General features: G+C 62.7%; 92 protein-coding genes, 1 other RNA gene and 1 pseudogene (2 of these 94 only partly in view). 49 read left to right on the forward strand and 45 right to left on the reverse strand.

The genetic code is table 11. From position 1 onward, the window contains the following. The 3 genes from acnD to prpD all read left to right on the forward strand — a co-directional run. Positions 1–1,857, forward strand: partial view of a Fe/S-dependent 2-methylisocitrate dehydratase AcnD gene (gene acnD / locus AC1RL5_RS27885; protein ID WP_011060183.1) — the 3' portion only. The gene continues 738 nt to the left of window position 1, outside the view; the window shows 1,857 of its 2,595 coding nt (coding positions 739–2,595); its start codon lies beyond the left edge, outside the window; it ends in the stop codon at positions 1,855–1,857. A gap of 61 nt (positions 1,858–1,918) precedes the next feature. Next, positions 1,919–3,109, forward strand: coding sequence for a 2-methylaconitate cis-trans isomerase PrpF (prpF, locus tag AC1RL5_RS27890; protein WP_015634743.1), 1,191 nt, complete (start codon positions 1,919–1,921; stop codon positions 3,107–3,109). A 177-nt stretch (positions 3,110–3,286) separates the two neighbouring features. Further along, the gene (gene prpD / locus AC1RL5_RS27895; protein ID WP_011060185.1) at positions 3,287–4,771 is read left to right on the forward strand and encodes a 2-methylcitrate dehydratase; all 1,485 of its coding nucleotides are present in this window, start codon (positions 3,287–3,289) and stop codon (positions 4,769–4,771) included. A gap of 117 nt (positions 4,772–4,888) precedes the next feature. On the opposite strand, the gene AC1RL5_RS27900 is transcribed toward prpD, so the two are convergent. After that, entirely contained in the window at positions 4,889–5,842 is a 954-nt protein-coding gene (locus AC1RL5_RS27900; protein ID WP_072451600.1) for a DMT family transporter, read from the reverse strand. A 93-nt stretch (positions 5,843–5,935) separates the two neighbouring features. Here AC1RL5_RS27900 and AC1RL5_RS27905 point away from each other — a divergent pair, with 93 nt between their 5' ends. Continuing rightward, positions 5,936–7,360, forward strand: coding sequence for an aminotransferase-like domain-containing protein (locus AC1RL5_RS27905; protein WP_145713123.1), 1,425 nt, complete (start codon positions 5,936–5,938; stop codon positions 7,358–7,360). A 48-nt stretch (positions 7,361–7,408) separates the two neighbouring features. Here the strand turns inward: AC1RL5_RS27905 and ppsR are convergent, their stop codons facing one another. Next, positions 7,409–8,227, reverse strand: a complete 819-nt coding sequence (gene ppsR, locus AC1RL5_RS27910) for a posphoenolpyruvate synthetase regulatory kinase/phosphorylase PpsR (protein WP_011060188.1) — start codon at positions 8,225–8,227, stop codon at positions 7,409–7,411. A gap of 174 nt (positions 8,228–8,401) precedes the next feature. Between ppsR and ppsA the strand changes: the two genes are divergently transcribed. From ppsA to AC1RL5_RS27950, 8 genes are all read left to right on the forward strand, one after another. Continuing rightward, complete coding sequence (gene ppsA / locus AC1RL5_RS27915) at positions 8,402–10,777, forward strand: phosphoenolpyruvate synthase (protein ID WP_041116859.1); 2,376 nt, start codon at positions 8,402–8,404, stop codon at positions 10,775–10,777. A gap of 102 nt (positions 10,778–10,879) precedes the next feature. Further along, on the forward strand, positions 10,880–11,869 hold the full coding sequence (locus tag AC1RL5_RS27920) for an alpha/beta fold hydrolase (RefSeq protein WP_072451599.1): 990 nt from the start codon (positions 10,880–10,882) through the stop codon (positions 11,867–11,869). Positions 11,870–12,116: 247 nt separating this feature from the next. Beyond that, positions 12,117–12,608 (forward strand): ribonuclease E activity regulator RraA, encoded by a 492-nt coding sequence (gene rraA, locus AC1RL5_RS27925; protein WP_011060191.1) that lies wholly within the window; start codon positions 12,117–12,119, stop codon positions 12,606–12,608. Between the two features lie 25 nt (positions 12,609–12,633). After that, entirely contained in the window at positions 12,634–13,629 is a 996-nt protein-coding gene (locus AC1RL5_RS27930) for a zinc transporter ZntB (protein WP_103406993.1), read from the forward strand. 63 nt (positions 13,630–13,692) lie between these two features. After that, a complete protein-coding gene (locus AC1RL5_RS27935) occupies positions 13,693–13,938 on the forward strand; it encodes a hypothetical protein (RefSeq protein WP_011060193.1) in 246 nt (81 codons plus the stop codon). 2 nt (positions 13,939–13,940) lie between these two features. Continuing rightward, positions 13,941–14,765 (forward strand): mechanosensitive ion channel family protein, encoded by an 825-nt coding sequence (locus tag AC1RL5_RS27940; protein WP_008048604.1) that lies wholly within the window; start codon positions 13,941–13,943, stop codon positions 14,763–14,765. Positions 14,766–14,853: 88 nt separating this feature from the next. After that, the gene (gene sigX / locus AC1RL5_RS27945) at positions 14,854–15,444 is read left to right on the forward strand and encodes an RNA polymerase sigma factor SigX (protein ID WP_011060195.1); all 591 of its coding nucleotides are present in this window, start codon (positions 14,854–14,856) and stop codon (positions 15,442–15,444) included. Between the two features lie 107 nt (positions 15,445–15,551). Further along, positions 15,552–16,529 (forward strand): OmpA family protein, encoded by a 978-nt coding sequence (locus tag AC1RL5_RS27950; protein WP_011060196.1) that lies wholly within the window; start codon positions 15,552–15,554, stop codon positions 16,527–16,529. Between the two features lie 76 nt (positions 16,530–16,605). On the opposite strand, the gene cobA is transcribed toward AC1RL5_RS27950, so the two are convergent. The 8 genes from cobA to AC1RL5_RS27990 all read right to left on the reverse strand — a co-directional run bounded on the left by cobA (position 16,606) and on the right by AC1RL5_RS27990 (position 28,274). Continuing rightward, positions 16,606–17,358 (reverse strand): uroporphyrinogen-III C-methyltransferase, encoded by a 753-nt coding sequence (cobA, locus tag AC1RL5_RS27955; RefSeq protein WP_072451597.1) that lies wholly within the window; start codon positions 17,356–17,358, stop codon positions 16,606–16,608. Between the two features lie 9 nt (positions 17,359–17,367). Continuing rightward, complete coding sequence (locus AC1RL5_RS27960) at positions 17,368–20,085, reverse strand: nitrate reductase (RefSeq protein WP_103406995.1); 2,718 nt, start codon at positions 20,083–20,085, stop codon at positions 17,368–17,370. Beyond that, positions 20,085–20,402, reverse strand: coding sequence for a nitrite reductase small subunit NirD (gene nirD / locus AC1RL5_RS27965; RefSeq protein ID WP_072451595.1), 318 nt, complete (start codon positions 20,400–20,402; stop codon positions 20,085–20,087). The genes AC1RL5_RS27960 and nirD overlap by 1 nt, the downstream gene beginning before the upstream one ends. Beyond that, entirely contained in the window at positions 20,399–22,852 is a 2,454-nt protein-coding gene (gene nirB, locus AC1RL5_RS27970) for a nitrite reductase large subunit NirB (protein ID WP_123576673.1), read from the reverse strand. The genes nirD and nirB overlap by 4 nt, the downstream gene beginning before the upstream one ends. Before the next feature lie 390 nt (positions 22,853–23,242). Next, a complete protein-coding gene (locus tag AC1RL5_RS27975) occupies positions 23,243–24,913 on the reverse strand; it encodes a bifunctional protein-serine/threonine kinase/phosphatase (protein WP_072451593.1) in 1,671 nt (556 codons plus the stop codon). 7 nt (positions 24,914–24,920) lie between these two features. After that, on the reverse strand, positions 24,921–26,132 hold the full coding sequence (locus AC1RL5_RS27980) for a nitrate/nitrite transporter (protein WP_072451592.1): 1,212 nt from the start codon (positions 26,130–26,132) through the stop codon (positions 24,921–24,923). A gap of 339 nt (positions 26,133–26,471) precedes the next feature. Further along, positions 26,472–27,047: an ANTAR domain-containing response regulator gene (locus tag AC1RL5_RS27985; RefSeq protein ID WP_015634757.1), complete on the reverse strand. Its 576-nt coding sequence runs from the start codon at positions 27,045–27,047 to the stop codon at positions 26,472–26,474. A gap of 15 nt (positions 27,048–27,062) precedes the next feature. After that, entirely contained in the window at positions 27,063–28,274 is a 1,212-nt protein-coding gene (locus AC1RL5_RS27990) for a CmpA/NrtA family ABC transporter substrate-binding protein (protein WP_093406341.1), read from the reverse strand. A 232-nt stretch (positions 28,275–28,506) separates the two neighbouring features. On the opposite strand from AC1RL5_RS27990, the gene AC1RL5_RS27995 reads away from it, so the two are divergent. Beyond that, the gene (locus AC1RL5_RS27995; protein ID WP_011060197.1) at positions 28,507–29,526 is read left to right on the forward strand and encodes a quinone-dependent dihydroorotate dehydrogenase; all 1,020 of its coding nucleotides are present in this window, start codon (positions 28,507–28,509) and stop codon (positions 29,524–29,526) included. Positions 29,527–29,659: 133 nt separating this feature from the next. Here the strand turns inward: AC1RL5_RS27995 and rmf are convergent, their stop codons facing one another. Continuing rightward, complete coding sequence (gene rmf, locus AC1RL5_RS28000; protein WP_015634760.1) at positions 29,660–29,875, reverse strand: ribosome modulation factor; 216 nt, start codon at positions 29,873–29,875, stop codon at positions 29,660–29,662. A 544-nt stretch (positions 29,876–30,419) separates the two neighbouring features. On the opposite strand from rmf, the gene rlmKL reads away from it, so the two are divergent. Next, positions 30,420–32,684, forward strand: a complete 2,265-nt coding sequence (gene rlmKL, locus AC1RL5_RS28005; protein ID WP_053150032.1) for a bifunctional 23S rRNA (guanine(2069)-N(7))-methyltransferase RlmK/23S rRNA (guanine(2445)-N(2))-methyltransferase RlmL — start codon at positions 30,420–30,422, stop codon at positions 32,682–32,684. Between the two features lie 136 nt (positions 32,685–32,820). Then, positions 32,821–35,220, forward strand: a complete 2,400-nt coding sequence (locus AC1RL5_RS28010) for a sensor domain-containing diguanylate cyclase (protein ID WP_093406325.1) — start codon at positions 32,821–32,823, stop codon at positions 35,218–35,220. A gap of 42 nt (positions 35,221–35,262) precedes the next feature. Here AC1RL5_RS28010 and dacB read toward each other — a convergent pair whose 3' ends face one another. Further along, positions 35,263–36,723 carry a D-alanyl-D-alanine carboxypeptidase/D-alanyl-D-alanine endopeptidase gene (gene dacB, locus AC1RL5_RS28015; RefSeq protein WP_072451588.1) on the reverse strand — a complete coding sequence of 487 codons (1,461 nt, stop codon included), beginning with the start codon at positions 36,721–36,723 and terminating at the stop codon, positions 35,263–35,265. Positions 36,724–36,957: 234 nt separating this feature from the next. Here dacB and AC1RL5_RS28020 point away from each other — a divergent pair, with 234 nt between their 5' ends. Next, positions 36,958–37,302 (forward strand): YggL family protein, encoded by a 345-nt coding sequence (locus AC1RL5_RS28020; protein WP_011060201.1) that lies wholly within the window; start codon positions 36,958–36,960, stop codon positions 37,300–37,302. Between the two features lie 189 nt (positions 37,303–37,491). On the opposite strand, the gene AC1RL5_RS28025 is transcribed toward AC1RL5_RS28020, so the two are convergent. After that, the gene (locus tag AC1RL5_RS28025) at positions 37,492–38,682 is read right to left on the reverse strand and encodes a benzoate/H(+) symporter BenE family transporter (RefSeq protein WP_015634764.1); all 1,191 of its coding nucleotides are present in this window, start codon (positions 38,680–38,682) and stop codon (positions 37,492–37,494) included. A 319-nt stretch (positions 38,683–39,001) separates the two neighbouring features. Here AC1RL5_RS28025 and AC1RL5_RS28030 point away from each other — a divergent pair, with 319 nt between their 5' ends. The 3 genes from AC1RL5_RS28030 (at position 39,002) to AC1RL5_RS28040 (ending at position 41,907) form a co-directional block, all read left to right on the forward strand. After that, positions 39,002–39,766, forward strand: coding sequence for a GntR family transcriptional regulator (locus tag AC1RL5_RS28030; RefSeq protein WP_011060203.1), 765 nt, complete (start codon positions 39,002–39,004; stop codon positions 39,764–39,766). A gap of 208 nt (positions 39,767–39,974) precedes the next feature. Beyond that, a complete protein-coding gene (locus AC1RL5_RS28035) occupies positions 39,975–40,925 on the forward strand; it encodes a LysR family transcriptional regulator (RefSeq protein WP_015634765.1) in 951 nt (316 codons plus the stop codon). A gap of 148 nt (positions 40,926–41,073) precedes the next feature. Beyond that, on the forward strand, positions 41,074–41,907 hold the full coding sequence (locus tag AC1RL5_RS28040) for a hypothetical protein (RefSeq protein ID WP_015634766.1): 834 nt from the start codon (positions 41,074–41,076) through the stop codon (positions 41,905–41,907). 83 nt (positions 41,908–41,990) lie between these two features. Here the strand turns inward: AC1RL5_RS28040 and guaD are convergent, their stop codons facing one another. The 4 genes from guaD to xdhA all read right to left on the reverse strand — a co-directional run bounded on the left by guaD (position 41,991) and on the right by xdhA (position 48,094). Then, positions 41,991–43,295 (reverse strand): guanine deaminase, encoded by a 1,305-nt coding sequence (gene guaD, locus AC1RL5_RS28045; protein WP_145713115.1) that lies wholly within the window; start codon positions 43,293–43,295, stop codon positions 41,991–41,993. 24 nt (positions 43,296–43,319) lie between these two features. After that, positions 43,320–44,162 carry a xanthine dehydrogenase accessory protein XdhC gene (gene xdhC / locus AC1RL5_RS28050; protein WP_072451587.1) on the reverse strand — a complete coding sequence of 281 codons (843 nt, stop codon included), beginning with the start codon at positions 44,160–44,162 and terminating at the stop codon, positions 43,320–43,322. 85 nt (positions 44,163–44,247) lie between these two features. Further along, complete coding sequence (gene xdhB / locus AC1RL5_RS28055; RefSeq protein ID WP_145713111.1) at positions 44,248–46,647, reverse strand: xanthine dehydrogenase molybdopterin binding subunit; 2,400 nt, start codon at positions 46,645–46,647, stop codon at positions 44,248–44,250. Beyond that, on the reverse strand, positions 46,640–48,094 hold the full coding sequence (gene xdhA / locus AC1RL5_RS28060) for a xanthine dehydrogenase small subunit (RefSeq protein WP_019095887.1): 1,455 nt from the start codon (positions 48,092–48,094) through the stop codon (positions 46,640–46,642). The genes xdhB and xdhA overlap by 8 nt, the downstream gene beginning before the upstream one ends. A 266-nt stretch (positions 48,095–48,360) precedes the next feature. On the opposite strand from xdhA, the gene AC1RL5_RS28065 reads away from it, so the two are divergent. From AC1RL5_RS28065 to AC1RL5_RS28095, 7 genes are all read left to right on the forward strand, one after another. Next, positions 48,361–49,020 (forward strand): GntR family transcriptional regulator, encoded by a 660-nt coding sequence (locus AC1RL5_RS28065; protein WP_072451585.1) that lies wholly within the window; start codon positions 48,361–48,363, stop codon positions 49,018–49,020. 2 nt (positions 49,021–49,022) lie between these two features. After that, positions 49,023–52,511, forward strand: coding sequence for a chromosome segregation protein SMC (gene smc / locus AC1RL5_RS28070; RefSeq protein WP_053157085.1), 3,489 nt, complete (start codon positions 49,023–49,025; stop codon positions 52,509–52,511). A 257-nt stretch (positions 52,512–52,768) separates the two neighbouring features. Further along, positions 52,769–53,623: a cell division protein ZipA gene (zipA, locus tag AC1RL5_RS28075; RefSeq protein ID WP_072451583.1), complete on the forward strand. Its 855-nt coding sequence runs from the start codon at positions 52,769–52,771 to the stop codon at positions 53,621–53,623. 125 nt (positions 53,624–53,748) lie between these two features. After that, positions 53,749–56,115 (forward strand): NAD-dependent DNA ligase LigA, encoded by a 2,367-nt coding sequence (ligA, locus tag AC1RL5_RS28080; RefSeq protein WP_011060213.1) that lies wholly within the window; start codon positions 53,749–53,751, stop codon positions 56,113–56,115. A 120-nt stretch (positions 56,116–56,235) separates the two neighbouring features. After that, positions 56,236–57,402 (forward strand): zinc-binding metallopeptidase family protein, encoded by a 1,167-nt coding sequence (locus AC1RL5_RS28085; protein ID WP_492589941.1) that lies wholly within the window; start codon positions 56,236–56,238, stop codon positions 57,400–57,402. A gap of 225 nt (positions 57,403–57,627) precedes the next feature. Continuing rightward, positions 57,628–57,724: signal recognition particle sRNA small type (gene ffs, locus AC1RL5_RS28090), an RNA gene on the forward strand. 192 nt (positions 57,725–57,916) lie between these two features. Further along, the gene (locus tag AC1RL5_RS28095) at positions 57,917–58,420 is read left to right on the forward strand and encodes a GrpB family protein (RefSeq protein WP_103407003.1); all 504 of its coding nucleotides are present in this window, start codon (positions 57,917–57,919) and stop codon (positions 58,418–58,420) included. Positions 58,421–58,474: 54 nt separating this feature from the next. On the opposite strand, the gene AC1RL5_RS28100 is transcribed toward AC1RL5_RS28095, so the two are convergent. Next, positions 58,475–59,341 carry a LysR family transcriptional regulator gene (locus AC1RL5_RS28100; protein ID WP_011060216.1) on the reverse strand — a complete coding sequence of 289 codons (867 nt, stop codon included), beginning with the start codon at positions 59,339–59,341 and terminating at the stop codon, positions 58,475–58,477. 105 nt (positions 59,342–59,446) lie between these two features. Here AC1RL5_RS28100 and AC1RL5_RS28105 point away from each other — a divergent pair, with 105 nt between their 5' ends. Next, a complete protein-coding gene (locus AC1RL5_RS28105) occupies positions 59,447–60,376 on the forward strand; it encodes a DMT family transporter (RefSeq protein ID WP_072451582.1) in 930 nt (309 codons plus the stop codon). 55 nt (positions 60,377–60,431) lie between these two features. Here the strand turns inward: AC1RL5_RS28105 and AC1RL5_RS28110 are convergent, their stop codons facing one another. From AC1RL5_RS28110 to AC1RL5_RS28120, 3 genes are all read right to left on the reverse strand, one after another. Continuing rightward, on the reverse strand, positions 60,432–61,325 hold the full coding sequence (locus AC1RL5_RS28110; protein WP_072451581.1) for a DUF2167 domain-containing protein: 894 nt from the start codon (positions 61,323–61,325) through the stop codon (positions 60,432–60,434). Between the two features lie 131 nt (positions 61,326–61,456). Beyond that, positions 61,457–61,828, reverse strand: coding sequence for a VOC family protein (locus tag AC1RL5_RS28115; protein WP_072451580.1), 372 nt, complete (start codon positions 61,826–61,828; stop codon positions 61,457–61,459). A 146-nt stretch (positions 61,829–61,974) separates the two neighbouring features. Beyond that, entirely contained in the window at positions 61,975–62,289 is a 315-nt protein-coding gene (locus tag AC1RL5_RS28120) for a helix-turn-helix domain-containing protein (RefSeq protein WP_011060220.1), read from the reverse strand. Positions 62,290–62,733: 444 nt separating this feature from the next. Between AC1RL5_RS28120 and AC1RL5_RS28125 the strand changes: the two are divergent. The 3 genes and pseudogenes from AC1RL5_RS28125 to AC1RL5_RS28135 form a co-directional block, all read left to right on the forward strand. Continuing rightward, positions 62,734–63,015 (forward strand): annotated as a pseudogene (locus tag AC1RL5_RS28125) (PAS domain-containing protein); the annotation flags it as partial. A gap of 174 nt (positions 63,016–63,189) precedes the next feature. Next, positions 63,190–64,299: a methyl-accepting chemotaxis protein gene (locus AC1RL5_RS28130; RefSeq protein ID WP_370059480.1), complete on the forward strand. Its 1,110-nt coding sequence runs from the start codon at positions 63,190–63,192 to the stop codon at positions 64,297–64,299. Positions 64,300–64,317: 18 nt separating this feature from the next. Further along, on the forward strand, positions 64,318–66,036 hold the full coding sequence (locus AC1RL5_RS28135) for a putative bifunctional diguanylate cyclase/phosphodiesterase (protein ID WP_492589943.1): 1,719 nt from the start codon (positions 64,318–64,320) through the stop codon (positions 66,034–66,036). Here the strand turns inward: AC1RL5_RS28135 and AC1RL5_RS28140 are convergent. Then, positions 66,009–66,779, reverse strand: coding sequence for a substrate-binding periplasmic protein (locus AC1RL5_RS28140; protein ID WP_093406291.1), 771 nt, complete (start codon positions 66,777–66,779; stop codon positions 66,009–66,011). The genes AC1RL5_RS28135 and AC1RL5_RS28140 overlap by 28 nt on opposite strands. A gap of 139 nt (positions 66,780–66,918) precedes the next feature. Between AC1RL5_RS28140 and dnaX the strand changes: the two genes are divergently transcribed. From dnaX to AC1RL5_RS28165, 5 genes are all read left to right on the forward strand, one after another. After that, on the forward strand, positions 66,919–68,997 hold the full coding sequence (dnaX, locus tag AC1RL5_RS28145) for a DNA polymerase III subunit gamma/tau (protein WP_011060224.1): 2,079 nt from the start codon (positions 66,919–66,921) through the stop codon (positions 68,995–68,997). Between the two features lie 66 nt (positions 68,998–69,063). Continuing rightward, positions 69,064–69,402, forward strand: coding sequence for a YbaB/EbfC family nucleoid-associated protein (locus AC1RL5_RS28150; RefSeq protein WP_015634779.1), 339 nt, complete (start codon positions 69,064–69,066; stop codon positions 69,400–69,402). A 210-nt stretch (positions 69,403–69,612) separates the two neighbouring features. Beyond that, a complete protein-coding gene (curA, locus tag AC1RL5_RS28155) occupies positions 69,613–70,656 on the forward strand; it encodes an NADPH-dependent curcumin/dihydrocurcumin reductase (RefSeq protein WP_011060226.1) in 1,044 nt (347 codons plus the stop codon). A 58-nt stretch (positions 70,657–70,714) separates the two neighbouring features. Beyond that, complete coding sequence (recR, locus tag AC1RL5_RS28160; RefSeq protein WP_011060227.1) at positions 70,715–71,317, forward strand: recombination mediator RecR; 603 nt, start codon at positions 70,715–70,717, stop codon at positions 71,315–71,317. 102 nt (positions 71,318–71,419) lie between these two features. Next, positions 71,420–72,568 carry an acyl-CoA dehydrogenase family protein gene (locus tag AC1RL5_RS28165; protein ID WP_093406287.1) on the forward strand — a complete coding sequence of 383 codons (1,149 nt, stop codon included), beginning with the start codon at positions 71,420–71,422 and terminating at the stop codon, positions 72,566–72,568. A 7-nt stretch (positions 72,569–72,575) separates the two neighbouring features. Here AC1RL5_RS28165 and AC1RL5_RS28170 read toward each other — a convergent pair whose 3' ends face one another. Both AC1RL5_RS28170 and fnrA read right to left on the reverse strand, forming a co-directional pair. Then, positions 72,576–73,124, reverse strand: a complete 549-nt coding sequence (locus AC1RL5_RS28170; RefSeq protein ID WP_011060229.1) for an adenine phosphoribosyltransferase — start codon at positions 73,122–73,124, stop codon at positions 72,576–72,578. 81 nt (positions 73,125–73,205) lie between these two features. Next, on the reverse strand, positions 73,206–73,940 hold the full coding sequence (gene fnrA / locus AC1RL5_RS28175; protein WP_011060230.1) for a Crp/Fnr family transcriptional regulator FnrA: 735 nt from the start codon (positions 73,938–73,940) through the stop codon (positions 73,206–73,208). A gap of 153 nt (positions 73,941–74,093) precedes the next feature. Between fnrA and AC1RL5_RS28180 the strand changes: the two genes are divergently transcribed. Continuing rightward, positions 74,094–74,573, forward strand: a complete 480-nt coding sequence (locus AC1RL5_RS28180; RefSeq protein WP_065363452.1) for a hypothetical protein — start codon at positions 74,094–74,096, stop codon at positions 74,571–74,573. On the opposite strand, the gene hemN is transcribed toward AC1RL5_RS28180, so the two are convergent. The 14 genes from hemN to ccoN (AC1RL5_RS28250) all read right to left on the reverse strand — a co-directional run bounded on the left by hemN (position 74,570) and on the right by ccoN (AC1RL5_RS28250) (position 88,864). Next, positions 74,570–75,952, reverse strand: coding sequence for an oxygen-independent coproporphyrinogen III oxidase (gene hemN, locus AC1RL5_RS28185; protein WP_011060232.1), 1,383 nt, complete (start codon positions 75,950–75,952; stop codon positions 74,570–74,572). The genes AC1RL5_RS28180 and hemN overlap by 4 nt on opposite strands. A gap of 148 nt (positions 75,953–76,100) precedes the next feature. Further along, complete coding sequence (locus AC1RL5_RS28190) at positions 76,101–76,784, reverse strand: sulfite exporter TauE/SafE family protein (protein WP_011060233.1); 684 nt, start codon at positions 76,782–76,784, stop codon at positions 76,101–76,103. After that, positions 76,777–77,007 (reverse strand): cbb3-type cytochrome oxidase assembly protein CcoS, encoded by a 231-nt coding sequence (ccoS, locus tag AC1RL5_RS28195; RefSeq protein WP_011060234.1) that lies wholly within the window; start codon positions 77,005–77,007, stop codon positions 76,777–76,779. The genes AC1RL5_RS28190 and ccoS overlap by 8 nt, the downstream gene beginning before the upstream one ends. Before the next feature lie 21 nt (positions 77,008–77,028). Continuing rightward, positions 77,029–79,479, reverse strand: coding sequence for a heavy metal translocating P-type ATPase (locus AC1RL5_RS28200; RefSeq protein ID WP_093406284.1), 2,451 nt, complete (start codon positions 79,477–79,479; stop codon positions 77,029–77,031). A 99-nt stretch (positions 79,480–79,578) separates the two neighbouring features. Beyond that, positions 79,579–80,115, reverse strand: a complete 537-nt coding sequence (locus AC1RL5_RS28205) for a FixH family protein (protein WP_011060236.1) — start codon at positions 80,113–80,115, stop codon at positions 79,579–79,581. Between the two features lie 11 nt (positions 80,116–80,126). Further along, complete coding sequence (gene ccoG, locus AC1RL5_RS28210; RefSeq protein WP_011060237.1) at positions 80,127–81,542, reverse strand: cytochrome c oxidase accessory protein CcoG; 1,416 nt, start codon at positions 81,540–81,542, stop codon at positions 80,127–80,129. A gap of 393 nt (positions 81,543–81,935) precedes the next feature. Next, complete coding sequence (ccoP, locus tag AC1RL5_RS28215; protein WP_011060238.1) at positions 81,936–82,913, reverse strand: cytochrome-c oxidase, cbb3-type subunit III; 978 nt, start codon at positions 82,911–82,913, stop codon at positions 81,936–81,938. Beyond that, a complete protein-coding gene (locus AC1RL5_RS28220; RefSeq protein ID WP_011060239.1) occupies positions 82,910–83,095 on the reverse strand; it encodes a CcoQ/FixQ family Cbb3-type cytochrome c oxidase assembly chaperone in 186 nt (61 codons plus the stop codon). The genes ccoP (AC1RL5_RS28215) and AC1RL5_RS28220 overlap by 4 nt, the downstream gene beginning before the upstream one ends. A 5-nt stretch (positions 83,096–83,100) precedes the next feature. Then, on the reverse strand, positions 83,101–83,709 hold the full coding sequence (gene ccoO / locus AC1RL5_RS28225; protein WP_011060240.1) for a cytochrome-c oxidase, cbb3-type subunit II: 609 nt from the start codon (positions 83,707–83,709) through the stop codon (positions 83,101–83,103). Next, positions 83,709–85,151, reverse strand: a complete 1,443-nt coding sequence (gene ccoN, locus AC1RL5_RS28230; protein ID WP_011060241.1) for a cytochrome-c oxidase, cbb3-type subunit I — start codon at positions 85,149–85,151, stop codon at positions 83,709–83,711. Before ccoN (AC1RL5_RS28230) ends, ccoO (AC1RL5_RS28225) begins: the two co-directional genes overlap by 1 nt. 497 nt (positions 85,152–85,648) lie before the next feature. Then, complete coding sequence (gene ccoP / locus AC1RL5_RS28235; protein WP_011060242.1) at positions 85,649–86,590, reverse strand: cytochrome-c oxidase, cbb3-type subunit III; 942 nt, start codon at positions 86,588–86,590, stop codon at positions 85,649–85,651. After that, complete coding sequence (locus AC1RL5_RS28240) at positions 86,587–86,817, reverse strand: cbb3-type cytochrome oxidase subunit 3 (protein WP_011060243.1); 231 nt, start codon at positions 86,815–86,817, stop codon at positions 86,587–86,589. The genes ccoP (AC1RL5_RS28235) and AC1RL5_RS28240 overlap by 4 nt, the downstream gene beginning before the upstream one ends. 3 nt (positions 86,818–86,820) lie before the next feature. After that, a complete protein-coding gene (gene ccoO / locus AC1RL5_RS28245) occupies positions 86,821–87,429 on the reverse strand; it encodes a cytochrome-c oxidase, cbb3-type subunit II (RefSeq protein WP_011060244.1) in 609 nt (202 codons plus the stop codon). 10 nt (positions 87,430–87,439) lie between these two features. Continuing rightward, the gene (gene ccoN, locus AC1RL5_RS28250) at positions 87,440–88,864 is read right to left on the reverse strand and encodes a cytochrome-c oxidase, cbb3-type subunit I (RefSeq protein WP_011060245.1); all 1,425 of its coding nucleotides are present in this window, start codon (positions 88,862–88,864) and stop codon (positions 87,440–87,442) included. A gap of 99 nt (positions 88,865–88,963) precedes the next feature. Here ccoN (AC1RL5_RS28250) and AC1RL5_RS28255 point away from each other — a divergent pair, with 99 nt between their 5' ends. Beyond that, positions 88,964–89,659, forward strand: a complete 696-nt coding sequence (locus tag AC1RL5_RS28255; protein WP_072451573.1) for an alpha/beta family hydrolase — start codon at positions 88,964–88,966, stop codon at positions 89,657–89,659. Between the two features lie 171 nt (positions 89,660–89,830). On the opposite strand, the gene AC1RL5_RS28260 is transcribed toward AC1RL5_RS28255, so the two are convergent. The 3 genes from AC1RL5_RS28260 to acnA all read right to left on the reverse strand — a co-directional run bounded on the left by AC1RL5_RS28260 (position 89,831) and on the right by acnA (position 95,323). After that, entirely contained in the window at positions 89,831–91,396 is a 1,566-nt protein-coding gene (locus tag AC1RL5_RS28260) for a methyl-accepting chemotaxis protein (RefSeq protein ID WP_019094613.1), read from the reverse strand. A gap of 217 nt (positions 91,397–91,613) precedes the next feature. Further along, positions 91,614–92,405, reverse strand: coding sequence for a CPBP family intramembrane glutamic endopeptidase (locus AC1RL5_RS28265; RefSeq protein WP_093406274.1), 792 nt, complete (start codon positions 92,403–92,405; stop codon positions 91,614–91,616). Between the two features lie 176 nt (positions 92,406–92,581). After that, positions 92,582–95,323, reverse strand: coding sequence for an aconitate hydratase AcnA (gene acnA, locus AC1RL5_RS28270; protein WP_011060249.1), 2,742 nt, complete (start codon positions 95,321–95,323; stop codon positions 92,582–92,584). Positions 95,324–95,531: 208 nt separating this feature from the next. Here acnA and rlmM point away from each other — a divergent pair, with 208 nt between their 5' ends. After that, positions 95,532–96,605, forward strand: a complete 1,074-nt coding sequence (gene rlmM, locus AC1RL5_RS28275) for a 23S rRNA (cytidine(2498)-2'-O)-methyltransferase RlmM (RefSeq protein ID WP_015634804.1) — start codon at positions 95,532–95,534, stop codon at positions 96,603–96,605. 190 nt (positions 96,606–96,795) lie between these two features. After that, on the forward strand, positions 96,796–97,047 hold the full coding sequence (gene tusA / locus AC1RL5_RS28280; protein ID WP_011060251.1) for a sulfurtransferase TusA: 252 nt from the start codon (positions 96,796–96,798) through the stop codon (positions 97,045–97,047). Here the strand turns inward: tusA and AC1RL5_RS28285 are convergent. Next, on the reverse strand, positions 97,044–98,453 hold the full coding sequence (locus tag AC1RL5_RS28285; RefSeq protein WP_019093726.1) for an MATE family efflux transporter: 1,410 nt from the start codon (positions 98,451–98,453) through the stop codon (positions 97,044–97,046). The genes tusA and AC1RL5_RS28285 overlap by 4 nt on opposite strands. Positions 98,454–98,643: 190 nt before the next feature. On the opposite strand from AC1RL5_RS28285, the gene pdxB reads away from it, so the two are divergent. After that, the gene (gene pdxB, locus AC1RL5_RS28290; RefSeq protein ID WP_072444155.1) at positions 98,644–99,786 is read left to right on the forward strand and encodes a 4-phosphoerythronate dehydrogenase PdxB; all 1,143 of its coding nucleotides are present in this window, start codon (positions 98,644–98,646) and stop codon (positions 99,784–99,786) included. A 57-nt stretch (positions 99,787–99,843) separates the two neighbouring features. Here the strand turns inward: pdxB and AC1RL5_RS28295 are convergent, their stop codons facing one another. Next, entirely contained in the window at positions 99,844–100,023 is a 180-nt protein-coding gene (locus AC1RL5_RS28295) for a PA1571 family protein (RefSeq protein ID WP_011060254.1), read from the reverse strand. 259 nt (positions 100,024–100,282) lie between these two features. On the opposite strand from AC1RL5_RS28295, the gene AC1RL5_RS28300 reads away from it, so the two are divergent. Next, a complete protein-coding gene (locus AC1RL5_RS28300; protein WP_176876761.1) occupies positions 100,283–102,046 on the forward strand; it encodes an ABC transporter transmembrane domain-containing protein in 1,764 nt (587 codons plus the stop codon). Between the two features lie 196 nt (positions 102,047–102,242). Here the strand turns inward: AC1RL5_RS28300 and AC1RL5_RS28305 are convergent, their stop codons facing one another. Continuing rightward, complete coding sequence (locus AC1RL5_RS28305; RefSeq protein WP_011060256.1) at positions 102,243–104,171, reverse strand: transglycosylase SLT domain-containing protein; 1,929 nt, start codon at positions 104,169–104,171, stop codon at positions 102,243–102,245. Between the two features lie 213 nt (positions 104,172–104,384). On the opposite strand from AC1RL5_RS28305, the gene AC1RL5_RS28310 reads away from it, so the two are divergent. Then, positions 104,385–106,304 (forward strand): ATP-binding cassette domain-containing protein, encoded by a 1,920-nt coding sequence (locus AC1RL5_RS28310; protein WP_492589946.1) that lies wholly within the window; start codon positions 104,385–104,387, stop codon positions 106,302–106,304. 95 nt (positions 106,305–106,399) lie between these two features. Here the strand turns inward: AC1RL5_RS28310 and AC1RL5_RS28315 are convergent, their stop codons facing one another. Beyond that, positions 106,400–106,837, reverse strand: coding sequence for a universal stress protein (locus AC1RL5_RS28315; RefSeq protein WP_011060258.1), 438 nt, complete (start codon positions 106,835–106,837; stop codon positions 106,400–106,402). A gap of 100 nt (positions 106,838–106,937) precedes the next feature. Here AC1RL5_RS28315 and AC1RL5_RS28320 point away from each other — a divergent pair, with 100 nt between their 5' ends. From AC1RL5_RS28320 to AC1RL5_RS28350, 7 genes are all read left to right on the forward strand, one after another. After that, positions 106,938–107,375 carry a hypothetical protein gene (locus AC1RL5_RS28320; protein ID WP_011060259.1) on the forward strand — a complete coding sequence of 146 codons (438 nt, stop codon included), beginning with the start codon at positions 106,938–106,940 and terminating at the stop codon, positions 107,373–107,375. Between the two features lie 555 nt (positions 107,376–107,930). Beyond that, complete coding sequence (gene fadB / locus AC1RL5_RS28325) at positions 107,931–110,078, forward strand: fatty acid oxidation complex subunit alpha FadB (RefSeq protein ID WP_011060260.1); 2,148 nt, start codon at positions 107,931–107,933, stop codon at positions 110,076–110,078. Between the two features lie 28 nt (positions 110,079–110,106). Continuing rightward, positions 110,107–111,282 (forward strand): acetyl-CoA C-acyltransferase FadA, encoded by a 1,176-nt coding sequence (gene fadA / locus AC1RL5_RS28330; RefSeq protein ID WP_011060261.1) that lies wholly within the window; start codon positions 110,107–110,109, stop codon positions 111,280–111,282. Positions 111,283–111,380: 98 nt separating this feature from the next. Further along, positions 111,381–111,617, forward strand: coding sequence for a DUF1653 domain-containing protein (locus tag AC1RL5_RS28335; RefSeq protein ID WP_019093731.1), 237 nt, complete (start codon positions 111,381–111,383; stop codon positions 111,615–111,617). A gap of 114 nt (positions 111,618–111,731) precedes the next feature. Next, positions 111,732–114,344: a type I DNA topoisomerase gene (gene topA / locus AC1RL5_RS28340; RefSeq protein ID WP_011060262.1), complete on the forward strand. Its 2,613-nt coding sequence runs from the start codon at positions 111,732–111,734 to the stop codon at positions 114,342–114,344. Positions 114,345–114,508: 164 nt separating this feature from the next. Then, a complete protein-coding gene (locus AC1RL5_RS28345; protein ID WP_047336171.1) occupies positions 114,509–115,033 on the forward strand; it encodes a DUF6586 family protein in 525 nt (174 codons plus the stop codon). 50 nt (positions 115,034–115,083) lie between these two features. Next, positions 115,084–115,343, forward strand: the 5' portion of a protein-coding gene (locus AC1RL5_RS28350; RefSeq protein WP_093406265.1) for a hypothetical protein. 775 nt of this gene lie beyond the right edge of the window; 260 of the gene's 1,035 nt are visible here — the first part of the coding sequence; the start codon lies at positions 115,084–115,086; its stop codon lies off the right edge, out of view.

The raw sequence follows: 115,343 nt of genomic DNA on the forward strand, positions 1-115,343 counted from the left end.
CAGCCGGGCATCACCGCCACCGACATGGTGCTGGCGCTGACCGAGTTCCTGCGCAAGCAGAAAGTGGTGGGGGCCTGGCTGGAATTCTTTGGCGAAGGTGCCGCGGCGCTGACCCTGGGCGACCGCGCCACCATCTCCAACATGGCTCCGGAATACGGCGCCACGGCGGCGATGTTCTACATCGACCAGCAGACCATCGACTACCTCAAGCTCACCGGCCGTGAAGACGAGCAGGTGCGTTTGGTCGAAAGCTACGCCAGGCACACCGGCCTTTGGGCCGACAGCCTGAAGAGCGCACGCTACGAGCGCGGCCTGCAGTTCGACCTGTCGTCGGTGGTGCGCAACATGGCCGGGCCGAGCAACCCGCACGCCCGGGTCGCCACCAGCGACCTGGCGGCCAAGGGCATCGCCGGGCAGTGGTCCGAAACCCCGGGGCAGATGCCGGACGGCGCGGTGATCATCGCCGCCATCACCAGTTGCACCAACACCAGCAACCCGCGCAACGTGATCGCCGCCGGCCTGCTGGCGCGCAACGCCAACAAGCTGGGGCTGACCCGCAAGCCATGGGTCAAGTCGTCCCTGGCCCCGGGTTCGAAAACCGTGGCCATGTACCTGGAAGAGGCCGGCCTGGGCCATGAGCTGGAGCAACTGGGCTTTGGCGTGGTGGCTTTTGCCTGCACCACCTGCAACGGCATGTCCGGTGCCCTCGACCCGGTGATCCAGAAGGAAATCATCGACCGCGACCTGTACGCCACCGCCGTGCTCTCGGGCAACCGCAACTTCGATGGGCGCATCCACCCTTACGCCAAGCAGGCGTTCCTGGCTTCGCCGCCGCTGGTGGTGGCCTACGCCATTGCCGGCACCATTCGTTTCGATATCGAGAAAGATGTGCTGGGCCTGGACGCCAACGGTCGGGAAATCCGCCTCAAGGACATCTGGCCGAGCGATGAAGAGATCGACGCGGTAGTCAAGGCGGCGGTCAAGCCGGAGCAGTTCCGCAAGGTCTACATCCCGATGTTCGCCATCCACGAAGACACCGGCCCGAAAGTCGAGCCGCTGTATGAATGGCGCCCGCAGAGCACCTACATCCGTCGTCCGCCGTACTGGGAAGGGGCCCTGGCCGGTGAGCGCAGCCTGACCGGGATGCGCCCGCTGGCGGTGTTGCCGGACAATATCACCACCGACCACCTGTCGCCGTCCAACGCCATCATGGCGGGTAGCGCGGCCGGCGAGTACCTGGCGAAAATGGGCCTGCCGGAAGAGGACTTCAACTCCTACGCGACCCACCGTGGCGACCACTTGACCGCTCAGCGCGCGACCTTCGCCAACCCGAAGCTGTTCAACGAAATGGTCCAGGAAAACGGCAAGGTCAAGCAGGGCTCCCTGGCGCGGATCGAGCCGGAAGGCAAAGTGACGCGGATGTGGGAAGCCATCGAAACCTACATGCAGCGCAAGCAGCCGCTGATCATCGTTGCCGGTGCCGACTACGGCCAGGGCTCGTCCCGCGACTGGGCAGCCAAGGGCGTGCGCCTGGCGGGGGTGGAAGCCATCGTCGCCGAAGGCTTCGAGCGCATCCACCGTACCAACCTGGTGGGCATGGGCGTGCTGCCGCTGGAGTTCCTCGCGGGCACCGACCGCAAGACCCTGGGTATCGACGGCACTGAAACCTACGACGTGATCGGCGCGCGCACGCCTCGGGCGCAACTGACCCTGGTGATCAACCGCAAGAACGGCGAGCGGCTCGAGGTGCCGGTGACCTGCCGCCTCGACACCGCCGAAGAGGTATCGATCTACGAGGCGGGCGGGGTGCTGCAACGCTTCGCCCAGGACTTCCTGGAATCGGCAGTAGCCAGCTAAGCAACGTACCGGGGGCGGGCCGCAAGGCGCCGCCCCCGGTCATTATCGGGACCTGAAATTCATGGCATTCGTAGCGCAGATCAAGATTCCCGCCACCTACATGCGTGGCGGCACCAGCAAGGGCGTGTTCTTCAACCTGCAGGACCTGCCCGAGGCGGCCCAACTGCCGGGCGCAGCCCGTGACGCCCTGCTGTTGCGGGTGATCGGCAGCCCCGATCCCTATGACAAGCAGATCGACGGCATGGGCGGCGCCACGTCCAGCACCAGCAAGACGGTGATCCTGTCCAGGAGCATCAAGGCCGACCACGACGTCGACTACCTGTTCGGCCAGGTGGCCATCGACAAGGCCTTTGTCGACTGGAGCGGCAACTGCGGCAACCTCTCGGCGGCAGTGGGCTCCTTCGCCATCAGCAGCGGCCTGGTGGACCCGGCGCGCATTCCGCAGAACGGCGTGGCGGTGGTGCGCATCTGGCAGGCCAATATCGGCAAGAGCATCATCGCCCACGTGCCGATCACCAACGGCGAGGTCCAGGAAACCGGCGACTTCGAGCTGGACGGCGTGACTTTCCCGGCGGCCGAAGTGCAGCTGGAGTTCCTTGACCCTGCGGCCGAGGAAGAGGGGGCGGGCGGTTCGATGTTCCCCACCGGCAACCTGGTGGACGACCTGGAAGTGCCCGGTGTCGGCACCTTCAAGGCGACCCTGATCAATGCCGGGATTCCGACGATCTTCGTCAATGCGGCAGACATCGGCTATCGCGGTACCGAGCTGCAGGGCGATATCAATGGCGACCCCAAGGCCCTGGCGATGTTCGAGACCATCCGCGCCCATGGCGCCCTGCGCATGGGCCTGATCAAACACCTGGATGAAGCCGCCCAGCGCCAGCACACGCCGAAAGTGGCCTTTGTCGCCGCGCCTGCGGACTACCAGGCCTCCAGCGGCAAGGCGATCAAGGCCGGGGACGTCGACCTGCTAGTGCGGGCCATGTCCATGGGCAAGCTGCACCACGCGATGATGGGTACCGCGGCGGTAGCCATAGGTACCGCGGCGGCGATTCCCGGGACCCTGGTCAACCTGGCGGCCGGTGGTGGCGCGCGCAGCGCGGTACGTTTCGGCCATCCCTCGGGCACCTTGCGCGTCGGCGCCGAAGCCACCCGGAGCGGCGGTGACTGGACGGTGGTCAAGGCCATCATGAGCCGCAGCGCGCGGGTGCTGATGGAAGGCTGGGTGCGAGTGCCCGGCGACAGTTTCTAGGAAGAGAAGCGCTTGCTGTGGAGGGGCTTGCTGTCCAGCGGGAGCAAGCTCCCTCGCCACAGCCGCTGGTTGTGATTGAATCGCTGAGCAGGCGCAGACCTGCGATGCCGTTATTGACCTGAACCTGTCACTGAGGAATCGACACCACCTACCATCCTGTACTGGAGTGAAGCGCTCATGAGCAGCAACGTTGACCTGAACAACCGTCCCGACTACGACCAGGTCCTGCAGGACATTGCCGATTACGTCCTGGATTATTCTATCGACTCCCGTGAAGCCCTCGATACCGCACGCAATTGCCTGATGGACACCCTGGGCTGCGGCCTGCTGGCCCTGCGTTTTCCCGAATGCACCAAGCACCTGGGGCCGATCGTCGAAGGCACCGTGGTGCCTTTCGGTGCCCGGGTGCCCGGCACCAGCTATCGCCTCGACCCGGTGAAGGCGGCCTGGGACATCGGCTGCATCGTGCGCTGGCTGGACTACAACGACACCTGGCTCGCGGCCGAATGGGGCCACCCCTCGGACAACCTCGGGGGAATTCTGGCGGTGGCCGATCACCTGTCACAAAAGCGCGTGGCCAATGGCGAAGCACCGCTGACCATGAATGATGTGCTCAAGGCCATGATCATGGCCCATGAGATTCAAGGCGTGATTGCCCTGGAAAACTCCTTCAACCGTGTCGGCCTCGATCATGTGCTGCTGGTGAAAGTGGCTTCCACCGCGGTGTGCGCCAAGCTGATGGGGGCCAATCGCGAGCAGTTGCTGGCGGCACTGTCCCAGGCCTTTGTCGATGGCCAGGCGCTGCGCACCTATCGCCATGCACCCAATGCCGGTTCGCGCAAATCCTGGGCGGCGGGGGATGCCTCCAGCCGTGGAGTGCGCCTGGCGGATATCGCCCTGCGTGGCGAGATGGGCATTCCCGGCGTCCTGACGGCGCCGCAGTGGGGCTTCTATGACGTGCTGTTCAGCCATACCAACAAGGACCTGGCGCTCAAACCCGAGGGCCAGCGGCAGTTCAGCCTGACGCAGAAATACGCCAGCTACGTGATGGAAAACGTGCTGTTCAAGATCAGTTTCCCGGCAGAATTCCATGCGCAAACGGCCTGCGAAGCGGCGGTGACCTTGCATCCTCTGGTGCGCAACCGCCTGCACGAAATCGACCGCATCGTCATCACCACCCATGAGTCGGCGATCCGCATCATTTCCAAGGTCGGGCCGCTGGCCAATGCCGCCGACCGCGACCACTGCCTGCAATACATGACCGCCGTGCCCCTGGCCTTCGGCACTCTGGTGGCCGAGCATTACGAGGACGATTTCCATGCCGCGCACCCGATCATCGATCAGTTGCGCGAGAAGATGCACATCGTCGAAGAGCCTCGCTACACCCGTGAATACCTGGAGGCCGACAAGCGTTCCATTGCCAATGCGATCCAGGTGTTCTTCAAGGACGGCTCCAGCACCGAGCAGGTCGCGGTGGAATACCCCATTGGCCACCGGCGCCGCCGCGCCGAAGGCATCCCGCTGCTGGAAGACAAGTTCAAGGCCAACCTGGCCACGCGTTTCACGGCCCAGCGTTCGACGCAGATTTTCCAGCTGTGCAAGGATCAGGCGCGGCTTGAGGCGACGCCCGTGCACCGGTTCGTCGACCTGCTGGTGATCTGAAACCCACCCTTGTAGGGGCGAGCTTGCTCGCGATGAACGTCAATGATGACGCGGGCTCGCTGGGCGGACGCGGTGTCCTTGAAGCTTCGCGAGCAAGCTCGCTCCTACAGAGTCTCTTTAGCGTCGGGCGGGCTTTCTGGACAGCCATTTGTCCAGGGGCAGCTTGGTGATGGCGAAACCGCCGAGCAAGGTCGAGGAATACAGCAGCAGGTCCCGGGACAGGCTCTGGCCTTCGTACCAGGCGCCGATGATCACCGCGAACACCGGAAAAATGATGAACACGAAGGACAGGATCACCGGATTCAGTCGTTTCAGCAGGAAAAAATAGACAATGAACCCACCCACCGAAGCCGCCAGCCCCAGATACAGCAGGGCGCCCCAGGAACGCGGGCTGATGGCGGAAAAGTCCGGGTGCTCGATCCCCAACCCCGCCAGGCACAGCAGTAGACCGGCGATGCCGATCGGCAAGGTGTTGTAGGTGATGACGCTGATGGCGCTGCCGTGTTTCTTGGTGACCACGTAACACAGTGCATGCAGCAGCGCCGCGCCGAGAATTGCCAGTACTCCCGAGAGTTCATTGTGGTCGCTGAGCAGGCCCTGGCCGCGAATGATCTGGAACAGGCTGGCAAAGCCGATGGCGATGCCTAGCAGTTGCGCCAGGTGAATCTTCTCCCGCAGCAGCAAGGCGGAAAAAATCAGGATGAACACCGGCATGCAACTGAACAGCAGCGCGGTCAGGCCGGAGGAAACGTGTACCTCGCCGTAGTTGAGCAGGGTGTAGGGCAGGCTGAAGTAGCACAGGGTGACGAATACCAGGAAGCCCCGGCTGCCCTTGGGAAACATCAGCGGCTCGCGGCGCAGCCAGGCAAAACAGGCGAACAGCGGAAAGGCAATCAGAAAGCGCAGGCCTGCGGCGGTCAGTGGCGGCACGCTTTGCACCGCAATCTTGATGCCCAGCCAGGTGGTGCCCCAACTCAGGCAGACAATCAGGAACAGGGTGCAGGTCACCAGGGTGGCAAGCCAGGGGCGGGGCAGGGCCCGGGTGTCGGATATGACGGTGCTGGTATTCACGCTGGCATTCCTTTCATGATGAGCAATTGACCTCTATATTGGGCGAGTCATTTGCGGTAATTGAGCCCTTGAGCAACGCTATTGGTGAAAATGATGGCTGTCAAAGTAAGTATTGACACAGTGTCAATGATGCATTCCGCATTGCAGGAAGGGGTGGGCGCCAAGTACAAGCGACTGGCCGAGACCCTGGAAAAGGCCATTGCCGACGGTACGCTGGCCCCCGGTAGCAAGCTGCCGCCCCATCGCCTGCTGGCGGACAAGCTGGGCGTGACCATTGGCACCATCAGCCGCGCGTACGCCGAGCTGGAACGCCTGGGACAGGTGGTGGCACGGGTCGGCGATGGTACTTATGTGCGCCAGGATGGTTTGCAGCGCCAGCGCGACAGCGGCTTTCGCAACGTCGCCGAGGAGCCGGAGGCGCTGTTCGACATGAGCCGCAACACCCATATTCCCGGCCAGGAAAACCATTTCATCGCTCAGGGTTTGCGGGCATTGGCAGAAGATCCTTTGGGACTGCAGCAAATCGCCCGTTACAGCGCCGAGGCCGGTCTGGCTCGGTATCGCGCCGCGGGTGCGCGCTGGCTGACCCAGGATGGCCTGCAGGCGGATCCCGAGCAGGTGATTTGCGTCAACGGCGCCCAGCACGGCTTGCATGTCGCCTTGCTGGCACTGCTCAAGCCCGGCGATACCCTGGCCACTGAACACCTGACCTATCCGGGCCTGATCAGCACCGCGCGAATGTTGGGCATCAAGCTCCTGGGGTTGCCGATGGACGCACAGGGGCTGTTGCCGGAGGCCCTGGACGAAGCGTGCCGGCAGCACCGCATTTCAGCGCTGTATTGCACCCCGACCCTGCAAAACCCCACGGCTGCGGTGCAGTCCGCTGCGCGGCGCGAGGCCGTGGCGGAGCTCTGTCGCCGGCATAACCTGTTGATTCTGGAGGATGAAACCCACGCCGTGCTGATGGAGCGGCGCCCGGCGCCACTGGCCCATTTCGCTGCGGAGCGCACGGTGCTGATCAGCAGTCTGAGCAAGGCCGTGGCGTCAGGGCTGCGGGTCGGTTTCCTGCATGCGCCGTCGCCCCTGGTGGGGCGTTTGGCCGCAGCGGTACGCGCCACCTGCTGGATGGCCACGCCTTTGCCGCTGGAGCTGGTAGCGGGCTGGATCGACACGGGAGTTGCCGAGCGCCTGCGTCAGCAGCAGATGGCCGAAATCGCCCGGCGCAAGGAGCTGGTCACGGAGGTGTTGCAGGGGCTGGATTGGCGCAGTCCGGAGGGTTGCCCGCATTTCTGGATCAGGGTTCCGGAGCCGTGGCGTGCCTCTGAAATCGAGGCGGATCTCAAGCGTCAGGGATACCTGGTGGCCACTGCCGAAGCCTTTGCCGTGGGCCAGGCCGCGGTGCCGCAATTCGTCCGGGCCAGTGTCTGCAATACCACCGCGGATGATCGTCGGCTGCAGGACGGCTTCGCCGTGTTGGCCGCGGCCTTGAAGCAGGAGAGCGGGCTGCCCCGCTGGTAGGGCGGCAGGCGAGGGGCAGTGCGGGCCTCGCCGTCGGTCGCGCAGAGGTTACTTGAAGCGCCGTTCCACGCCTTTTTCCACGAGGATCTTGGCCGAGATCTCTTCCACCGAGAAATGGGTGGAATTGATGTGGGGGATGTTTTCGCGGCGGAACAGGTTTTCCACTTCGCGCACTTCGAATTCGCACTGGGCGTAGCTGGAATAGCGACTGTTGGGCTTGCGCTCGTTGCGGATCGCGGTGAGGCGGTCGGGGTCGATGGTCAGGCCGAACAGCTTGTGCTTGTGGGCGCGCAGGGCATTGGGCAGCTGCAGGCGCTCCATGTCTTCCTCGGTCAGCGGGTAGTTGGCCGCGCGGATGCCGAATTGCATGGCCATGTACAGGCAGGTCGGGGTCTTGCCGCAACGCGACACGCCCACCAGGATCAGGTCGGCCTTGTCGTAGTAGTGGGTGCGGGCGCCGTCGTCGTTGTCCAGGGCGAAGTTCACCGCCTCGATCCGCTCCATGTAGTTGGAGTTGTGGCCAATGGAGTGGGATTTGCCGACGGAGTAGGAGGAATGTTCGCTCAACTCCTGTTCCAGGGGCGCGAGGAAGGTCGAGAAGATGTCGATCATGAAACCATTGGAGGTCGCGAGGATCTCACGAATGTCCTGATTGACGATGGTGTCGAAGATAATCGGGCGATGGCCGTCTTTTTCGGCGGCTATATTGATTTGTTGTACCATGGCCCGCGCTTTTTCCATGCTGTCGATATACGGCCGCGTGAATTTGCTGAAGGTAACGTTTTCGAACTGCGCCAACAGGCTCTGGCCGAGGGTTTCCGCTGTGATGCCGGTACCGTCGGAGATAAAGAAAGCAGATCGTTTCATTTGCGGCTTGGGCCTTAAGCTAGTGACGATTCTTGGATATGATAGGCGCGATTTGTCGGCCGGGAATGGCCCGCATTCTCACTTATTTTCCAGGTCCAGGCCATATAGCGGGCAAACGCTCCCAGGAGCAGCCGGCTTCTGAGCTTTTCCAACACAGTTAGTGGAGAGATCACCTTGGTAGAGTACGTAGTTTCCCTCGATAAGCTCGGCAAACACGATGTTGAGCATGTGGGGGGCAAGAACGCATCCCTGGGCGAGATGATCAGCAACCTCGCAGGTGCGGGCGTATCGGTCCCTGGTGGCTTCGCCACGACAGCTCAGGCTTATCGTGATTTTCTTGAGTTGAGTGGTCTGAACGACCAGATTCATGCGGCGCTCGATGCGCTGGATGTCGATGACGTCAACGCCCTGGCCAAGACCGGCGCGCAGATCCGTCAGTGGATCATGGAGGCCGAGTTCCCCGAGCGCCTCAACACCGAGATCCGTACCGCCTTCGCCGCACTGTCGGCGGGCAATCCCGACATCGCCGTGGCCGTGCGTTCCTCGGCCACCGCCGAAGACTTGCCGGACGCCTCCTTTGCCGGCCAGCAGGAAACCTTCCTCAATATCCGTGGCGTAGACAATGTGATTCGCGCTGCCAAGGAAGTGTTCGCCTCGCTCTTCAACGACCGCGCCATTTCCTACCGCGTGCACCAGGGGTTCGACCACAAGCTGGTGGCCCTGTCTGCCGGTGTGCAGCGCATGGTGCGTTCGGAAACCGGCACCGCCGGCGTGATGTTCACCCTCGACACCGAATCGGGCTTCCGTGACGTGGTCTTCATCACCGGCGCCTATGGCCTGGGTGAGACCGTGGTCCAGGGCGCGGTCAACCCGGACGAATTCTACGTCCACAAGAACACCCTTGAAGCCGGTCGTCCGGCCATCCTGCGCCGTAACCTGGGCAGCAAGGCGATCAAGATGATCTACGGCGACGAAGCCAAGGCTGGTCGCTCGGTGAAAACCGTGGACGTGGACGCCGCCGATCGCGCGCGTTTCTGCCTGACCGATGCTGAAGTCAGCGAGCTGGCCAAGCAGGCGATGATCATCGAGAAGCACTATCAGTGCCCGATGGACATCGAATGGGCCAAGGACGGCGACGACGGCAAGCTGTACATCGTCCAGGCCCGTCCGGAAACCGTGAAGAGCCGTACCCAGGCCAATGTCATGGAGCGCTACCTGCTCAAGGAAACCGGCACCGTGCTGGTGGAAGGCCGTGCCATCGGCCAGCGCATTGGCGCCGGCAAGGTGCGGATCATCAAGGACGTGTCCGAGATGGACAAGGTCCAGGCCGGCGACGTGCTGGTCTCCGACATGACCGACCCGGACTGGGAGCCGGTGATGAAGCGCGCCAGCGCCATCGTCACCAACCGCGGCGGCCGGACCTGCCACGCAGCAATCATCGCTCGCGAGCTGGGCATTCCGGCAGTAGTGGGTTGCGGCAACGCCACCGAGCTGCTGAAAGATGGCCAGGGCGTGACCGTTTCCTGCGCTGAAGGCGACACCGGTTTCATCTTCGAAGGCGAACTGGGCTTCGACATCAAGCAGAACTCGGTGGATGCCATGCCGGAGCTGCCGTTCAAGATCATGATGAACGTCGGCAACCCGGACCGTGCCTTCGACTTCGCCCAGCTGCCGAACGCCGGCGTGGGCCTGGCCCGCCTGGAGTTCATCATCAACCGCATGATTGGCGTGCACCCCAAGGCACTGCTGAACTACGCCGGGCTGCCACAAGAGATCAAGGACAGCGTCGACAAGCGTATTGCCGGCTACCACGATCCTGTGGACTTCTACGTCGACAAGCTGGTTGAAGGCATCAGCACCCTGGCTGCGGCGTTCACACCGAAGAAGGTCATCGTGCGTCTGTCGGACTTCAAGTCCAACGAATACGCCAATCTGATCGGTGGCAAGCTCTACGAGCCGGAAGAAGAGAACCCGATGCTGGGCTTCCGCGGAGCTTCGCGTTACATCAGCGAATCCTTCCGTGACTGCTTCGAGCTCGAATGCCGCGCCCTGAAGCGCGTGCGCAACGAGATGGGCCTGACCAACGTCGAAATCATGGTGCCGTTCGTGCGCACCTTGGGCGAGGCCAGCCAAGTAGTTGATCTGCTGGCTGAAAACGGCCTCAAGCGCGGCGAGAACGGCCTGCGCGTGATCATGATGTGCGAACTGCCGTCCAACGCCATTCTGGCTGACGAGTTCCTCGAGTACTTCGATGGTTTCTCCATCGGCTCCAACGACCTGACCCAGCTGACCCTGGGCCTGGACCGTGACTCGGGGATCATCGCCCACCTGTTTGACGAGCGTAATCCTGCAGTCAAGAAGCTGCTGGCCAATGCCATTGCCGCCTGCAACAAGGCTGGCAAGTACATCGGCATCTGCGGCCAGGGGCCTTCGGACCACCCGGACCTGGCCAAATGGCTGATGGAGCAGGGTATTGAAAGCGTTTCGCTGAACCCGGACTCGGTACTGGAAACCTGGTTCTTCCTGGCTGAAGGTCAGGGCGCAGCGTAATCGGTGAGTGCAGAGCCGGTCGGTCGCAAGGCTGGCTGGCTCTTGAAGATTCAAGCAGGGCGTGCTTCTTCTGGATGCCGCCCTTTTTTGTGCAAGAAGAATATGCAAAGCAGCAGCAACCTATTTCCGGTCGCCTTGATCAGTGCCGAGCGTCGAGGCGACCTCAGCGAAGATGTCTATCGCTTGAAGCCCGGCAACAGTCCCGACCCTTCCGTGGAGTTGGCCGTCACCCGCCTGGGGCTGGCCGATGAGCCTGAAGCCCGGGGGATCCCCGTGGTCCTGCTGCATGGCAGCTTTTCCAATCGACGTTTCTGGTATTCGCCCAAGGGCATCGGGCTGGGGGCCTATCTGGCCCGCGCGGGATTCGATGTGTGGATCCCTGAAATGCGCGGTCACGGCTTGTCGCGCCGCAATGCCGACTACCGCAAGAACCGTGTCGCCGACTACGCTCGGTACGATTTGCCGGCAATTGCCGCCTTTGTCCGTGAGCAAAGTGCGCAGGTTCCCCATTGGATCGGTCATTCCCTGGGCGGCACTACCCTGGCTGCGGCGTTGGGCGGGCAATACCTGGGTGATGCGGGCGTGGCTTCGGCGGCGTTTTTCGGTACCCAGATCAGCCGTACCTACTGGCCGTTGAAGATCCCGATGGTGGAGTGGGGTGGGCGCCTGGTGATCAAGCGCTTTGCCCAGTTGTCCGGCTCGCGGCTCAAGCGTGGCCCCGAGGACGAGCCCATCGGGCTGGCTCTGGAGAGCATGCGCTGGCATGGATTGTTTGGTCGTTTCGGCGATGCCGACAAGGATTGGTGGGCGGGCCTGGCGCAGGTTACGGTGCCCGCACTGGCAGTCAGTGCCGCAGGGGATCATCAGGATCCGACCTGGGCCTGTCGCAAGTTGTTCGAGCAATTGGGTAGCGAGCAGAAACAATTTGTCTGCCTGGGGCGCGAGCAGGGATTCAGCGGTAATTTCGGTCACGTCGAGATGCTGGTGAGCAAATCGGCGCAGACTGAGGTCTGGCCGCTGGTCGCGTGCTGGCTCAAGGATCAGCAGGCTCCATTGCTGGTTTCTGTTGCCGAACCCGTGGCTGCGGTTTGAGGCGAAGGCTCTGACAAGGGCATTTCGCTCGATAGCGCTTGCGGCTAAGATATGACGCATTGCGCTGTTCTGGTCACATTCAGTTATTGAGTCGGCTTTCCGTTCCGCTGGCCTGGCTGCGAAAATACGGGGCAGGCGGGGTCGCTCATCAGGCCTTGCAGGTTAAACATCTGCGGTCTGGGCGCGTATCTATATAAGGCAGCACCGACACCTTCGATCGTGTTCTTTCTGTTACAGGAGTTTCTCGATGAACCATTACCTCACTCCCGACCTGTGCGACGCCTATCCGGACCTGGTGCAGGTGGTAGAGCCGATGTTCAGCAATTTCGGTGGTCGCGATTCCTTTGGCGGTGAAATCGTCACCATCAAGTGCTTCGAGGACAACTCGCTGGTCAAGGAACAAGTGGAACTCAAGGGGCAGGGCAAGGTGTTGGTGGTGGATGGTGGCGGCTCGCTGCGCCGCGCCCTGCTGGGCGACATGCTGGCCGAGAAAGCCGCAAAAAACGGTTGGGAAGGATTGGTGATCTACGGTTGCATCCGTGATGTGGATGTCATCGCCCAGACCGATCTTGGCGTCCAGGCCCTGGCCAGCCACCCGATGAAGACTGACAAGCGCGGCATCGGCGACCTCAATGTGGCGGTGACCTTTGCCGGTGTGACTTTCCGCCCTGGCGAGTATGTCTACGCCGACAACAATGGCGTGATCGTTTCGCCAAGCCCGCTGAAAATGCCTGAATAAACAATCGACCTGACAAGGGATGCGGATGTTCGAGGAAGAAAACGCGCAATGGGGGCTGGTACATGCCCTGGTGCTGGATGGTGAAGGCGGTGCGCGTTCGATTGCCCGGACTGAGCTCGACGACCTGCAACTGCGGGCCCATGAAAGCCTGTGGCTGCATTGGGATCGCAGTCATCCGCAGACCCAGACCTGGTTGCGTCGCTCCAGCGGCCTGAGCGAGTTCAGCTGTGACCTGCTGCTGGAGGAAAACACCCGGCCACGCTTGCTGGCGCTCCCGGACTCGGAGTTGCTGCTGTTTCTGCGGGGTATCAACCTGAACCCGGGGGCCGAGCCGGAAGACATGGTCTCGGTGCGGATCTTTGCCTCTGCCCAGCGGGTGATTTCATTGCGCCTGCGTCAGTTGCGCGCCACCGATGAGTTGTTGGTGCAGCTTGCCGAGGGCCGAGGGCCGAAGACGTCTGCCGAACTCCTCCTTTATATGGCCGAGTACCTGACCCACAAGGTGCAGAATCTGGTCAGCGACCTCTCGGAAGTGGTCGATGGCGAGGAAGAAAAACTGGATGCCGACGAACGGTATACCCCCGAGCACGGCAGCATTTTGCAGATCCGTCGGCGGGCTGCCGGGCTCAAGCGCTTCCTGGCTCCGCAGCGGGATATCTTCGCCCAGTTGAGCCGGATAAAACTGCCCTGGTTCGCCGTGGATGATGGTGATTACTGGAACGAGCTGCACAACAGTCTGACCCGTTACCTGGAAGAGCTGGAATTGACCCGAGAGCGCGTGGGGCTTGTGCTGGAGGCCGAAGACCGGCGTTTGAGCGTGCGCATGAATCGCACCATGTACCGCTTCGGGATCATTACCGGGATCTTCCTGCCGATGAGTTTTCTCACCGGTCTTTTGGGGATCAACGTGGGCGGCATTCCGTTCTCGGCCAGCCCTTATGGTTTCATCATCGCCTGCCTTTTATTGGTGGCGGTGGCCATGGGGCAATGGTGGTTGTTTCGTCGTTTGCGCTGGGTGTGATGATGCTTCATGTGACCCGAATAAATCTGATCGCGTCTTTTTCAGACATCACCAGAGGTGCGTATGCACGATCCGTTTGAACAGTCTTTGCGTGACATGCTCAAAGCCTCGCCATCGAGCCGCGATGACGATGCCTGCCTGGGCCGCGTATTGAAAACCGCCAATCGTCAGGTGGGGGCGGGGGATCTGTTCAGCCTTCTGGGCCGCTGGCTGCCGGCGCTGATGATCGCCTTGAATAACGGATCGGCTCATATTGCGCCGGTTTCTCGTCGTAAATCTTCTGCTCGCACTGCTGATAAGGCTGATTGAATATGGAACTGGATCTCTGGACGCAGAGCCTCGTCACGGCGATGACCGCCTTGTGGACCAAGGTGGCGAACTTCATTCCGAACCTGTTCGGCGCGTTGGTGGTGCTGTTGCTGGGCTTCGTGGTAGCCAAGCTGCTCGATACCCTGCTTTCGAAGTTGCTGGCCAAGCTGGGCCTGGATCGCCTCATGGGCGGCACCGGCCTGACCAAGTTGCTGTCTCGTGCGGGTTTGCAGGTACCCATCTCGACCCTGATCGGCAAGATCGTCTATTGGTTCGTTTTGCTGATTTTTCTGGTTTCTGCTGCTGAATCCCTTGGCCTTGAGCGAGTTTCGGCTACGCTCGATATGCTTGCGCTGTATTTGCCGAAGGTTTTCGGTGCTGCGCTGGTGCTGCTGGTGGGGGTTTTGCTGGCGCAACTGGCCAATGGCCTGGTGCGCGGCGCCGCAGAGGGCGTAGGCCTGGATTACGCCAGCGGCCTGGGGCGAATTGCCCAGGGGCTGGTGATCATCATCAGTATTTCCGTGGCGATCAGTCAGTTGGAGGTTAAAACCGACCTGCTCAACCATGTGATCGTCATTGTATTGATTACCGTTGGTCTGGCTGTTGCGCTGGCCATGGGCTTGGGAAGCCGGGAAATTGCCGGGCAGATTCTTGCGGGAATCTATGTGCGTGAGTTGTATCAGGTTGGGCAACAAGTACGTGTTGGCGAGGTCGAAGGCCAGATCGAAGAGATTGGCACGGTTAAAACTACATTGCTGACCGATGAGGGTGAGCTAGTCTCTCTCTCCAATCGGATCCTGCTGGAGCAGCATGTAAGTAGCCGCTAACCCGGCAAACCCTGCTAATGTATGCCGCCGCAAAATGCCCGTCATCGGGCTGCGGCGGACATTGACCTGACTGTCGGCACGACTCGTTTTGAATAAAACCCAATCGCTATCCACGCGCTATGACCCCCGTGAGCTCTCTGATGAGGAGTTGGTTGCGCGCTCACATACGGAGCTGTTTCACGTAACACGCGCCTATGAAGAGTTGATGCGGCGCTATCAGAGAACCCTATTTAATGTCTGTGCACGTTATCTGGGGAACGATCGGGATGCGGATGATGTCTGTCAGGAAGTGATGTTGAAGGTGCTGTATGGCCTTAAGAACTTTGAGGGTAAATCGAAGTTCAAGACATGGCTATATAGCATCACGTACAACGAATGCATCACGCAGTATCGCAAGGAGCGGCGCAAGCGTCGGTTGATGGACGCTTTAAGTCTTGACCCCCTCGAGGAGGCCTCTGAAGAGAAGGCGCCGAAACCTGAGGAAAAGGGCGGACTTGACCGCTGGTTGGTGCATGTGAACCCGATTGATCGGGAAATTCTGGTGCTACGATTTGTCGCAGAGCTGGAATTTCAAGAGATCGCGGACATCATGCATATGGGGTTGAGTGCTACAAAGATGCGTTACAAACGTGCTCTTGATAAATTGCGTGAGAAATTTGCAGGTATTGCTGAAACTTAGTTCGGCGCAAATATCTCTTACGTCTAGGTGAGTTCTGATAGACTTACCGCCGAGTTGTCCCCCGGTATGTGGGACTGCTTTACAATCACCAGATGGGGATTTAACGGATGAAACTGAAAAACACCTTGGGCATTGCCATTGGTTCTATTGTTGCCGTGACTTCGTTCGGCGTTCTGGCGCAAGGCCAAGGCGCGGTCGAGGGTGAACTGTTTTACAAAAAACAGTACAACGACAGCGTTAATCACGTTGAAGACGGCTTCAACCCAGGCGCATCGATCGGCTACTTCCTGACCGACGATCTGTCGTTGAACGCCACCTACGACAAGACCAACCACACCCGTTCCAACGACGGTACTGGTAACCAGAAAATCAAAGGCGACAACTTCGGCCTGAACGCTCAGTACCACTTTGGTACCGTGGGTGACGCTCTGCGTCCATACGTTTCCGGCGGTGTTGCTCACAAGAGCATGACCAACGTTGAGGCCGACGGCCACAGCGGTCGCGACCAGTCGACTTTCCTGACTGCAGGCGCTGGTGTTAAGTGGTACATCACCGACAACCTGTTCGCCCGTGCTGGCGTTGAAGCTGACTACAAGCTGGACAACGGCAAGTGGGACTACGCTCCTACCATCGGTCTGGGTGTGAACTTCGGTGGCAGCGGCGGCAAAGTCGCTCCAGCTCCAGTAGCACCAGCACCAGCTCCAGAGCCAGCTCCAGAAGCTCCAGTTGCTGAAGTGGTTCGTGTTGAGCTGGACGTGAAGTTCGACTTCGACAAGTCGGTCGTCAAGCCTAACAGCTACGCTGACATCAAGAACCTCGCTGACTTCATGAAGCAGTACCCACAGACCACCACCGTTGTTGAAGGTCACACTGACTCCGTCGGTCCTGACGCTTACAACCAGAAGCTGTCTGAGCGTCGTGCAAACGCCGTTAAACAAGTTCTGGTTAACCAGTACGGCGTTGGCGCTAACCGCGTTCAATCCGTTGGTTACGGTGAGTCCCGCCCAGTTGCCGACAACGCAACTGAAGCTGGTCGCGCAGTTAACCGTCGCGTAGAAGCCTCGGTAGAAGCTCAAGCTAAGTAATTAGCCTTGTAGCTTGGAAAAACCCGGCCTAGGCCGGGTTTTTCTTTGCCTGCGGTTTGCCTTCCTGGCGCGAGAGTCAGGCCAGTTGCACCTGGGTTTCAGAGGTAAGGGCCGTGACCGACGCGGTTGCCGCGACTGCCCCGATCACCAGGATTGCCGGGCTCTTGAGGGCGAAAACCTGGGCATCGCGTTCCATGTTCGCCAGTACGCTGCGGCATTCGCGCTGCTGCGGCAGCGAGGCGTTCTCAATCATCGCCACCGGCGTATCCGCCGCCAATGCGCCACCGAGCAACTGCTCGGCAATCTCCGCCAGCTTCGCCACGCCCATGTAGATCACCAGGGTCGTTCCGCTGTGTGCCAGCGCTTGCCAGTTCAGTTGGCTGTCGTCCTGCGTATGAGCAGTTACCAGGGTCACGCCTCGAGCAACGCCGCGTAGGGTCAGGGGAATATCACAGCGTGTGGCACCTGCCAGGCCGGCGGTTATGCCGTTTACCAGCTCCACTTCGATGCCCCGTGCCTTGAGCCACTGCGCCTCCTCGCCGCCACGCCCGAAAATGCACGGGTCGCCGCCTTTGAGGCGCACTACGCAGCGGCCCTGTCGGGCGTAGCGCAGCATCAAGCGGTGGATAAAGGCTTGGGGCGTCGAGCGACAACCGCCGCGCTTGCCCACCGGAATCACCCGCGCCCCGGGGCAATGCTCCAGCACGGCAGCGTTCACCAGGTCATCGATCAGCACCACATCGGCCTCACCGAGGGCGCGTACGGCCTTGAGGGTCAGCAGCTCCGGGTCTCCGGGGCCAGCGCCTACCAACCAGACTTTTGCATTCATAGGGTTTCCTCACTCCAGGGCGACGACAGGTTGCACGCAAGCCGCGAGCAGGCGCTTGATCTCCGGCACGCAGGAGCCACATTGGCTGCCGCAACCCAGTTGCTGTTTCAGTTGTTCCAGATCCAGGCCTTGCGCGATTCCGGCGCAGACCGCGCTGTGGCTGACGTGCCTGCAATTGCACAAGATGCGCTCCCGTTGTCCGCCCAGGCCGCTGGCGTCTGGCGGTGCACTCATCGGCGCCAGCAGCCAGCGCCTTAGTTGTTCATCGGCGCGGCCTTGCTGCCACAGCTCGTGCAGCCAATGCTGTGCCAGGGTTTCCCCGGACAAGCGGATGGCGATAATTCGCCCCTGTTCGATCCGCACTCGCTTGCCGATGGCCCGGCGCAGGTCGTCGTAGGCCAGTACCGGGCCTGTGTCGAGCTGCAATTGCCGGTCGATGGCCTGAAGCAGTGCCGCTTGCGGCGCTTGCGCATGGGCGGCGCGAATCACCAGCGCCGGGCGCTCGCGGCCGGTCAGGCTGAGGCTGACATAGGCCAGAGCCTGGCAAAGAGGGCGCAGGGCCCGGAAATGCGCCTGCACATCACCTTCAATCAGCACGAACAGTTGCCAGGGCAGTTGCACCGGTTCCAGGCGCACGCCGCTGTGCTTGAGTTCCGGCTGTTTGGACAAGGGGTCGAAGGCGGGCTGGGTGACGGCATTGACCCCGCCCTTGAGGAAGCGATCGCCGAAGTGCATGGGCAGGAAGGCTTGCCCGGGGCGCATGCTGTCATCGCCGGTCACAGCCACGATTATGCTGCCGCGCCGGCTCTTCAGGTTCACCAGTTCTCCTTCCCGCAGGCGTTGGCGCCGCAGTTCGTCCGGGTGCAGGCTCAGCAAGGCTTCGCTGACATGGCCGAACAACTGCGCCGCAGTGCCCGTACGGCTCATGCCGTGCCATTGGTCGCGCAGGCGGCCGGTGATCAGGGTCAGGGGGAAGCGTGCGTCCCGCTGCTCCTTGGCTGCTACATAAGGGTCGCTGACAAAACGCGCACGGCCATTGGCGGTGGGAAAGATCCCGTGTACATACAGGCGTTCAGTGCCCTGGGTTGCTCCTTCAGGGAAGGGCCATTGTTGTGGGCCGAGGCGGTCGAGCAACTCGTGGCTGAGGCCGCTCAGATCCAGGTCGCGGCCACGGGTCAGGCCCTTGTATTCATCGAACACCCGGGCGGCGGTATCGAGGGCAAAAAGGCTCGGCAGGCCGGGGCGCAGGCGTCGTTCCAGGCGTTGAGCAAAGTCCACGGTGATCGCCCAATCCGCTCGGGCCTCGCCGGGGGCGGCAACGGCCTGGCGGACATGGGAAACCCGGCGCTCGGAGTTGGTCACCGAGCCTTGTTTTTCGCCCCAACTGGCGGCTGGCAGCAATAGGTCGGCGAATGCCGCGGTTTCGGTGGTGGCAAAGGCTTCCTGCAGAACCACGAAGGGGCAGTTCAGCAGCGCCTCGTGCACTCGGTTCTGGTCCGGCAGGGATTGCGCCGGGTTGGTGCAGGCGATCCACAAGGCCTTGATGCGGCCGCTGCGCATCTGTTCAAACAGCTCCATTGCGCTCAAGCCAGGGCTGGCAGGCAGTTGCTCCACCCCCCAGTAGGCGGCGACTTCTGCGCGGTGTTCCGGGTCCGCAGCCTCGCGGTGTCCAGGCAGCAGGTTGCTCAAGCTGCCGGTTTCGCGCCCACCCATGGCATTGGGCTGACCGGTGAGCGAGAAGGGGCCTGCACCGGGTCGGCCGATTTGCCCGGTGGCCAGGTGCAGGTTGATCAATGCACTGTTTTTCGCGCTGCCGGCGCTGGACTGGTTCAGGCCCATGCACCACAGGGACAGAAAACTTGGCGCATTGCCCACCCACTGGGCGCATTCCTGCAATTGCTCGAGGCTGATGCCGCACAGCTGGGCCACCATCGGCGGGGTGTAGTCGCGGACCAGCGCCTTGAGCTGCACCAGGCCCTCGGTGTGTTGCTGGATGAAATCCCGGTCGATCCAGTCCTCCCACAGCAGCAGGTGAAGGATGCCGTGAAATAAAGCGACATCTGTGCCGGGCAAGATCGCCAGGTGCAGGTCAGCCAGGTCGCAAGTGTCGGTACGACGCGGGTCGATCACTATGACTTTCATCTGTGGGCGTTGGCTTTTGGCCTGTTCCAGGCGACGAAACAACACCGGATGGGCGTAGGCCATGTTGCTACCGACGATCATCACGCAGTCGCTCTGCTCCAGATCCTCATAGCTGCACGGCGGCGCGTCGGCCCCCAGGCTGCGCTTGTAGCCCACCACCGCCGAAGACATGCACAGCCGGGAGTTGCTGTCGATGTTGTTGGTGCCCACCAGGGCCCGGGCCAGTTTGTTGAAGGCGTAGTAGTCCTCGGTCAGCAGTTGCCCGGAAATATAGAACGCCACGCTGTCCGGGCCGTGCTCGGCGATGGCCTGGGCGAACACCCCGGCGGCATGTTCCAGGGCGCTGTCCCAGTCGCAGCGGTTGCGGGCCAGGGCCTTGCCCAGGCGCAGTTCCGGGTACAGCGCGCGGGCCCCGTGGTCGCCGGTCAGGTGCAGGCTGGCGCCCTTGCTGCACAGTTTGCCGAAGTTGGCCGGGTGCGTCGGGTCGCCACTGACCCCGAGAATATGCCGGCCGTCATGCTCGATCAGCACTCCGCAGCCGACCCCGCAGTAGCAGCAAGTCGAGGCCGTGCTCTGGCGCTCCATTAGCCGGCATCCTGCAGGGCCAGCAGCACCCGGCCGCTTTCCACTCGGGCCAGATGCTGGTGGGCGCAGCCGTGGTCTGGGGCCTGGGCCTGGCCGGATTCCAGATCGATCTGCCAGTTGTGCAGCGGGCAGGCTACCCGTTTGCCGTAGATCAGCCCCTGGGATAGCGGCCCGCCCTTGTGCGGGCAGCGGTCGTCGAGGGCGAAAACCTGGTCGTCGCTGGTGCGGAAAATCGCGATGTCGCCCCGCGGGCCCTTGATGATGCGCGAGCCCAGGGTGTTGATTTCTTCCAGGGCGCAGATGTCCAGCCAGTTCATGCCGGCACCTCCAGCTGTTTTACGGGGATCGACTCGAACTCTTTTTTCAGCTGCGGCTCGGCCAGGCGCTGTTGCCATGGGTCCTGCTCGAAGGACAGGGAAAACTGCAGGCGCTCGTTCAACGCCTTGCGCCGCTGCGGGTCTTCCAGCACGGCCTTTTTCACATGCTCCATGCCAACTCGTTGCAGGTAGTGCACGGTGCGTTCGAGGTAGAAGGCTTCTTCGCGGTACAGCTGGAGGAAGGCGCCGTTGTATTCGCGCACTTCTTCGGCGGTCTTGAGCTTGACGAAAAACTCCGCCACCTCGGTCTTGATCCCGCCGTTGCCGCCGATGTACATCTCCCAGCCCGAATCGACGCCGATGATGCCCACGTCCTTGATCCCGGCTTCCGAGCAGTTGCGCGGGCAACCGGAGACCGCCAGCTTGACCTTGTGCGGCGACCACATGTTGAACAGGTCGTGTTCCAGCTCGATTCCCAGCTGGGTGGAGTTCTGCGTGCCGAAGCGGCAGAACTCGCTGCCGACGCAGGTCTTCACGGTGCGGATGGATTTGCCGTAGGCATGGCCGGAAGGCATGTCCAGATCTTTCCAGACTCCGGGCAGGTCTTCCTTGCGAATGCCCAGCAGGTCGATGCGCTGGCCGCCGGTGACCTTGACCATGGGCACCTGGTACTTGTCGGCGACATCGGCGATGCGTCGCAGCTCGGACGGATTGGTCACGCCGCCCCACATCCGCGGCACCACCGAGTAGGTCCCGTCTTTCTGGATGTTGGCGTGGGCCCGTTCGTTGATCAGCCGCGATTGCGGATCGTCCCGGGCTTCCCCCGGCCAGGTGGAGATCAGGTAGTAGTTCAGCGCCGGACGGCAAGTGGCACAGCCGTTAGGGGTGCGCCAGTTGAGGTAGCTCATGGTGCCGGCGATGGTCAGCAGGTGCTGGTCGCGGATCGCCTGGCGGATCTGCCCGTGGTTCAGGTCGCTGCAGGCGCAGATGGCTTTTTCGCTTTTCGGCTTGACGTCCGCCGCGCCGCCCACGGTATTGATCAGGATCTGTTCCACCAGCCCGGCACAGGAGCCACAGGAGCTGGCGGCCTTGGTGTGCTTCTTGACCTCGTCGACACTGAACAGCCCCTGTTCCTGAATGGCCTTGACGATGGTGCCCTTACACACGCCGTTGCAGCCGCAGACTTCGGCGTTGTCGGCCATGCTCATGGCCTTGTCCTGGCCCTGGTGGCCGACGTCGCCCAACGCGTTCTCACCGAACATCAGGTGGTCGCGGATCTCGCCGATGGCCTGCTGCTCGCGGATCTGCCGGAAGTACCAGCCGCCATCCGCGGTGTCGCCATACAGGCAGGCGCCGACCAGCACGTCGTCCTTGATCACCAGCTTCTTGTAGACCCCGCCAATGGGGTCGGCGAGGGTGATGGTTTCGGTACCGTCGCCACCCATGAAATCCCCGGCGGAAAACAGATCGATGCCAGTGACCTTCAACTTGGTGGACGTCACCGAGCCCTGGTAGCGGGCGAAGCCCAGTTGGGCCAGGTGGTTGGCGCAGACCTTGGCCTGTTCGAACAGCGGCGCTACCAGGCCGTAGGCGATGCCGCGGTGGCTGGCGCACTCGCCGATGGCGTAGATGCGCGGGTCAAAGGTTTGCAGGGTGTCGTTGACCAGTATCCCGCGGTTGCAGGGCAGGCCGGCCCGTTCCGCCAGCTCGGTGTTGGGACGGATGCCGGCGGCCATCACCACCAGATCGGCGGGGATGATCTCGCCATTCTTGAACTGCACCGACCCGACCCGACCATTGCCGGCATCGATCAGGGCCTGGGTCTGTTCGCACAGGCGGAACTTCAGGCCGCGGCTTTCCAGGGCGCTTTGCAGCAACTGGCCGCTGGTCTGGTCCAGTTGTCGTTCCAGCAGCCATTCGCCGATATGCACCACGGTCACATCCATGCCGCGCAGCTTGAGGCCGTTGGCGGCCTCAAGCCCCAGCAGGCCGCCGCCGATCACCACCGCATGCGTGTGAGTCTTGGCCGTGTCGATCATCGCCTGGGTGTCGGCAATGTCGCGATAGCCTATCACCCCCTGCAGGTCCTTGCCGGGAATCGGCAGGATAAAGGGCGTGGAGCCGGTGGCGATCAGCAGACGGTCATACTCGGCTTCGCTGCCGTCCTCGGCGATCACCCGGCGCCTGATCCGGTCGATCTCTACCACCTTGCGGTTGAGCAGCAGCTTGATGTGGTGGTCCAGGTACCAGTCCAGGTCGTTGAGGACGATGTCCTCGAACGTCTGTTCACCGGCCAGCACCGGCGACAGCAGGATGCGGTTGTAGTTGGTGTGGGGTTCGGCGCCGAAGACCGTGATGTCGTACAGCTCGTCGCTCAGCTTGAGCAGTTCTTCCAGGGTGCGGACCCCGGCCATGCCGTTGCCGATCATCACCAGTTTGAGTCTTTTCATGGGCTTCTCCGGAGCTCAGGCAGGGTCAGTGAGGCCTGGCTCGACAAAATGCGCGCAAACAAAAAAGGCGTCCCGTCAGTGGCCTGACGAGGACGCCTTTGTCCGATCCCGTTCTCTCGGGAAGCCTGCCTTCGTCGTTGAAGGCCGGGCTTTATGTCTGTTGCCTGACGCAATGCAGCGCCTGTGCCAAGTGGCCGAGGTGCTGGTTTTATTGAGCTTTGATGAAGGTTCTGTGCGTGCTGATCTCGGCTGTTGCACTGAATTGAGACGCTATGCCCTGTTTCGGCTCTTTGTGGCAGATCGGGTCGCGCTTGGATCAACGGCTCCTAGGGACGCAGGGGCCTGAGGTTTGTCGGGAGTTTGAGGGGCAAGGCCACCCACCCGATGGCCTCAGTGATGCAGCAGTGACAGCAACAAGATCAGGTTGAGCAGCAAGGCGAGCAGGGCGATGCCGCGCCAGACTTTCAGCGGTTCGCGTTCCAGTAATGGCCGCGATCTGGTGCTCAAGCTGCGGCGTTCGCCCTGTTCCAGCGCCAGCAGCCATTCTTCGGCAGTTTCGTAGCGCTGTGCCGGATCGGCATTCACCCCGCGCTCCAGGCTTTGTGCCAACCATTCCGGCAGGTCCGGGCGGTAGCGGCCGGGGTTCGTCGCTGCGCCGAAACGCGGGCGCTGGAAGGCTTCGATCTCGCCGTGGGGGTAGTGTCCGGTCAGCAGGTAGTACAGGCTGACGCCTACCGCATAGAGGTCCTGTTGCGGGCCGGGAGGTTCACCGTCGAAGGCTTCCGGGGCGATAAAGCTCGGGGTGCCGGGTAGCAGGTGTGCCGGGTCTGCCGAAAGGCCGGGGCAGTACGCCAGGCCGAAATCCAGTACCCGCAGTTCGCCGTCGTCCCCCAGCAGCAGGTTGTCCGGTTTGATATCCCGGTGCAGGATCTGCCGCCGGTGCAGCAGACCGATTGCCCGTAGCAGATGCTCGGCCAGGGGCTGCCACTGGGCCAGGGGCAAGGGGCCGTTCTGGCGAAACAGTTGTGCCAGGGTACGGCCCGGGTATTCGCGCATCAGGTAGTACAGGTGCTGGCGTGAAGTTGCGCTGTGTACCTGGGGAAAGTGACGCCCGGCAACGCGGCGCAGCAGCCATTCTTCGCATAGCAGTCCCTGGCAGGCCGTCAGGTCGTTGTGCAGGGCCGGGGGCAAGGTCTTCAGCAGCCAGGTTTGTTGCTGTTCGTCGTGTACCCGATACAGCAAGGCCTGCTGGCTGTGGCTGAGCAATGCCTCGACTTGCCAGCCCTCGAAGCGCTGGCCGGGTTTCAGCGGCGGCGGCAGGGGCCATTGCTGCAGCTGCAGCAGGGCGTCACCGAGGCTGCTTTCGCCGAGCTCATCGACTCGCACCAGCAGCGCGCTGGCGTTGTCCTGGCTGCCGGCCAGGTGGGCGGCGCGGACCAGGGTCTGTACCGCGCTGTCCGGGTCCGTCTGGTCACGCAGAATGGCAGCGATGGCGCTGTCGCCCAGGGTGGCCCATACCCCATCGCTGAGCATCAGGAAGCTTTCGCCCTGGCGCAGTTCGCCGTCGAGGAAGTCCAGCACCAGATGCTGGTCCAGGCCCAGGGCGCGCTTGAGCACATGCTGCATGCCCGGTTGCTCCCAGACGTGGTCCTGGCTGATGCGTTGCAACTGCTGCCGGTGCCAGCGGTAGACCCGGCAGTCGCCGACATGGGCCAGGGTGAAGCGCCGGCCCCGCAACACCAAAGCGCTGAGGGTGGTGAGCAGTGGCTGGCCGCCGCCGTTGGCCTGGAGCCAACGATTCTGGGCGACCAGCAGGCGTTCCAGGGCTTGGGCCACAGCCCAGGTTTGCGGGGTGGCGTAGTAGTCCAGGGCCAGGGCCTGCACGCTTGAACGGGCGGCGAGGCCGCCGTCGGCGCACTGGCTCACCCCGTCGGCGATGGCGAACAGCAGGCCTTTGCTTGCGGCCAGGTCCGGCGCCGGGGTGACCCGGCGCAGGGCGTCCTGGTTTTCCGCGCGCGGCCCGGTGGCGCTGGCTTCGGCGTGGCTCAGTTGCAGGCCCATGGCTCCCTCAGACCCGTGCTGCAGTCACGGCCGCGGAGCCCCAGGTGGTTCTCCAGCGGCGCTTGACCCCGTGCAGGCCGAACCAGGCCAGGACCCCGAGGCTGGCGAACAGCCACAGTGCCAGTTGGTAGCTGCCGGTGCTCTGCTTGATCGCACCCATGCCCGCCGCCAGGGCAAAACCGCCGATGCCGCCGGCCATGCCGATCAGCCCGGTCATGACCCCTATTTCCCGGCGAAAGCGCTGCGGCACCAGTTGGAATACCGCGCCATTGCCTGCGCCCAGACCGAGCATGGTGCAGACGAACAGCGCCAGCGCCGCATAGGAACTGGGCAGGTTGAAGCCCACGACGGCGATGCACACCACCGCCACGCTATACATGCCGAGCAAGGTGCGGATGCCGCCGAAGCGGTCCGCCAGGGCTCCGCCCAGGGGCCGCATCAGGCTGCCGCCGAAGACGCAGGCGGCGGTGTAGTAGCCAGCGGAGATCGGGCTCAGACCGTACTGGTCGTTGAAGTAGCCGGGCAGGGCGCTGGCCAGGCCGATGAAGCCGCCGAAGGTTACGCTGTAGAAGAACATGAACCACCAGCTGTCACGATCACCCAGGGCTTTGAAGTAGTCGGCCATGGACTTGGCCTGAGGCCGTTGGGGGGCGTTCTTGGCGAGCCAGGCGAACAGCGCCAGGGTCCCCAGCAGGGGAATCAGGGCGAGGCCGAACACATTGCTCCAGCCATAGGCCGCTGCCAGTACCGGTGCCAGCAGGGCGGCGAACACCGTGCCGGAGTTGCCGGCGCCGGCGATGCCCATGGCCTTGCCCTGGTGCTGCGGCGGGTACCACTGCGAGGCCAGGGGCAGGGCCACGGCGAAGGAAGCCCCGGCCATGCCGAGGCATACCCCCAGCAGCAGCGCCTGCTCATAGCTGTGGATGCCCAGCTTCCAGGCCATGAACAGCGCGCCGATGACGATCACCTGGCCGATCAGGCCGGCGGTTTTCGGTGACAGTCGATCGGCCAGCAGGCCCATGATGAAACGCAGCACCGCGCCGGCGAGGATCGGCGTGGCCACCATCAGTCCGCGTTGCTGAGTGCTCAGGTGCAGGTCGGCGGCGATCTGCACCGCCAGGGGGCCCAGCAGGTACCAGACCATGAAGCTCAGGTCGAAATACAGAAAGGCCGCGAACAGGGTCGGGGTGTGGCCGGATTTCCAGAAGCTTGAATTCATCGCGCACCTCAGCTGATAAGAGTCGTTGGAGTCGTCATGAGCTTGCAGGTGGAGCGCCGCCACGGCCGCGCCACCGGCCCCGGTCAGTGGGGCCAAAACGAAAAGACGCCGGCACCCGGTTCGCTGTGGGCGAGCAGAGTGCGCGACGTCTTTGTCGTAGGTGGGGCAACCGCCGTTGGTTACCGGTATGGATCTGATAGCAATAGCCGCGCCAACCCCTGTCGACCCCGGCTGCAGGAACTGGCTGTAGGAGCTGGCTTGCCAGCGAAAGCGTCCTCAAGACTGGCACAAGGTTCAGAGGCCTGTTCGCCGGCAAGCCGGCTCCTACGGGAAGTCGGCTTAGCCCAGCAGTTCCTGCATGGCGATGATCTGCTCCGCCACCTGGATCAGCTTCTGCTGTTTGCTCATGGCCTGGCGACGCATCAGGGTGTAGGCCTGTTCCTCATCGCAGTCCTTCATCTTCATCAACAGGCCCTTGGCCAGTTCGATGCGCTTGCGCTCGGCCAGTTGCTGGTCCCGGGCCTGGAGTTGCGCGCGCAGGGCCTGGTCGCTTTCAAAGCGCGCCATGGCCACGTCGAGGATAGGCTGCAGGCGCTGGACCTGGATGCCCTCGACGATGTAGGCGCTGACCCCGGACTTGATCGCCTGGCGCATTACCCCCGGATCGTGTTCATCGGTGAACATCACGATGGGCCGGGGTTGATCGCGGCTGACCAGCACCACTTGCTCCATGACATCGCGGCTGGGTGACTCGGTATCGATCAGGATCACGTCCGGACGCACCGTTTCGACGCGGCCCGGCAGGTCGATGGTCAGGCCGGATTCGTCAATCACCTCGAAACCGGCTTCGCTGAGGGCGGCCTTGAGCCTTCCGACTTTTTTCGCTGTGTCGTTGATCAGCAGGATACGCAGCATGGTCGCGGGCTCCGATCAGCGCTGGGCAACAAGGGGAGGGGTGCCGTTCATCGCATGCAGGCGGAAGCTGCGGGCATAGGCGGCAGGCTCAGAGCCGTCCCACACCTTGCCATCGATCAACTGGCTGCTGCGCATGTCCTGGCCCCAGGCGGCGATGCCCAGCGCGGTGGCGGCTTCGCGGTACAGCTCCAGCTGCTGCACGTGGCGAGCGACGCCCAGGTAATCCGGGTCTTCCCGCAGCAGGCCCCAGCGGCGGAACTGGGTCATGAACCACATGCCGTCGGAAAGGTAGGGCAGGTTGACGGCGCCATGATGGTGAAAACGCAGGGCGTGGGGGTCCTGCCAGCGATTGCCCAGGCCGTCGGCGTAATCCCCCAGCAGCCGCGGCTCGATGCAGTCCAGCGGTGCATTCAGGTAATCGGCAGCGCTCAGCAACTGGGCGGTGCTGCGGCGGTTTTCCGGGCTTTGCTCGATAAAGCGGCTGGCTTCGAGAATCGCCATCACCAGGACCCGGGCGGTGTTCGGGTATTGCTCGACGAAGGCGCGGGTGCAGCCGAGGACTTTTTCCGGGTGATCCGGCCAGATCGCCTGGCTGGTGGCCAGGGTGAAACCCTGATCCTGCTGCACTGCACTGGCGCTCCAGGGTTCGCCGACGCAGAACCCGTCGATGCGCCCGGCCTGCAGATGAGCCACCATCTGCGGTGGCGGCACCACTACGCTGTCGACATCCTGCAGCGGGTGGATACCCTGGCTGGCCAGCCAGTAGTACAGCCACATGGCGTGGGTACCGGTGGGGAAGGTCTGGGCGAAGGTCAGTCGTGCCCGGCTTTGGTGCACATGGCGGTCCAATGTCTCAGGGCTGGTCACCTTGAGGTTCTGCAGCTCCCGGGATAGGTTGATGCTCTGGCCATTCTGGTTCAGACCCATGAGCACTGCCATGTCGCAGGGGTTGGTGCCGCCGATACCCAGGTGTACCGCGTAGATCAGTCCATACAGGCTGTGGGCGGCGTCCAGTTCGCCGCTCACCAGCTTGTCCCGCAGACTGGCCCAGGAACTCTGGCGCTTGAGGTTCAGGGTCAGGCCGTAGGGCTGGGCGAAGCCTTGAGTGGCGGCGACCACCACCGAGGCACAATCGGTCAGGGCCATGAAGCCCAGGTCGATGGCGGACTTTTCCGGGGCATCGCTGCCGTTGACCCAGGCCAGCGGGGTGTTGGGGAGATCGGTCATGACGTGGCACCTTGCATAAAAAAGCGTCGTACCCGCCGGCCGGGTGAAGCCGGGGCGGGTGACGACGCCATTGTCCTGGGACCTCAGCCGCCCTTGGCCGAGGTCTGCATGCACAAGAGACTGCAAGGCATATGCCAGCCCGGCGGGGATTTCACTTCGCGCCTCGCCTGCAAGCCCCGGGGCCGGCTATAATCGGCGCCCTATTTCGCCGCCAACCGAGTTCATCCCGCCCATGTATACCCTGGCCCGCCAGCTGTTGTTCAAACTCTCCCCGGAAACCTCCCACGATCTGTCCCTGGACCTGATCGGCGCGGGCGGGCGTTTGGGCCTTAACGGGCTGTTGTGCAAGGCCCCGGCGCAGATGCCGGTCAAGGTCATGGGGCTGGAGTTTGCGAACCCGGTAGGTCTGGCTGCGGGCCTGGATAAGAATGGCGCAGCCATCGACGGCTTCGCCCAATTGGGGTTTGGTTTTGTCGAGATCGGCACCGTCACCCCGCGCCCGCAACCGGGCAACCCCAAGCCGCGGATCTTCCGCCTGCCCCAGGCCGAGGCCATCATCAACCGCATGGGCTTCAACAACCTGGGTGTCGACAACCTGCTGGCACGGGTCGCGGCCTCGCAATACAAGGGCGTGCTGGGGATCAATATCGGCAAGAACTTCGACACCCCGGTGGAGCGGGCGGTGGATGATTACCTGATCTGCCTGGACAAGGTCTATGCCCACGCCAGCTATGTCACGGTCAACGTCAGCTCGCCCAATACCCCGGGCCTGCGCAGCCTGCAATTTGGCGAGTCGCTCAAGCAACTGCTGGCGGCCTTGAGCCAGCGCCAACAGGAACTGACTGCGATCCACGGCAAGCGTGTACCGCTGGCCATCAAGATCGCTCCGGACATGAGTGACGAGGAAACCGTGGAAGTGGCCCGCGCCCTGCTTGAAACCGGCATGGACGCAGTGATCGCCACCAACACCACTTTGAGCCGTGAAGGTGTCGAAGGCCTGGAGCACGGCGCCGAGGCCGGCGGCCTGTCCGGCGCACCGGTACGGGAAAAGAGCACCCACACGGTCAAGGTACTGGCTGCTGAACTGGCCGGCCGTTTGCCGATCATCGCCGTGGGCGGCATCACCGAAGGCAAGCACGCGGCTGAGAAGATCGCTGCGGGCGCCAGCCTGGTGCAGCTGTATTCGGGGTTCATCTACAAGGGGCCGGCGCTGATTCGCGAGTCGGTGGATGCCATCGCGGCCATGGGCTGAGAGGGAAGGACAGCACGCGGGCATAAAAAAGGGCTCCTCGAAGGAGCCCCTGGGCCGAAGCCCGCCGCCCGGATGGGGCGTGCGTGGTTAAGTCGTCATCTATTCAAGTTTTAGGTGTCGGAATGTGCCCTGATCAGCCGACAGCGCGAAGTTCGTTGAGTCTGTGGATGCCCGCAGTGCCTGTCATACCGTCCCAGTTGTCGCCGCGTCCTTCTCGCCAGCCGTTAATCCAGGCTTGGCGTACCGACGGTAGAGTAAATGGGCAAAGCTCACGGGACTTGCCATTAACGCCATACTGATATCCGCGTAAAAACGCTTTTTCCAACGGATCACGCTTTAGTCTTCTCATAGGGTGTTTCCCTCACTTGTTGACTGCTTTATGTCCCGTCGACCTTCATTGAGGTCGGGCAGATTGCTTCTGCCGTTGGTGCTCGCTGCCGGCGTCGCGAGCCTTGATGTTGACGCCGTTGCGGCGCCAACCTGTGTTGAGTTCTAACCAATAGGTCACAGCAAGTGAATGATCGTTTTGTCATAAGGACGTAACGATAATGCTGTCCAGGCCATAAGCCTGGGGCGGTTTTGTATCGTGCCTGTCACGCAAAGCCCCCTGTGATCAGCCTCTCACTAGATGATGAGGTTAATGCTTTAGTGAGAATGTCGAACGGTTGCACTCAACTACTATTCGACGAAGGGTCGACTTATGTCATTTTGTTGCCCTGACTTTTTATCTGTCCCGGCCTCTAAGCTCTTTTGCCCTGCAAGAAAGCCAGCCTGCCGGGGTGGGACGGCGCAGTTTCGCGCCACACGAGCGCTCTTGAAGAAAAGTGCTTGATTGAAAACCGAACGGGCGATGCGTTGCCCGTTCACTTATTGCTAAAGGCCCTGGTATTCCCATGTCGGATCGTTACGAAATCTTCCTCACCTGTCCCAAAGGCCTTGAAGGCCTGCTGATCGAGGAAGCCGTCGGGCTTGGCCTTGAGCAAGCGCGTGAGCACACTTCTGCCGTGCGCGGCATGGCCGACATGGAGACAGCCTATCGCCTGTGCTTGTGGTCGCGCCTGGCCAACCGGGTACTGCTGGTGCTCAAGCGCTTCCCGATGAAGGACGCCGAGGATCTCTACCACGGCGTGCTGGACGTCGACTGGCAGGACCATATGCTGGCCGACGGCACCCTGGCCGTGGAGTTCAGCGGCCATGGCTCGGGCATCGACAACACCCACTTCGGCGCCCTGAAGGTCAAGGACGCCATTGTCGACAAGCTGCGCACTCCGACCGGCGAGCGCCCTTCGGTGGACAAGCTCAACCCCGACCTGCGCATCCACCTGCGCCTGGACCGCGGCGAAGCCATCCTCTCCCTGGACCTCTCCGGTCACAGCCTGCACCAGCGCGGCTACCGCCTGCAGCAAGGCGCCGCGCCGCTCAAGGAAAACCTGGCGGCGGCGATCCTGATCCGTTCCGGCTGGCCGCGCATCGCTGCCGAAGGCGGTGCCCTGGCCGACCCGATGTGTGGTGTGGGTACCTTTCTGGTGGAGGCGGCGATGATCGCCGCCGACATCGCCCCCAATCTCAAGCGTGAACAATGGGGCTTTACCGCCTGGCTTGGCCACGTGCCGGCGCTGTGGCGCAAGCTGCACGACGAAGCGCTGGCCCGGGCCCAGGCTGGCCTGGCCAAGCCACCGCTGTGGATCCGCGGCTACGAAGCCGATCCGCGTCTGATCCAGCCCGGCCGCAACAACGTAGAGCGCGCTGGCCTGAGCGAGTGGATCAAGATCTACCAGGGCGAAGTGGGCACCTTCGAGCCGCGCCCGGACCAGAACCAGAAAGGCCTGGTGATCTGCAACCCACCCTACGGCGAGCGCCTGGGTGACGAAGCCAGCCTGCTGTACCTCTACCAGAACCTTGGCGAGCGCCTGCGCCAGGCCTGCCTGAACTGGGAAGCAGCGGTGTTCACCGGCGCCCCGGACCTGGGCAAGCGCATGGGCATTCGCAGCCACAAACAGTACTCGTTCTGGAACGGCGCCTTGCCCTGCAAGCTGCTGCTGATCAAGGTCCTGCCGGATCAGTTCGTCACCGGCGAGCGCCGCACCGCCGAGCAGCGCCAGGTGGAGCGCGAGCAGGCCCAGGCCGCCGCGGACGAAGCGCCCGTGCGCCAGTACAACAAGAATGGCAACCCGATCAAGCCGGCCCCGGCTCCTGCTCCCGTAGTCGAGCAGGCGCGCCTGAGCGAGGGCGGGCAGATGTTCGCCAACCGCCTGCAAAAGAACCTCAAGCAACTTGGCAAATGGGCCAAGCGCGAGGGCATCGAGTGCTACCGTGTCTATGATGCCGACATGCCGGAATACTCCCTGGCCATCGACCTCTACCAGGATTGGGTGCACGTGCAGGAATACGCGGCGCCCAAATCGGTGGACCCGGAAAAGGCCCAGGCACGTCTGTTCGATGCCCTGGCGGCGATTCCCCAGGCGTTGAATGTCGACAAGAGCCGGGTGGTGATCAAGCGTCGCGAGCGCCAGAGCGGCACCAAGCAGTACGAGCGCCAGAGTGCCCAGGGCCAGTTCACCGAAGTCCGTGAAGGCGGGATCAAGCTGCTGGTGAACCTTACCGACTACCTGGATACCGGGCTGTTTCTCGATCACCGGCCGATGCGCATGCGTATTCAGCAAGAGGCGGCGGGCAAGCGTTTCCTCAACCTGTTCTGCTACACCGCCACTGCCAGTGTGCACGCGGCCAAGGGCGGCGCGCGCAGCACCACCAGTGTCGACCTGTCGAAAACCTATCTGGACTGGGCGCGCCGCAATTTCTCGCTCAACGGTTTCTCCGACAAGAACCGCCTGGAGCAGGGCGATGTGATGGCCTGGCTGGACAGCTGCCGTGACGAGTTCGACTTGATCTTCATCGACCCGCCGACCTTTTCCAACTCCAAGCGCATGGAAGGGGTGTTCGACGTGCAGCGTGACCAGGTGCAGTTGCTGGACCTGGCCATGGCACGCCTGGCGCCGGGGGGCGTACTGTATTTCTCCAACAACTTCCGCAAGTTCCAGCTGGATGAAAACCTCGCCGCGCGCTACCAGATCGAGGAAATCACGGCGAAAACCATCGATCCAGATTTCGCCCGCAACGGCAAAATCCACCGTGCCTGGAAAGTCACCGCACGCTGATGGCCGGATATGTCCCCGAGGCCTGTTTTTTCAGGCTTCGGGGGCTGTTTAGCGCTGGTCAAATTAGTGGCTAATAGCTATAACTCACACTTGGTCCGGATGATGCCCAAACTCGCTGGCGTGATGAGTTCTGCTTATGCCTCTGCATGTTGTACGCCCGAAAATCCTGGGTTTCATAAGTGAAGAGGTATCTGCCTGGCTGGTGGCGGTGCTGGTCCTGGTTGTGGGCGGCATCCTCACCGGGCTCTTGGCCTGGTCCACCTACAGCCTGAACAAGCAGCAGGTGCGCCAGCGCTTTCAGTTGCTGGCCGGCGAACGCTACAGCCGCATCGAAGAACGCTTTCAAGACCAGGAACAACGCCTGGACGGCTTGCGGCGCTTCTTTGTCAATTCCGACCTGGTGACCCGCCAGGATTTCGATGGCTACGCCAAACCCTTGTTGCGCCGCACCCAGGCCTATGCCTGGGCGCCTCTGGTGAGCCGCGCCCAGCGCCCGGGGTTCGAGCAGTCGATTCGCGATCAGGGGCTGCCGGGGTTTTCCATTTTGCAGTTGAATGCCACGGGCCAGATGGAGCCAGCCGGCGAGCACGATGACTACGCGCCGGTGCTGTACAGCCAGACCCAGAGCCCCCTGGGGTCGCCCCTGGGTTACGACCTCCTGGCTCAACCCCTGCGCCGCGCCACCCTGGAACGTGCTCGGGAACTCAATGGCCTGGCGGTCTCGCCGCCTTTGCAACTGGTGGCCGTGGACCAGGCCTATGCGCGAGGGGTGCTGCTGGCGGCGCCGGTCAGGCGCGCGCAGGATACTTCCGGCCCCCAAGGCCGGCCCTACGGCTATGTTTTGGCGATCATCAGCCTGCGGCAACTGGTGGCGGACGGCCTGCCGGTTCCTGCCAGCGATAACCTGTCGGTGCGGATTCTCGACCTGTCCACCGAGGGCCAGCACGAGGTGCTCTACGAGTCGAACAACCCGCCCATCAGCAGCAGCCTGACCGCCAGCCGCCTGCTGCGCCTGGCGGACCGGGACTATCAAGTGGACATCCGCCCCAGCGCGGCCTTCCTGCACGCCAACCATTCAGCCCTGGGCAGCCTGGTGATTCTTGGTGGCATGCTCAGCCTGCTACTCAGCGCCTTGCTCTACGTCCTGGTCAGCCAGCGTCAGCGGGCTCTGGCCCTGGTGGAGCAGCGCACCGAGGAGCTGCGTAGCAGCGAGCAGGCGTTGCGCGGCACCCACAGCCAGTTGCGCTGCGTGCTCAATGCCGCCACTCAGGTAGCGATCATTGCCACCGACCTGCGCGGAGTGATCAGCACTTTCAATGCCGGGGCCGAGCAGATGCTCGGCTACAGCAGCAGTGAGGCGGTGGGGCACCTGACCCTGGAAAGCCTGCACCTGCCCGAAGAGCTGGAAAGCTGGGCCCAGAGCCTCACCCAGCGTTACGGCAAAGCCATCCCGGTGTCCCAGGCGATGCTGGTGGAAGAGGGCATGGCCGGCGGGCATGAGGCCCGGGAATGGACCCTGGTGCGGCGTGACGGCAGCCATCTGCAAGTCAACATGCTGGCCACCCCGGTGCTCGATGACCAGGGGTTGTGGATCGGCCATCTGGCCATCTGCATCGACATCACCGAACGCAAGCGCGTGCATGAAGCCCTGGCCGCCCGTGACCGCTTGCTGCAGCGGCTCAGCGCCCACGTGCCCGGCGGGATCTATCAGTTCAAGCTGGACGCCGACGGGCATACCAGTTTTCCCTATGCCAGCGATGGCCTGCGCGAGATCTACGAGATCGAGCCGCAACTGCTGCAGCAGGATGCCGAGGCGGTATTCGGGCGCATCCATCCTGAGGATGTGGAGCGGGTGCGTGAGTCGATCCGGATCTCGGCGCAGCAGCTCAGTCCCTGGCGCGAGGAGTACCGGGTCTGCCTGCCGCAGCGGGGGGTGCGCTGGATGCGCGGTGCAGCGAGCCCGGAAAGCCTGCGGGGCGGCGGTGTGCTCTGGCACGGCTATATATCGGATATCTCCGATCTCAAGCGGGTCGAGGAGGAACTGCGGGCATTGTCGGTCACCGACTCCCTGACCGGTATCCACAACCGGCGCTATTTCCAGGAGCGGCTACAAGCCGAGATGCACCGCCTGGAGCGAGGTGGTGGCGTCATGGCGGTGATCATGCTGGACATCGACCATTTCAAGCGGATCAACGATCAGTACGGTCACGGTGTGGGGGATCAGGTGTTGCGCGGGTTGTGCGAGCGCATCGGCCGGCGCCTGCGGCGCATCGACGTCTTCTGCCGTCTGGGGGGAGAGGAGTTCATGGTCCTGTGCCCGGACACCAGCGGCCAGCAAGCGCTGATTCTGGCGCAGGAGCTGTGGCACGGTGTGCGCAGTTCGCCGATCGGGCCGGTGGAGAGTGTCACCGCCAGTTTCGGTATCGCCAGTTGGCGTGCGGGGGAGGGTGCAGATGAGCTGCTGCTGCGGGCCGACTCTGCGGTCTATGCCGCCAAGCAGGCGGGGCGGGACCGGGTCCAGATGGAGCTGCCGTGAACACTGGCGGCGCGCAAGGCTTGCCGCCGCCAGCGTCGCCGCTTACAGCGCCGAAGCGCTGGTCGCCAGTTTCGGCTGGCGGTACAGGTCCAGCAGGACCTGGTCGAGCACCGAAGAGGCGCCAAATGGCCGTGGATCGTTGAGGATTGCCACCACCGCCCAGGTATTGCCGTTGTCGTCGCGGCTGTAGCCGGCGATGGCGCGTACGGTGTTCAGGGTGCCGGTCTTGATGTGCGCCTCACCAGACATGGCGGTGCGCTTGAGGCGCTTGCGCATGGTGCCATCCATGCCGGCGATCGGCATCGAGCTGATGAACTCGGCGGCGTAGGGGCTTTTCCACGCCGCTTGCAGCAGGCCGGCCATTTCCCGGGCACTGACCCGCTCGGCACGCGACAGGCCGGAACCGTTCTCCATCACCAGGTGCGGCGAGGTGATGCCTTTCTTCGCCAGCCATTGGCGCACCACACGCTGGGCCGCCTTGGCGTCGTCGCCATCGGCTTCGTTGCGGTACTTGGCCCCCAGGCTCAGGAACAACTGCTGGGCCATGGTGTTGTTACTGTATTTGTTGATGTCGCGGATGATTTCCGCGAGGTCCGGGGAGAAGGCGCGGGCCAGGACCTTGGCATCCTTGGGTACCACGGCCAGGCGATCCTGGCCCTGGATGCTGCCGCCCAGCTCGCTCCAGATCGCCCGCACCGCGCCGGCGGTGTAGGTGGCGTGGTCCAGCAGCGACAGGTAAGTCTGGGAACTGCAGCCATCACCCAACTGCCCGCCGACGGTCACGATCACGCTGCCATCGGCCTGGGTGACGGGGTTGTAGCGCACGTCTCCAGTGCACTGCTTGGTGTTGACCGCCTTGACCTGGTTGTCGATGCGGATCTTGGCGATCGGCGGCTCCACCGAAACCAGGACCCGCCCTGAGTCATTGCGGGCAACGAAGCGCAGGGCCTTGAGGTTGACCATCAGGGCGTCCGGCTTGACCAGGAACGGCTTGTTCTCGTCGTTGCCATCGTCATTGAATTCCGGCAGTTGCGGCTGCACGAAGAAGTTGCGGTCCAGCACCAGATCGCCAGTGACTTGCTGTACGCCATTGGCCCGCAGGTCACGCATCAGCAGCCAGAGCTTCTCCATGTTCAGCTTGGGGTCGCCGCCGCCCTTGAGGTACAGGTTGCCATTGAGGATGCCGCCGCTGAGGGTGCCGTCGGTGTAGAACTCGGTTTTCCACTGGTGGGTCGGGCCGAGCATTTCCAGGGCTGCGTAGGTGGTCACCAGTTTCATGGTGGAGGCCGGGTTCACCGATACGTCGGCGTTGTAGATGGTCGGGGTGCCGGGGCCGTTCAGGGGAATCATCACCAGGGACAGGGCGTTATCCGGAAGTTTGCTGGCTTTGAGGGCTTGCTGGACCTTGGGGGTCAGGGTGGTGTTGACCGGAGCCGCGGAAACGGGAAAGGCCAGGGGGAGAAAAACACTGGCCAGCAACAGAGGACGCAACGATTTGATCATATGAAATGGAACCCTGCAGTCGAGGGGAAAAAAGGCGAGGGCATGTAGATAAAATCCCTCAGTGGTCATGAAAGTGTCGGCATTATGCCCCAAGGTATAGCGGCTTGTGCCGTGCCACGGGCCGCTGGGGCGGTATTTTTTTTACCAATGGCAGGGTCGCATCCTCATAGAGTCAGGCAATCGCCTGCCTAAACTGGTAAAGTGCCGCCCGTTATTACTTATGAGGATTGTTCCATGGCCACTAACCGTTCCCGCCGTCTGCGCAAAAAACTCTGCGTAGATGAATTTCAGGAGCTGGGTTTTGAGCTGAACCTGGATTTCAAAGAAGGTCTGGCTGACGAAGCTATCGACGCTTTCCTCGACGCATTCCTCAAAGAAGCGATGGAAGCCAACGGCCTGGGCTATGTAGGCGGCGACGACTTCGGTCTGGTTTGCCTGAGCAAGCGCGGTTCCGTCAGCGAAGAGCAACGTGCCACCGTTGAAGCCTGGCTCAAGGCGCGCACCGAGCTGACCACCGTTGAAGTCAGCCCGCTGCTGGACGTGTGGTACCCGGACAACGCGATCAACCCAGTCGCGTGATGTCATGCATGAGCGACCCGTCCGGGTCGCTCATGCGTTGTTGCCCGAGGGCAACCTGTCGATTTTCCCCTTTGTATCCTTGCCTCTGCCACGGGCCAGCCCGGGCGTTGTCGTGGGCGCCGTTCGCCGGCAAGCTGGCGCGTGAGCGAGCGCCGGTCGGTGTAGAAGCCGGCTTGCCAGCGAAGCCCTTCAGGCGCTGCGCCAGTTCAGGATCATCAGGGTCACCACACCGGCAACAATTCCCCAGAACGCCGAGCCGATGGAGAACAGCGTCAGCCCCGACGCCGTGACCATGAAGGTGATCAGCGCCGCTTCCCGTTCCTTTACTTCGCTCATGGCGATGCTCAGGCCGTTGATGATCGAGCCGAACAGCGCCAGGGCCGCGATGGACAGCACCAGTTCCTTGGGCAGGGCGGCGAACAGCGCCGCCAGGGTGGCGCCGAAGACCCCGGCGATGCCGTAGAAAATCCCGCACCACACCGCCGCGGTGTAGCGCTTGCTGTGATCCTCATGAGCGTGGGGCCCGGTGCAGATGGCGGCACTGATGGCCGCCAGGTTGATGCCATGGGAGCCGAAGGGCGCCAGCAGCAGCGAGGCCAACCCGGTGGCGGTGATCAGCGGCGAAGCCGGGACGTTGTAGCCGTCGGCCCGCAGCACGGCGATCCCCGGCATGTTCTGCGAGGTCATGGCCACCACGAACAGCGGAATGCCGATGCTGATGGTGGCGGCCAGGGAGAAGTGCGGCGTGGTCCATACCGGGGTCGCCACTTCCAGGTGAAAGCCGCTGAAGTCCAGCAGGCCCATGGCCCCGGACAAGGCCGTACCGATCAGCAGTGCAGCCAGTACCGCATAGCGCGGCGACAGGCGCTTGACCACCAGGTAGGTGAGGAACATGCCCAGCACCAGGCCGGTGCGGTGCTGGGCGGCGACGAAGATTTCACTGCCGATCTTGAACAGGATTCCTGCCAGCAGGGCCGCCGCCAGGGACGCCGGGATCTTTTTCATCAGACGCTCGAAGCTGCCTGTCAGGCCGCACAGGGTCACCAGCACGGCGCAGGTGATGTAGGCGCCGATGGCTTCGCCGTAGGTCACTCCGGACAGGCTGGTGATCAGCAGGGCGGCGCCGGGGGTCGACCAGGCGATGGTGATGGGGGTGCGATAGCGCAGGGAGAGGCCGATGCTGCACACCGCCATGCCGATGGAAATGGCCCAGATCCACGAGGAAATCTGACCGCTGGTCAGCCCGGCGGCCTGCCCGGCCTGGAACATCAGCACCAGGGAACTGGTGTAGCCGGTCATCATGGCGATGAAGCCGGCCACTATGGCAGACGGCGAAGTGTCGGCCAGAGGGCGTAGCTGCGCGGGAGTGGCATCGGACATTACTGCTGTTCCTTGTTCTTGAAAGACGCAAAAAACCACATCCGGCGCGCATTGATCGAGGTGGGCTCGAGCAATGGGCCAGTAATGGGGTTCAAGGTCCAAGCCTAAACTTAAAAGTAACTTTGCATTGCAATACAGCCGTGACTACAAATAGCCGTACAGTCGTTGAACAAGTCGCGGGCCCGACAACACTTTTTGCTAGTGATGGCCATGGGTTGTGTACAATGTGCCCCTGTTTTAACGCGATACTTGCCAGCGACCCACCGTGGCGTATTAAAGTCACGCTGAAATCGCCGCAGTCCTCCCGACCCGAGTGCCCATGAACGAACAGTTGCAACCTCTCAAGAAACAACCGCGAGCAGGCAAAGCCGGTCGCAGCGGAACCCAGGACGATATTGTCTACGCGCACATCTTTGAGGCCATCCTCGAGCAGCGCCTGGCGCCGGGCACCAAATTGAGCGAAGAGGCGCTGGGGGAGATTTTCGGAGTCAGTCGGACCATCATCCGTCGCGCGCTGTCGCGCCTGGCCCATGAAGGCGTGGTCCTGCTGCGGCCCAACCGTGGCGCAGTCGTCGCCAGCCCGAGCGTCGAGGAAGCCCGCCAGGTATTTCTCGCCCGGCGCCTGGTGGAGCGGGCCATTACCGAACTGGCCGTGCAGCATGCCACTGCCGAGCAGTTGCTGGAGTTGCGGCAGATGGTCAACGAGGAACGCGACAGCTTTTCCCGCGGCGATCGTGGTGCCGGTATCCGTCTTTCCGGGGAGTTTCACCTGAAGCTGGCGGAAGCGGCGAAGAATGCCCCGCTGATCAGCTTCCAGCGCAGCCTGGTGTCCCAGACCTCGCTGATCATTGCCCAGTACGAAAGCGGCAACCGTTCGCACTGCTCCTACGATGAGCACACCCAACTGATCGATGCCATCGAAGCCCGGGACGGCGAGCTGGCGGTGAACCTGATGATGCACCACATGGACCACATCGACAGCAAGCTCAACCTCGACGAGGAAAGTGCCTCGGACGACCTGCATGCGGTGTTCTCGCATCTGCTGCAGACCAAGAAACCGGGGCGGCCAAGCGCCAAGCTCTAAGCTGCAAGCCTTGCGTTTCAAGCAATCCCTCGCTTCGTGTGCTGCACGGAGCGAGGGATTCTTGTTTCTGCGGCCCCTTGCCGGGCCTTGGTTCGGGCATTTTGTTGCGGTTTTTGTTTCATATTGTATACAGTGCCTGCTTCGAGGCGCATGGCCCGGCAGCAGTCGGTCAAGGCTCGCCTCTCGCCCTGCGAAAGGAGCCCGCGGCATGAGCGGCAGAACGCTACGTATTCATTCCTCCGCGATCCACTATTTCGACATGGTCCGGCGCTGCCGCTCGATCCGCGAGGCTGCCCGGCGCTTGAATGTCGCGTCCTCGGCAGTGAACCGGCAGATTCTCAAGATCGAGGACGAGATCGGCGCGCCGCTGTTCGAGCGCTTGCCCGGCGGCCTGCGCCTGACCATGGCCGGGGAGATTCTCAGCCGTCACGCCAACCTGGTGTTGCAGGACCTGGAGCGGGTGCGCCTGGAGTTCGACGCCTTGCGCGGCCTGAAAAGCGGCCACGTCGAGATCGCCACCGCCGAAGGTGCCACGGTCGATCTGCTGCCCTCGGTGCTCAAGCGCATGCGTGATCACTACCCGCAAGTGACCATCGGTGTGACCGTGCAGGGTTCGCAATCCATTCCCCAGGCCCTGATCAACAGCCGCGCCGACCTGGGCCTGGCCTTTGCTGTGCCACGGGCCGCGGAAATCCGCCAGTTGAGTGTCGGGCATTTCCGCCTCGGGGCGCTGGTCAGCCCGGACCACCCACTGGCCGAGCGCGGCAGCGTCAATTTCGCCACCTGTGCCGAGCACGGGCTGATCCTGGCCAAGAGCGAGCTGTCGATCCATCACCTGCTGGCGCCGCTGCACAAGCGTCTGGGCCTGCTGGACAAACCGCCGCTGCAGAGCAACTCCATGGAGTTGGCGCGGCAGATGGCCCGGCACAACATGGGGGTGGCGTTCCAGACCCGGGTCGGAGTCGAGGCGGATCTGCAAAAGGGCGAGCTGTTGCATATTCCCCTGAGCGACCAGGGCGGTATCTACAGCGACCTGGGGCTCTACGCCCGCAGCGGGCGCGACCTGCCCAGCGCGGTGGAGGCGCTGGCGCATTTGCTCAGTGAGGAGATCGCTCTTCGCGAACGGGCCGAGCGCGCTTTCGGCCAGCCGGTGCTCTGAGTCCGGCCTCCTGGGCCTGTGTTGCCATTTCGGCAGCGCCCTGGTCGATATTCTGTGCTTTGGGCGCTGTAGCGCTTGTGTCGATACTGCGTGCGGTCGGCAGCCAGCGAAGCTGCCTAAAGCCACACCGCCACAGGACATAATAAAAATGAAAAAGGCACTACAAGGCGCAACCCTGCTGATGAGCATGATCGGAGCAGGGGAAGCGGCCGCCCTCGAGTGGATGAACAACAGCGTCGGCTTTCGATACGGCAAGGAGTTCACCAACCCGAACAACCCGCACTACATCAGCAAGCGCATCTACAGCTTCACCCACGCCAGCGGTTACCAGTACGGCAGCAACTACCTGCACCTGGATGTGCTGCTCTCCGACAACGACGACCCGCGCAAGGGCACCAACAAGGGCAGCAGCGAGGTCTACGGGGTCTATCGCCACCAGCTCTATTCCTCCCGGGTATTGGATACGCCGCTGGGCACCGGCCTGATCAAGGACTACGCGCTGACCATGGGTTTTGACGCCAGCCGCAACAACAACCTGGGGTCGGCGAAAAAGCGTGCCCTGGTCTTCGGCCCGACCCTTAAGTTCAACACCGTCGGGGTGCTGGACCTGAGCCTGCTGTACTACAAGGAAAACAACCATTCCGGGATCCCCGGGGCCAAGGACCCGGATCACACCTTCGACGACACCTACCTGCTCAACCTGGCCTGGATGCGACCTTTCGAAGTCGGCACCCACGCTGCCAAGTTCCAGGGTTTCGTCAACTACACCGGGGAGAAGGGCCACGACTACAACTACCGCGACACTGCCCCCGAAACCCTGATGCGTACCTCGTTGATGGTGGCGGTGCTGCCGGGCAAGAACGTCAAGCCCAACCTGTATCTGGGTGTCGGCTACGAGTACTGGCACAACAAGTTCGGGGTGGACGGCGGCCGTGGCAGCCGCACCTCGACACCGACCCTGAACATGGAAGTGACCTTCTAGGCTCGCCCGCAGTCCGGGCCTGGATGCAGGCAAAAAAATCCCCCGTACGCGTCTGGCGAACGGGGGATTTTCATTTTCCGGGGTTAGCGCTGGTGGACCTGCCGGCCGGCGGCAAAGGTCTGCAGCACGGTGCGATCGTCGCCCAGGGTCATCAGCACGAACAGGGTTTCGGCAATGCTGTTGGCTTGCTTGAGGCGGTAGCTGAGCAGCGGAGTGGCGTTGTAGTCGAGGACCAGGAAGTCGGCGTCGGTGCCCGGATGCAGGGTGCCGATCTTGTCTTCCAGGCGCAGGGCCCGGGCGCCGCCGAGGGTGGCCAGATACAGCGACTTGAACGGGCTCAGGCGCGCGCCTTGCAGTTGCATGACCTTGTAGGCCTCGTTGAGGGTCTGCAGCAGCGAGAAGCTGGTGCCGCCACCGACGTCGGTGCCCAGGCCGACATTGAGCTTGTGCTTTTCCGCCATCGGCAGGTTGAACAGGCCGCTGCCGAGGAAGAAGTTCGAGGTGGGGCAGAAGGCTACGGCCGAACCGGTTTCAGCCAGGCGTGCGCATTCGTCGTCGCACAGGTGCACGCCGTGGGCGAACACCGAACGCTCGCCGAGCAACTGGTAGTGGTCGTACACGTCCAGGTAACCCTTGCGCTCCGGGAACAGCTCCTTGACCCATTGGATTTCCTGCAGGTTCTCACTGATGTGGGTCTGCATGTAGAGGTCGGGGTATTCGGTCAGCAACTGGCCGGCCAGGGTCAGTTGCTCCGGGGTGCTGGTGGGGGCGAAGCGCGGGGTGACTGCGTAGTGCAGGCGGCCCTTGCCGTGCCAGCGCTCGATCAGCGCCTTGCTTTCCTGGTAGCCGGATTCGGCGGTGTCGGTCAGGTAGTCCGGGGCATTGCGGTCCATCATCACCTTGCCGGCGATCATCCGCAGGTCGAGCTTCTCGGCGGCGGCAAAGAAGGCATTGACCGACTGCGGATGCACGCTGCCGAACACCAGGGCGGTGGTGGTGCCGTTGCGCAGCAGTTCCTTGATGAAGATGTCCGCCACTTCATTGGCGTGATCCGGGTCGGCGAACTGGCTTTCGCAGGGGAAGGTGTAGGTGTTGAGCCAGTCCAGCAACTGCTCGCCATAGGCGCCCACCATGCCGGTCTGCGGCAGGTGGATATGGGTGTCGATGAAGCCCGGTGTGATCAGGGCATCGGGATAGTGCACGACCTGCACCCCGGCGGGCAGACCGGGCAGCAGTTCGCTGGCGTGGCCGAGGGCACTGATCCGGCCGTTTTCTACTACCAGCAGGCCGTCTTCGAAGTACTCATAGGAGGCTTCGATGCCGACTTCGGCCGGGTCGGCGATGCTGTGCAGGATGGCGGCACGGTAGGCTTTGCGAGTCAAAGGCATGGGGGATTCTCAGTGTGTGGCGTGTCAGTTTGCAGCCTGGCTGCGGCGTGATACCGGCAGCAGTTTGGCAATGGGTTCGGCACTGGCGCTGGGCTGGCCGAAATGGGCGTTATAGGTGGCGATGATCTCGCCGGCAATGGAGATGGCGATTTCCACAGGCAACTTGCCTTTGACTTCGCCGAGCCCCATCGGGCAGCGCATGCGCTGCAAGGTTTCGGCGTCGAAACCGCGGTCACGCAGGCGGTGTTCGAACTTGACCCGTTTGGTCTTCGAGCCGATCAGGCCGAAATAGGTGAAATCGTTGCGCTTGAGCAGGGCCGCGGTCAACTCCAGGTCCAGCTGGTGATTATGGGTCATGACGATGCAATAGCTGCCGGCGGGCAGGTTGTCGATTTCGTCCACCGGTTCTTCGCTGACGATCTTGCGTACTCCAGGGGGGATCTGCTCGGGAAACTCCTGCTCCCGGGAATCGACCCAGCGTACCCGGCAGGGCAGGCTGGCCAGCAGTGGCACCAGCGCGCGGCCGACATGCCCGGCACCGAACACGGCGATCTGCGCCTGCACCTGGCCCATGGGTTCGAACAGCAGCACCGTGGCACCGCCGCAGCACTGACCGAGGCTGGCGCCGAGGCTGAAGCGCTGCAGATGGGTTGCCTGCTTGCCGGCAGCGAGCATGTCCCGGGCGATCTGCATGGCCTTGTATTCCAGGTGCCCGCCGCCAATGGTGTCGAAGGCCTGGGTGGCGCTGACCACCATTTTCGAGCCGGCATTGCGCGGCGTCGAGCCGAGCTCCTCGATGATGGTCACCAGCACGCAGGGTTCACCCTGGGTCTGCAGGTCGGCGAGGGCGCTGATCCAGTTGTACATGTTCACCTCGGCATCTTGGTTGTCTGTGTGGGCCTCTTCGTCGGCAAGCCGGCTCCTGCGGGAGCCGGCTTGCCGACGCGGGCCGTTACAGCGGTGCCAGTTCGGCTTGCTGATCCGCGGCCCTGGTCACCTGCAAGCGGCGCATCTGCTCGCAGCCCCACAACACCCGTTCCGGAGTGGCCGGCGCATCGATCTGCGGCTGGTGGCGGTAGTCGCCGAGGCTCGCCACCGCATCCTTGATCGCGCACCAGGCGGCGATACCCAGCATGAACGGCGGTTCGCCCACGGCCTTGGAATGGAACACCGTGTCTTCCGGGTTCTTGCGGTTTTCCACCAGCTTGACTCGCAGGTCCAGGGGCATGTCGGCCACTGCCGGGATCTTGTAGCTGGCCGGGCCGTTAGTCATCAGCTTGCCCTTGGTGTTCCACACCAGTTCCTCGGTGGTCAGCCAGCCCATGCCCTGGATGTAGCCGCCCTCGACTTGGCCGATGTCGATGGCCGGGTTCAGCGAGGCGCCGACGTCATGCAGGATGTCGGTGCGCAGCATCTTGTACTCGCCGGTCAGGGTGTCGACTATCACCTCGGCGCAGGCCGCGCCGAAGGCGAAGTAGTAGAACGGCCGGCCCCGGGCCTGGGCACGGTCGTAGTAGATTTTCGGGGTCTTGTAGAAGCCGGTGCTGGAGAGCGACACCTGGGCAAAATAGGCTTGCTGGATCAGTTCCTCGAAGGTCAGGATATGGTCGCGGACACGCACGTGGCCGTTGTGGAATTCCACATCTTCTTCGCTGACCTGATACTTGCGCGCGGCAAACTCCACCAGGCGCGACTTGATGGTCTGCGCCGCATTCTGCGCGGCCTTGCCGTTCAGGTCGGCACCACTGGAAGCGGCGGTGGGCGAGGTATTGGGCACCTTGTCGGTATTGGTGGCGGTGATCTGCACCCGGTCGATGTCCACCTGGAACACCTCGGCCACCACTTGCGCCACCTTGATGTTCAGGCCCTGGCCCATTTCGGTGCCGCCGTGGTTCAGGTGGATGCTGCCGTCGGTGTAGACATGGATCAGCGCGCCGGCCTGGTTGAGGAAGCTGGCGGTGAAGGAAATGCCGAATTTCACCGGGGTCAGCGCCAGGCCCTTTTTCAGGATCGGGCTGTTGGCGTTGTACAGGCGGATGGCTTCGCGGCGCTCGGCGTACTGGCTGCTGGCTTCCAGTTCGGCGGTCATTTCCTCGAGCATATTGTGCTCGACGGTCTGGTAGTAGTGGGTGACGTTGCGCTCGGTCTTGCCGTAGTAGTTGGCCTTGCGTACCGCCAGTGGGTCCAGATGCAGATGGCGGGCGATGGCGTCCATCACCTCCTCGATGGCGACCATGCCCTGCGGGCCACCGAAGCCGCGATAGGCAGTGTTCGACGCAGTGTTGGTCTTGCAGCGGTGGCCGTTGATGGTGGCATCGCCCAGGTAGTACGAGTTGTCGGAGTGGAACATGGCACGGTCGACGATGGATGCCGATAGGTCCGGTGAGCAGCCGCAGTTGCCCGCCAGTTCCAGCTGGATGCCGTGCAGGCGCCCGCTGCTGTCGAAGCCCACGTCGTATTCGACGTAGAAAGGGTGGCGCTTGCCGGTCATCAGCATGTCTTCGACCCGTGGCAGGCGCATCTTGGTCGGCTGGCCGGTCAGGCGTGCCACCACCGCGCACAGGCAGGCGGGGCTGGCGGCCTGGGTTTCCTTGCCGCCGAAGCCGCCGCCCATGCGCCGCATGTCCACCACTATCTTGTTCATCGAGACGTCCAGCACTTCCGCCACCAGCTTCTGCACTTCGGTGGGGTTCTGGGTCGAGCAGTAGACGATCATGCCGCCGTCTTCGGTGGGCATCACCGAGGAAATCTGGGTTTCCAGGTAGAAGTGTTCCTGGCCGCCGATGTGCAGCGTGCCCTGGATGCGGTGCTCGGCACTGGCCAGGGCGCTGGCCGAGTCGCCGCGCTGGTGGGTGTGGCTGTCCAGCACGAAGTGGCGCTTGCGCAGGGCCTCGACCACGTCCAGCACCGGCTCCAGGTCTTCGTATTCGATGATCGCGGCCATGGCCGCCTTGCGCGCGGTTTCCAGGTCCCTGGCGGCCACCGCCAGCACCGGCTGGCCGACGAACTCCACGGTGTCGATGGCCAGCAGCGGGTCGCCGGGCAGCAGCGGGCCGATATCCTTGAGGCCGGGAATGTCCTCGTGGGTAATGGCGATGCGCACGCCTTCGAAGGCGTAGCAGGGGGCGGTGTCGATGCTGATGACCTTGGCGTGGGCCCGGTCCGACAGTCGCGCGTAGACGTGCAACTGGTTGGGGAATTCCAGGCGGTCGTCGATGTACACCGCTTCGCCGGACACATGTTTGTCGGCGCTGTCGTGCTTGACGCTGCGGCCGACGCCGCTGGTCAGGTCCTGGTGAAACAGGGCCGTGAGTTCGGCCTGGGTCTTCTCGACCTTGTGATGATTAGACATAAGCGGTCACCCGGGTCTCGATGTGCGGTGCATGCAGTTCGATGAAGTATTTGCGCAGCAGGTTCTGCGCGCTCAGCAGGCGGTATTCCTTGCTGGCGCGAAAATCCGAGAGCGGGGTGAAGTCTTCTGCCAGGGCGGCGCAGGCCCGCTCGATGCTCGATTGATTCCAGGGCGCGCCGATCAGTGCGGCTTCGCAGCTCTTGGCGCGCTTGGGGATCGCCGCCATGCCGCCGAAGGCGATGCGCGCATCGCTGACCACGCCGTTGTCGATGCGCAGGTTGAAAGCCGCGCATACCGCGGAAATATCGTCGTCCAGGCGCTTGGAGACCTTGTAGGCGCGGAACAGCCGTTCGGCGCTGGCCCGGGGCACGATGATCTTCTCGATGAACTCGCTTTCCTGGCGGGCGGTGACCCGGTAATCGATGAAATAGTCTTCCAGGGCCAGGGTGCGGCGCACTTCGCCCTTGCACAGGACGATCTGCGCGCCCAGGGCAATCAGCAGCGGCGGCGAGTCGCCGATGGGCGAGGCGTTGCCGATGTTGCCGCCCAGGGTGCCCTGGTTGCGGATCTGCAGCGAGGCGAAGCGCTGCAGCAGTTCGCCGAAGTCCGGGTACTCGGCGCGCAGGGCGTCGTAGCAGTCGGTGAGGGCGGTGGCGGCGCCGATTTCCAGGCGATCGTCGAAGTGCTCGATGCGCTTCATCTGGGCAATATTGCCGACATAGATCATCACCGGCAGGGTGCGGTGGAACTGGGTCACCTCCAGGGCCAGGTCGGTGCCGCCGGCCAGTAGCCGGGCTTGCGGGTAGGCGTCATAAAGGTCGGCCAGATCGGCCACCGTCAGCGGCACCAGGCAGCGCTTGTCGCCACTGTTGAGCTCACCGGTGTCCTTGGGCGCAATGGCCTTGAGGCGGCTGATGGTCTCGGCCTGGCGCGCATCGAACTGATCGCTCTGCCCACCACAGCAGGCCTGCTCGGCGGCGGCGAGGATCGGCCGGTAGCCAGTGCAGCGGCAGAGGTTGCCGGCCAGGGCTTCATGGGCCTTGTGGGCGTCGGGCTGGCTGCTGTTTTTCTGCAGGGCGAACAGCGACATGACGAAGCCCGGGGTGCAGAAGCCGCACTGCGAGCCGTGGCAGTCGACCATGGCCTGCTGCACGCTGTGCAGTTGCCCCTGGTGCTTGAGGCCTTCGACGCTGATCAGGTGCTTGCCGTGCAAGGAGGAAACGAAGGTCAGGCACGAGTTGAGGCTGCGATAGCGAATGCTTTCGCCGCCTTGCGCATCCGTCTGCAACTCGCCCACCACCACGGTGCAGGCGCCGCAGTCGCCGCTGGCGCAACCTTCCTTGGTACCGGGCTTGCCCAGGTGCTCGCGCAGATAGTTGAGCACGGTCAGGTTGGGGTCCAGGGCATGCTCACTACGGAGTTCCTGGTTGAGTAAAAACTGGATCACGGAAGGCCTCGCAGACTCATTATTGTTGTTAACCGACGTCAGCCGAATTTAGTCATGTCTGACTTTTCGGTCAATGATTTTCTGACTTCAAGGTCAGGAAATTTTCGACTCCAACAATTCAAGTATGAACGGCTGTGGAAAATTGCTCGGATCACGGTCAATTTGCTTATTTCGTGCCAAATTCCGCCCCTTGGGCACTCCGCGATGAAGTGGCAATTGCGCTACACTGCGCGGCTTGTGCCGATTAAAGATTTTGAAGGAAAACCATGACGTTCAAGGCGCCGGACAGCCTCGCCGAGCAAATTGCTCACCACCTCGCCGAACGTATCATTCGCGGGGATCTCAAGCCTGGGGAGCGCATTCAGGAACAGAAGGTCACCTTGGCCCTCAATGTCAGCCGTGGTTCGGTCCGCGAGGCCTTGCTGATTCTCGAGCGCCGCCATCTGATCGCCATCCTGCCGCGCCGTGGTGCCCATGTGACCGAGCTCACCGAGCACAAGGTCCGCAGCCTGTGCACGCTGATGAGCGAGCTGTACATCCTGCTGGGCAACTCGGTGGCCAGCGGCTGGACACAGCAGAGCGACATGACGCCATTCCTGCAGATCCAGCAGCGCCTGGAGAGTGCCTATGAACGCCAGGACATCCGCGCCTTCGTCGAAGACAGCTTCAGCGTGATGCGCGCGGCCTATCCGTTCGCCGACAACCCCTACCTGCAGGAGACTGTCGAGAACCTGCAGCCGGCCATGAGCCGCGCCTATTACCTGGCGCTGGACCAGCGCAAGGCGTCCATGAGCGAGTACCTGGCGTTGTTCGAGCAATTGCTGGCCGCGGTATTGGCCCGTGACCTGGTGCAGATCCGCCAGGTGCTGACGGCCTACGCCGAGCGCAGCAGCGATCTGGTGGTATCTGCGTTGGCGGATGCGTAAACGTGCGACTCAAGTGCATCAAGCTGGCGGGGTTCAAGTCCTTCGTCGATCCGACCACGGTGAACTTCCCCAGTAACATGGCGGCGGTGGTCGGGCCCAATGGCTGCGGCAAGTCGAACATCATCGACGCCGTGCGCTGGGTCATGGGCGAAAGTTCGGCGAAGAACCTGCGCGGCGAGTCGATGACCGACGTCATCTTCAACGGCTCCACCAGCCGCAAGCCGGTGAGCCAGGCCAGCATCGAACTGGTGTTCGACAACTCCGATGGCACCCTGGTGGGCGAGTACGCCGCCTATGCGGAAATCTCCATTCGCCGCAAGGTGACCCGCGACAGCCAGAACAGTTATTTCCTCAACGGCGCCAAATGTCGCCGTCGGGATATCACCGACATCTTCCTCGGCACCGGCCTGGGGCCACGCAGCTACTCGATCATCGAGCAGGGCATGATCTCCAAGCTGATCGAAGCCAAGCCCGAGGATTTGCGCAACTTCATCGAGGAAGCCGCGGGCATCTCCAAGTACAAGGAGCGCCGGCGCGAGACGGAAAACCGCATCCGCCGCACCCACGAGAACCTCGCCCGCCTGACCGACCTGCGCGAAGAGCTGGAGCGTCAGCTCGAACGCTTGCATCGCCAGGCCCAGGCCGCCGAGAAGTATCAGGAGTACAAGGCCGAGGAGCGCCAGCTCAAGGCGCAACTGTCGGCTCTGCGCTGGCAGGCATTGAATGAACAGGTGGGCCAGCGCGAGTCGGTGATCGGTAGCCAGGAAGTCAGCTTCGAGGCCCTGGTGGCCGAGCAGCGCAATGCCGATGCTGCTATCGAACGCTTTCGTGACGGGCACCACGAGCTCTCCGAACGCTTCAATCTGGTGCAGGGGCGCTTCTATTCGGTGGGCGGTGACATCGCCCGGGTCGAGCAGAGCATCCAGCATGGCCAGCAGCGCCTGCGGCAGTTGCAGGACGACCTCAAGGAAGCCGAGCGCGCGCGCCTGGAAACCGAGTCGCACCTGGGGCACGACCGCACTTTGCTGGCGACCCTGGGGGAAGAACTGGCGATGCTCGAGCCCGAGCAGGAAGTCACCGCCGCCGCAGCCGAAGAAGCCGCCGCGACCCTGGAAGAAGCCGAAACCACCATGCACGGCTGGCAGGAGCAGTGGGACGCCTTCAACCTGAGTTCCGCGGAACCGCGGCGCCAGGCGGAAGTGCAGCAGTCACGCATCCAGCAGCTCGAAGGCAGCATGGAGCGGCTGTCCGAGCGCCAGCGGCGCCTGGGGGAGGAGCGCGAGTTGCTTTCGGCCGACCCGGAAGACGCGGCGATCCTCGAACTCAACGAACAACTGGCCGCCAGTGAGGCGACCCTGGAAGATCTGCAAGCCAGCGAGGAGTCCCAGGTCGAGCGCCTGGAACAACTGCGCCAGCAATTGCAGCAGGCGACCCAGGCACAGCAGCAGGCCCAGGGTGAATTGCAGCGCCTCAATGGCCGGCTGGCCTCCCTGGAAGCCTTGCAGCAGGCCGCGCTGGACCCCGCCACTGGCACTGCCGAATGGTTGCGTGAGCAGCAGTTGGCCGAGCGTCCGCGCCTGGCCGATGGCATGCATGTGGAAGCGGGCTGGGAGCTGGCGGTGGAAACCGTGCTTGGCGCGGATCTGCAGGCGGTGCTGGTGGACGATTTTACCGGTCTTGACCTCGCGGGTTTCCAGCAAGGCGATCTGCGCCTGCTGAGCCAGCAAGGCGATGCAATGCGCATCCCCGGCAGCCTGCTGGACAAGGTGGAATCCACGGTGGATCTGTCGCCTTGGCTGGGTCAGGTCAAACCGGTGGAAAACCTCGAACAGGCCCTGGCCTTGCGGGGCCAACTGGCTGCCGGACAGAGCCTGATCAGCCGCGATGGCTACTGGGTCGGCCGGCATTTTTTGCGGGTGCGCCGCGCCAGCGAAGCGGAAAGCGGCGTGCTGGCCCGGGGTCAGGAAATCCAGCAATTGACCCAGGAGCGCGATGAGCGCGAAGCCAGTGTCGAGGCCCTGGAAAGCCAGTTGCTCAACCTGCGGGCCCAGCAGCGCCAGCAGGAGAACGGTCGCGAGCATCTGCGCCGTCTGCTGCAGGACGAAGCCCGCCAGCAAGGTGAGCTGAAGGCCAAGCTGTCTGCCGGCAAGGCCAAGGCCGAACAACTGACCTTGCGGCGTACCCGTCTCGATGAAGAGCTGGTGGAGCTTGGCGAACAGCGCGAGCTGGAACACGAACAGATTGGGGAGGCGCGCCTGCAATTGCAGGACGCTCTCGACAGCATGGCCCTGGACACCGAGCAGCGTGAGCTGCTGCTGGCCCAGCGCGACAGCCTGCGCGAGCGTCTTGACCGGGTGCGCCAGGAAGCGCGCCAGCACAAGGATCACGCCCACCAGTTGGCAGTGCGCATGGGCTCGCTCAAGGCCCAGCACGATTCCACCCGGCAGGCTCTGGAGCGTCTGGAGCTGCAATCCGAGCGTCTGACCGAGAAGCGCGAACAACTCAGCCTCAACCTGGAAGAAGGCGAGGCGCCATTGGAAGAGTTGCGCCTGAAGCTCGAAGAGCTGCTGGAAAAACGCATGACCGTGGATGTGGAGCTCAAGACCGCGCAGATCGCCCTGGAAGATGCCGACCGCGAATTGCGCGATGCCGAGAAGCGCCGTAACCAGGCCGAGCAGCAGTCGCAGTTGATTCGTGGCCAGTTGGAGCAGCAGCGCATGGAATGGCAAGCCCTGACCGTGCGCCGCAAGACCTTGCAGGAGCAACTGCTGGCCGACGGCTACGACCTGGACGGCGTGCTGGCGACCCTGACCGCAGAAGCCAGCGAGCAGGCCGCCGAAGAAGAGCTGGAACGGATTGCCGCACGGATCCAGCGCCTGGGCGCAATCAACCTGGCGGCCATCGACGAGTATCAGCAGCAGTCCGAGCGCAAGCGCTATCTGGATGCCCAGGATGCCGACCTGGTGGAGGCACTGGAAACCCTGGAGAACGTGATCCGCAAGATCGACAAGGAAACCCGTAATCGATTCAAAGATACCTTTGATCAGATCAACGGCGGTTTGCAGGCACTCTTTCCAAAAGTTTTCGGTGGCGGCAGCGCTTATTTGGAACTGACGGGCGAAGATCTACTCGATACAGGGGTAACGATCATGGCGCGTCCTCCGGGCAAGAAGAACAGCACCATTCATTTGCTCTCCGGTGGCGAAAAGGCATTGACCGCATTGGCCCTGGTATTTGCCATCTTTAAGTTGAACCCGGCGCCGTTCTGCATGCTCGACGAAGTTGACGCACCGCTGGATGACGCTAACGTTGGACGCTACGCGAGATTGGTTAAAGAGATGTCGCAGACCGTGCAGTTCATCTATATCACCCACAACAAGATCGCCATGGAAATGGCTGATCAGTTGATGGGGGTAACGATGCACGAACCCGGTTGTTCGCGCCTGGTAGCCGTGGATGTCGAGGAGGCGATGGCGATGGTGGACGCTTGAGTCCGGGCGACTGAGGCGACTGTAGGGGGCAAGTAGGGGGGATTTTTCCCATTACCCAGCTGGCCAATCGATATATTGGCCCTAGCCGTTGCGACAGACGGTGTAAAGTTGCCTTTGGTCGTGCTAGTTTAATGTCAATTTTTCCTATGCGTGGGCAAAACGCCATTCAGAACATAGAGTTGGCGCCACGTTTTAAAGCGGTTTGCAGATTGTAAACCCCTTATTTTTCAGCATTTTTTATAGAGGCACGGGATTACATGGAAATCGGTCTGCGCGAGTGGCTGATCGTCATCGGCATTATTGTTATCGCCGGTATTCTTTTTGATGGCTGGCGGCGTATGCGCGGCGGCAAGGGGAAGTTGAAGTTCCGTCTTGATCGAAGTCTTTCCAATCTGCCGGACGATGAAGGCAGTGCCGAGCTGCTGGGCCCGCCCCGCGTTCTGGATACCCATAAAGAGCCGCAGTTGGACGAGCATGACCTGCCGTCGGTCAGCATGCCTGCCCGCGAACCGCGGGAAAGTTCTTCGTCCAAGCGCGGCAAGCGCGGTGGCGAGCCGCATCAGGGCGACCTCAACCTGGACCTGGATCTGGACAGTGGCCCGAGCTTCAGCAGCCGCGACGATGATTTCCCGGCAGAGGAAAGCAAGGCCGCGAGCCACAGCGACAAGGACCAGCCGCAAGCCGAAGAAGTGCTGGTGATCAGCGTGATCTGCCGCGACGCTGCCGGCTTCAAGGGGCCGGCCCTGTTGCAGAACATCCTGGAAAGCGGCCTGCGTTTTGGCGAGATGGATATTTTCCACCGCCACGAAAGCATGGCTGGCAACGGCGAGGTGCTGTTCTCTATGGCCAACGCGGTCAAGCCGGGCGTGTTCGACCTGGACGATATCGACCACTTCAGCACCCCGGCTGTCAGCTTCTTCCTCGGCCTGCCGGGCCCGCGTCACCCCAAGCAAGCCTTCGACGTGATGGTGGCGGCGGCGCGCAAGTTGTCTCAGGAGCTCAATGGCGAGCTCAAGGACGATCAACGCAGCGTCCTGACTGCCCAGACCATCGAACACTACCGCCAGCGCATCGTCGAATTCGAACGCCGCGCCCTGACCCAAAAGCGCTAAGCTCCTGGAGCCAGCCCCTCCATGTAGGGGCTGGCTTGTACAGGAACTGGCTTGCCAGCGAAGCCCTTGCCCCAATCTTCAGATCGAGCAGCCTAGGCTGCTCTTTTGCTTTGTGAGAGAACCCCATGACCGCCGCCGAAACCCGCATTCTTGAGCTGCGCGCTGAGCTGGACCAGCACAATTACCGCTACCACGTACTGGATGAACCCAGCATTCCGGATGCGGAATACGACCGGCTGTTCCGTGAGCTCAAGGCCCTGGAAGCCGAGCACCCTGAACTGGTGACCAGCGATTCGCCAACCCAGCGTGTCGGCAGCGCAGCGCTTTCGGCCTTCACCCAGGTGCGTCATGAAATCCCCATGCTCAGCCTCGGCAACGCTTTCGAGGAAGTCGACATGCGCGAGTTCGATCGCCGGGTCAACGAAGGCCTGGACCTGCCGGCCGGTGATCTGTTCGGTGGCGGCGCGGCAGTGGAGTACAGCTGCGAGCCCAAGCTCGATGGCCTGGCAGTCAGCCTGCTGTACCAGGATGGCGTACTGGTACGCGGCGCCACCCGTGGCGATGGCACCACCGGTGAAGACATCAGCGTCAATGTGCGTACCGTGCGCAACATTCCCCTCAAGCTGCAAGGCAGTGGCTGGCCGGCAACCCTGGAAGTGCGCGGTGAAGTGTTCATGTCCAAGGCCGGCTTCGAGCGCCTGAACGCTGCGCAACTGGAAGCGGGCGGCAAGACCTTCGCCAACCCGCGCAACGCCGCGGCGGGCAGCCTGCGCCAGCTGGATTCGAAGATCACCGCCAGTCGGCCCCTGGAGTTCTGCTGCTATGGCCTGGGCCAGGTCAGCGCGGACATCGCCGACACCCACATCGGCAATCTTGAACGGTTAAAGCAGTGGGGCATGCCCATCAGTCGTGAACTGCGATTGGCCAAGGGCATCGACGAATGCCTGGACTACTACCGCGAGATCGGCGAGCGGCGCAATGCGTTGCCTTATGAGATCGACGGCGTGGTGTTCAAGGTCAACAGCATCGCCTCCCAGCGGGAACTGGGTTTCCGTGCCCGGGAGCCGCGCTGGGCCATCGCCCACAAGTTCCCGGCCATGGAAGAGCTCACCGAGCTGCTGGACGTGGAGTTCCAGGTCGGTCGTACCGGTGCCGTGACGCCGGTGGCGCGCTTGCAGCCGGTCAAGGTGGCCGGGGTCACTGTATCCAACGCTACTTTGCACAACATGGATGAAGTGGCGCGCCTGGGCTTGATGATCGGTGACACGGTGATCATCCGCCGTGCCGGCGACGTGATTCCGCAAGTGGTGCAAGTGGTGACCGAGCGTCGTCCGGAGAACGCCCGCCCGGTGCAGATCCCCGAGAGCTGCCCGGTCTGTGGTTCCCACGTAGAGCGCACGCAACTGGTCAAGCGCAGCAAGGGCCGGGAAACCGTCAGCGAAGGTGCGGTGTATCGCTGCGTTGGCCGGCTGGCCTGCGGGGCCCAGCTCAAGCAGGCGATCATCCATTTTGTGTCCCGTCGTGCCATGGATATCGAAGGCCTGGGGGACAAGACCATCGAACAGTTGGTGGACGAGAACCTTATTGCCTCGCCGGCTGATCTCTACAGGCTCAAATACGAGCAGATCATCGACCTGGAAGGCTTTGCCGAGGTGTCCAGCAACAAACTGCTCAAGGCCATCGAAGACAGCAAGCGTCCGGCCCTGGCGCGCTTCATCTATGCCCTGGGTATCCCGGATGTCGGCGAGGAAACCGCCAAGGTCCTGGCACGCTCCCTGGGCAGCCTGGAGCGGGTTCAGCAGGCACTGCCGCAAGTGCTGACCTATCTGCCGGATGTCGGTCTGGAAGTGGCTCACGAAATCCACAGCTTCTTTGAGGACAGTCATAACCAGGAAGTCATCGGTTCCCTGCTGGCGGCAGATCAATGCGGCCTGGTGCTGCAGGATCAGGGCGAACTGGGCGCCGAATTCGCCGCCAGCACCACCCTGGGCGGCATGCTCGACAAGCTCAACATCCCTTCAGTAGGCCCGGGCGCCGCGCAGAAACTGGCCGACAAGTTCGGCTCACTGCAAGGCGTGATCGAGGCCGACTGGCTGGACATGCGCCAGGCGCTGCCGGAGAAGCAGGCCAAGGCGGTGCGTGAATTCTTCGACAACCCGGCCAATGCACAACTGGCCCAGGCCATTGAACAGCAGCTGCAGGCCTTTGGCATGCATTGGCAGAGCGAGAAGAAGGTGGTTGCGGGCTTGCCGCTGGCGGGGCAGACCTGGGTGCTTACGGGCTCCCTGGAACTGATGAGCCGCGACGTGGCCAAGGACAAGCTGGAAAGCCTTGGTGCCAAGGTGGCGGGTTCGGTCTCGGCGAAGACTCACTGCGTGGTGGCCGGCCCCGGCGCCGGTTCCAAACTGGCCAAGGCCAACGAGCTGGGGCTCAAGGTGCTGGACGAAGAAGCCTTCGTGGCTTTCCTGACCGAGCACGGCGTCCCGACCTGACCTGTAGCCGCTGCCGTGCCTTCGGGTGCGCCTCGTCGCCAGCGGCGCAGTGGTACGAATCTTGGAACCCCACAGGCTTGCCCATGATCTAGTCTTGGCAAGCCCCAGGGAGGATTCGCCATGTACCGCTTCTTCGAGCAGCTCAGTTCCCGGATCGCCGCACCCTTCGTCGGCGACCGTTCACGTAACAGCAAACTCTGGTCCTGCCGCTGCGGGCAATCGCTGTTCTTTCGCAACAGCCAGTGCCTGGCCTGTTCGGCAATGCTTGGCTATGCACCACACCTGGGGCTGCTGTCTTCCCTGCAGCCCGGGCCGGCGGGCGATACCTGGGTGCTGGATGCCAAGCCCGAAGCCGGCGCCTTCAGGCGTTGCGCCAACCTCGATACCCCGGCAGCCTGCAACTGGCTGCTGCCGGCGCATCTGACCGACAGCCTGTGCGTGGCCTGCAAGCTCAATCGCACCATTCCCGACCTGTCCATAGCCGAGAACCCGGAGCGCTGGCGCAAGGTGGAAATTGCCAAGCGCCGGCTGGTAGCGCAATTGCTTGACCTGGGGTTGCAGGTGATCCCCAAGGGCGAAGATGAGCAGGCCGGGCTGGCCTTTGATTTCATCGGTGTTGATCTGGAGGGCAGGGCGCCGGTTACCGGGCATGCCAACGGCCTCATTACGCTGGATATCAAGGAAGCCGACGACGCCCACCGGGAAAAGATCCGTGCCCAGATGCATGAGCCTTACCGCACCCTGCTCGGGCATTTCCGTCACGAAGTGGGGCATTACTACTGGGACCGGTTGATAGCCAACAGCCCCTGGCTGGAAGCCTTTCGCAGCCTCTTCGGCGATGAACGCTACAGCTACGCGCAAGCCCTGGAGCGGCACTACCAGAAGGGCGCACCGGCTGGCTGGCAGCAAAGCCATGTCAGCGCCTACGCCACCATGCACCCCTGGGAAGACTGGGCGGAGACCTGGGCTCACTACCTGCACATGGTGGATGCAGTGGACACCGCCTTGGGTTTCGGCATGAGCGCCCGGGACGTCGACCTCGACTACCAGCCGTTTCCCTTGAGCAGCCTCTATGATCCGCAGCATCCAGGCGGGCCGGCGTTCCTGGCTTTCGTCAACGCCTGGATCGAACTGGCGGGCATGCTCAACGAACTGTCCCGCAGCATGGGCCAACCGGATTTCTACCCTTTCATCCTGCCGCCCGCGGTGATTGCCAAATTGCATTTCATCCACCTGGTGATCCAGCAGGAAGGCGGCCGCGCCAACGAGGTCCTGTCCCTGGACTGATCCTCTCCGTCCTGTAGGGGCGAGCTTGCTCGCGAAGGCCCCGGCGCGATTTCCCTGGTGCACCGCGATGCCTGTTTCGCCAGCAAGTTCGCCCCCACGGCAGGTGGGCCACGGCCAAGTGCTTGAAGCCCATCGAATTTTAATCTGCAGCCAGCGGTTGTAAGTTCGACCCAGATAGGTACAATGGCGCGGCTCGCCGTCAGGCGAACGTCGTTATGGTGACCCCATCGGTCCCCCCGCAACGATTACCCGTGAACCTGGTCAGAGCCGGAAGGCAGCAGCCACAGCGGGAACATTGTGTGCCGGGGTGTGGCTGGTGGGGTTGCCTCCATAACGCTCCTCGTTGGTCCTCAACGAGATGAATCAAAATTCCTGCCAACCTTCGAGCTCGTGCAGCATTTCTGTTGACGTGCCGTTGTCGTGCGCCTTGTTTGTGGTTCGCCAATCCCTGTGTCCTGTTGGCTCGGGCGTCGGGCTCCTGGAATATCCAACGCCTTTGCATCAAGGAGTGGTCATGGCGCTAACCAGTAAGATCTCCCTCTATGACGATCGTTGGCCTGGGGCATTTGCAGGGGAGAAGGCGCGCATAGCCAAAGGCTTCGGTTGCGAGCTGATGGATATTCATCACGTGGGGAGCACTGCTGTTCCAGGATTGGCGGCCAAGCCGGAAATCGATCTGCTGGTGGTGGTCGCGGAGCAGGTGGATGAAGCCGCGCGCAATGCCTTCATGGCGACCCTGGGGTATGTCCGGGGTAGCAATCTGTCCCCCGGGCATCATTTTTACCGCCGCGATGTAGAGGGTATACGCACCCACAAGGTGCATGTCTGTGTCGCCGGTCATGAGCAGGTGGGGCGCATGCTGCGCTTTCGCGATCTGTTGCGTCAGGACAGCGGCATCCGCCAACAGTATCAGGATCTGAAGTTTCGGCTTGAGGCCAGCAATCGCGAGGGCATTGGCGAGTACCTTGCGCAGAAGGCCCCCTTTATCGACGCCCTGATGGGGGCTCAGACATCGTGACTGCCTCGTTGTGCCCAAATGCTCGGTGTTGCCTGCAAGGTTGCTGCGGGGCTGTCAGGCCCCCAGCTGCTCCCGCAGCAACTGGGCAAAGGCGTCCCTGGCGCCATGGTGTTGTACATCCTTGTGCCAGACAAAACGGTTATCCACCGGTAGCAGGTCGTCGAAGCGCTGCACGCTCAGGTTGGCCGATTGCGAATAGCGCTCCAGCACCCCTTCCGGTATCAGCGAGACCCCGGCCCCCACGCTGACGCAGCCGATGATGGTGCCCCAGCTGGCATAGCCGGTGATGGGCAGGTTCAGACCGTGCCTGCCCAGCCAGTTTTCCAGGGCGCGGCGATAGGGGCAGCCCGGCGGCCACATGAACAGGTTGTGGTGCTGCAAGTCGCTGGCGCTGCGGATAGGGGCGCTGTTTCCGCTGGAGATCAGCACCAGCGGTTCGTGGTAGAGCACGGTCTGTTGCAGTTTGGCCGGCAGGCTGTCGATGGCCACCAGGGCGCCGTCGATGCGTTGGTGCAGCAGCTCTTCAAAGAGTTGCGACCAGGTTCCGGTCACCAGCTCCACGCTCACCTTCGGATAGCGCTTGTGGTATTGCGCCAGCAGGGGAGGCAGGCGCCCACCGGCGCATGACTCGATCGAGCCCAGGCGCAACAGGCCGCTGGGTTCAGCCTGGTTGTCCACCGCACGTTTGGCTTCATCCACCAGGGCCAGGATGCGTTCACTGTAGCCGAGGAAGATTTCTCCGGCGGGGCTGATCCGCAGGCCGCGTCCGACCCGGGTAAACAGCTCGGTGCCCAGCTCGCCTTCCAGCTGCTTGAGGCGGTTGGTGATATTGGACGGCACGCAATGCAGTTGCTCGGCCGCTCGGGCGATGCTGCCGGTGCGGGCCACGGCCTTCACCATTTTCAGTTGGGTCAGTTCCATTGCTCATTTCCAGTGAGGAATAACCTCAGTATCGGTTAATTGTGGTGAGTTGTGCAGGGCGGGACACTGCAGGTCCTCTTCTTGCCTCTGGATATCTGTGTCGTGATGCTCTCGCCCCTGTTCAAGCTGGTGCTGGCCACCGCTGCGGTGATTCTGTGTTGGGCCTATTCGCCGGTGGGTATCCATATCGGCCTGGAAGGCTACAGCCCCGGGCACCTGGCCTTGCTGCGGTTCCTGATTGCCTCGCTGTTCATGGCCGCAATGGCGCTAGTGCTGAAGATCTCCCTGCCGCGCTGGCGCGACCTGCCCTGGTTGCTGGTACTGGGTTTCTTCGCCATCGCTTTTCATCACGTCAGCCTCAACTACGGCCAGCAAGGGCTGAGCGCCGGAGCATCCAGCGTGCTGGCGCAGTCCGCGCCGATCTTCAGCACGCTGATCGCGTTTTTCTGGCTCAGGGAGCCGGTCAGTGGCTGGCGCTGGCTTTGTGTGGTGGTCGGGCTGTTGGGGGCGGTGCTGGTGGTGGCCGGTGACAAGGGCCTGGGGGCGATCGAGCCGCGAGGGCTGCTGGTGCTGCTGGCGGCGTTTTCCTGGGGGCTGTACTTCGTCTTGCAGCGGCGCTTTTCCGGGCGTTATGGGGTGTTGACCACTGTCTGCTACATGGTCTGGGGCGGTACGCTACTGCTCTTGGTGTATGCCCCCGGGCTGACGCAGGCGGTGGCCCAGGCATCACTACGGGTGAACCTCGCGGTGCTGTTGCTGGGGCTGTTTCCCAGTGCACTGGCTTACCTGGCCTGGGCCTATGTGCTGGCACGGGTCGAGGTCAGCCGCGCGTCGATCGCGATGTACCTGATCCCGCCGGTGGCGATGCTGCTGGCGGCGACGGTGCTGGGCGAAACTCTGCAGTCCAGCGTGGTGCTGGGGGCGGCGGTGGTGCTGGGTAGCGTGATGGCGATGCAATTGGACGGGCGTTGGCGGTGGCGCCGGCGCTTGTCGGCGACACCTGCCAATGAGGTGCCTGCCGGGCAAGGCCGCTAGTGCCGGCCTTGCAAGTGCCAGCGCCGCGCAATGGCGGGGCGCTACCGGGCGGGATTCAGCTCTTTTTCTTGAACAGGCGGCCGATGAAGGCGGCAAGGCCCAATACCCCCAGAACGATGAATTTCTTGCCGGCCAGGAGCAGTACGCCGAGCTTGGCGAAGAGCCCTGCCTTGCTGGCGAGGCCGCCGGCCACCAGGGCGGCGAGCCCGTAGGAGGCCAGTTTGTCGGTGCTCGGGTTGTAGTCGGCGTAGCGGTTGCCGTCGGTGAAGTTGGTAAAGGCCAGCACCTTGGGAATCTCGCGTTTGATGGTGTCCAGGTCGTCCATTGAAGCCACGGCATTGAGTTCCAGCACGCCTTCGCGGCCCAGCACGCGGATGCTGTAGTTCAGGGTGTGGCTCTGGGCGCCTTCGGCCTTGAGTTCACGGGCCCAGTACATCTTGTGCGATTGTGCGTCATAGCTTGGCTGCTCGGCCCAGCCCAGCAGGTGAATGGCGCCGTAGCCCTGTTCCTGGCGCTGCTTGTTGTCTTCCTCGTCCGCTTCCTGCATCTGCTTGAGCAGGTCCTGGTAGTCGATCTTCGCGGCGTCGTCGTCGGAGATGTGCCCATCGTTCTTGTAGCTGATGATCACACCCCAGCCTTCGGCGGACAGCGGGCTGACGGCGCTGGGCACGATCATGCCCAGGGTGGTGAAGCCAGGTGGATTGCCCCAGCCCTCGGTGAGCAGCTTCTCGGTGTCCTTGGGGTTGAGGTAGTAGAACTCGTTGCTCAGATCGAGGCTGGCGATATCCCCAGGCAGCTTGACGTTGCCGTGGCGTGGGGAGAGCGAGGCGAGAAACTGTTCGGCTGTCTGGGGTTCGGCGTCCTTGCTCTCGGGCGCGGTGGCGGCGCTGGCAAGAAAGGGCATGGCGCAGAGGGCGGCCATGGCCATGAGGAGGCGCAGGTACTTCATCGTATTCCCTTACATTTTGTGACAAGTTGGCGGGGAGGATAACGATGAGTGCCGGGCGGCTCAATGTGGCGGTCGGTTTTATTTTGCTGCAGGGTCGGGCGCCGATACGGCGCTGTTTCAGTGCTGGCGACTCAGTCGATGGTCAGGTACAGCACCCGCAGGCGGTGGCCGTCCGGGTCGAGGGCCACCAGGGTGTAGCCGAAATCCATCTGGGTCGGCGGCTGGGCGATGGTCATGCCCAGGGCTTGCCAGTGCCGATGCAGTTCATCCACCGCTTCGCGGCTGTCCACGGCCCAGCCCAGTTCGCCGCCACCGCCGACGGCCTGAGCGCTCGGCTGAACAGTGTGTCGGGACCAGAGGCCAAGCTTGATCCCCGAGTCGAGGATGAACAAGGCGAAAGTCGGGCCGGATTCCACCGGCGGTTTATCCAGCAAGCGGCTGTAGAAATCTGCGCTGAGGGCGGGGCTGTCCACGTAGAGCAGGAAATAGGTGTTGGTGATCATGGCGACTCCAGAGGCCTTTGGATGGTGCATTGGGCGCAAGCTTAGGGGGCTGGCCTGTCAGTTCCTGTCAGGAGTCGTCGATTGAAAAAGAGGCCGGCTTATCGGTGTCGATAAACCTGCCTCTTGGAGTTGATTTGTTGCGGGGCTCAAGGCTTGGACAAGGCCTGGTCTACCGCTGCTATCAGCTTTCCCAGATCCTTCGGGGTGGCTTTGTGAATGACACCGAACAAATAAGCCCGCTGTTCCTCTTCGTCGCCCAGATCGGCGAAGAAGGCTTTCAGCTTCACTCCCAGTACTTCGGCTAACAGAAATAGAGCTTCAACGCTGGGGGTGTAGGTGCCGGTTTCGAAGCGGCTGATGGTTTTTGGGTCAAAACCGGTTTTTTCACCTAGTTCAGCCTGAGTAAGCCCCGCTACCTTTCGATAGCGCTTGATGGCTGCACCCAAACTTGAAATTTGCATCGCTCAATTCCCATTTAGAATCAAGAACTTAACGATAAATATTGGCATTAGACAACACCATGGTTCATCACCTTGCTTTGCAAAATGTGATGTATTTCGTAGAATCGGCGCTTCGGACAGGTATTTGGTGATCTAGTTTCAGAAGGCTGGTTTATGAAACAAGAAATCATTGCATTTCCCTTGTTCACCTAAACCAAGGACTTGGCAGAGGCTCGAACGTCTCGTAAATCCCGCCAACGCTCCGTCCGCCGTCCCCACCTGACGCCTCATCTGATCCTAGTTGATCTCCGTCGAATCGATGGTCAACTGCCGCGCAAACCGCTGTACGGCTGCAATCAGGGCGAACCTTCCGATTGAGCCGTACCGCCAGGAAAGTACATCGCGAATCAGCCTCTTGCCGGGTGCCGGTAACTGTTGATCGCAGGCTGTCTATGGAGTTCTAAAGTGCGTCTCAATTTGCCGGTCACCTCTGTCGAGCAGACCTTTCCCGACCAGCAGCGGCTCATATCCGCCACCGACATCAACAGTCACATCACGTACTGCAACGCCGAGTTCGCAGCGATGAGCGGTTTCAGCCAGGCCGAACTGATCGGCAGCACCCATAATCTGGTTCGCCACCCGGACATGCCGGCGGCGGTGTTCGAGTCGATGTGGGGTTATCTGAAGGCCGGCCAGAGCTGGATGGGGGTGGTGAAGAACCGTTGCAAGAACGGCAATTTCTATTGGGTCAGCGCCTATGTCACGCCGATCCTGGAGGACGGAAAACTGGTGGGCTACGAGTCGGTGCGGGTCAAGCCAAGCCGAGAGCAGGTCAGCCGCGCCGAAACCTTGTATGCGCGCCTGCGGGCCGACAAGGCGCCGGTTTGCGCCTGGCGCCGCATCGAGGCCGCAGCCCGGCCCTTGCTGCTGCCGGTGGCGGTGGCGGTAGGCTGCCTGGCCGCCTTCCACTGGCTGCCGACGCTGGCCGCCCAGGGCCTGACCGTCGCGGGTTTCGTGGCTGTCGGGCTGCTGGCCCAGCGCCGCCTGGGGCAACAGCTCAAGCAGATTGTCAGTAGCACACCGAACACTTTTGCCGATCCGATCTGCGCCCTGGCCTACAGCGAAGCACTGGGGCCGGCGGCGCAGTTGCAGATGATCCTGATCAGTGAGGAGGCGCGCCTAAAGACCGCCCTGACGCGCCTCAGCGATTTGGCCCGGCAGATGGCTACCGCAGCGGCCGATTCCAGCCAATTGTCCAGCCGCACCGAGTCGGCGCTGCTGGAGCAGCGGGCGGAAACCGACATGACCGCGGCCGCCATGACCCAGATGGCTGCTTCAATCACCGAGGTCGCTGAACACGTCCAGCACACCGCCAGCGAAGCCCACACCGCCAACCTGCTGGCCCGGCAGGGCAGCGAGGTGGCCGGCACCTCGCGGGATGCCATCCAGTTGCTGGCGCGCACCGTGACCCAGATCAACCAGGCCGTGGGCGACCTGGCCGGGCAGACCCAGGAGATCATGGTGGCGGCGAGTATGATCCAGGCGATTGCCGACCAGACCAACCTGCTGGCCCTGAATGCGGCCATCGAGGCAGCCCGAGCCGGTGAGCAGGGCCGTGGTTTTGCCGTGGTCGCTGATGAGGTGCGGGCCCTGGCCGGCAAGACCCGCGAGTCGACCCAGCAGATCCAGGGCATCATCCAGAGCCTGCGCGCCGGGGCCGACGAAGCCGTGCAGATCGCCAGCCTGGGCATCGAGGAGGCGGAGCAGGGCGTGCAGCAGGTGGTCCAGGCCCAGCAGGCGCTGCAAGGCATCGGCGCGGCAGTGGAGCGTATTACCGATATGAGCCAGCAAATGGCCGCGGCATCCCAGGAGCAGTCCCATGTAGCCGAATCGGTCTCCGAACAGATCAACAGTGTCGCCGTCACGGTGCAGCGCACTGCCGAGAATGCCAGCGCCGGAGTGGTTCGCGGCGCCGAGCTGGAAAACATCTCTTCCGGGCTGCGTGCCCTGGTCGAGCGGTTCAACCGCTAGCGACAGTGAGTTCGACTCATGGATGAGAAATACCGCAGGGCCGTCGATGCCGCCGCCATCTTCTCCGAGACGGACCTGGGCGGCAGCATCACTTATGTCAACGATCTGTTCTGCCAGGTCTCGGGCTACAGCCGTGAAGAACTGATCGGCGCCAACCACCGCATGCTCAGTTCCGGGCTGCATCCGCCGGAGTTCTTTGCCGAGTTGTGGCAGACCATTACCCAGGGCCGGGTGTGGAAGGGCGAGATCTGCAACCGCGCCAAGGACGGCAGCCTGTACTGGGTCGACAGCACCATGGTGCCGCTGGTGGATCAGCGCTCCGGGCAGGTGGTGCGTTATGTGTCGATCCGCTTCGATGTCAGCGAAAAGCGTCAGCTGTTGCATTCGTTGCAATGGCGGGTCGGCCACGACGTGCTTACCGGGCTGCCCAACCGGGCCTTTCTCTCGGACCTGCTGCACCAGGCTCTGGATTTCTCCCGGGCGCAGGATATTCCCCTGGCGGTGTGCATGCTCGATCTGGATGGCTTCAAGGCGGTCAATGACGGCTATGGCCACGCCTGTGGCGACCTGCTGCTGGTGGAGGTGGCTGCGCGGCTGCGCTCGATCATCCGCGGCGAGGACGTGGTGGCTCGCCTGGCCGGCGACGAGTTCGTGCTGATTTTACGTTACGTGCGCGACATGCTGGAGCTGCGCGCGGCGTTGCAAAGAGTATTGGCGACCATTTCCCAGCCATACTCGATCCAGGGCAAGGACATCAACGTCTTCGCCAGCATCGGCGTGACCCTGTACCCCACCGACAACCACGACGCCGACACCTTGTTGCGCCACGCCGACCAGGCCATGTACGTGGCCAAGCAGAGTGGACGCAACCGCTTCCACCTGTTCGATGTGCTGCGCGACCGTGAAGTGATGGTCACCTACCAGACCGTCGAGCAGGTGCGCCAGGCCTTGCTCGCAGGCGAGTTGCGCCTGTACTTCCAGCCCAAGGTGAACATGCGCACCGGTGAGGTGGTGGGCTTCGAGGCGATGCTGCGCTGGCAGCACCCGCAGCGCGGCATGCTGGGGGCCCAGGAGTTTCTGCAGCAGGTTGAGGAGACCGACCTGATCGTCGAGATCGGCGAATGGGTCATGGACCAGGTGATGACCCGCCTGCAAGGCTGGCAGCAGGCGGGGCTGGGCTGGCCGGTGAGCCTGAACGTGGCGGCGCGGCATTTCCAGCGCCCGGACTTCGTCGAGCGGCTCAAGGACATGCTCGCTCGCTATTCGGATGTGTTGCCGGCGTTGCTGGACCTGGAAATCGTCGAGTCGGTGGCCATCGACAATATCCAGCGGGTCAGCGATTGCCTCGATGCCTGCCAGGGGTTTGGCGTGCAGTTCTCCCTGGGGGACTTCGGCACTGGCCATTCGTCCCTCAGCTACCTCAAGCGCCTGCGCACCCAGACCATCAAGATCGACCGGCTGTTCGTGCGCGACATGCTGCACGACGCGGACGATCAGGCGCTGATCCAGGCGTTGGTGGGGCTGGCCCAGGCCTTTGGCCGGCGGGTGGTGGCCGAGGGGCTGGAAAGCCTGGCGCATGGCGAGCGCTTGATGGCCCTTGGTTGCGACGTCGCCCAGGGGGATTTCATTGCGCCGCCAATGCCCGCCGAGGCGGTGCTGGATTGGGTGCGCAGCTTCGAGCCACCGCAGGCATGGCGAAGCGACGAGCTTCAGGGCGAGGCGATGTCGGGAGGCTGAGCGCCGTCCTGGGGGCCGACGTAACGTTGGATGATGGCGTCGATCTCGCCGGACATCTTCATCCGCAACAGGGTGCGCAGGATGCGCTGGGCCGGCACTCTCGGATCGTTGCGTACATAGCAGCCGACGGCCTGCTCCTGAAGCACCGCGACGCTGTACAGCGGGTTGCCGGTGGCCTGGGTCTTGTTGAACCAGTCCAGGGTCCACTGGCTGGCGATGGCGTAGCGGTAACGCCCGACCACCAGTTTCTGCAGCACCTGCTCCTCGTTGCGGGCGTCGTCGCGTATCAGCTGGTTGGTGTCGAACAGCGGCTGCAAGGGGGTGTAGGTATAGCTGAGGACGGTGCCGATATGCTGGCGCGACAGTTGTTGCAGGTTGACCGCCGAGGGCTCCGGATGGGTGCTCACCAGCAGGTTGCGCTGGATGAACAGCGGCACGCTCCACAGGTAATCCCCGGAGAGGTTCGGCAGCCAGGCCTGGGCAGCGTAGCAGCGCACGTCGACTTCGCCCTGGGCCATGGCGTTCTGCACCCGGGCCCGGGCCAGGACATGAAACTGCGCCGGGGTACCCAGGTGCCGGGCCAGGCTGTTCATGGTGTCGAAAAGGATGCCATCGGTGGGCTGGTCGCCTTCGACCTCGATGGCCGGCATGGCCCAGCTGTCGGCGATGGCAAAGCGCAGGGGCGGCTCTGCGGCTTCCAGGCTGGTGCTTAAGAGAAACAGGGCGCACCAGGTCAAACGCATACAGTCTCCAGGGTGTCGGCGGGCGAGCAATCCTTTGCAAAATGCAAGCTTAGACAGATTAGGCGAGCGCGCCGGATGCAATTTCGCCCTTGCTCCGCTAGCATTACCGGCTTCCGCTTTCCAGTTGCGACGGTTTTCGATGAGTTATCAGGTTCTTGCACGTAAATGGCGTCCGCGCTCGTTCCGCGAAATGGTCGGCCAGACCCATGTGCTCAAGGCTCTGATCAATGCCTTGGACAGCCAGCGGCTGCACCACGCCTACCTGTTTACCGGCACCCGCGGGGTGGGCAAGACCACCATCGCGCGAATCATTGCCAAATGCCTGAACTGTGAAACAGGTATCACTTCCACGCCCTGTGGCACCTGTTCGGTGTGCTGCGAGATCGATGAGGGGCGCTTTGTCGACCTGATCGAGATCGACGCCGCGAGCCGGACCAAGGTCGAGGATACCCGTGAATTGCTGGATAACGTGCAATACGCACCGAGCCGCGGGCGCTTCAAGGTCTACCTGATCGACGAAGTGCACATGCTCTCCAGCCACTCGTTCAACGCCCTGCTCAAGACCCTCGAAGAGCCGCCGCCCTACGTCAAGTTCATCCTGGCGACCACTGATCCGCAGAAGCTGCCGGCGACCATCCTCTCGCGCTGCCTGCAGTTCTCTCTCAAGAACATGACCCCGGAACGGGTGGTGGAGCACTTGAGCCACGTCCTGGGCGTGGAGAACGTGCCGTTCGAGGATGACGCCCTGTGGCTGCTGGGCCGTGCCGCCGATGGCTCGATGCGCGATGCCATGAGCCTCACCGACCAGGCGATTGCCTTCGGTGAAGGCAAGGTCATGGCGGCCGATGTGCGGGCCATGCTCGGCACCCTCGATCACGGCCAGGTCTATGACGTGCTGCATGCGCTGATCAACGGCGACGCCAAGGCGTTGCTGGAGGCGGTGCGGCACCTGGCGGAGCAGGGGCCGGACTGGAATGGCGTGCTTTCGGAAATTCTCAACGTGCTGCACCGGGTGGCGATTGCCCAGGCATTGCCGGAAGGGGTCGACAACGGGCACGGCGATCGTGACCGGGTGCTGGCCCTGGCCCAGGCCCTGCCTGCCGAAGACGTGCAGTTCTATTACCAGATGGGCCTGATCGGTCGGCGCGACCTGCCGTTGGCGCCGGACCCCCGCGGCGGCTTTGAAATGGTCCTGCTGCGAATGCTGGCCTTCCGCCCAGCCGATACCGCGGATGCACCGAGACAGCCGCTAAAGCCAGTGGGGATCAGCCAGGCCACAGTTGATTCCGCCCAAGCCGTGGCGGCGCCGGCACCTGCCGTGCCTGTAGCGACCGTTGCCCCGGCTCCGGTTGTGAGTGCTCCAGTGGCGCCAGCACCTGTTGCCGCGCCCGAACCTGTTGCGCCCCCTGTGGCCGAGGCGGTCGCCGTCGAGCCCGAGCCGGTGGTTGCCGAAGCGGTGGTCGACCTGCCCTGGAACGATCCGGTGGAGCCACAGATCGAACAGCAGCCAGCGGTCGAGCCGGTGCTGGAGGTGGCCGCCGAGCAGCCTGAGCTGACGCCGATGCCGACCCCGACGCCGGACAGCGTGGTGCCGGACGCGCCGGAGTGGGTCAGCGCCCCGGTGCCGGAACCCACGGTGGCGGAAGTCGATGCCGCCACTCCGGGTATCGACCTGGACGACGAGCCGCCGCTGGACGAGGACTATATCGAGCCGGACATGGATTCGGCCTACAGCTACCTGGACGAACTGGCCAGTGAGCACGCAGCCGATCCGGCGCCGGAACCCGAGCCCGAACCTGCTGCCAAGCCGGCCACTGGCCTGGCCCTGGAATGGCTGCAACTGTTCCCGAAACTGCCGATCTCGGGCATGACCGGTAGCATCGCCGCCAACTGCACCCTGATGGCCGTGGACGGCGACCATTGGCTGCTGCACCTGGACCCGGCCCACAGCGCACTGTTCAACGCCACCCAGCAGCGTCGCCTCAACGACGCCCTGAACCAGTACCACGGGCGTACCCTGACCCTGGCGATCGAGCTGATCAAGCCCGAGCAGGAAACCCCGGCCCAGGCTGCATCACGGCGCCGTGCCGATCGTCAGCGCGAGGCCGAGGAGTCGATCCATGGTGATCCGTTCATCCAGCGGATGGTCCAGGAGTTCGGTGCAGTGGTGCGCCACGATACTATTGAACCTGTCGAGGCCCTGGCGGCTCAGGGTTGATCATTCAAAGGGCGCCGGGCCAGGGGCCGGGCGCCGTTTCCATCCCCGTACTTTGAGGTAATTCCCATGATGAAAGGTGGCATGGCCGGCCTGATGAAGCAGGCACAGCAGATGCAGGAAAAAATGGCCAAGATGCAGGAAGAACTGGCCAACGCCGAAGTCACCGGCAAGGCCGGCGGCGACATGGTCACCGTAGTCATGACCGGCCGTCATGACATCAAGCGCGTGAGCATCGACCCGAGCCTGCTGGAAGGCGTTAGCGAAGATGACCGTGAAGTGCTCGAAGACCTGTTTGCCGCTGCGGTGAACGACGCCGTGCGCAAGATCGAGTCCAACAGCCAGGAAAAGATGTCCGGTATGACCGCCGGCATGCAACTGCCTCCAGGCATGAAATTGCCGTTCTGATTCGCGCAAGCGCATCGAATGGACTACATAAAGCCAGGCCTTGAGCCTGGCTTTTTTTTGCCTTGGCGATCAGCACTGCGCTGTGGGTGGCAGCCGGCTGGCCGATGAAGGCCACAGCAGATCCATCTGCAGAAACATCGAACGTGATGCTATTCACAGGGTCTGCAACCTATACCCTTTCATTCAACCTTCCCTAAAGGAGTGTCCATGATGCCGCAAACATTGACCCTCAATCAGCGCGTGGTACTGGTCTCTCGGCCCGAAGGCGCGCCGGTCCCGGAGAATTTCCGCCTGGAGCGGGTGGCCTTGCCGGAACTGGCTGATGGCCAGGTGCTGTTGAAGACCCTCTACCTGTCCCTGGACCCCTACATGCGCGGGCGCATGAGTGATGCCCCGTCCTATGCGGCGCCGGTGGAAATAGACGAGGTCATGACCGGCGGTGCAGTGAGCCGGGTCGAGCGTTCGCTCAACCCCAAGTTCCAGGAGGGCGACCTGGTGGTGGGCGCCACTGGTTGGCAGAGCCACTGCATTTGCGATGGCCGCAACCTGATCCCGGTGCCCTCGGGCCTGCCCAGCCCTTCCATGGCCCTGGGTGTGCTCGGCATGCCCGGAATGACCGCCTACATGGGGCTGATGGACATCGGCCAGCCCAAGGCCGGAGAAACCCTGGTGGTGGGTGCTGCCTCCGGCGCCGTGGGGTCGGTGGTGGGGCAGGTGGCGAAGCTCAAGGGGCTGCGGGTGGTGGGCGTGGCCGGTGGCGCCGACAAATGCCGCTATGTGGTCGAGGAGCTGGGTTTTGATGCCTGCATCGATCACAAGAGCCCCGACTTTGCCGACGAACTGGCCCAGGCCTGCTTCAAGGGCGTGGACATCTATTTTGAAAACGTCGGTGGCAAGGTCTTCGACGGGGTACTGCCCCTGCTCAACCCCAGGGCGCGTATTCCCCTGTGCGGGCTGATCGCCCAGTACAACGCCCAGGCGCTGCCGCCGGGGCCGGATCGCCTGCCACTGCTGCAGCGCACCTTGCTCACCAAGCGGGTACGCATCCAGGGCTTTATTGTCTTCGACGACTATGGCGACCGCCATCCGGAGTTCATCAAGGCCATGGCGCCCTGGGTGCGCGAAGGCAAGGTCAAGTTCAAGGAGGACGTGGTCGAGGGACTGGAGCAGGCACCAGAAGCCTTCATTGGCCTGCTGGAGGGGCGCAACTTCGGCAAGCTGGTGGTCAAGGTCGCCCCGGACGCGAGCATTTGACGCTACCCCGAGGCGCGGGTATAAACCGCGTCTCGTTGTTTTTGTCGGACCTTTGCCCATGAGCTTCAGCCCCCTGATTCGCCAACTGATCGATGCCCTGCGCACCTTGCCGGGCGTGGGTCAGAAAACCGCCCAGCGCATGGCCCTGCAACTGCTCGAGCGTGATCGCAGTGGTGGCTTGCGCCTGGCGCAGGCCTTGAGCCAGGCCATGGAAGGCGTGGGGCATTGCCGCCAGTGCCGGACCCTGACCGAAGACGAGCTGTGCCCGCAGTGTGCCGATCCGCGTCGCGACGACACCCTGCTGTGCGTGGTGGAAGGGCCGATGGATGTGTACGCGGTGGAGCAGACCGGCTATCGCGGGCGCTACTTCGTGCTCAAAGGCCACCTGTCGCCTCTGGATGGCCTGGGCCCGGAGGCCATCGGCATTCCGCAGTTGCTGGCGCGTATCGAGGAGCAGGGCAGCTTCAGCGAAGTGATCCTGGCCACCAACCCGACTGTGGAAGGCGAAGCCACTGCGCACTACATCGCCCAACTGCTGACCAACAAGGGCCTGATCACCTCGCGCATCGCTCACGGCGTGCCTCTGGGCGGCGAGCTGGAACTGGTGGATGGCGGCACCCTGGCTCACTCCTTTGCCGGGCGCAAACCCATAGCGTTGTAAGACTGCGGAAGTCGGCTGACTGGCGAAGGATGCGCCACGCATTCTCTTGAAAACCAAGCAAGCGCTTGGTAAGTTCCTTCGACCCTTCAGAGGAGCTTGCCGATGTCTGCCTGCCAGGAATACTTCGACCCCAGCCACCAGTTGGTCCGCGACAGCGTGCGACGTTTCGTCGAGCGTGAAATCCTTCCCCAGATTGACGAGTGGGAGGAGGCCGGCAGTTTCCCCCGTGAGCTGTACCTAAAGGCCGGGGCCGCCGGGCTTCTGGGCATCGGTTACCCCGAGGCCCTGGGCGGCAGCCATGAGGGTGATCTGTTCGCCAAGATCGCCGCCAGCGAGGAGTTGATGCGCAGTGGCTCCGGCGGCCTGGTGGCGGGCCTCGGCTCCCTGGATATCGGCCTGCCGCCCATCGTCAAATGGGCCCGCCCCGAATTGCGCGAGCGGGTCGCACCGCTGGTGTTGTCGGGGGAGAAGATCAGCGCCCTGGCGGTCACCGAGCCCGGCGGCGGCTCGGACGTGGCCAACCTGCAGACCCGCGCCGTGCGCGATGGCGATCATTACCGGCTCAGTGGCAGCAAGACCTTCATCACCAGTGGCGTGCGCGCCGACTTCTACACCGTTGCGGTGCGCACCGGCGAACCTGGCTACGGCGGTATCAGCCTGTTGCTGGTCGAAAAGGGCACGCCGGGCTTCACTGTGGGTCGGCAGTTGAAAAAGATGGGCTGGTGGGCCTCGGATACCGCCGAGCTGTTCTTCGACGATTGCCGGGTGCCGGTGGGCAACCTGATCGGCGCCGAGGACATGGGCTTTGCCTGCATCATGGGCAACTTCCAGAGCGAACGCCTGGCCCTGGCCCTGATGGCCAACATGACCTCACAGATGGCCCTGGAGGAAAGCCTGAAGTGGGCGCGCGAGCGGGAGGCGTTCGGCAAGCCCATCGCCAAGTTCCAGGTGCTCAAGCACCGTCTGGCGGAGATGGCCACGGCCCTGGAGGTTTCCCGGGAGTTCACCTATCGCCAGGCGGCGAAGATGGCCGCCGGCAAGAGCGTGATCAAGGAAATTTCCATGGCCAAGAACTTCGCCACCGATACCGCAGACCGTATTACCCACGATGCAGTGCAGATCCTCGGTGGCATGGGCTACATGCGCGAAAGCCTGGTGGAGCGCCTGTATCGCGACAACCGCATTCTGTCGATCGGCGGCGGCACTCGCGAGGTGATGAACGAAATCATCAGCAAGCAGATGGGGCTGTAGGTGCAGGCTAGCGCTCGGTCAGGGAAAACTGGGTCAGGCAGAAGGTCGGGATCCCCATGTCCTGCAGCTTCTGCGAGCCGCCCAGTTCCGGCAGGTCGATGATCGCCGCGGCTTCATAGACCTTGGCCCCCATGCGCCGTACCAGATTGGCGGCGGCGATCAGGGTGCCACCGGTGGCGATCAGGTCATCGATCAACAGCACCGAGTCGCCTTCACACAGGCTGTCGGCGTGGACTTCAATGAAGGCTTCGCCGTACTCGGTCCGGTAGCCCTCGGCCAGGATGTCGGCCGGCAGCTTGCCCTGTTTGCGGAACAGGATCAGCGGCTTGTTCAACTGGTAGGCGATGATCGAGCCGATCAGAAAACCCCGTGCGTCCATGGCGCCGATGTGGCTGAAGTCTTCTTCGACATAACGCTGGGCGAAGCTGTCCGCCACCAGGCGCAGGGCCCGGGGAGACTGGAACAGGGGGGTGATGTCGCGGAAGATCACGCCCGGTTTCGGGAAGTCGATGACGGGGCGGATCAGGGATTTGATGTCGAAGGAATCGAAGGCCATCTTCAGGTGTCCTGGCGGGCAAATAGGCCGCGCCAGTATACCCGCGACCGAGCCGCCTGGCTCAGCCGCACAGGCTGTGGATCAGCCCTCCACCGAGCCGCCGGCGAGGGCGCAGAGCTGGATCGGATCGAGGATGTGCACTTCCTTGCCTTCGGCGGCAATCAGCTCGTTCTGCTGGAAACGGGTGAACACCCTGGACACGGTTTCCACGGCCAGGCCCAGGTAGTTGCCGATTTCGTTGCGCGACATGCTCAGGCGGAACTGGTTGGCCGAGAAGCCCCGGGCGCGGAAGCGCGCGGACAGGTTGACCAGGAACGTGGCGATACGCTCGTCAGCGGTCTTTTTCGACAGCAGCAGCATCATTTGCTGGTCATCGCGGATTTCCCGGCTCATGACCCGCATCAGCTGGCGACGCAGCTGTGGCAGTTGCAGTGCCAGCTCATCGAGGCGTTCGAAGGGGATTTCACACACCGAGGTGGTTTCCAGCGCCTGGGCCGAGACGGGATGGCTTTCGGTGTCCATGCCTGACAGGCCTACCAGCTCGCTGGGGAGATGGAAGCCGGTGATCTGTTCTTCGCCGCTGTCGCTCAGGCTGAAGGTTTTCAGGGCGCCCGAACGCACGGCGTACACCGAGTCGAAGCCGTCACCCTGACGGAACAGGAATTCGCCTTTTTTCAATGGGCGGCCACGTTTGACGATTTCGTCCAGCGCGTCCATGTCTTCCAAATTCAGCGAAAGTGGCAGGCAGAGGGGTGCCAGGCTGCAATCCTTGCAATGGGCCTGGTTGTGAGCGCGCAGTTTAACTGGCTCGGACATTCTAGAATCCTTGTGGGAAAACACACATAAGCCGTAAGGGTAACTCACGGGAGGAGGTTCCGGCCAGTCCGTGCCGTATTGACTGTTAGTCGTAAAGCTATCCTTTTATGGGTCGATAACCTGTTAACGAAAGTAACTTGGAAGGCTGAAATTATGTCGTCCGTTGGCGCTATTACTAATGGCAGCAATAACTTGCAGTCACTTCAAGAGCCCTCGACAAGTCAGGTTGACGAGCAACTAAGAGTTTCTCCATTAGTTGCAGAGCCAGTGATCGGGGAGGGCGTCAAAGTGTCGCTGTCTGGCGCCGGCCTGAACAAATCCGCCGCCGCCAAAGGGCGTGACAGTGATATCGAGGAAAGCGGCCTGCCGGAAAACATTCAGCAGATCCTCAAGATGATCAGAAAATTGCAACAACAGATTGCCGAGACCCTCGCCCAGCTCCAGGCGGTCATGGCCGACAAGCACCTGAGCCCAGAAGAAACCAAGGTCCGGATCGGCAGCCTGCAATCTGCCCTGGCAATACTCAACGGCGGTTTGCTGACCGCCAATGCCTCCCTGGCCAAGGCAATGAAAGAAGCGGGCTTGAGCCCTGAGCAGGTGATGAAGGCTGCATCCTTGATCATGAAATCCTAGATCACCCGGGAAAACCGCTGGCGGTTCTGCTGGCCCAGGTATGCATCGAACACCATGCACACTGAGCGCACCAGTAGGCGACCGGCTGGCAGCACGATGATTGCTTCGCTGCCAAGTTCAATCAGGCCGTCGTCGGCCATCTCTTCCAGTTCCGGCCAGAGTTCATTGAAGTAGCCGCGAAAGTCGATATTGAAAGCCTGTTCGATCTCTTCGAACTTAAGACTAAAGTTGCAGATCAGTTGCTGAATAACTTCCCGGCGCAGACGGTCATCGGCATTGCATACCAAGCCGCGACTGGTGGCCAGTTGTGCGCCAGCCAAGGCATTTTGATAGTGCGTCAGGTCGCTGCTGTTCTGGCAGTAGAGATCGCCGATCTGGCTGATGGCTGAAACACCGAGCCCAATAAGGTCGCAATGTCCATGAGTGGTGTAGCCCTGGAAGTTGCGTTGCAGGGTGGACTCTTCCTGGGCAATGGCCAGTTCATCATCGGGCAGGGCGAAATGGTCCATGCCGATGTAGCGATAGCCGGCAGCCGTCAGCTGTTCGATGGTGCGTTGCAGCATCTGCAGCTTTTCCGCCGGGGCAGGCAGTTCGCTGCCGTTGATCCGCCGCTGGGGCATGAAACGCTCCGGCAGGTGGGCGTAATTGAACACCGAGAGCCGGTCCGGTTGCAGGCTGATGACTTCTTCCACGGTGCGGGCGAAGTTTTCCGGGGTCTGCTTGGGCAGGCCGTAGATCAGGTCGATGTTGATGGAACGGAACTGCAGGGTGCGGGCCGCTTCGATCACCGCCCGGGTTTCATCCAGGCTTTGCAGGCGATTGACCGCGCGTTGCACTGCCGGGTCCAGGTCCTGCAGGCCGATGCTGACCCGATTGAAACCCAGCTCTCGCAGCAGGCCCATGGTCGACCAGTCGGCTTCCCGGGGATCGATCTCGATGCCGTAGTCGCCGGAGTCGTCGTCCAGCAGGTTGAAGTGCTTGCGCAGCAGGGCCATCAGTTGGCGCAGTTCATCGTGGTTGAGAAAGGTCGGGGTGCCGCCGCCGAAATGCAGTTGTTCCACCCGCTGGTTGGGGGCCAGGTGGCAGGCAATCAGTTGCATCTCCTGTTCCAGGCGCTGCAGGTAGGGCAGGGCGCGGCTGCGATCCTTGGTGATGACCTTGTTGCAGGCGCAGTAGTAGCAGATGTTGGCGCAGAACGGGATGTGCACGTACAGCGACAGCGGGCGCTGCGCCTTGCGGCTGTCGCGCAGGGCGTGCAGCAGGTCGAAGGCGCCGACCTGGCTGTTGAACTGCACTGCGGTCGGGTATGAGGTGTAGCGCGGTCCCGCCAGGTCGTAGCGGCGGATCAGATCTGTGTCCCAACGAATGGCGTCGAGCATGCGGGAATTCCCCCGGATAGGCTGGCAGTGTTCGCGAGTCTAGGAGGTTCGGGCCAGGGCCATCTTGACTTGTATCAAGGGTGTTCGGGAGCCGCCGGAGCAGTGCCGACGAGGCGTGCAGGCCCGGTTGCCGGGCGCCTCCCCGGGGTCAGTGGCCCATCAGCCAGTGCTGGTGAGGACCGGGCAGGGTCCAGATGCCGAAGAGAATGACCAGCACGCCGCCAGCCATGCGTACGCTGCGCCGACGCAGCAAGGCGGTGATCCGTTCGGCTGCCAGCCCGGTGGCCAGCAGCACAGGCCAGGTGCCCAGGCCGAAGGCCAGCATCAACAGCGCGCTGTCCAGGGCGCTGCCCTGGCTCGCCGACCACAGCAGGGTGCTGTACACCAGGCCGCACGGCAGCCAGCCCCACAGCGCCCCCAGGAGCAATGCACGGGGCAGGCTGGAAACCGGCAACAGGCGGCTGGCCAGCGGCTGGATATGCCGCCACAAGCCCTTGCCAAGGCCTTCGATGCGGGTCAGGCCACTCCACCAGCCGGCCAGGTACAGGCCCATGGCAATCAACAGCAACCCGGCCAGCACTCGCATGAACAGCGCCAGTGGACTGTTGGCTACAGCCCAGCCCGCCAGGCCCAGCAGCAGGCCGGCCAGGGCGTAGCTGAGGATGCGGCCCAGGTTGTAGGCCAGCAGCAGGCGCAGGCGTCGGCTGCGCTGTTCCGGTGGGATGGCCAGGGTCAGGGCGCCCATCAGGCCGCCGCACATGCCCAGGCAGTGGCCGCCACCCAGCAGGCCGAGGATCAGCGCAGAGACCAGCAGAGGGGCCAGTTCAAGCATGGGGCGGTTCCGATTTTCTGGCGGGGTCGGCTTCGCTGCTCGGTTGGCCCTTGGCCTCATCCACCGCGGCGGTATGGCTTGGGTCCTGGTCGTCGAACAGGATGCTGTGGGCCGGGCCGTCGAGATCGTCGTACTGGCCGCTGTCCACCGCCCAGAAGAAGATGTAGATGGCGATGGCCACGATCAGCAGGGCGGCCGGGATCATCACGTAAAGAGCTGGCATCTGGACTCCAGGCCCGGCGGCTCAGGCCGGCAACGGGCGGGTTTCGGGGGCGTCGGCGCTGTCGGCCGACCGCGGCATGCGGGTCAGGCGCAGGGCGTTGAGCACCACGGTCAGGGAACTGATGGACATGCCGACCGCCGCCCACACCGGAGTGATCCAGCCGAGGGCGGCGAACGGCAGCATCAGGCCATTGTACAGCCCGGCCCAGAGCAGGTTCTCGATGATCACCCGGCGCGTGCGGCGGGCCAGGCTGAAGGCCTGCACCAGGGCATCCAGGCGATTGGACAGAAGTACCGCATCGGCGCTGGTCTTGGCCAGGTCAGTGGCCGAGCCCATGGCGACGCTGATGTCGGCGGCGGCCAACACCGGCACATCGTTGACCCCATCGCCGAGCATCAGCACCTTGCGGCCCTGCTGGTGCAGCTGTTGCAGCACTTGCAGCTTGTCATCGGGGCGCAGGCCACCCCGGGCTTCGTCGATCTGCAGTTCGGCAGCGACACTGGCGACCATCGGCGAGCTGTCCCCGGACAGCAGCAGGGTGTGCCAGCCACGGGCCTTGCAGGCCGCCAGCAGGGCCGGAGCATCACTGCGCAGGCGGTCGTCCAGCACCAGCCAGGCGAGAGCCCCCTGGCTGTCACCGAGCAATAGCCATTGGCCGGCTTCATCGGGCATGGGCGGAGCGGTACAGCCACTGAGCTGGCAAACGTAGGCTGGTTGCCCGATGCGCAAACGCTGATCGCCCACCAGGCCTTCCAGGCCCAGGCCGGGGCTGCTGGTAACTTCCTCGGCGGCCACTGGGGCACGGCCGAAAGCCCGGGCGATCGGGTGCTCGGAACGGTTTTCCAGGGCAGCGGCCAGGCTCAGGCAGTCATCGCTGGACAGGGCCCCCAATGGCCGGATGGAACGCAGCGCCAGCCGCCCTTCGGTGAGGGTGCCGGTCTTGTCGAAAATCACTGTGTCGATCTGGTTCAGGCCTTCCAGTACATGGCCGCGGGTCAGCAACAGGCCGAGCTTGTGCAAGGTGCCGGTGGCGGCGGTGAGGGCTGTGGGCGTGGCCAGGGACAGCGCACAAGGGCAGGTCGCCACCAACATGGCCAGGACGATCCAGAACGCCCGTGAGGCGTCTAATTGCCACCACAGCAGCCCGATGGCGGCCGCGGCGATCAGCGAGAACAGCAGGAACCACTGGGCTGCACGATCGGCAACCTCCGCCAGCCGCGGTTTTTCTGCCTGGGCCCGGTCCAGCAGGCGCACGATGGCCGATAGCCGGGTGTCCTGGCCCAGGGCCTGGACCTGCACTGTCAACGCACCTTCGACGTTCAAGGTGCCGGCGGTCACCCTATCGCCCAGGCCACGGGGCTGCGGCAGGTATTCACCGGTGAGCAGGGATTCGTCGATGCTCGATTGGCCGTCGAGGATCTTGCCGTCTGCCGGCAGTACTGCGCCGGGATGCACCAGCACCCGGTCGCCCAGGCGCAATTCGCTGAGCAGGATGCGTTCACTCTGGCCGTCTTCATCCAGGCGCAGGCAGGAAGCTGGCAGCAGATTGACCAGTTGCGCGGTAGCCGCCGCGGTGCGCTCCCGGGCCCGGCGTTCCAGGTAGCGGCCGGCGAGCAGGAACAGGGCGAACATGCCGACGGCATCGAAATACAACTCGCCAATGCCGCTGATGGAGGTCCAGATGCCGGCCAGGTAGGCCCCACCGATGGCCAGGGACACCGAGACGTCCATGGTCAGGTGGCGGGTACGCAAATCGCGCATGGCGCCCTTGAAGAACGGTGCGCAGCTGTAGAAGACGATGGGCGTGGTGAGAAACAGCGCGACCCAGCGCAGGATCGTATGCAGCTCGGGGCTCAGGTCGATGTTGAATTCCGGCCAGGTGGCCATGGTCGCCATCATGGCCTGGAACCACAGCAGGCCGGCGACGCCCAGCTGGCGCAAGGCCAGGCGGTTTTCGCTGGCCAGTTGCTCGGAGGCGCGATCCGGCTGATACGGGTGGGCGGCGTAGCCGATGTGGCGCAGCTCGCTGAGCACTTGGCTCAGGGGCAGTTGGCTGTCGGCCCAGCGCACGTGCAGGCGGTGGTTGGACAGGTTGAGCCGGGCTTCAGCCACCGCTGGCAGGCTGCGCAGGTGTTTTTCGATCAGCCAGCCGCAGGCGGCACAACTGATGCCCTCCATGAGCAGCGTGGTTTCCGCCAGCTCGCCTTCGTGCCGGACAAAGGGCTGCTGCACGTCGGCGCGGTCGTACAGCGCCAGTTCGTCCACCAGTTGCACGGGCAGGGCTTCAGGGTTGGCCGAGGCCTCGCTGCGATGGCTGTAGTAGTGCTCCAGACCGCCGGCGACTATGGCTTCGGCCACTGCCTGGCAGCCCGGGCAGCAGAACTCCCGGGGTTGGCCAAGCACGACGGCGGTGAACCGGCTACCGGCAGGAACCGGCAGGGCACAGTGGTAGCAAGGCAGTGGCGTGGTCATCGGCGGTCTTTGTAATGTGGGAAAAACTCATCGCCGGCGCACCGGTTCCGCTGCAAGGGCAGGGGAGGCGACGGGCCGGCGATGTACGGCAGGTACTGCTCAGTTCAGGTCTTCGGCACCTTGCAGGGGCTCGTCGCCCAGCAGCAGGTCCTTGTCATGGCTGACCTGTTCTTCTTCGAACATGCGCCAGGTCTTGTCGCCCTCGACCCCCAGCAGTTCGACGAAGCGCCGCCCTTCGACCTGGTCGGTCAACTGGCCGATGTAGCGCCCGTGTTCGGTTTCGCTGCGCGCCAGGGTGATCTTGCGGTCCTTTTCCGGCTGGGTGGGCGAGATCAGGTTCAGCTCCAGGGTCTTGGGCTGGCTGTCACCGCTCAGGCGCAGTTCGACTTCGCCGGTCAGCTCATCGAGGTGCACGTTGGCGCGCATCTTCAGGGTCTGGGCCAGCAGCTCGCGGTCAAGGGAGCGGTTGATGCCTTTACCGGCCTCGTAGTAGTTGTCGTTGACCAGGTTGTCCGGGTTGTTCACGGCAATGGTCACCATGGACAGGGTCAGGGTCACGGAACAGGCGAGGATGCCGATGATGATCCAGGGCCAGAGGTGCTTGTACCAGGGGCTTGCGGCGGTGGCTGCGGGCATGATCACTTCTCTTAACGAATTTGTGGGCCGATGAACCGGCTCTTGGCTTCAACATGGACGCTGTCATCGTCGGCATCCTTGAGGATGAACTTCACCTCGTTGGTGGTCGATGGCAGCTGTTCGGGAGCAATCGACAGCTCCACCGGCATGCTGACGATATCGCCGGCCACCACGTGGATTTCGCGCTTGCCCTGCAGCTTCAGGTCCGGCAGGCCGGAGGCGTCCAGCACATAGGTGTGATCGCGCTGGTCCTTGTTCATGATCTTCAGGCTGTAGACGTTTTCGATCCGGCCTTCGGCGTTTTCGCGGTACAGCACCCGGTCCTTGCTGACATCGAAACCCACCAGCGAACGCATGAAAAATGCCGTAACCAGCAGGCTGATCATGGCCAGCAGCACCAGGGCATAGCCGATCAGGCGCGGGCGCAGTTTATGGGTTTTCTGCCCCGAGAGGTTGTGTTCGGTGGTGTAGCTGATGAGCCCGCGGGGGTACTCCATCTTGTCCATGATGCTGTCGCAGGCGTCGATGCAGGCTGCGCAGCCGATGCATTCGATCTGCAGGCCGTCACGGATGTCGATGCCGGTGGGGCAGACCTGGACACACATGGTGCAGTCGATGCAGTCGCCCAGGCCCTGGGCCTTGTAGTCGGCGCCTTTCTTGCGCGGGCCACGGGCTTCGCCACGGCGTGGGTCGTAGGAAACGATTAGGGTGTCCTTGTCGAACATCACGCTCTGGAAGCGTGCATAGGGGCACATGTAGATGCACACCTGTTCCCGCAGCCAGCCGGCGTTGCCGTAGGTGGCCAGGGTGAAGAAGCCGACCCAGAAGTAGGACCAGCCATCGGCCTGGCCGGTGAAGAAGTCGATGACCAGCTCGCGGATCGGCGAGAAGTAGCCGACGAAGGTCATGCCGGTGACGAAGCCGATCAGCAGCCAGAGGCTGTGCTTGCTGAATTTGCGCAGGAACTTGTTGGCGCTCATGGGCGCCTTGTCCAGCTTGATGCGCTGGTTGCGATCGCCTTCGGTGACCTTTTCGCACCACATGAAAATCCAGGTCCAGACACTCTGCGGGCAGGTGTAGCCGCACCAGATGCGGCCGGCATAGACGGTGATGAAGAACAGGCCGAAGGCGGCGATGATCAGCAGGCCCGAGAGCAGGATGAAATCCTGGGGCCAGAACGTGGCGCCAAAGATGAAGAATTTGCGTTCCGGCAGGTTCCACCAGACAGCCTGGTGGCCGCCCCAGTTGAGCCACACGGTACCGAAGTACAGAAGGAACAATCCGGCGCCGCCAAGCATGCGCAGATTGCGGAACAGGCCGGTGAAGGCGCGGGTGTAGATTTTTTCCCTGGAGGCGTAGAGATCGACGCTGTTGGTCGCGTTTTTGGCAGGCGGGGTAACGTCTTGTACGGGAATCTGGTTGCTCATCATTGCATCCCACGGCAGTGGAAAAATGCCTCGGTCGATGCGTGCCGACCGCGGTCAAAAGGGGTGTTGCAGTGGCGCAATGATACGCCTGTAGCTCTAGCGCAAGGGTGCGACCTTTGGTCGCGTTGGGAGAAATCAACTGATGGTGTAATGACTTGAATCAATTGACTTGTGGATTATGGACCCTTTTGCACGTCGCGCCGTTCAATTCTTCCAGGGAGTGAGCAGGCGTACGCCGCAGGTCTCGAAGTCCGCCATATTGTCGAATCCTGGCTACCGGGTTGCTGGAAAGGGTGATCCGCCGTCGAGCGTCAGCCGATGCCAGGCGCAAACAAAACGGCCCCGCCAATGTTGATTGGCGGGGCCGTTGGGTGTTGCTTTCAGGCGTCGGTCTTACTCGGCGTCGGCCTGCTTGTCACCGTGGGACAGGCTGTAGACATAAGCCGCGAGCAGGTGAACCTTGTCGTTGCCTTGCAGTTGTTCCTGCGCTGGCATCACGCCTTGACGGCCATAACGAATGGTCTGCTGCAGTTGGGCGAAGCTCGAACCGTAGATGAAGGCAGCCGGGTGAGTCAGGTTAGGCGCGCCCATGGCTGGGGTGCCTTTGCCTTCCGGACCGTGGCATACCGCACAGTTGGCGGCGAACAGCTTCTGGCCGTTGACCGGGTCGGCCTTCAGGCCTTCCGGCAACTTGCGGCCGTCGAGGTTGGTCAGGACATAGGCGGCAACGTCACTGACGCCTTGTTCCTTGATCACGTCCAGCCAGGCCGGCATCACTGCGTGACGGCCGCCCATGATGGTGGTCTTGATGGTTTCCGGCTCGCCGCCCCAGCGCCAGTCGGCGTCGGTCAGGTTGGGAAAGCCATAGGCGCCCTTGGCGTCGGACCCGTGGCAGACCGAGCAGTTGGATGCGAACAGACGGCCACCCATTTTCAGGGCTTGCGGGTCCTTGGCCACTTCTTCGATAGGCATGGCAGCGTACTTGGCGAAGATCGGACCGAACTTGGCGTCCGACTTGGCCATTTCCTTTTCCCACTCGTGGACGCCGGTCCAGCCGGACTGGCCGTTGGCGAACGGGGTCTGCTTCTCGTTATCGAGGTAGTTGTAGCCCGGCAGAACGCCTTTCCAGTTGCCCAGGCCCGGGTACAGCACCAGGTAGCCCAGGGCGAAGACGATGGTGCCGACGAACAGCATGAACCACCATTTCGGCAGGGGGTTGTCGTACTCCTCGATCCCGTCGAAGGAGTGGCCGACCGTCTCGTCGGTCTGCTCGGCGCGCTGGCCCTTGCGGGTCGACAGCAGCAGCCAGGTCAGGGCGAAGATGGTACCCAGACTGAGGACTGTGACGTACAGACTCCAGAACGTAGTCATTCTTTGTTACTCCTAGAAGCTTGCTCGACGTGCTTGATGGCGTCGGGATCATCCGCGAACGGCAGCAAGGTTGCGTCTTCAAACTCGGACTTGCGCTTGGGGCTGAACACCCAGAGCGCCAAACCGATGAAGGCCACCATCACAACAAGGGTGCCCAGGCCACGAATCATCCCGATATCCATCTAGATCACCGTTTGCTTTTGATGATGGTGCCCAGGCCTTGCAGATAGGCCACCAGCGCGTCCATTTCGGTTTTGCCCTTCACGGCATCCTTGGCACCGGCGATGTCTTCGTCGGTGTAAGGGACGCCGAGCGTGCGCAAGACTTCCATTTTCTTCGCGGTGTCTTTGCCGTCGAGCTTGTTTTCTACGAGGAACGGATAAGCCGGCATCTTCGACTCGGGCACCACGTTGCGCGGGTTGTACAAGTGCGCACGCTGCCAGTCATCGGAGTAACGACCGCCCACTCGGGCCAGGTCCGGGCCGGTACGCTTGGAACCCCACAGGAACGGGTGGTCCCAGACGCTCTCACCAGCTACCGAGTAGTGACCATAGCGTTCGGTTTCAGCGCGGAACGGACGGATCATCTGCGAGTGGCAGCCGACACAGCCGTTGGCGATGTAGACGTCGCGACCTTCCAGTTCCAGCGCGGTACGCGGCTTCATGCCTTCCACCGGCTTGTTGGTGACGTCCTGGAAGAACAGCGGGACGATCTGGGTCAGGCCGCCGATGCTGACGGCGATGACCATGAAGAAGGCCAGCAGGCCAATATTCTTCTCGACTACTTCGTGCTTCATCAGTGAGCTCCAACTACAGCGATCTGAGCAGCGGCTTCAGCTTCAGCCGGGTTCGAGGCGCGAACGGTGCGGAACACGTTGTACGCCATGATCAGCATGCCGGTGGCGAAGAACGCACCGCCCAGAGCACGGACGATAAAGCCCGGGTGGCTGGCTTGCAGCGCTTCGACGAAGGAGTAGGTGAGGGTGCCGTCATCGTTGATTGCACGCCACATCAGGCCCTGGGTGATGCCGTTGACCCACATCGAGGCGATGTAGAGCACGGTACCGATGGTAGCCAGCCAGAAGTGGGTATTGATCAGGCCGATGCTGTGCATCTGCTGACGACCGAAGACTTTCGGGATCAGGTGGTACAGGGCGCCGATGGAGATCATCGCTACCCAGCCCAGAGCGCCGGCGTGTACGTGGCCGATGGTCCAGTCGGTGTAGTGCGAGAGCGAGTTGACGGTCTTGATCGCCATCATCGGACCTTCGAAGGTCGACATGCCGTAGAACGCCAGGGATACCACCAGGAAGCGCAGGATCGGGTCGGTGCGCAGCTTATGCCAGGCGCCCGAGAGGGTCATCATGCCGTTGATCATACCGCCCCAGCTTGGCGCCAGCAGGATGATCGACATGGCCATGCCCAGGGACTGAGCCCAGTCCGGCAGCGCGGTGTAGTGCAGGTGGTGCGGACCGGCCCAGATGTACAGGGTGATCAGCGCCCAGAAGTGCACGATGGACAGGCGATAGGAATAGATCGGACGCTCGGCCTGCTTGGGTACGAAGTAGTACATCATCCCCAGGAAGCCGGTGGTCAGGAAGAAGCCCACGGCGTTGTGGCCGTACCACCACTGGATCATCGCATCAGTCGCACCGGCGTAGGCCGAGTAGGACTTGAAGAAGCTGACCGGCAGGGAAGCGTGGTTGACGATGTGCAGCATCGCGGTCACCACGATGAAGGCACCGTAGAACCAGTTGCCCACATAGATGTGCTTGGTCTTGCGCTTGGTGATGGTGCCGAAGAATACCAGGCCGTAGGTGACCCAGACGATCGCCAGCAGGATAGCCAGGGGCCATTCCAGTTCGGCGTATTCCTTGGTGGTGGTGTAACCCAGTGGCAGGGTCACGATCGCGCCGACGATCACCGCTTGCCAACCCCAGAAGGTGAAGGCCGCGAGGCTGTCGGAAATCAGTCGCGTCTGGCAGGTTCGCTGCACGACATAGTAAGAGGTGGCAAACAATGCACATCCACCGAAGGCGAAGATCACCAGGTTGGTGTGCAGCGGGCGCAGGCGTCCAAACGTCGTCCACGGCAGACCGAAGTTCAACTCCGGCCATACCAGTTGTGAGGCGATGAAGACACCGAGCCCCATGCCAAGGATCCCCCAGACCACCGTCATGATGGCGAACTGGCGGACTACCTTATAGTTATAAGCAGTCGGACTGATTGCTGTGCTCATTCTAAGGTTCCACGGTTTGGGTGTTTTATTAGGGATAAAAATCGGTCGCAAGTATGGAGAAAGCAGGGGGTCATTGCAACGCGCTATGACCTGGGTCAATGCGTTCCATGCCTGATTCTGCGGCCTTTCCCTATGCCGAGTAGGGACAAAAAATTGCCCTCGGACAAGCTGTCGCCATGGACAGGAAACGGGGGGGGCAGGTCGGTTGTAACCGGGTGTGTGGAAGCCGATGGATCAGCTGACAGGCGGTAAGAGAGTCGACAGCCGGTATAAACCAGCCTTTGCGGCCTGTCATCGAGCAGAAGCTTCGAACGTCACGGATACCGTTGGCCTGTGACCAGCCCGTGCCAGTCCCCATCGGGGCAAGCTTAGACCTGAATCAGATGAGTGCAAACGCGCTGCGGGAGAGGGTGCGACACTTGGTCGCAAAGGAGCGGGAAGTTGAACCACGAGCGGCAAGCTGCAAGTCGGGAACCCGCAGCTTGCCGTGACTCGTCTTACTGGGTGTTTTCAGCCTGTGGCTTGTTGCCGTGGGAAAGGCTGTAAACGTAGGCGGCCAGCAGTTGCACCTTGTCATTGCCGAGCAGTTCGCTCTGCGCTGGCATGTGGCCCTGGCGACCATGGCGGATGGTCTGTTGCAGTTGGGCCAGGCTGGTGCCGTAGATGAAGCCGGCGGGCTGGGTCAGGTCGGGCGCGCCCATGATCTGGGTGCCTTTGCCGTCAGCGCCGTGGCAGGCCACGCAGGTGGTGCTGAACGCTTGCTGTCCGGCTACCAGGTCGGCATCGCTGTCGGCTGGCAGGGGCAGGCCGGCCAGGTCATGGCGAACGTAAGCTGCCACGTTCTTCACGCCTGCTTCCTTGAGCACTTCGCCCCAGGCTGGCATGGCCGCCATGCGGCCGCCCATGATGGTGGCCTTGATGGTGTCGGCGCTGCCGCCCCACCGCCAGTTGTCGTCCGCCAGGTTCGGGAAGCCGAAGGCACCCTTGGCGTCGGAACCGTGGCAGACCGAGCAGTTGGAGGCGAACAGGCGTCCGCCCATTTTCAGCGCTTGCGGGTCCTTGGCCACTTCTTCCACCGGCATGGCCGCGAATTTGGCGAAGATCGGACCAAACTTCACGTCCGCCTTGGCCATCTCCTTTTCCCATTCCTTGGTCTGGGTCCAGCCGTCTTCATAGCCCGGCAGGATGCCTTTCCAGTTACCCAGACCCGGGTAGAGGATCAGGTAGCCAACGGAAAACACCAGGGTCCCGGCGAACAGCAGGAACCACCATTGCGGCAAGGGGTTGTCGTACTCCTCGATGCCATCGAAGGCGTGGCCCATGGTCTGGTCGACACTGCCCTTGGTCTCGCCCTTGCGGGTGCCGACCAGCAGCCAGGTCAGGCCGATCAGGCTGCCAATGGTCAGTACGCAGATCCACGTACTCCAGAAGGTGGTCATGGCCGAATGCTCCTTGTTGCAGGCTCTTGAGGTTGAGCGTCATCAGTTGTGTTACCGGCCGGTGCCGTGCCCGGCATCGGGTCGTCGGCGAAGGGCAGCAGGCGGGCCTGGGCAAACTCGGGATTGCGCTTTGAGTTGAACACCCAGATCGACAGGCCGATGAAGGCGATCATCACCACCAGGGTCCCGAGGCCGCGGATCATGCCGCTATCGAGTTCAAAACCCATGGCTCACCTCTTGCTCTTGATCGAAGTGCCAAGCACTTGCAGGTAGGAGACCAGGGCGTCCATTTCGGTCTTGCCCTTGAGCGTGGCGGTGGCGCCGGCGATGTCTTCGTCGGTGTACGGCACGCCCAGGGTGCGCATGACCTTGAGCTTGGTTTCGGTGTGGCTGCTGTCTACCGGTGCGGTCACCAGCCATGGGTAGGCCGGCATCTTCGACTCGGGCACCACGTTGCGCGGGTTGTACAAGTGCGCACGGTGCCAGTCATCGGAGTAGCGACCGCCCACCCGGGCCAGGTCCGGACCGGTACGCTTGGAACCCCACAGGAACGGGTGGTCCCAGACGCTTTCACCGGCCACCGAGTAGTGACCATAACGCTCGGTCTCGGCGCGGAACGGACGGATCATCTGCGAGTGGCACTGTACGCAGCCTTCGCGGATGTAGATGTCGCGGCCTTCCAGCTGCAGGGCGGTGTAGGGCTTCATGCCTTCCACCGGCTTGTTGGTGACGTCCTGGAAGAACAGCGGGACGATCTGGGTCAGACCGCCGATGCTCACCGCGAAGACCATCAGCAGCATCAGCAGGCCGACGTTTTTCTCAATCGTTTCGTGTTTCATGGCGGACTCCTCAGGCCATCTGCGCAGCGGCGTTGACTTCGGCTGGCACTGCGGCACGCACGGTGCGCCAGGTGTTGTAAGCCATCAGGAACATGCCGCTGAGGAAGATCGCACCACCCACCAGTCGCACGATGAAGCCTGGGTGGCTGGCCACCAGGGTTTCGACGAAGGAGTAGGTGAGAGTGCCGTCCTCGTTGACCGCACGCCACATCAGGCCCTGGGCGATACCGTTGACCCACATCGAAGCGATGTAGAGCACGGTGCCGATGGTAGCCAGCCAGAAGTGGGTGTTGATCAGGCCGGTGCTGTACATCTGCTCGCGGCCGAAGACTTTCGGGATCAGGTGGTACAGCGCGCCGATGGAGATCATCGCTACCCAGCCGAGGGCGCCGGCGTGTACGTGGCCGATGGTCCAGTCGGTGTAGTGGGAGAGGGCGTTGACGGTCTTGATCGCCATCATCGGACCTTCGAAGGTCGACATGCCGTAGAACGCCAGGGATACCACCAGGAACCGCAGGATCGGGTCGCTGCGCAGCTTATGCCAGGCGCCCGAGAGGGTCATCATGCCGTTGATCATGCCGCCCCAGCTTGGTGCCAGCAGAACCAGCGACATCACCATCCCTAAGGACTGAGCCCAGTCCGGCAGCGCGGTGTAGTGCAGGTGGTGCGGACCGGCCCAGATGTACAGGGTGATCAGTGCCCAGAAGTGCACGATCGACAGGCGATAGGAGTACACCGGGCGCTCGGCCTGCTTGGGTACGAAGTAGTACATCATCCCCAGGAAGCCCGCGGTCAGGAAGAAGCCCACGGCGTTGTGGCCGTACCACCATTGCACCATCGCATCGGTCGCACCGGCATACACCGAGTAGGACTTGGTGAAGCTGACCGGCAGTTCCAGGTTGTTGACGATGTGCAGGATGGCCACGGTGATGATGAACGCGCCGAAGAACCAGTTACCCACATAGATGTGCTTGGTCTTGCGCTGCATCAGGGTGCCGAAGAACACGATGGCGTAGGCCACCCAGACAATGGTGATCAGGATATCGATCGGCCATTCCAGTTCGGCGTATTCCTTGGAGCTGGTGTAGCCCAGTGGCAGGCTGATGGCCGCCAGGAGGATCACCAGTTGCCAGCCCCAGAAGCAGAACGCGGCGATTTTCGGCGCGAACAGCGTGGTCTGGCAGGTGCGTTGCACCGAGTAGAACGAGCTGGCAAACAGCGCACAGCCGCCGAAGGCGAAGATCACCGCGTTGGTGTGCAATGGCCGCAGACGGCCGAAGCTGGTCCACGGTAAGTCGAAGTTGAGTTCGGGCCAGACCAACTGGGCAGCGAGAAAAACCCCGAGCCCCATGCCGACGATGCCCCACACCACCGTCATAATGGCGAATTGGCGGACCACCTTGTAGTTGTAGGCGGTACTGATAGAAGTGTTCATGGTTCCCCATCCACGGTTCAGTTGAAGTGAAAGCGACTGCGCACGGCAAGGCGCGCTCACTTCGTCTGGAGTTATAGGCAGACTAAAAGCGAGGCAAGCATGAGCAATGAGCACAAGGCCAGTATTGACGGGGGTCAATGGGCGCAGTGTGTGCGGGAGCGGGGCTGGTTGTGGGATGTCGCGCAGGGCGTCGAGGTGCGGTCGGCGCCGACCCTGATCCTCGCCCATGGCGCCGGCGCGCCCATGGACAGTGGGTTCATGAACGATATTGCTGTACGCCTTGCGGGACATGGGGTGAACGTCTTGCGCTTCGAGTTTCCCTACATGGCCCAGCGGCGCCTGGACGGCGGCAAACGCCCGCCTAACCCGGCGCCCAGGCTGCTGGAATGCTGGCGCGAGGTGCATGCCCTGGTGCGACCTTATGTCACTGGGGTGTTGGCGGTGGGCGGCAAGTCCATGGGCGGGCGCATGGCCAGTTTGCTGGCCGATGAACTGCAGGCCGATGCATTGGTGTGCCTGGGCTATCCGTTCTATGCCGCCGGCAAACCGGAAAAACCGCGGGTGGCGCATCTGGCTGATCTGTCAGTGCCAAGCTTGATCGTGCAGGGCGAGCGTGACGCCCTGGGCAATCGCCAGGCGGTCGAGGCCTACACATTGGCAGCCAGTATCGAGTTGTACTGGCTGACGGCCGCTGATCACGATCTCAAGCCCCTGAAGGCCTCGGGTTTCAGCCATGAGCAGCATCTGGAATCTGCGGCGCTCAAGGTTGCTGCCTTCCTGAAAGCGCTGAGCTGATCCTGCAGGAGCGAGCTTGCTCGCGAAACGTTCACCCGGCCTTCGAATTTGGAGCGCGGTGAAGATTTATCGCGAGCAAGCTCGCTCCTACGGTTGTCGGGTGGGTTTGCGGGCATAAAAAAACCGGAAGCCTTGGCTTCCGGTTTTTTGTTGCCGGCCCTAAGGGGGGGCTTAGCGGTTGAAGCGCTCCACCAGCGAGTACTGGGTGTTTGCGGTGCGGGTCAGCGCTTCGCTGAGCTCGGCCGAATGCTGGGCCTGCTCCGAAGTCTGGTCCGCCAGTTGCGCGATGGTGCTGATGTTGCGGCTGATCTCTTCGGCCACCGAGCTTTGCTCTTCGGTGGCGGCAGCGATCTGGGTGGTCATGTCGGTGATGTTGGCCACCGCTTCGCTGATGCCCACCAGTGCCTGGTCGGCTTCCAGCACCCGGGCCACGCCTTCTTCGGCCTGACGATGACCAGCGTCCATGGTCTGAACGGCGGTGGCGGCTGTCTGCTGCAGCTTGGCGATCAGGGTATGGATCTGCCCGGTGGATTCACTGGTGCGCTGCGCCAACTGACGCACCTCGTCGGCCACCACGGCAAAGCCGCGGCCCATTTCACCGGCGCGGGCGGCTTCGATGGCTGCGTTCAGGGCCAGCAGGTTGGTCTGGTCGGCAATGCCCTTGATCACGTCGACAACGCCGCCGATCTCGTCACTGTCCTTGGCCAGTTGGGTTACCGTCAGCCCGGTTTCGCCCACCACCACCGACAGGCGCTGGATGGCTTCGCGGGTTTCGCCGGCGATATCGCGGCCACGGCCGGTCAGGCGATTGGCTTCTTGGGTTGCGTCGGCGGTGCGTTGCACGTGGCTGGCCACTTCCTGGGTGGTGGCGGCCATCTGGTTGACCGCGGTGGCCACCTGTTCGGTCTCGACCCGTTGGCGCTCCAGGCCGCTGGAGCTGTTGTGGGCCAGGGTGTCGGACTGGCGGGCCTGCTCGTTGAGGTGCTCGGCCGTGTCCTGCAGGCGGGTCAGGCAGGTCTTCAAGCGCGCTTCCTGGCTCAGGATCGACATCTCCAGGCGGGCCTGGGCGCCGCGGCTGTCGGTGTACATCTGAGCGATCAGCGGGTCGGAGGTGGTCTGCTCGGCCAGGCGCAGCAGGCGCTTGAGGCCGCGCTGCTGCCAGCTCAGGCCCAGCAGGCCCAGGGGCACCGAGAGCGCGGCGGCCAGGGCGAAGCCCCAGTGGGAGTTGAGCCAGGCACCGATCATGAAGCTCAGCTGGCTGACCAGGATGAACGGCAGCCAGTCCTGCAGCACAGGCAGCCACTTGTCACGCTTGGGAATGGCCGACTTGCCAGTGTTGATGCGCTGGTAGAGGGCTTCGGCGCGGCGCACCTGTTCGGCGGTGGGCTTGACCCGGACCGACTCGTAACCTACCACCTGGCTGCCTTCGAAGATCGGTGTCACATAGGCGTTGACCCAGTAGTGGTCGCCGGTCTTGCAGCGGTTCTTGACGATGCCCATCCATGGCAAGCCTTGTTTCAAGGTGCCCCACATGTGCGCGAACACCGCCGCCGGCACATCAGGGTGACGTACCAGGTTGTGCGGTGCGCGAACCAGTTCTTCACGGGAGAACCCACTGATCTCGACAAAGGCGTCATTGCAGTAGGTGATCACGCCTTTGGCGTCGGTGGTGGAAATCAACCGTTGTTGAGCCGGGAAGGTACGTTCGCGCTGAGTGACAGGCTGGTTATTACGCATGGTTTTTCAATCCGCAAGGCTTTGATAGGTTGTCGGCCGCTTCAACCGATTATTGAAATTATTTTTCAATAATCGGCTCTGGGTCTCATTGGCAGAATGTGTCGCTTGCAAAAAGCGCCGACAGGTTTCAGCCGGCGTTGGCGAGGGGCTAATCATTGACGTTCTTCCTTGGCAGTCAATAGTCCTGAAGTACTGGTTTGGTAAAACAGCTGGCGGGTTATCCGGCCAGCATCGGGTAGGTGAAGAGGCCGAAATGCAACAGGTTGAGACCGAAGTGAGTGGCTATCGCCGCCCCCAGGCCGCCAAAACGATAGGCCAGACCGTAGCCGACGCCGGCGATGCCTGCCAGTAGGGTCCATTGCCACCCCGCGCCCAGGTGCACCAGGCCGAACAGCAGCGCCGCGCACAACAGGGCCAGGTTCTCGCCGTAGGGCAGGGCCTTGAAGCGCCGGCTCAGGCCGCCCTGGATATAGCCGCGGAACAGCGCCTCTTCCACCAGGGTCACCAGCAGCAGGTTGTTCAGTACCCAGAGCCAGGCCTGCTCCGGCCATTTCGGCGCCCAATTGATCATGCCCAGCAGCAGTGCGCCGCCCAGTGCGGCTACCGCACACAGAGTCAGGGCCACGGCGGTGGCATACAGCGACAGGCGCAATGAGCGCCGCCCGACTATCCACGGGCATACCAGCAGCAGCCAGAAGCCGATCAGCGGCTTGTCCTGATTCAGGTACAGGGAGAAGGGCACGGCATCGTCGGTGAAGCGTTGCGGGTCGATGGCCCGGCCATTGTAGAACCCGGGCAGCCAGTGCATGGCCAGGGCCAGGGCGAGCACCACGAACAGGCCGTGGCCCAGGTACTGGCCGACGCGGCTGCGTTGCTGGCGCACGGCAAAGCCGGCAGCCAACAGCAGCAAGATCGACAGGGCGGCCAGCAGGCCTAGTTGCCCGTAGGTCAGGGCCAGTGCGTAGCCAATGGAAAGAAGTGCCAGGTACATCCATGGCAGAGCGGTCATGGGGAATCCTTGTTGCGTAAGAATGGGTATTGCAGAGACGTAGTACTGCGCCGGATCTGTAGTCGCCATTGCGACCGGTGAGTCAGATTTGGCGGGCGCGCAGTATAACCACCTCGTCCTGGTACGGCAGCCCAATGCAAAACACCGCCCGAAGGCGGTGTTTTTTTCAGGCAGCGTCAGGAGGCAATCAGTTGCCGCAGAACGTAGTGCAGGATCCCGCCGGACTTGAAGTATTCCACTTCATTCAAGGTATCGATGCGGCACAGCACCTCGATCTTCTCCTGGCTGCCATCCTCACGGGTGATCACCAGGGTCAGGTTCATCCGCGGCGTCAGTTCCGTACCGCTGAGGCCGAGAATGTCCAGGGTTTCCTTGCCGGTCAGCTTCAGGCTCTTGCGGTTCTGGTCCAGCTTGAACTGCAAGGGCAGGACGCCCATGCCCACCAGGTTGGAGCGGTGGATACGTTCGAAGCTTTCGGCGATCACTGCCTTGACTCCCAGCAGGTTGGTGCCTTTGGCCGCCCAGTCGCGGCTCGAACCGGTGCCGTATTCCTGGCCGGCGATCACCACCAGCGGCGTGCCGTCGGCCTGGTAGCGCATGGCTGCGTCATAGATCGCCAACTTCTCGCCGGTGGGAATGTACAAGGTGTTGCCACCTTCCTCGCCGCCGAGCATTTCGTTGCGAATGCGGATGTTGGCGAAGGTACCGCGCATCATCACTTCGTGGTTGCCGCGCCGTGAGCCGTAGGAGTTGAAGTCCCTCGGTTCCACGCCCTTGTCCCGCAGGTAGCGGCCAGCCGGGCTGTCGGCCTTGATGTTGCCGGCCGGGGAGATGTGGTCGGTGGTCACCGAGTCCCCCAGCAGGGCCAGTACCCGGGCGCCGCTGACATCGGTGATCTGCGGCAGCGGGCCGGCGATGTCATCGAAGAACGGCGGGTGCTGGATATAGGTGGAGTCGTCCTGCCACACATAGGTGGCGGCCTGCGGCACTTCGATGGCTTGCCACTGTGCATCCCCGGCGAACACTTCGGCGTACTCCTTGTGGAACATCCGAGTGTTGACCTGGGCCACGGCGTCGGCGATCTCCTTGCTGCTGGGCCAGATGTCCCGCAGGTACACCGGCTGGCCGTCCTTGCCCTGGCCCAGAGGCTCGCTGCTGATGTCGATGCGCACCGTGCCCGCCAGGGCATAGGCCACGACCAGGGGGGGCGAGGCCAGCCAGTTGGTTTTCACCAGTGGATGCACCCGGCCCTCGAAGTTGCGGTTGCCCGACAGCACCGAGGCCACGCTGAGGTCGGCCTGCTGGATGGCTTTCTCGATCGGCTCCTGCAGCGGGCCGGAGTTGCCGATGCAGGTGGTGCAGCCGTATCCCACCAGATCGAAGCCCAGTTGGTCCAGGTAGGGCGTCAGGCCGGCAGCCTTGTAGTAGTCGGTCACCACCTTGGAACCTGGGGCCAGCGAGCTCTTGACCCAGGGTTTGCGTTGCAGGCCTTTTTCCACGGCCTTCTTCGCCACCAGGCCGGCGGCCATCATGACGCTGGGGTTGGAGGTGTTGGTGCAGGAGGTGATGGCCGCGATCACCACGGCACCGTTTTTCAGGCGATAGGTCTGGCCGTCGTACTGGTAGTCGGCTTCGCCCACCAGGTCCGCGTTGCCCACCGCCACACCACCGCCACCTTCGCTTTCCAGGCGGCCTTCTTCCTTGCTGGTGGGTTTGAACTGCAGGTCGAGGAAGTCAGTGAAAGCCTGGGCAACGTTGGGCAGTGCAACCCGGTCCTGCGGCCGTTTGGGGCCAGCGAGGCTGGCCTCCACGGTGCCCATGTCCAGCGCCAGGCTGTCGGTGAATACCGGCTCCTTGCCCGGCAGGCGCCACAGGCCCTGGGCCTTGCTGTAGGCCTCCACCAGTTTCACCAACTCGTCGGGGCGCCCGGACAGGCGCAGGTAGTCCAGGGTGATGTCATCCACCGGGAAGAAGCCGCAGGTGGCGCCGTATTCCGGTGCCATGTTGGCGATGGTGGCACGGTCCGCCAGGGGCAGGTCGGCCAGACCGTCACCGTAGAACTCGACGAATTTGCCGACCACACCTTTCTTGCGCAGCATCTGGGTCACCGTCAGCACCAGGTCGGTGGCGGTGATGCCTTCCTTGAGCTTGCCGGTGAGCTTGAAGCCGATGACTTCGGGAATCAGCATCGACACCGGCTGGCCGAGCATCGCCGCCTCGGCTTCGATCCCGCCCACGCCCCAGCCCAGTACGCCAAGGCCATTGATCATGGTGGTGTGGGAGTCGGTGCCCACCAGGGTATCGGGGAAGGCGTAGGTGCGGCCGTCCTCGTCCTTGGTCCAGACCGTGCGCCCCAGGTATTCCAGGTTGACCTGGTGGCAGATGCCGGTGCCCGGCGGTACCACGCTGAAGTTGTCGAAGGCGCTCTGGCCCCAGCGCAGGAAGGCATAGCGCTCGCCGTTGCGTTGCATCTCGATATCGACGTTCTGCTCGAAGGCGCTGCTGCTGGCGAATTTGTCCACCATCACCGAGTGGTCGATCACCAGGTCCACCGGTGACAGCGGGTTGATCCGCTGCGGATCGCCACCGGCCTTGGCCATGGCGGCGCGCATCGCGGCCAGGTCGACCACCGCCGGCACCCCGGTGAAGTCCTGCATCAGCACCCGTGCGGGGCGGTACTGGATCTCGCGGTCGGAGCGGCGCTCCTTGAGCCAGGCCGCGATGGCCTTGAGGTCGGCGCCGGTGACGGTCTTGTCGTCTTCCCAGCGCAACAGGTTTTCCAGCAGGACTTTCAGCGACATGGGCAGGGTGTCGATATCACCCAGGCTCCTGGCGGCGTCCGGCAGGCTGAAATAGTGATAAGTCTTGTCGTCGACTTTTAGGGTCTTAAGGGTTTTCAGGCTATCGAGGGATGGCATTGAATGACTCCTTGTGGCCCGCACGGCTACGGGCCTGTGATACGGACAGAGAGTTAACCTAGCTCTGTTTGGGGCTTATAGCTAATCACTGGACTGCTGGGCTCAGTCCAAGGTTCCGAACTCGGTTATCATGCGCCGGTTTTCGTGACAGGCTTTGCTACAGGGCAGGTTTGCGCATCGATTCATCGCCATTTGCCCAGGAGATTCAATGAACACCCTGTTTATCCATTGCCGGCCCGGCTTCGAGGGCGAAGTCTGCTCCGAGATCGCCGACCACGCGGCCCGGCTGAATGTCGCCGGTTATGCCAAGGCCAAGCCCAGCACCGCCTGCGCCGAGTTCATCTGCACCGAGGACGACGGGGCCCAGCGTCTGATGCAGGGCCTGCGCTTCCCGGAGCTGATCTTTCCCCGGCAGTGGGCCCGGGGCGGCTTCATCGACCTGCCGGAAACCGACCGCATCAGCGTGATCCTTGCCTACCTGGCCAACTTCCCGCAGTGCGGCAGTCTGTGGCTGGAAGTGGTGGACACCAACGATGGCAAGGAGCTGTCCAACTTCTGCAAGAAGTTCGAAGCACCCCTGCGCAAGGCCCTGACCGCGGCCGGCAAGCTGGTGGACGACGCGACCAAACCGCGCTTGTTGCTGACCTTCAAGAGCGGTCGGGAAGTCTTTGTCGGCCTGGCTGATGCCGGCAACTCGGCCATGTGGCCCATGGGCATTCCACGGCTGAAATTCCCCCGGGAAGCGCCGAGCCGCTCGACCCTGAAGCTGGAAGAGGCCTGGCACCATTTCATTCCTCGGGACCAGTGGGACGAGCGTCTGCATGGCGACATGACCGGCGTCGACCTGGGGGCTGCCCCGGGCGGCTGGACCTGGCAACTGGTCAACCGCGGCATGCTGGTGACCGCCGTGGACAACGGCCCCATGGCTGAAAGCCTGATGGACACTGGCCTGGTGCAGCACCTGATGGCGGACGGCTTTACCTACAAGCCCAGGCAGCCGGTGGACTGGATGGTCTGCGACATCGTCGAGAAACCGGCGCGCAACGCCGCGCTGCTGGAGACCTGGATCGGCGAGGGGCACTGCCGCGAGGCGGTGGTCAACCTCAAGCTGCCGATGAAGCAGCGCTATGCCGAAGTGAAGCGCTTGCTGGAGCGCATCGAAGAAGGCTTCAAGGCCCGGGGCATTCGCGTGGCCATTGGCTGCAAGCAGCTGTACCACGACCGCGAGGAAGTCACCTGCCACCTGCGGCGCCTGGATCTGAAAAAGCCCAAATCGGCGTAGTAGGCGAAATACCGCCGCTTCCTGGTAGGAGCCGGCTTGCCGGCGAAAAAGGCCCCGCACTGGTGCAAGGCGTGAGGATGCCTTCGCTGGCAGCCAGCTCCTACGGCAGGACCGGGGCCGTGGAATAACGGCAACAGATGAACCGATGGCGGTATTGCGCGACAATGCCGGCCAGTTTCAGGAGTGATTCATGAGTCAGATTATCGATACGCCGGTTGACGGCACCCTCGACGCCACCGGCCTCAACTGCCCGGAGCCGGTGATGATGCTGCACCAGCACATCCGCGACCTGCCGCCGGGCGGGCTGTTGAAGGTGATTGCCACCGACCCCTCCACCCGCCGCGACATTCCCAAGTTCTGCGTGTTTCTCGACCATGAACTGGTAGCGCAGCAGGAAGAGGCAGGTACCTACCTCTACTGGATCCGCAAGAAGCTCGATTAACCCGCCGAGCGGCTGATGCGGATCTGCTTGCGCGCGCTGCGGGTCAGGCGGATCGACAGCATCAGCGCCGCGCAGCTCAAGCCCACGATCAGGCCCTCCCACAGGCCGCTCGGGCCCCGCGCCGGGCCGAACCAGTCGGTCAGGCCCAGGGCGTAGCCCACCGGCAAGCCAATCCCCCAGTAGGCGAACAGGGTCAGGATCATGGTCACCCGAGTGTCCTGGTAGCCGCGCAATGCGCCGGCCGCCGTGACCTGGATGCCATCGGAAAACTGGAACAGCGCCGCATACACAATCAGCATCGAAGCGACCTGAATCACCATCGGGTCGGTGGTGTAGATGGTGGCGATGGGCTCACGCAGGAAGAACATCAGGCTCGCCGAAAGGCAGGCGTAGGCCAGTGACGTGGCCATGCCGACGCCGGCGCTGAAGCGCGCATTGCGGGGTTGCTGGCGGCCCAGGGCCTGGCCGACCCGCACGGTCACCGCCATGGCCAGGGAGTAGGGAATCATGAACATCAGGGCGCTGACGTTGAGGGCGATCTGGTGCCCGGCCACCACCGTGGCCCCCAGGCTGCCGATCAGCAGGGCGATCACCGCGAAAATGCTCGATTCGGCGAACACTGCAATGCCGATGGGCAGGCCGATGCTCAGCAAGCGCCCGATCATCGCCCCTTGCGGCCAGTCGAAGCGGCTGAACAACTGGATCTTGCGGTAGGCCGGTGCCCAGAAAATCCAGCCGGCCATGCCCAGCATCATGGCCCACATCACGATGGCCGTGGCCCAGCCGCAACCGACGCCGCCCATGGCCGGTACACCGAAATGGCCATAGATGAAGATGTAGTTGATGGGGATGTTCAGGGCCAGGCCTCCCAGGCCGATGACCATGCTCGGCACCGTGCGGCCCAGGCCATCGCTGAGGCAGCGCAGCACGTAGTACAGCGCTACCGCCGGCAAGCCACTGGCGATGCCGTGCAGGTAGCCCATGCAGGGCTTGATCAGTTCCGGATCGACATTCATCAGGTGCAGCACCGGCTCGGCACTGATCAGTATCAGCAGGGCCGAGATCCCGGCCACCACGGCGAGCCACAGTGCCTGGCGCACCAGCGGGCCGATCTCGTGCAGGTTGCCGGCGCCGAAGCGCTGCGCCACCTTGGGCGTGGTGGCCAGCAGGGTGCCGGTCATCAGCAGGAACACCGGAATCCAGATCGAGTTGCCCAGGGCGACGGCTGCCAGATCCCGCGGGCCGACCCGGCCGGCCATCACGGCATCGACAAAGCCCATGGCGGTGGTGGCCACCTGGGCAATCATGATGGGCAGGGCCAGTACCAGCAGGTCATGCAGTTCACGGCCGACCCGGGCAGGGCGGCTGGTGGCGGTGGCGGCAGGGGAGTCAGTCACGGAATTCACGGGGCGTAGCGTCCATAGGTGGTGTTGCGCAGGACGCGACAGTCTACGCGTTGACATCTCAGTCAGGAAAACATCCCGTGTTGTGGATTTGTAAGCGCCGGGGGGGGTGAAAATGCCGGTTCGCGCGCATGCCGCGCTAGCCCGGCCTGGCATCTGCGCCTACACTGCGGCTCCGCCAGAGGAGCCTGCCATGTTGATTGTTGCCGACGAAAATATCCCCCTGATCGAAGAGTTCTTTGCCGGTTTCGGCGAGATCCGGCGTTTCCCCGGGCGCGCCATCGACCGGGCGACCGTGGAGCAGGCAGATGTGTTGCTGGTGCGCTCGGTGACCCAGGTCGACCGCCAGTTGCTGGAAGGCAGCCCGGTGCGGTTTGTCGGCACCTGCACCATCGGCACCGATCACCTGGACCTGGAATATTTCCAGCAGGCCGGGATCACCTGGTCCAGCGCCCCGGGCTGCAACGCCCGGGGCGTGGTGGACTATGTGTTGGGCAGCCTGCTGACCCTGGCCGAGATCGAAGGCGTGGACCTGGCGCAGCGTTGCTATGGCGTGGTCGGTGCCGGTGAAGTGGGCGGGCGCCTGATCCAGGTGCTGCGCGGCCTGGGCTGGAATGTGCTGGTCTGCGATCCGCAGCGGCAGGCGGCGGAAGGCGGTGACTATGTCAGCCTGGAGCAGTTGCTCGAGCGCTGCGATGTCATCAGCCTGCACACACCCCTGACCAAGAGCGGGCAAGACTCCACCTGGCACCTGCTGGATCGCCAGCGGCTGAACCGGCTCAGGCACGGCACCTGGCTGATCAACGCGGCCCGTGGCCCGGTGGTGGATAACCGGGCCCTGGCTGAGGTCCTGCGCCAGCGCGAGGACTTGCAGGCGGTGCTGGATGTCTGGGAAGAGGAGCCGACGGTGGATGCTTCCCTGGCGGACCTCTGCGTGCTGGCGACGCCGCATATCGCCGGTTACAGCCTGGACGGCAAGCAACGGGGCACGGCGCAGATCTATCAGGCCTACTGCCGTTTCCTCGGGCAGGCCGAGCAGGTCAGCCTGTCGGCCTTGCTGCCGGCGCCCTGGGTGCCTCAGGTCAGCCTGAATGCCAATGCGGACCCGGCCTGGGCCCTGGCGATGATCTGCCGTGCCGTGTATGACCCGCGTCGTGACGATGCGGATTTTCGCCGTAGCCTGTCGGATGATGTAGCTCAGCAGCGCAGCGCCTTCGATGGTCTGCGCAAGCATTATCCGGAGCGCCGCGAGATCGACGGCCTGGAAGTGCGCATCCAGGGCGAGTCCGCGGCCTTGAGCCGGATCGTCCGTGCCTTGGGTGCCAGGGAAGCCTGAAACCGCGCATAAAAAACCCGGCCGCAAGGCCGGGTCAAGAGGACGTGAGGCTGTGTGTCAATCTTGCCGAGCAGGCTTGACCAGTCGCTTTTCCAGTTCGCGGCAGGCGTTCTGGATCATGTCTTCAGTAATAGGTACTTCGCGACCCTGGGCGTCGATGATGGCACACCCCAGAGACTGGTTCGGCTGGGTACGGATCACTTGAATCTTGTCATTGCTGCTGTGTTGCAAGGACATGGCCTGTCTCCTCATCAGGTTGTGTGCTTACTCTAGAATGGCCGGGTGACCAAGCTGTTACAGACCGCCGCGAGGGCTGGCCCGGCGACTTCACTCCAACAGAAATGCCCGGGGAGTGCCAGCCACGGATTAGACCGATAATCTCTAGGCTCTAGTGTCAGCGGTCATAATCAACCTGACTCATTGTGATTTACCAAAGTTCCTGCGAATTCATCTCGTTGCCGTTGCTGCAACGAACGGCTCGCCGGTGCGTCAATGGATGAACAGCATGCTTTCTTCTCGTCACCGCCGGGCGCTGCATCTGGCCAGCCGCTTTGTCGCTCCCTACCGTTGGCAGGCGCTGGGCGCCTTGCTGGCACTGATAGTTACCGCCGGCATTACCCTGTCCATGGGGCAGGGCATTCGCCTGTTGGTGGACCAGGGCTTCATGACTCAATCGCCCCATCTGTTGAACCAGTCCATCGGCCTGTTCCTGCTGCTGGTGCTGGCGCTGGCGGTGGGCACCTTCGTGCGCTTTTACCTGGTGTCGTGGATTGGCGAGCGTTGCGTGGCGGATATCCGGCGCCAGGTGTTCAATCACCTGATCTACCTGCATCCCGGGTTTTACGAAAACAACCGCAGCTCGGAAATTCAGTCGCGCTTGACCGCGGATACCACCTTGCTGCAATCGGTGATCGGGTCTTCGCTGTCGCTGTTTTTGCGCAATGCGCTGATGGTGCTGGGGGGGATCGTGCTGCTGTTTGTCACCAACCCCAAGCTCACCAGCATTGTGGTCATCGCCTTGCCGCTGGTGCTGGCGCCAATCCTGATCTTCGGTCGGCGGGTGCGCAGCCTGTCGCGCCTGAGCCAGGACCGGATTGCCGATGTCGGCAGCTATGTCTCGGAAACCCTCGGCCAGATCAAGACGGTCCAGGCCTACAACCACCAACCCCAGGATGAACGGCGGTTTGCCGTGACCGTGGAGCAGGCGTTCGACACGGCGCGCAAGCGGATTGTCCAGCGTGCCTGGCTGATCACCCTGGTGATCGTCCTGGTGCTGGGGGCGGTGGGGGTGATGCTCTGGGTCGGTGGCATGGACGTGATTGCCGGGCGCATCTCCGGCGGCGAGCTGGCGGCATTCGTCTTCTACAGCCTGATTGTCGGCAGTGCCTTCGGCACCCTGAGCGAAGTGATCGGCGAGTTGCAGCGCGCGGCCGGCGCGGCGGAGCGGATTGCCGAATTGTTGCGGGCGGACAATATCATCCAGCCGCCCGCCGACGGGCTGGTAAGCCTGCCGGCGCGGGTGCGGGGTGATCTGGAGTTGGACGGTCTGCGGTTTTCCTATCCGTCGCGGCCCGACCGCTTCGCGATCGATGGTTTGAGCCTGAGCATCCGGGCCGGAGAGACTCTGGCGTTGGTGGGGCCTTCCGGGGCTGGTAAATCCACCCTTTATGATCTGTTGCTGCGCTTCTACGACCCGCAGCAGGGAAGGATCCTGCTGGATGGCGTGGCCCTGACCCAGCTCGACCCGCTGGACTTGCGCCGCTGCTTCGCCCTGGTTTCGCAAAGCCCGGCGCTGTTCTACGGCAGCATCGAGGAGAACATTCGCTACGGCAATCCCGAGGCGACCCTGGCCCAGGTCCAGGAAGCGGCGAAGATCGCCTATGCCCATGAGTTCATCGAACAGATGCCCGAGCGCTACCAGACCCACCTGGGGGATGCCGGGCTTGGCCTTTCGGGCGGCCAGCGCCAGCGCCTGGCGATAGCTCGGGCCTTGCTGGTGGACGCGCCGATCCTGCTACTGGACGAAGCCACCAGCGCCCTCGACGCGCAAAGCGAGCATCTGATCCAGCAGGCCTTGCCCAGCCTGATGAAGAACCGCACCACCCTGGTGATCGCCCATCGCCTGGCCACGGTGAAGAATGCCGACCGGATCGCGGTCATGGACCAGGGCAGGCTGGTCGCGGTGGGTACCCACCAGCAACTGATTGCCAGCAACCCCTTGTATGCGCGCCTGGCGGCCCTGCAATTCAGCGATGGCTGAGCCCACGCCCCCCTGATCCCTGTAGTCGCTGCTGAGCCGGCGAGGCTGCGCACGAGCACGTAGTCCTCGCCAACGTAGCGAGCGCTTTACGGCCACTTCGCGCCCGGTCGCAGGCTCGGCAGCGGCTATAGGTATTGGGGGGGGAGATACAAAAATGCCCGCATTGCTGCGGGCATTTTTTGTTGTGGGTCGGTGCTTACTGATCGTCGAAGTAGCGTTCGTGCCAGTCGACCAGGGGCTGCGGCGAATTGAGCTTCTGGCCGTAGATCACCGAGTAGGACAGTACGTTCTGCACGTACTGGCGGGTTTCGTCGAAAGGAATGCTTTCCACCCAGACATCGAAACTCAGGTGGTCGGCCCCCTTGAGCCACTGGCGCACCCGCCCGGGGCCGGCGTTGTAGGCGGCGGAAGCCAGTACCCGGTTGCCGTTGAACTGGCTGTGGACCTGGCTCAGGTAGGCGGCGCCCAACTGGATGTTCTTGTCCGGGTCCAGCACTTGCTGGGGCGAGGCCAGGGGAATGCTGAACTTGCGCGCGGTTTCCTTGGCGGTGCCGGGCATCAGTTGCATCAGGCCGCTGGCGCCGACGCCGGAACGGGCGTCGTCCATGAAGGCGCTTTCCTGGCGGGTAATGGCGAACACCCAGCTGGAATGCAGGCCGCGAACCTTGGCTTCGCGCACCAGGGTGTCGCGGTGGGCCATGGGGAAGCGGATGTCCAGGTCATCCCAGTACTGGGCCTGGCTGATGGTGCGAATGGCCGGGAAGTACCATTTCAGGTCGTAGGCCAGCTTGGCCTGGGCAACCATTTCGTCGCGGTTGAAATGCCGGCTGACGTGGTACCACTCGCGGCGGCCGTCGACGATCTGCCCGCGGGCATGCAGCTCCAGGGCGCGGCGTACACCCGGGGTGTTGCGTACCTTGTTGATCACGGCCTGGCTGAGCATCAGCGGCTGGTTGTTGAGCTGGTAGGGCGCCTTGGCGTGATCGGCGGCAAGGAAGCCGTAGAAATCCCGCTCCCGGGCCAGGCCCTTGAACAATACCTGGGCCTGAGGGTTCTTCGGTTCGGCCAGTTCCAGGCTACGGGCCTGCCAGTAGCGCCAGCGGTTGGTGGTGGCCAGGTCCTGGGGCAGCTTGCGGGTCAGCTGGTAGGCGTCTTCCCAGCGCGCCAGGCGCAGCAGCAGGCGCAGGCGCCATTCGGAGACGGTGTTGTCCCGCAGCTCGGGATCGTACTTGGTCATCACGTCCAGGGCGCGGCTGTCGAAGCGCCGTGCCAGGGTCAGGCCGATCTCGCGGGCGATGGCCACTTTTTCGTCACGGGAAAAGTGCATGCTGCTGGCATAGCCATCCAGCAGGGCCATGGCCTTGTCCGGATCCTGGCGCGCCAGGCGGCGCAGGCCGAGGCCAACCACGTCGGACATGGCTTCATCGGCAGGCTGGAAGCGCGAGGGCTGGCTCAGCAGTTCGGGTTTTTGCGCCACGTCCACCAGCAGGCGGCCCTGGGGCGCCAGGGTGGTCATGCTCTTTACCAGGCTGTTGGCCAGGGGATAGTTGCGGGCCTCGGCAGCCAGTTTGGCTCGCTGCCAGCGCTTCTGTTCGGTCAACTGGCCTTCGGCGGCCCACTGGGCGAACAACGCGTCGCAGGCAGCAGGTTGGGATTTGCCGGTCAGCCAGAGCTTCTCGGTGGCGGCGTAGCCTTCGGCCTTGAGGTTGTGCCCCAGCTGGTACTGGCCATTGAGGCAGTCCAGTTCGGTGAAGTTGAGTTTCGGATCGTAGTACTTGGTGAAGGTCGCCCAGTCGCCGCGTTCGGCCAGCCAGCGCAACCAGCGCAGTTTCATCCAGTTGGCCTGGGGCAGGTCGCCATGTTCGGCGAGGAACTTCTCGATCTCGGGGTTGCTGGCGGATTTCAGCCGGGCTGTGAGCTCGTCGTAGGCCAGGTAGGGCTCCAGCGGATAGTCGCGCAGCGCATCGGCATAACGGAAATAAGGGCCGGAATCGCCTTTGGCCAGGGCGCGCTTGGCTTCATCGTAATACTGGCGCTGTAGAGTCAGGTCTGCCGCCTGGGCGCAGTGGACGGCTGTGGTGGAAAGAAGCAGGCAAGATAAAACACTGAAAAGGCGACTGCGCATGAGACATCCGGGCAGAGAAATCATGACAAGTGCCGACAGGGCCAACACTGATTGCTCACTAGCTTAGCCTTTTGCCAGCAACCGGTGAAAGCTTTGCCGGCCTGCTGGCATCAGTTGGCAACAAATGTGCCGCGAGCACCCTCTTGGGCGAAATACCCGGCCTTCTGTGGGCTCAACTCAGGTAGAATGCGCGCCCGGTTTTTGGAGAAGAACATGACCCTGCTCAAATTCAGCGATGTGTCCCTTGCTTTCGGCGCCATGCCGTTGTTGGACAAGGTGTCCTGGCAGATCGCCCGTGGTGAGCGGGTGTGCATCATCGGCCGTAACGGTACTGGTAAATCCAGCATGATGAAGCTGGTCAAGGGCGATCAGAAGCCCGACGACGGCTCCGTATGGCGCGCACCCGGTCTGAAGATCGGCGAATTGCCCCAGGAATTGCCGGTGGCCGACGAGCGGACCGTGTTCGACGTGGTCGCCCAGGGCCTGGACGGTGTCGGCGAGTTGCTGGCTCAGTACCACCACCTGAGCCAGAACATCGTCACCGACGCCGATCTGGAAAAACTGATGCACGTCCAGCACGACCTCGAAGCCCGTGACGGCTGGCGCCTGCAACAACTGGTGGACAGCACCCTGAGCCGCCTGCAGCTGCCGGCCGACAAGACCCTCGCCGAGTTGTCCGGCGGCTGGCGTCGTCGCGTGCTGCTAGCCCAGGCCCTGGTGTCCGAGCCGGACCTGCTGCTGCTCGACGAGCCCACCAACCACCTGGACATCGGTGCCATCGCCTGGCTGGAAGAGGCGCTGAAGGATTTCCAGGGGGCCGTCCTCTTTATCACCCACGACCGTTCCTTCCTGCAGAACCTGGCCACCCGCATCCTCGAACTGGACCGCGGCGGCCTGATCGACTGGAACGGCGACTACGCCAGCTTCCTGGTGCACAAGGAAGCCATGCTGGCGGCGGAAGAAACCGCCAACGCGCTGTTCGACAAGCGCCTGGCCCAGGAGGAAGTCTGGATTCGCCAGGGCATCAAGGCCCGGCGCACCCGCAACGAAGGCCGCGTGCGCGCCCTCAAGGCGCTGCGTGTCGAGCGCAGCGAACGTCGCGAGCGTACCGGCAAGGCCAATATCCAGCTGGAAACCGCAGACAAGTCCGGCAAGCAGGTGATGGTGCTGGAGAACGTCAGCTTCGCTCACCCGGACGGTCCGTTCCTGGTCAAGGACTTCTCCATGGTCCTGCAGCGCGGCGACCGCATCGGCCTCTTGGGCGCCAACGGTACCGGCAAGACCACGCTGCTCAAGCTGATGCTCGGTGGCCTGGTGCCCAGCAGCGGTAGGGTGGAAGAGGGTACGCGTATCGACGTGGCCTACTTCGACCAGTTGCGCCATCAACTGGATCTGGAAAAGACCGTGATCGACAACGTCGCCGAAGGTCGCGACTTCATTGAGATCGATGGCCAGAGCCGCCACGTGCTGAGCTACCTCGGCGACTTCCTGTTCAGCCCGCAGCGTGCTCGCACGCCGGTCAAGGCGTTGTCTGGCGGCGAGCGTGCGCGGTTGCTGCTGGCCAAGCTGTTCAGTAAACCGGCCAACCTGCTGGTGCTCGATGAACCGACCAACGACCTGGATGTGGAAACCCTCGAACTGCTGGAAGAGGTGCTGCTGACCTTCCAGGGCACTGTGCTGATGGTCAGCCACGACCGGGCATTCCTCGACAACGTGGTGACCAGCACCCTGGTCTTCGAAGGCGAAGGCAAGGTGCGCGAGTACGTCGGCGGCTATCAGGACTGGTTGCGCCAGGGCGGTTCGCCGCGGTTGCTGGGAGTGACCGAGAACAAGTCCGGCAAGGCCGAGCTGAATTCTGCAGTGGTGGCACCGGTACAGGCGGCTCCGGCTCCTGCCCAGGAAGCGCCGGCGGCGAAAAAGAAGCTCAGCTACAAATTGCAGCGCGAGCTTGAGGCTTTGCCGGGGCAGATCGATGCCATGGAGCAGCAGATTGCCGGGGTCGAGGCGGAAATGGCCGACGCTGGTTTCTATCAGCGCCCGGCGGCGGAAACTGCAGCGGTAATTGCCCGCCTTGAGCAGTTGAATGCCGAACTGGAGCAGATGGTCGAGCGCTGGGCCGAATTGGATGCCTGAGTGACCGGTCGCTGATAAAAAAGCCCGACTGCAGAGTCGGGCTTTTTTTCAGTGCGCTTGCCGGCTTTTGGGAGCCGGCAACCCTCGGGGCGGGTTCAGCGTTTGACCAGGTGCACGGCCAGCACATCGCAAGGCGCGCCGTGCAGGACGTCATTGGCGGTGGAGCCCAGCAGCAGGGCCAGGCCATGTCGGCCGTGGCTGCCGACCACGATCAGGTCGCATTCCTGTTCCTTGGCCAGGTGATGGATTTCCTGGCGCGGCTGGCCGTAGGTCAGGTGGCTGTATTCCTTGGTCAGCTCCGGGTACTTGTTGATCAGCCGATCAAGGCGCTCCCGGGCCTGGTCGAACTGTTGCTGCTGCAACTGCGAAAGATCCATGGGGACGTCGCCCCCGAAGGCCATGGCCATGGGTTCGACAATGTGCACCAGGGACAGCTTGGCTCCATTGCTCACCGACAGCTCGCGAGCACGGTGGATAACAGGATCGCACTCTTCGGTTAGATCTACGGCGACCAGAATATGGTGGTAGGGCATGAGGTGCTCCTCCTGAGGGTTGCAATAGCTTCAAGTATGGCTGGTTTCAAGCGGGTTGGTTTGACCCAGGTCCCGCTCATCAAAAATCGAGAGTACAGATATGACGGTCTGGATAGTGGTGTCAATCCTTGCGGTAGTTCTCAGTCCGCTGGCGTGGTTGCGACCTTCTCGTCGCCAGAGCGGGTTGATCGCCTTGCGCATGGAGGCGCGACGCATGGGCCTGGCCATGCAACTGGCCCCTCAGGAGTGGCCGCACTGGCTGGGCCAGGAGCCGCCCAACCCTTGCCCGCAGTATCACCGGCCACGGCGCAGCGGGCAGCCTGTGTGTTGGAGTTATTGGCAGATCGCGCCGGGCAACTGGGTCAATCAGTGGCGCGAGCCCTGTGTCGATGAGTCACTGCTCAAGCACTTCCAGGCCTTGCCGGCAGGGGTGTTCAAGGTCGAGGCGGACAAGCAGATGATCGCCCTGTACTGGAACGAGCGTGGCGAGGTCAGTGTTTTGCAGGATATTGCCTCGGTGCTCAAGGCGTTGGCCTGAGTCATCCAGGGGAGGGTGCGCGCGGCAATCGCGGGCAGCCGGCAATAAAAAGCCCGATATCAGCATCGGGCGGGGATGGCCAGGCAGGCCGGTAATCTCGTGGCTGCCACTCGGGGTGGCCTCTTGCAGAATGGGGCGGCGCCCCTGTCACACAAACTGTGCGGCTTCTTCAGATATTTTCCCAGCGTAGTCGCTCTTTATCCCATTCAGTGGGAGATTTAGGGCGCATTTTCTAAATATAGATCCTATGAATGACTATGAATGCAGGGGTGTGTTGATCGTCCAGGGAGCAATGGAGTGACCGCAAAGTCGCGTTTCAAACAGCATTTTGGACGATTGACAATTGCTGGATTTTCCCTGAATGTGGCGTACCCAAATCAAACGGGCGTATGAAATGAGCGTTTGCATCGCAGGCGGCTCTATACAGAATCCCGACTATCGCGTTGGCGGGTGTGCCTGGCGGATTGGCGTTAGCATCGACGGTGACGTTAGTGCCATGCCAGAAGTCAGCGTCCGACGTGTACTGTTCAGCTTCCATATCGTGGAGATCAGTTGATGATTTACGAAGGTAAAGCCATCACGGTTAAGGCTCTTGAAAGTGGCATCGTCGAATTGAATTTCGACCTCAAGGGTGAGTCCGTCAACAAGTTCAACCGTCTAACCCTGAACGAATTGCGTCAGGCTGTTGACACCATCAAGGCAGATGCTTCGATCAAGGGCGTGATCGTCAGCAGCGGCAAGGACGTGTTCATCGTCGGCGCCGACATCACCGAGTTTGTCGACAACTTCAAGCTGCCGGATGCCGAGCTGGTGGCAGGCAACCTCGAAGCCAACAAGATCTTCAGCGATTTCGAAGACCTCAACGTGCCAACCGTTGCCGCGATCAACGGCATCGCCCTGGGCGGCGGCCTGGAAATGTGCCTGGCGGCGGACTACCGCGTCATGGCTGCCAGTGCCAAGATCGGCTTGCCGGAAGTCAAGCTGGGCATCTACCCGGGCTTCGGCGGTACCGTGCGCCTGCCGCGTCTGATCGGTGCCGACAACGCCATCGAGTGGATTGCCGCCGGCAAGGAAAACCGTGCTGAAGACGCGCTGAAAGTCGGTGCCGTCGACGCCGTGGTTGCTCCAGACAAACTCAAGGACGCCGCTCTGGCCCTGGTCAAGCGCGCCATTTCCGGCGAGTTCGACTACAAGGCCAAGCGCCAGCCTAAGCTGGAAAAGCTCAAGCTCAACGCCATTGAGCAGATGATGGCTTTCGAAACCGCCAAAGGTTTCGTGGCCGGCCAGGCTGGCCCGAACTACCCGGCACCGGTCGAAGCGATCAAGACCATTCAGAAAGCCGCCAACTTCGGTCGCGACAAAGCCTTGGAAGTAGAGGCTGCCGGCTTCGTCAAACTGGCCAAGACCTCTGCTGCGCAAAGCCTGATCGGCCTGTTCCTGAACGATCAGGAACTGAAGAAAAAGGCCAAGGCCTACGACGAAATCGCCAAGGACGTGAAGCAGGCCGCCGTACTCGGCGCCGGTATCATGGGTGGCGGCATCGCCTACCAGTCGGCCTCCAAAGGTACGCCGATCCTGATGAAGGACATCAACGAACACGGCATCGAGCAGGGGCTGGCGGAAGCCGCAAAACTGCTGGTGGGCCGTGTTGACAAAGGCCGCATGACCGCCGCGAAGATGGCTGAAGTGCTCAACGGCATTCGTCCGACCCTGTCCTACGGTGACTTCGGCAACGTCGACCTGGTGGTTGAGGCCGTGGTCGAGAACCCCAAGGTCAAGCAGATCGTACTGGCTGAAGTGGAAGGCCAGGTCAAGGAGGACACCATCCTGGCGTCCAACACCTCGACCATTTCCATCAGCCTGCTGGCCAAGGCTCTCAAGCGTCCGGAAAACTTCGTCGGCATGCACTTCTTCAACCCGGTGCACATGATGCCGCTGGTGGAAGTGATCCGTGGCGAGAAGTCCAGCGAGCTGGCCGTTGCCACCACCGTTGCCTACGCCAAGAAAATGGGCAAGAACCCGATCGTGGTCAACGACTGCCCGGGCTTTTTGGTCAACCGCGTGCTGTTCCCGTACTTCGGCGGTTTCGCCAAGCTGGTCAGCGCCGGTGTGGACTTCGTGCGCATCGACAAGATCATGGAGAAATTCGGCTGGCCAATGGGCCCGGCGTACCTGATGGACGTGGTCGGCATCGACACCGGCCACCACGGTCGCGACGTCATGGCCGAAGGCTTCCCGGATCGCATGAAGGACGATCGCCGCTCGGCCGTGGACGTGCTCTACGAAGCCAAGCGCCTGGGCCAGAAGAACGGCAAGGGCTTCTACGCCTACGAAACCGACAAGAAGGGCAAGCAGAAGAAGGTGGCCGATCCGTCGGTGCTGGAAGTGCTCAAGCCGATTGTCTACGAGCAGCGTGAAGTCACCGACGAAGACATCATCAACTGGATGATGATCCCGTTGTGCCTGGAAACCGTTCGTTGCCTGGAAGACGGCATCGTTGAAACCGCTGCCGAAGCTGACATGGGCCTGGTCTACGGCATTGGTTTCCCTCCATTCCGTGGCGGTGCGCTGCGCTACATCGATTCCATCGGTGTTGCCGAGTTCGTTGCCCTGGCCGACCAGTACGCCGATCTGGGCGCGCTGTACCACCCGACCGCGAAGCTGCGTGAAATGGCCAAGAACGGCCAGAGCTTCTTCGGTTAAGCGCCCACACTAGAGCGAGAGTGAACATATGAGCTTGAATCCTAGAGACGTCGTGATTGTCGACTTCGGTCGTACTCCGATGGGCCGCTCCAAGGGCGGCATGCACCGCAACACCCGCGCCGAAGACATGTCGGCGCACCTGATCAGCAAACTGCTGGAACGCAACGCCAAGGTCGACCCGGCGGAAGTCGAGGACGTGATCTGGGGCTGCGTCAACCAGACCCTGGAGCAGGGCTGGAACATCGCACGCATGGCGTCGCTGATGACCCAGATCCCGCACACCTCGGCCGGCCAGACCGTCAGCCGCCTGTGTGGCTCGTCCATGAGTGCTTTGCACACTGCCGCGCAAGCGATCATGACCGGCAACGGTGACGTGTTCGTGGTCGGCGGCGTCGAGCACATGGGCCACGTGAGCATGATGCACGGTGTCGATCCGAACCCGCACATGTCCCTGTACGCAGCCAAAGCCTCCGGCATGATGGGCCTGACCGCCGAGATGCTGGGCAAGATGCACGGCATCACCCGTGAGCAGCAGGACGCCTTTGGCGTGCGCTCGCACCAGCTCGCCCACAAGGCGACTGTGGAAGGCAAGTTCAAGGATGAAATCATCCCGATGCAGGGTTACGACGAGAACGGTTTCCTGAAACTGTTCGACTACGACGAAACCATCCGTCCCGAGACCACCCTGGAGAGCCTGGCGGCCCTGAAGCCGGCGTTCAACCCTAAAGGTGGTACCGTGACTGCCGGTACTTCGTCGCAGATCACCGACGGTGCCTCGTGCATGATCGTGATGTCGGCCCAGCGCGCCCAGGACCTGGGTATCCAGCCGATGGCGGTGATTCGTTCGATGGCCGTTGCAGGTGTGGATCCGGCCATCATGGGCTATGGTCCAGTACCGGCCACGCAGAAAGCCCTGAAGCGCGCGGGCCTGGGCATCAACGATATCGACTTCTTCGAGCTCAACGAAGCTTTCGCTGCACAGGCCCTGCCAGTGCTGAAAGATCTGAAAGTGCTCGACAAGATGAACGAGAAGGTTAACCTGCACGGCGGCGCGATCGCCCTGGGTCACCCGTTCGGTTGCTCCGGCGCACGTATCTCCGGGACCCTGCTCAACGTCATGAAGCAGAATGGCGGCACCTTCGGGGTGTCCACCATGTGCATCGGCCTTGGCCAGGGTATCTCGACCGTCTTCGAACGCGTTTAAGCGTTGGGTTGATGGAAGCCGGGGCCCAGTGCCCCGGTTTTTGTTTTTCTGAAGATTTGTTTGTCTTTATTTTGAAAAAATTGCACGAGGGCCAGAGCATGCAGTTACAACCCGGGCTCTATCAGCATTACAAGGGGCCGCAGTACCGCGTTTTCAGCGTGGCGCGGCACTCGGAAACGGAAGAAGAAGTGGTGTTCTACCAAGCCCTGTATGGGGATTACGGCTTTTGGGTGCGGCCCTTGAGCATGTTCCTGGAGTCGGTCGAAGTTGACGGCGAGCAGGTCCCGCGCTTTGCTTTGGTGCAGGCCGAACCCAGTCTTTTTTCACCGGCATGAGTACAGGTCGCGCAGTACCCTGCGCTTGACCTCACCCTGTTGCCACTATATATAGCGGTGCCGCGTCAGGCGCCAACCGCCTTTCACTTCTCGAATTCAGGAATTTTCTGATCCATGGGCAAATCGCTGGTCATTGTGGAATCCCCGGCTAAGGCCAAGACCATCAACAAGTACTTGGGTAACCAATACGTGGTGAAGTCGAGTATCGGCCATATCCGAGACCTGCCCACCAGCGGTTCGGCAAGTGCCGCCAAGGAGCCAGCCGCCAAGCGTGGCAAGGCCGCTGCGGGCGAAGCCCCGGCTCTGTCGCCGAAGGAAAAGGCTCGCAAGCAGCTGGTGTCGCGCATGGGCGTCGATCCCGAGCACGGCTGGAAAGCCAAGTACGAAATCCTCCCTGGCAAGGAAAAGGTCATCGAAGAGCTGCGCCGCCTTGCCAAGGATGCCGACACCATCTATCTCGCAACGGACTTGGACCGCGAAGGGGAAGCCATTGCCTGGCACCTGCGGGAAGCCATCGGCGGTGATGACAGCCGCTACAAGCGTGTGGTGTTCAACGAAATCACCAAGAAGGCGATCCAGGAAGCCTTCTCCCAGCCGGGCGAGCTGGACATTGATCGAGTCAATGCCCAGCAGGCGCGACGCTTCCTCGACCGCGTGGTGGGCTACATGGTTTCGCCGCTGCTGTGGGCGAAGATTGCCCGTGGCCTGTCTGCCGGTCGCGTGCAGTCGGTAGCCGTGAAGCTGGTGGTGGAGCGCGAGCGTGAGATTCGTGCCTTCATCCCGGAAGAATACTGGGAAGTACACGCTGACCTGGGCACTGCCAAGGGCTCGAATGTGCGTTTTGAAGTGGCCCGTGAAAACGGTGAAGCCTTCAAGCCGCTCAACGAAGCACAGGCCATGGCCGCCCTGGAGAAGCTCAAGGCCTCGGCCTACAGCGTCGCCAAGCGTGAAGACAAGCCCACCAGCAGCAAGCCATCGGCGCCGTTCATCACCTCCACGCTGCAGCAGGCTGCGAGCAATCGCCTGGGCTTCGGGGTGAAGAAGACCATGATGATGGCCCAGCGTCTGTATGAAGCCGGCTACATCACCTATATGCGTACCGACTCCACCAACCTCTCGGCCGATGCCGTGGCGATGGCGCGTACCTATATCGAAGACGAGTTCGGCAACAAGTACCTGCCGGCTTCGCCTAACGTCTACAGCAGCAAGGAAGGGGCCCAGGAGGCGCACGAAGCGATTCGTCCGTCCGATGTGAATACCCACCCAAGCAAGCTGTCGGGCATGGAACGTGACGCTGAGCGCCTCTACGAGCTGATCTGGCGCCAGTTCGTCGCCTGCCAGATGCTGCCGGCGCAATACCTGTCCACCACCGTCAGCGTCGCCGCTGGCGATTTCGAGCTGCGTGCCAAGGGCCGCATCCTCAAGTTCGACGGTTACACCCGGGTCATGCCGCAGATGGCCAAGCCGGGCGATGACGATGTGCTGCCGGAAATGGCCCAAGGCGAAGTGCTGAAGCTGATCAAGCTCGATCCGAGCCAGCACTTCACCAAGCCACCGGCGCGTTACTCCGAAGCCAGCCTGGTGAAGGAAATGGAAAAGCGCGGCATTGGTCGTCCTTCGACCTATGCGGCAATCATTTCGACCATCCAGGATCGCGGCTATGTGACCCTGCACAACCGTCGTTTCTATTCGGAAAAGATGGGCGACATCGTCACTGAGCGCCTTTCCGAGAGCTTCTCCAACCTTATGGACTACGGCTTCACCGCCGGCATGGAAGAGAACCTCGATGACGTGGCCCAGGGCGAGCGCGACTGGAAGAACGTCCTCGACGAATTCTACGGCGACTTCAAGAAGAAGCTCGAAGTGGCCGAGGGCGCCGAAAGCGGCATGCGCGCCAACCAGCCGGTAATGACCGATATCCCATGCCAGACCTGCGGCCGGCCGATGCAGATCCGTACCGCCTCCACCGGCGTGTTCCTCGGCTGCTCGGGCTACAGCCTGCCGCCCAAGGAGCGTTGCAAGGCCACCGTCAACCTGGTGCCTGGCGACGAGATCGCCGCGGACGACGAGGGCGAGTCCGAATCCCTGGTGCTGCGCGGCAAGCATCGTTGCCCGATCTGCAGTACGGCGATGGATGCCTACCTGCTGGACGAAAAGCGCAAGCTGCACATCTGCGGTAACAACCCGGATTGCGCCGGCTACGAGATCGAAGAGGGCAGCTACCGGATCAAGGGGTATGAAGGCCCGAGCCTGGAGTGTGATAAGTGCGGCAGCGAGATGCAGCTCAAGACCGGCCGTTTCGGCAAGTTCTTCGGTTGCACCAACCCGACCTGCAAGAACACTCGCAAGCTGCTGAAAAGCGGTGACGCGGCGCCGCCGAAGATGGACCCGGTGAAGATGCCCGAGCTCAAGTGCGAGAAGGTCAACGACACCTACATCCTGCGCGATGGCGCTTCGGGCCTGTTCCTGGCGGCCAGTCAGTTCCCAAAAAACCGCGAGACCCGTGCGCCGTTGGTGCTGGAACTGATCCCGCACAAGGATGAGATCGATCCCAAGTACCACTTCCTCTGCGAAGCTCCGCAGAAGGACCCGGACGGCCGCCCTGCGGTGGTGCGTTACAGCCGCAAGACCAAAGAGCAGTACGTGCAGACCGAAGTCGACGGCAAGCCGACAGGCTGGCGTGCCTTCTACGACGGCGGTAAATGGAAGGTCGAAGACAAGCGCTAAGTGCTTGGCCTGCCGAGGGCTAGCTTCTCGGTGTAGCGACCAACAGGGCCGCATGACTCCTTCAAGGGGGCATGCGGCCTTTCTTTTGCTTGCGGCAAGCTGGAGTGATCCCTGAAACTGTGCCGTCTGCATCTGGTTCTCTTTTCGCAGTGGAGGCTGCCCATATGGCCCACGAGCTCTATACCCGTACCAATCAGAAAATCTACTTTGCCGGTCTGTCGCTCGAAGCCCTGGCACGCGCTGAGGAAGGGCGGGCCATGAATGCCCAGGCGCAGGTCCAGGCGGGGCGCGAGTCGGTGCTGTTCCACCTGTACGGGGCCTTGCTGGGGCTGTGCCATGAAATTGCCGGGTTCTATCGGCTGCCGCAGGCCAATGCGGCCCGGGTCGAGCAGATCCTCAATCGTGAAGTGCTGCAAAGCATTGCCATTCCCGAGTTGGCAGAGCTGGTGGAATTGGCGCACAGCCCGCAAACCTGGCTGGCGCAACTGCTGTCTGCTTACAGCGAGCTGTTTCAGCCGCCACAGGCGCCGCACAAGCCCAAGGGCGACGTAACCCAGCCACTGATTGTTGCGGTCAATCTGGATGAAGAGGAGCCCGAGCAGGCACTGAGTCGGGAAGAGCTGGAAAGCTGGCGGCAGAACCTCAAGGCCCTGGCCATTCGTTTCAGGGATGGCCTTAACGAGTGTTGATCCTGAGCGCTGCTTGATTGGTGGCGTGACTATTTGATCAAGGAAGATTCATGCTGTTCTTCTTGCGTGACCAAGCGCTGCTTCGCCTGCTGAACGATTGCCGGGTGCGAGTGGTTCGTGCCCAGTCCAATACTGACTTGCTGGAAGTGCTCGACAGGCTGGAGATATTCCCCGGCGGTCTGGAATTCGACCATGTGCAGGCAATAACGCTTCTGGTCCTGGCGTTTGCCTCCCTGGCTGTCGCGCTGCTGATGGACGGCATGGGCGGGATGTTCTGGGTGTTTCTGGCTCTGTGTTTCTTTAGCTATTA

The organism is Pseudomonas sp. GW822-FHT06D10, assembly GCF_058799535.1.

Bases quoted from the DNA above. Each gene is read 5' to 3' on its own strand.
- prpF (WP_015634743.1), top strand. From the start codon at position 1,919: ATGGCATTCGTAGCGCAGATCAAGATTCCCGCCACCTACATGCGTGGC.
- prpD (WP_011060185.1), top strand. From the start codon at position 3,287: ATGAGCAGCAACGTTGACCTGAACAACCGTCCCGACTACGACCAGGTC.
- AC1RL5_RS27905 (WP_145713123.1), top strand. From the start codon at position 5,936: ATGGCTGTCAAAGTAAGTATTGACACAGTGTCAATGATGCATTCCGCA.
- ppsR (WP_011060188.1), bottom strand. From the start codon at position 8,227: ATGAAACGATCTGCTTTCTTTATCTCCGACGGTACCGGCATCACAGCG.
- AC1RL5_RS27920 (WP_072451599.1), top strand. From the start codon at position 10,880: ATGCAAAGCAGCAGCAACCTATTTCCGGTCGCCTTGATCAGTGCCGAG.
- rraA (WP_011060191.1), top strand. From the start codon at position 12,117: ATGAACCATTACCTCACTCCCGACCTGTGCGACGCCTATCCGGACCTG.
- AC1RL5_RS27930 (WP_103406993.1), top strand. From the start codon at position 12,634: ATGTTCGAGGAAGAAAACGCGCAATGGGGGCTGGTACATGCCCTGGTG.
- AC1RL5_RS27935 (WP_011060193.1), top strand. From the start codon at position 13,693: ATGCACGATCCGTTTGAACAGTCTTTGCGTGACATGCTCAAAGCCTCG.
- AC1RL5_RS27940 (WP_008048604.1), top strand. From the start codon at position 13,941: ATGGAACTGGATCTCTGGACGCAGAGCCTCGTCACGGCGATGACCGCC.
- AC1RL5_RS27950 (WP_011060196.1), top strand. From the start codon at position 15,552: ATGAAACTGAAAAACACCTTGGGCATTGCCATTGGTTCTATTGTTGCC.
- cobA (WP_072451597.1), bottom strand. From the start codon at position 17,358: ATGAATGCAAAAGTCTGGTTGGTAGGCGCTGGCCCCGGAGACCCGGAG.
- AC1RL5_RS27960 (WP_103406995.1), bottom strand. From the start codon at position 20,085: ATGGAGCGCCAGAGCACGGCCTCGACTTGCTGCTACTGCGGGGTCGGC.
- nirD (WP_072451595.1), bottom strand. From the start codon at position 20,402: ATGAACTGGCTGGACATCTGCGCCCTGGAAGAAATCAACACCCTGGGC.
- nirB (WP_123576673.1), bottom strand. From the start codon at position 22,852: ATGAAAAGACTCAAACTGGTGATGATCGGCAACGGCATGGCCGGGGTC.
- AC1RL5_RS27975 (WP_072451593.1), bottom strand. From the start codon at position 24,913: ATGGGCCTGCAACTGAGCCACGCCGAAGCCAGCGCCACCGGGCCGCGC.
- AC1RL5_RS27980 (WP_072451592.1), bottom strand. From the start codon at position 26,132: ATGAATTCAAGCTTCTGGAAATCCGGCCACACCCCGACCCTGTTCGCG.
- AC1RL5_RS27985 (WP_015634757.1), bottom strand. From the start codon at position 27,047: ATGCTGCGTATCCTGCTGATCAACGACACAGCGAAAAAAGTCGGAAGG.
- AC1RL5_RS27990 (WP_093406341.1), bottom strand. From the start codon at position 28,274: ATGACCGATCTCCCCAACACCCCGCTGGCCTGGGTCAACGGCAGCGAT.
- AC1RL5_RS27995 (WP_011060197.1), top strand. From the start codon at position 28,507: ATGTATACCCTGGCCCGCCAGCTGTTGTTCAAACTCTCCCCGGAAACC.
- rmf (WP_015634760.1), bottom strand. From the start codon at position 29,875: ATGAGAAGACTAAAGCGTGATCCGTTGGAAAAAGCGTTTTTACGCGGA.
- rlmKL (WP_053150032.1), top strand. From the start codon at position 30,420: ATGTCGGATCGTTACGAAATCTTCCTCACCTGTCCCAAAGGCCTTGAA.
- AC1RL5_RS28010 (WP_093406325.1), top strand. From the start codon at position 32,821: ATGCCTCTGCATGTTGTACGCCCGAAAATCCTGGGTTTCATAAGTGAA.
- dacB (WP_072451588.1), bottom strand. From the start codon at position 36,723: ATGATCAAATCGTTGCGTCCTCTGTTGCTGGCCAGTGTTTTTCTCCCC.
- AC1RL5_RS28020 (WP_011060201.1), top strand. From the start codon at position 36,958: ATGGCCACTAACCGTTCCCGCCGTCTGCGCAAAAAACTCTGCGTAGAT.
- AC1RL5_RS28025 (WP_015634764.1), bottom strand. From the start codon at position 38,682: ATGTCCGATGCCACTCCCGCGCAGCTACGCCCTCTGGCCGACACTTCG.
- AC1RL5_RS28030 (WP_011060203.1), top strand. From the start codon at position 39,002: ATGAACGAACAGTTGCAACCTCTCAAGAAACAACCGCGAGCAGGCAAA.
- AC1RL5_RS28035 (WP_015634765.1), top strand. From the start codon at position 39,975: ATGAGCGGCAGAACGCTACGTATTCATTCCTCCGCGATCCACTATTTC.
- AC1RL5_RS28040 (WP_015634766.1), top strand. From the start codon at position 41,074: ATGAAAAAGGCACTACAAGGCGCAACCCTGCTGATGAGCATGATCGGA.
- guaD (WP_145713115.1), bottom strand. From the start codon at position 43,295: ATGCCTTTGACTCGCAAAGCCTACCGTGCCGCCATCCTGCACAGCATC.
- xdhC (WP_072451587.1), bottom strand. From the start codon at position 44,162: ATGTACAACTGGATCAGCGCCCTCGCCGACCTGCAGACCCAGGGTGAA.
- xdhB (WP_145713111.1), bottom strand. From the start codon at position 46,647: ATGTCTAATCATCACAAGGTCGAGAAGACCCAGGCCGAACTCACGGCC.
- AC1RL5_RS28065 (WP_072451585.1), top strand. From the start codon at position 48,361: ATGACGTTCAAGGCGCCGGACAGCCTCGCCGAGCAAATTGCTCACCAC.
- zipA (WP_072451583.1), top strand. From the start codon at position 52,769: ATGGAAATCGGTCTGCGCGAGTGGCTGATCGTCATCGGCATTATTGTT.
- ligA (WP_011060213.1), top strand. From the start codon at position 53,749: ATGACCGCCGCCGAAACCCGCATTCTTGAGCTGCGCGCTGAGCTGGAC.
- AC1RL5_RS28085 (WP_492589941.1), top strand. From the start codon at position 56,236: ATGTACCGCTTCTTCGAGCAGCTCAGTTCCCGGATCGCCGCACCCTTC.
- AC1RL5_RS28095 (WP_103407003.1), top strand. From the start codon at position 57,917: ATGGCGCTAACCAGTAAGATCTCCCTCTATGACGATCGTTGGCCTGGG.
- AC1RL5_RS28100 (WP_011060216.1), bottom strand. From the start codon at position 59,341: ATGGAACTGACCCAACTGAAAATGGTGAAGGCCGTGGCCCGCACCGGC.
- AC1RL5_RS28105 (WP_072451582.1), top strand. From the start codon at position 59,447: ATGCTCTCGCCCCTGTTCAAGCTGGTGCTGGCCACCGCTGCGGTGATT.
- AC1RL5_RS28110 (WP_072451581.1), bottom strand. From the start codon at position 61,325: ATGAAGTACCTGCGCCTCCTCATGGCCATGGCCGCCCTCTGCGCCATG.
- AC1RL5_RS28115 (WP_072451580.1), bottom strand. From the start codon at position 61,828: ATGATCACCAACACCTATTTCCTGCTCTACGTGGACAGCCCCGCCCTC.
- AC1RL5_RS28120 (WP_011060220.1), bottom strand. From the start codon at position 62,289: ATGCAAATTTCAAGTTTGGGTGCAGCCATCAAGCGCTATCGAAAGGTA.
- AC1RL5_RS28135 (WP_492589943.1), top strand. From the start codon at position 64,318: ATGGATGAGAAATACCGCAGGGCCGTCGATGCCGCCGCCATCTTCTCC.
- AC1RL5_RS28140 (WP_093406291.1), bottom strand. From the start codon at position 66,779: ATGCGTTTGACCTGGTGCGCCCTGTTTCTCTTAAGCACCAGCCTGGAA.
- dnaX (WP_011060224.1), top strand. From the start codon at position 66,919: ATGAGTTATCAGGTTCTTGCACGTAAATGGCGTCCGCGCTCGTTCCGC.
- AC1RL5_RS28150 (WP_015634779.1), top strand. From the start codon at position 69,064: ATGATGAAAGGTGGCATGGCCGGCCTGATGAAGCAGGCACAGCAGATG.
- curA (WP_011060226.1), top strand. From the start codon at position 69,613: ATGCCGCAAACATTGACCCTCAATCAGCGCGTGGTACTGGTCTCTCGG.
- recR (WP_011060227.1), top strand. From the start codon at position 70,715: ATGAGCTTCAGCCCCCTGATTCGCCAACTGATCGATGCCCTGCGCACC.
- AC1RL5_RS28165 (WP_093406287.1), top strand. From the start codon at position 71,420: ATGTCTGCCTGCCAGGAATACTTCGACCCCAGCCACCAGTTGGTCCGC.
- AC1RL5_RS28170 (WP_011060229.1), bottom strand. From the start codon at position 73,124: ATGGCCTTCGATTCCTTCGACATCAAATCCCTGATCCGCCCCGTCATC.
- fnrA (WP_011060230.1), bottom strand. From the start codon at position 73,940: ATGTCCGAGCCAGTTAAACTGCGCGCTCACAACCAGGCCCATTGCAAG.
- AC1RL5_RS28180 (WP_065363452.1), top strand. From the start codon at position 74,094: ATGTCGTCCGTTGGCGCTATTACTAATGGCAGCAATAACTTGCAGTCA.
- hemN (WP_011060232.1), bottom strand. From the start codon at position 75,952: ATGCTCGACGCCATTCGTTGGGACACAGATCTGATCCGCCGCTACGAC.
- AC1RL5_RS28190 (WP_011060233.1), bottom strand. From the start codon at position 76,784: ATGCTTGAACTGGCCCCTCTGCTGGTCTCTGCGCTGATCCTCGGCCTG.
- ccoS (WP_011060234.1), bottom strand. From the start codon at position 77,007: ATGCCAGCTCTTTACGTGATGATCCCGGCCGCCCTGCTGATCGTGGCC.
- AC1RL5_RS28200 (WP_093406284.1), bottom strand. From the start codon at position 79,479: ATGACCACGCCACTGCCTTGCTACCACTGTGCCCTGCCGGTTCCTGCC.
- AC1RL5_RS28205 (WP_011060236.1), bottom strand. From the start codon at position 80,115: ATGCCCGCAGCCACCGCCGCAAGCCCCTGGTACAAGCACCTCTGGCCC.
- ccoG (WP_011060237.1), bottom strand. From the start codon at position 81,542: ATGAGCAACCAGATTCCCGTACAAGACGTTACCCCGCCTGCCAAAAAC.
- ccoP (WP_011060238.1), bottom strand. From the start codon at position 82,913: ATGACTACGTTCTGGAGTCTGTACGTCACAGTCCTCAGTCTGGGTACC.
- AC1RL5_RS28220 (WP_011060239.1), bottom strand. From the start codon at position 83,095: ATGGATATCGGGATGATTCGTGGCCTGGGCACCCTTGTTGTGATGGTG.
- ccoO (WP_011060240.1), bottom strand. From the start codon at position 83,709: ATGAAGCACGAAGTAGTCGAGAAGAATATTGGCCTGCTGGCCTTCTTC.
- ccoN (WP_011060241.1), bottom strand. From the start codon at position 85,151: ATGAGCACAGCAATCAGTCCGACTGCTTATAACTATAAGGTAGTCCGC.
- ccoP (WP_011060242.1), bottom strand. From the start codon at position 86,590: ATGACCACCTTCTGGAGTACGTGGATCTGCGTACTGACCATTGGCAGC.
- AC1RL5_RS28240 (WP_011060243.1), bottom strand. From the start codon at position 86,817: ATGGGTTTTGAACTCGATAGCGGCATGATCCGCGGCCTCGGGACCCTG.
- ccoO (WP_011060244.1), bottom strand. From the start codon at position 87,429: ATGAAACACGAAACGATTGAGAAAAACGTCGGCCTGCTGATGCTGCTG.
- ccoN (WP_011060245.1), bottom strand. From the start codon at position 88,864: ATGAACACTTCTATCAGTACCGCCTACAACTACAAGGTGGTCCGCCAA.
- AC1RL5_RS28255 (WP_072451573.1), top strand. From the start codon at position 88,964: ATGAGCAATGAGCACAAGGCCAGTATTGACGGGGGTCAATGGGCGCAG.
- AC1RL5_RS28260 (WP_019094613.1), bottom strand. From the start codon at position 91,396: ATGCGTAATAACCAGCCTGTCACTCAGCGCGAACGTACCTTCCCGGCT.
- AC1RL5_RS28265 (WP_093406274.1), bottom strand. From the start codon at position 92,405: ATGACCGCTCTGCCATGGATGTACCTGGCACTTCTTTCCATTGGCTAC.
- acnA (WP_011060249.1), bottom strand. From the start codon at position 95,323: ATGCCATCCCTCGATAGCCTGAAAACCCTTAAGACCCTAAAAGTCGAC.
- rlmM (WP_015634804.1), top strand. From the start codon at position 95,532: ATGAACACCCTGTTTATCCATTGCCGGCCCGGCTTCGAGGGCGAAGTC.
- tusA (WP_011060251.1), top strand. From the start codon at position 96,796: ATGAGTCAGATTATCGATACGCCGGTTGACGGCACCCTCGACGCCACC.
- pdxB (WP_072444155.1), top strand. From the start codon at position 98,644: ATGTTGATTGTTGCCGACGAAAATATCCCCCTGATCGAAGAGTTCTTT.
- AC1RL5_RS28295 (WP_011060254.1), bottom strand. From the start codon at position 100,023: ATGTCCTTGCAACACAGCAGCAATGACAAGATTCAAGTGATCCGTACC.
- AC1RL5_RS28300 (WP_176876761.1), top strand. From the start codon at position 100,283: ATGAACAGCATGCTTTCTTCTCGTCACCGCCGGGCGCTGCATCTGGCC.
- AC1RL5_RS28305 (WP_011060256.1), bottom strand. From the start codon at position 104,171: ATGCGCAGTCGCCTTTTCAGTGTTTTATCTTGCCTGCTTCTTTCCACC.
- AC1RL5_RS28310 (WP_492589946.1), top strand. From the start codon at position 104,385: ATGACCCTGCTCAAATTCAGCGATGTGTCCCTTGCTTTCGGCGCCATG.
- AC1RL5_RS28315 (WP_011060258.1), bottom strand. From the start codon at position 106,837: ATGCCCTACCACCATATTCTGGTCGCCGTAGATCTAACCGAAGAGTGC.
- AC1RL5_RS28320 (WP_011060259.1), top strand. From the start codon at position 106,938: ATGACGGTCTGGATAGTGGTGTCAATCCTTGCGGTAGTTCTCAGTCCG.
- fadB (WP_011060260.1), top strand. From the start codon at position 107,931: ATGATTTACGAAGGTAAAGCCATCACGGTTAAGGCTCTTGAAAGTGGC.
- fadA (WP_011060261.1), top strand. From the start codon at position 110,107: ATGAGCTTGAATCCTAGAGACGTCGTGATTGTCGACTTCGGTCGTACT.
- AC1RL5_RS28335 (WP_019093731.1), top strand. From the start codon at position 111,381: ATGCAGTTACAACCCGGGCTCTATCAGCATTACAAGGGGCCGCAGTAC.
- topA (WP_011060262.1), top strand. From the start codon at position 111,732: ATGGGCAAATCGCTGGTCATTGTGGAATCCCCGGCTAAGGCCAAGACC.
- AC1RL5_RS28345 (WP_047336171.1), top strand. From the start codon at position 114,509: ATGGCCCACGAGCTCTATACCCGTACCAATCAGAAAATCTACTTTGCC.